93 protein-coding genes, 3 pseudogenes and 1 riboswitch (2 of these 97 running past the window's edge) are annotated in these 115,343 nt (G+C 46.8%); of the genes and pseudogenes, 30 read left to right on the forward strand and 66 right to left on the reverse strand.

Annotated elements, in window-relative coordinates; all coding sequences use genetic code 11:
* Positions 1 to 1,007: the 3' portion of a hypothetical protein gene (locus tag AACQ93_RS23970; RefSeq protein ID WP_064609429.1), read on the forward strand. 538 nt of this gene lie to the left of the window's left edge; only the last 1,007 of its 1,545 coding nucleotides appear in the window; the start codon falls outside the window, past its left edge; it ends in the stop codon at positions 1,005 to 1,007.
* 392 nt (positions 1,008 to 1,399) lie between these two features.
* On the forward strand, positions 1,400 to 2,386 hold the full coding sequence (locus tag AACQ93_RS23975) for a DUF3187 family protein (protein ID WP_064609430.1): 987 nt from the start codon (positions 1,400 to 1,402) through the stop codon (positions 2,384 to 2,386).
* Positions 2,387 to 2,478: 92 nt separating this feature from the next.
* On the opposite strand, the gene AACQ93_RS23980 is transcribed toward AACQ93_RS23975, so the two are convergent.
* Positions 2,479 to 3,399: a LysR family transcriptional regulator gene (locus AACQ93_RS23980; protein WP_064609431.1), complete on the reverse strand. Its 921-nt coding sequence runs from the start codon at positions 3,397 to 3,399 to the stop codon at positions 2,479 to 2,481.
* 129 nt (positions 3,400 to 3,528) lie between these two features.
* On the opposite strand from AACQ93_RS23980, the gene AACQ93_RS23985 reads away from it, so the two are divergent.
* A complete protein-coding gene (locus tag AACQ93_RS23985; protein WP_064609432.1) occupies positions 3,529 to 4,572 on the forward strand; it encodes an HlyD family secretion protein in 1,044 nt (347 codons plus the stop codon).
* 9 nt (positions 4,573 to 4,581) lie between these two features.
* Positions 4,582 to 6,156, forward strand: a complete 1,575-nt coding sequence (locus tag AACQ93_RS23990) for a DHA2 family efflux MFS transporter permease subunit (protein ID WP_369808756.1) — start codon at positions 4,582 to 4,584, stop codon at positions 6,154 to 6,156.
* An 88-nt stretch (positions 6,157 to 6,244) separates the two neighbouring features.
* Here the strand turns inward: AACQ93_RS23990 and AACQ93_RS23995 are convergent, their stop codons facing one another.
* Positions 6,245 to 7,144 carry a DMT family transporter gene (locus AACQ93_RS23995; RefSeq protein WP_064609433.1) on the reverse strand — a complete coding sequence of 300 codons (900 nt, stop codon included), beginning with the start codon at positions 7,142 to 7,144 and terminating at the stop codon, positions 6,245 to 6,247.
* A gap of 360 nt (positions 7,145 to 7,504) precedes the next feature.
* Between AACQ93_RS23995 and AACQ93_RS24000 the strand changes: the two genes are divergently transcribed.
* Positions 7,505 to 7,960: a hotdog fold domain-containing protein gene (locus tag AACQ93_RS24000; RefSeq protein WP_007465192.1), complete on the forward strand. Its 456-nt coding sequence runs from the start codon at positions 7,505 to 7,507 to the stop codon at positions 7,958 to 7,960.
* Between the two features lie 93 nt (positions 7,961 to 8,053).
* On the opposite strand, the gene AACQ93_RS24005 is transcribed toward AACQ93_RS24000, so the two are convergent.
* Complete coding sequence (locus tag AACQ93_RS24005) at positions 8,054 to 10,426, reverse strand: Lon protease family protein (RefSeq protein WP_007465191.1); 2,373 nt, start codon at positions 10,424 to 10,426, stop codon at positions 8,054 to 8,056.
* A 463-nt stretch (positions 10,427 to 10,889) separates the two neighbouring features.
* Here AACQ93_RS24005 and AACQ93_RS24010 point away from each other — a divergent pair, with 463 nt between their 5' ends.
* Complete coding sequence (locus tag AACQ93_RS24010; RefSeq protein ID WP_007465187.1) at positions 10,890 to 12,203, forward strand: anaerobic C4-dicarboxylate transporter family protein; 1,314 nt, start codon at positions 10,890 to 10,892, stop codon at positions 12,201 to 12,203.
* 80 nt (positions 12,204 to 12,283) lie between these two features.
* On the opposite strand, the gene AACQ93_RS24015 is transcribed toward AACQ93_RS24010, so the two are convergent.
* From AACQ93_RS24015 to AACQ93_RS24040, 6 genes are all read right to left on the reverse strand, one after another.
* Positions 12,284 to 13,003, reverse strand: coding sequence for a hypothetical protein (locus AACQ93_RS24015; protein WP_064609434.1), 720 nt, complete (start codon positions 13,001 to 13,003; stop codon positions 12,284 to 12,286).
* Between the two features lie 250 nt (positions 13,004 to 13,253).
* Positions 13,254 to 13,544: a DUF3303 domain-containing protein gene (locus tag AACQ93_RS24020; RefSeq protein ID WP_064609435.1), complete on the reverse strand. Its 291-nt coding sequence runs from the start codon at positions 13,542 to 13,544 to the stop codon at positions 13,254 to 13,256.
* 205 nt (positions 13,545 to 13,749) lie between these two features.
* Entirely contained in the window at positions 13,750 to 13,959 is a 210-nt protein-coding gene (locus AACQ93_RS24025) for a hypothetical protein (RefSeq protein ID WP_157097652.1), read from the reverse strand.
* 255 nt (positions 13,960 to 14,214) lie between these two features.
* Positions 14,215 to 15,801 carry an ABC-F family ATP-binding cassette domain-containing protein gene (locus AACQ93_RS24030; protein WP_064609437.1) on the reverse strand — a complete coding sequence of 529 codons (1,587 nt, stop codon included), beginning with the start codon at positions 15,799 to 15,801 and terminating at the stop codon, positions 14,215 to 14,217.
* Positions 15,802 to 16,219: 418 nt separating this feature from the next.
* Entirely contained in the window at positions 16,220 to 17,203 is a 984-nt protein-coding gene (locus AACQ93_RS24035; RefSeq protein WP_064609438.1) for a formimidoylglutamase, read from the reverse strand.
* A 24-nt stretch (positions 17,204 to 17,227) separates the two neighbouring features.
* Positions 17,228 to 17,962 (reverse strand): IclR family transcriptional regulator, encoded by a 735-nt coding sequence (locus AACQ93_RS24040; protein WP_007463549.1) that lies wholly within the window; start codon positions 17,960 to 17,962, stop codon positions 17,228 to 17,230.
* 265 nt (positions 17,963 to 18,227) lie between these two features.
* Between AACQ93_RS24040 and uilS the strand changes: the two genes are divergently transcribed.
* A complete protein-coding gene (gene uilS / locus AACQ93_RS24045) occupies positions 18,228 to 19,094 on the forward strand; it encodes a UilS family quorum-quenching N-acyl-homoserine lactonase (protein ID WP_064609439.1) in 867 nt (288 codons plus the stop codon).
* On the opposite strand, the gene AACQ93_RS24050 is transcribed toward uilS, so the two are convergent.
* Complete coding sequence (locus tag AACQ93_RS24050) at positions 19,089 to 20,462, reverse strand: DUF3943 domain-containing protein (protein ID WP_064609440.1); 1,374 nt, start codon at positions 20,460 to 20,462, stop codon at positions 19,089 to 19,091. The two genes, uilS and AACQ93_RS24050, sit on opposite strands and share 6 nt — an antisense overlap.
* A gap of 357 nt (positions 20,463 to 20,819) precedes the next feature.
* On the opposite strand from AACQ93_RS24050, the gene AACQ93_RS24055 reads away from it, so the two are divergent.
* On the forward strand, positions 20,820 to 21,323 hold the full coding sequence (locus tag AACQ93_RS24055) for a DUF3016 domain-containing protein (protein WP_064609441.1): 504 nt from the start codon (positions 20,820 to 20,822) through the stop codon (positions 21,321 to 21,323).
* A gap of 109 nt (positions 21,324 to 21,432) precedes the next feature.
* On the opposite strand, the gene AACQ93_RS24060 is transcribed toward AACQ93_RS24055, so the two are convergent.
* From AACQ93_RS24060 to AACQ93_RS24070, 3 genes are all read right to left on the reverse strand, one after another.
* Positions 21,433 to 22,308, reverse strand: a complete 876-nt coding sequence (locus tag AACQ93_RS24060) for a 6-pyruvoyl trahydropterin synthase family protein (RefSeq protein WP_064609442.1) — start codon at positions 22,306 to 22,308, stop codon at positions 21,433 to 21,435.
* Between the two features lie 117 nt (positions 22,309 to 22,425).
* Positions 22,426 to 23,082: an outer membrane beta-barrel protein gene (locus AACQ93_RS24065; RefSeq protein WP_064609443.1), complete on the reverse strand. Its 657-nt coding sequence runs from the start codon at positions 23,080 to 23,082 to the stop codon at positions 22,426 to 22,428.
* A gap of 142 nt (positions 23,083 to 23,224) precedes the next feature.
* A complete protein-coding gene (locus tag AACQ93_RS24070; RefSeq protein WP_007463535.1) occupies positions 23,225 to 23,602 on the reverse strand; it encodes a SpoIIAA family protein in 378 nt (125 codons plus the stop codon).
* Positions 23,603 to 23,830: 228 nt separating this feature from the next.
* On the opposite strand from AACQ93_RS24070, the gene AACQ93_RS24075 reads away from it, so the two are divergent.
* Positions 23,831 to 24,607: an AraC family transcriptional regulator gene (locus tag AACQ93_RS24075; protein ID WP_064609444.1), complete on the forward strand. Its 777-nt coding sequence runs from the start codon at positions 23,831 to 23,833 to the stop codon at positions 24,605 to 24,607.
* A 22-nt stretch (positions 24,608 to 24,629) separates the two neighbouring features.
* Here the strand turns inward: AACQ93_RS24075 and AACQ93_RS24080 are convergent, their stop codons facing one another.
* The gene (locus tag AACQ93_RS24080) at positions 24,630 to 26,561 is read right to left on the reverse strand and encodes a hypothetical protein (RefSeq protein ID WP_064609445.1); all 1,932 of its coding nucleotides are present in this window, start codon (positions 26,559 to 26,561) and stop codon (positions 24,630 to 24,632) included.
* Between the two features lie 105 nt (positions 26,562 to 26,666).
* On the reverse strand, positions 26,667 to 27,539 hold the full coding sequence (locus AACQ93_RS24085; RefSeq protein WP_064609446.1) for a LysR family transcriptional regulator: 873 nt from the start codon (positions 27,537 to 27,539) through the stop codon (positions 26,667 to 26,669).
* Between the two features lie 140 nt (positions 27,540 to 27,679).
* Here AACQ93_RS24085 and AACQ93_RS24090 point away from each other — a divergent pair, with 140 nt between their 5' ends.
* Entirely contained in the window at positions 27,680 to 29,053 is a 1,374-nt protein-coding gene (locus AACQ93_RS24090) for an MATE family efflux transporter (protein ID WP_064609447.1), read from the forward strand.
* Between the two features lie 96 nt (positions 29,054 to 29,149).
* Here the strand turns inward: AACQ93_RS24090 and AACQ93_RS24095 are convergent, their stop codons facing one another.
* The 4 genes and pseudogenes from AACQ93_RS24095 to AACQ93_RS24110 form a co-directional block, all read right to left on the reverse strand.
* Entirely contained in the window at positions 29,150 to 29,764 is a 615-nt protein-coding gene (locus AACQ93_RS24095; RefSeq protein ID WP_064609448.1) for an outer membrane beta-barrel protein, read from the reverse strand.
* Positions 29,764 to 29,949, reverse strand: coding sequence for a hypothetical protein (locus AACQ93_RS24100; protein ID WP_157097653.1), 186 nt, complete (start codon positions 29,947 to 29,949; stop codon positions 29,764 to 29,766). Before AACQ93_RS24100 ends, AACQ93_RS24095 begins: the two co-directional genes overlap by 1 nt.
* Positions 29,950 to 30,181: 232 nt before the next feature.
* A pseudogene (locus AACQ93_RS24105) lies at positions 30,182 to 31,474 on the reverse strand (MFS transporter); the annotation flags it as partial.
* 95 nt (positions 31,475 to 31,569) lie between these two features.
* Complete coding sequence (locus AACQ93_RS24110; protein ID WP_064609451.1) at positions 31,570 to 33,147, reverse strand: long-chain-fatty-acid--CoA ligase; 1,578 nt, start codon at positions 33,145 to 33,147, stop codon at positions 31,570 to 31,572.
* A gap of 145 nt (positions 33,148 to 33,292) precedes the next feature.
* On the opposite strand from AACQ93_RS24110, the gene AACQ93_RS24115 reads away from it, so the two are divergent.
* Positions 33,293 to 33,463, forward strand: a complete 171-nt coding sequence (locus tag AACQ93_RS24115; RefSeq protein WP_157097654.1) for a hypothetical protein — start codon at positions 33,293 to 33,295, stop codon at positions 33,461 to 33,463.
* Positions 33,464 to 33,550: 87 nt separating this feature from the next.
* Here the strand turns inward: AACQ93_RS24115 and AACQ93_RS24120 are convergent, their stop codons facing one another.
* On the reverse strand, positions 33,551 to 34,126 hold the full coding sequence (locus AACQ93_RS24120) for a sugar O-acetyltransferase (RefSeq protein ID WP_064609452.1): 576 nt from the start codon (positions 34,124 to 34,126) through the stop codon (positions 33,551 to 33,553).
* Positions 34,127 to 34,485: 359 nt separating this feature from the next.
* Complete coding sequence (locus AACQ93_RS24125) at positions 34,486 to 35,166, reverse strand: DUF4336 domain-containing protein (protein WP_064609453.1); 681 nt, start codon at positions 35,164 to 35,166, stop codon at positions 34,486 to 34,488.
* Positions 35,167 to 35,569: 403 nt separating this feature from the next.
* Between AACQ93_RS24125 and AACQ93_RS24130 the strand changes: the two genes are divergently transcribed.
* Entirely contained in the window at positions 35,570 to 37,036 is a 1,467-nt protein-coding gene (locus AACQ93_RS24130; RefSeq protein WP_064609454.1) for a Na+/H+ antiporter NhaC family protein, read from the forward strand.
* Between the two features lie 36 nt (positions 37,037 to 37,072).
* Complete coding sequence (locus AACQ93_RS24135) at positions 37,073 to 39,184, forward strand: molybdopterin-containing oxidoreductase family protein (protein ID WP_064609455.1); 2,112 nt, start codon at positions 37,073 to 37,075, stop codon at positions 39,182 to 39,184.
* An 88-nt stretch (positions 39,185 to 39,272) separates the two neighbouring features.
* On the opposite strand, the gene AACQ93_RS24140 is transcribed toward AACQ93_RS24135, so the two are convergent.
* The 7 genes from AACQ93_RS24140 to AACQ93_RS24170 form a co-directional block, all read right to left on the reverse strand.
* Complete coding sequence (locus tag AACQ93_RS24140; protein ID WP_064609456.1) at positions 39,273 to 39,848, reverse strand: DJ-1/PfpI family protein; 576 nt, start codon at positions 39,846 to 39,848, stop codon at positions 39,273 to 39,275.
* 10 nt (positions 39,849 to 39,858) lie between these two features.
* Positions 39,859 to 40,494 carry a bifunctional 4-hydroxy-2-oxoglutarate aldolase/2-dehydro-3-deoxy-phosphogluconate aldolase gene (locus AACQ93_RS24145; protein WP_064609457.1) on the reverse strand — a complete coding sequence of 212 codons (636 nt, stop codon included), beginning with the start codon at positions 40,492 to 40,494 and terminating at the stop codon, positions 39,859 to 39,861.
* Positions 40,484 to 41,461, reverse strand: coding sequence for a sugar kinase (locus AACQ93_RS24150; RefSeq protein ID WP_064609458.1), 978 nt, complete (start codon positions 41,459 to 41,461; stop codon positions 40,484 to 40,486). Before AACQ93_RS24150 ends, AACQ93_RS24145 begins: the two co-directional genes overlap by 11 nt.
* A gap of 174 nt (positions 41,462 to 41,635) precedes the next feature.
* Positions 41,636 to 42,490, reverse strand: coding sequence for a tagatose bisphosphate family class II aldolase (locus tag AACQ93_RS24155; protein WP_064609459.1), 855 nt, complete (start codon positions 42,488 to 42,490; stop codon positions 41,636 to 41,638).
* Between the two features lie 108 nt (positions 42,491 to 42,598).
* Entirely contained in the window at positions 42,599 to 44,080 is a 1,482-nt protein-coding gene (locus AACQ93_RS24160) for a DUF2264 domain-containing protein (RefSeq protein WP_064609460.1), read from the reverse strand.
* 85 nt (positions 44,081 to 44,165) lie between these two features.
* The gene (locus tag AACQ93_RS24165) at positions 44,166 to 45,773 is read right to left on the reverse strand and encodes a sulfatase family protein (RefSeq protein WP_064609461.1); all 1,608 of its coding nucleotides are present in this window, start codon (positions 45,771 to 45,773) and stop codon (positions 44,166 to 44,168) included.
* Between the two features lie 27 nt (positions 45,774 to 45,800).
* On the reverse strand, positions 45,801 to 47,063 hold the full coding sequence (locus AACQ93_RS24170) for an anaerobic sulfatase maturase (protein ID WP_064609462.1): 1,263 nt from the start codon (positions 47,061 to 47,063) through the stop codon (positions 45,801 to 45,803).
* A gap of 333 nt (positions 47,064 to 47,396) precedes the next feature.
* On the opposite strand from AACQ93_RS24170, the gene AACQ93_RS24175 reads away from it, so the two are divergent.
* Together AACQ93_RS24175 and AACQ93_RS24180 are read left to right on the forward strand one after the other, a co-directional pair.
* Complete coding sequence (locus tag AACQ93_RS24175; protein ID WP_064609463.1) at positions 47,397 to 48,191, forward strand: SDR family NAD(P)-dependent oxidoreductase; 795 nt, start codon at positions 47,397 to 47,399, stop codon at positions 48,189 to 48,191.
* A gap of 36 nt (positions 48,192 to 48,227) precedes the next feature.
* Positions 48,228 to 49,229, forward strand: coding sequence for an AraC family transcriptional regulator (locus AACQ93_RS24180; RefSeq protein WP_064609464.1), 1,002 nt, complete (start codon positions 48,228 to 48,230; stop codon positions 49,227 to 49,229).
* Positions 49,230 to 49,305: 76 nt separating this feature from the next.
* On the opposite strand, the gene add is transcribed toward AACQ93_RS24180, so the two are convergent.
* From add to AACQ93_RS24225, 9 genes are all read right to left on the reverse strand, one after another.
* The gene (add, locus tag AACQ93_RS24185) at positions 49,306 to 50,301 is read right to left on the reverse strand and encodes an adenosine deaminase (protein WP_064609465.1); all 996 of its coding nucleotides are present in this window, start codon (positions 50,299 to 50,301) and stop codon (positions 49,306 to 49,308) included.
* A gap of 24 nt (positions 50,302 to 50,325) precedes the next feature.
* Positions 50,326 to 50,425, reverse strand: a riboswitch (purine riboswitch).
* Positions 50,426 to 50,623: 198 nt separating this feature from the next.
* Entirely contained in the window at positions 50,624 to 52,801 is a 2,178-nt protein-coding gene (locus AACQ93_RS24190; protein WP_064609466.1) for a methyl-accepting chemotaxis protein, read from the reverse strand.
* A gap of 386 nt (positions 52,802 to 53,187) precedes the next feature.
* Complete coding sequence (locus tag AACQ93_RS24195) at positions 53,188 to 53,619, reverse strand: hypothetical protein (RefSeq protein WP_064609467.1); 432 nt, start codon at positions 53,617 to 53,619, stop codon at positions 53,188 to 53,190.
* 169 nt (positions 53,620 to 53,788) lie between these two features.
* Entirely contained in the window at positions 53,789 to 54,670 is an 882-nt protein-coding gene (locus AACQ93_RS24200; protein ID WP_064609468.1) for an L-ribulose-5-phosphate 3-epimerase, read from the reverse strand.
* 9 nt (positions 54,671 to 54,679) lie between these two features.
* Positions 54,680 to 55,327, reverse strand: a complete 648-nt coding sequence (locus tag AACQ93_RS24205) for a 3-keto-L-gulonate-6-phosphate decarboxylase UlaD (RefSeq protein ID WP_007463492.1) — start codon at positions 55,325 to 55,327, stop codon at positions 54,680 to 54,682.
* Positions 55,328 to 55,332: 5 nt separating this feature from the next.
* Entirely contained in the window at positions 55,333 to 56,154 is an 822-nt protein-coding gene (locus tag AACQ93_RS24210) for a Cof-type HAD-IIB family hydrolase (protein WP_064609469.1), read from the reverse strand.
* A gap of 5 nt (positions 56,155 to 56,159) precedes the next feature.
* On the reverse strand, positions 56,160 to 56,852 hold the full coding sequence (locus AACQ93_RS24215; protein ID WP_064609470.1) for an L-ribulose-5-phosphate 4-epimerase: 693 nt from the start codon (positions 56,850 to 56,852) through the stop codon (positions 56,160 to 56,162).
* Positions 56,853 to 56,861: 9 nt separating this feature from the next.
* A complete protein-coding gene (locus AACQ93_RS24220) occupies positions 56,862 to 57,338 on the reverse strand; it encodes a PTS sugar transporter subunit IIA (protein WP_064609471.1) in 477 nt (158 codons plus the stop codon).
* A 61-nt stretch (positions 57,339 to 57,399) separates the two neighbouring features.
* Positions 57,400 to 59,160: a PTS ascorbate-specific subunit IIBC gene (locus AACQ93_RS24225; RefSeq protein WP_064609472.1), complete on the reverse strand. Its 1,761-nt coding sequence runs from the start codon at positions 59,158 to 59,160 to the stop codon at positions 57,400 to 57,402.
* Between the two features lie 423 nt (positions 59,161 to 59,583).
* On the opposite strand from AACQ93_RS24225, the gene ulaR reads away from it, so the two are divergent.
* A complete protein-coding gene (gene ulaR, locus AACQ93_RS24230; protein WP_007463482.1) occupies positions 59,584 to 60,339 on the forward strand; it encodes an HTH-type transcriptional regulator UlaR in 756 nt (251 codons plus the stop codon).
* 186 nt (positions 60,340 to 60,525) lie between these two features.
* Positions 60,526 to 61,593 (forward strand): L-ascorbate 6-phosphate lactonase, encoded by a 1,068-nt coding sequence (gene ulaG, locus AACQ93_RS24235; protein ID WP_064609473.1) that lies wholly within the window; start codon positions 60,526 to 60,528, stop codon positions 61,591 to 61,593.
* Between the two features lie 103 nt (positions 61,594 to 61,696).
* Here ulaG and AACQ93_RS24240 read toward each other — a convergent pair whose 3' ends face one another.
* Positions 61,697 to 61,936: a YgjV family protein gene (locus tag AACQ93_RS24240; RefSeq protein ID WP_036798863.1), complete on the reverse strand. Its 240-nt coding sequence runs from the start codon at positions 61,934 to 61,936 to the stop codon at positions 61,697 to 61,699.
* Between the two features lie 2 nt (positions 61,937 to 61,938).
* Positions 61,939 to 62,646, reverse strand: coding sequence for a purine-nucleoside phosphorylase (gene deoD, locus AACQ93_RS24245; RefSeq protein ID WP_007463476.1), 708 nt, complete (start codon positions 62,644 to 62,646; stop codon positions 61,939 to 61,941).
* Between the two features lie 117 nt (positions 62,647 to 62,763).
* Between deoD and AACQ93_RS24250 the strand changes: the two genes are divergently transcribed.
* Positions 62,764 to 63,414 (forward strand): Crp/Fnr family transcriptional regulator, encoded by a 651-nt coding sequence (locus AACQ93_RS24250; RefSeq protein ID WP_064609474.1) that lies wholly within the window; start codon positions 62,764 to 62,766, stop codon positions 63,412 to 63,414.
* An 84-nt stretch (positions 63,415 to 63,498) separates the two neighbouring features.
* On the opposite strand, the gene AACQ93_RS24255 is transcribed toward AACQ93_RS24250, so the two are convergent.
* Positions 63,499 to 64,344 carry an SDR family NAD(P)-dependent oxidoreductase gene (locus tag AACQ93_RS24255; RefSeq protein ID WP_198160256.1) on the reverse strand — a complete coding sequence of 282 codons (846 nt, stop codon included), beginning with the start codon at positions 64,342 to 64,344 and terminating at the stop codon, positions 63,499 to 63,501.
* Positions 64,345 to 64,463: 119 nt separating this feature from the next.
* Here AACQ93_RS24255 and AACQ93_RS24260 point away from each other — a divergent pair, with 119 nt between their 5' ends.
* Positions 64,464 to 65,657: an MFS transporter gene (locus AACQ93_RS24260; RefSeq protein ID WP_064609475.1), complete on the forward strand. Its 1,194-nt coding sequence runs from the start codon at positions 64,464 to 64,466 to the stop codon at positions 65,655 to 65,657.
* On the opposite strand, the gene AACQ93_RS24265 is transcribed toward AACQ93_RS24260, so the two are convergent.
* Positions 65,632 to 68,487, reverse strand: coding sequence for an ATP-binding protein (locus AACQ93_RS24265; RefSeq protein WP_064609476.1), 2,856 nt, complete (start codon positions 68,485 to 68,487; stop codon positions 65,632 to 65,634). The two genes, AACQ93_RS24260 and AACQ93_RS24265, sit on opposite strands and share 26 nt — an antisense overlap.
* A gap of 543 nt (positions 68,488 to 69,030) precedes the next feature.
* Here AACQ93_RS24265 and AACQ93_RS24270 point away from each other — a divergent pair.
* The gene (locus AACQ93_RS24270; RefSeq protein ID WP_064609477.1) at positions 69,031 to 70,053 is read left to right on the forward strand and encodes a lipase family protein; all 1,023 of its coding nucleotides are present in this window, start codon (positions 69,031 to 69,033) and stop codon (positions 70,051 to 70,053) included.
* A 97-nt stretch (positions 70,054 to 70,150) separates the two neighbouring features.
* On the opposite strand, the gene AACQ93_RS24275 is transcribed toward AACQ93_RS24270, so the two are convergent.
* Complete coding sequence (locus AACQ93_RS24275) at positions 70,151 to 71,953, reverse strand: methyl-accepting chemotaxis protein (RefSeq protein ID WP_064609478.1); 1,803 nt, start codon at positions 71,951 to 71,953, stop codon at positions 70,151 to 70,153.
* 623 nt (positions 71,954 to 72,576) lie between these two features.
* On the opposite strand from AACQ93_RS24275, the gene AACQ93_RS24280 reads away from it, so the two are divergent.
* Positions 72,577 to 75,702, forward strand: coding sequence for a chondroitinase family polysaccharide lyase (locus AACQ93_RS24280; protein WP_084419448.1), 3,126 nt, complete (start codon positions 72,577 to 72,579; stop codon positions 75,700 to 75,702).
* A 17-nt stretch (positions 75,703 to 75,719) separates the two neighbouring features.
* Here AACQ93_RS24280 and AACQ93_RS24285 read toward each other — a convergent pair whose 3' ends face one another.
* The 13 genes from AACQ93_RS24285 to agaR all read right to left on the reverse strand — a co-directional run bounded on the left by AACQ93_RS24285 (position 75,720) and on the right by agaR (position 87,147).
* Positions 75,720 to 76,247 (reverse strand): YgjV family protein, encoded by a 528-nt coding sequence (locus AACQ93_RS24285; protein ID WP_084419450.1) that lies wholly within the window; start codon positions 76,245 to 76,247, stop codon positions 75,720 to 75,722.
* Positions 76,248 to 76,366: 119 nt separating this feature from the next.
* Positions 76,367 to 77,092 (reverse strand): CBM9 family sugar-binding protein, encoded by a 726-nt coding sequence (locus AACQ93_RS24290; protein ID WP_064609481.1) that lies wholly within the window; start codon positions 77,090 to 77,092, stop codon positions 76,367 to 76,369.
* A gap of 96 nt (positions 77,093 to 77,188) precedes the next feature.
* A complete protein-coding gene (locus AACQ93_RS24295) occupies positions 77,189 to 78,238 on the reverse strand; it encodes a glycoside hydrolase family 88/105 protein (protein ID WP_064609482.1) in 1,050 nt (349 codons plus the stop codon).
* 12 nt (positions 78,239 to 78,250) lie between these two features.
* Complete coding sequence (gene kduD, locus AACQ93_RS24300; protein WP_064609483.1) at positions 78,251 to 79,006, reverse strand: 2-dehydro-3-deoxy-D-gluconate 5-dehydrogenase KduD; 756 nt, start codon at positions 79,004 to 79,006, stop codon at positions 78,251 to 78,253.
* An 82-nt stretch (positions 79,007 to 79,088) separates the two neighbouring features.
* On the reverse strand, positions 79,089 to 79,919 hold the full coding sequence (kduI, locus tag AACQ93_RS24305) for a 5-dehydro-4-deoxy-D-glucuronate isomerase (protein ID WP_064609484.1): 831 nt from the start codon (positions 79,917 to 79,919) through the stop codon (positions 79,089 to 79,091).
* A 42-nt stretch (positions 79,920 to 79,961) separates the two neighbouring features.
* Complete coding sequence (nagA, locus tag AACQ93_RS24310) at positions 79,962 to 81,122, reverse strand: N-acetylglucosamine-6-phosphate deacetylase (protein ID WP_064609485.1); 1,161 nt, start codon at positions 81,120 to 81,122, stop codon at positions 79,962 to 79,964.
* Positions 81,123 to 81,124: 2 nt separating this feature from the next.
* Positions 81,125 to 81,565: a PTS galactosamine/N-acetylgalactosamine transporter subunit IIA gene (agaF, locus tag AACQ93_RS24315; RefSeq protein ID WP_064609486.1), complete on the reverse strand. Its 441-nt coding sequence runs from the start codon at positions 81,563 to 81,565 to the stop codon at positions 81,125 to 81,127.
* A gap of 55 nt (positions 81,566 to 81,620) precedes the next feature.
* Positions 81,621 to 82,514: a PTS system mannose/fructose/sorbose family transporter subunit IID gene (locus AACQ93_RS24320; RefSeq protein ID WP_064609487.1), complete on the reverse strand. Its 894-nt coding sequence runs from the start codon at positions 82,512 to 82,514 to the stop codon at positions 81,621 to 81,623.
* A complete protein-coding gene (agaW, locus tag AACQ93_RS24325; protein WP_064609488.1) occupies positions 82,504 to 83,271 on the reverse strand; it encodes a PTS N-acetylgalactosamine transporter subunit IIC in 768 nt (255 codons plus the stop codon). Before agaW ends, AACQ93_RS24320 begins: the two co-directional genes overlap by 11 nt.
* Positions 83,272 to 83,319: 48 nt before the next feature.
* Positions 83,320 to 83,820, reverse strand: coding sequence for a PTS N-acetylgalactosamine transporter subunit IIB (agaV, locus tag AACQ93_RS24330; RefSeq protein WP_064609489.1), 501 nt, complete (start codon positions 83,818 to 83,820; stop codon positions 83,320 to 83,322).
* Positions 83,821 to 83,838: 18 nt separating this feature from the next.
* The gene (locus AACQ93_RS24335) at positions 83,839 to 85,002 is read right to left on the reverse strand and encodes an SIS domain-containing protein (RefSeq protein ID WP_064609490.1); all 1,164 of its coding nucleotides are present in this window, start codon (positions 85,000 to 85,002) and stop codon (positions 83,839 to 83,841) included.
* A 13-nt stretch (positions 85,003 to 85,015) separates the two neighbouring features.
* Positions 85,016 to 86,299 carry a tagatose-bisphosphate aldolase subunit KbaZ gene (gene kbaZ, locus AACQ93_RS24340; protein WP_064609491.1) on the reverse strand — a complete coding sequence of 428 codons (1,284 nt, stop codon included), beginning with the start codon at positions 86,297 to 86,299 and terminating at the stop codon, positions 85,016 to 85,018.
* A gap of 71 nt (positions 86,300 to 86,370) precedes the next feature.
* Positions 86,371 to 87,147 carry a transcriptional repressor AgaR gene (agaR, locus tag AACQ93_RS24345; RefSeq protein WP_064609492.1) on the reverse strand — a complete coding sequence of 259 codons (777 nt, stop codon included), beginning with the start codon at positions 87,145 to 87,147 and terminating at the stop codon, positions 86,371 to 86,373.
* A gap of 440 nt (positions 87,148 to 87,587) precedes the next feature.
* Between agaR and AACQ93_RS24350 the strand changes: the two genes are divergently transcribed.
* The 3 genes from AACQ93_RS24350 (at position 87,588) to AACQ93_RS24360 (ending at position 92,152) form a co-directional block, all read left to right on the forward strand.
* The gene (locus tag AACQ93_RS24350; protein ID WP_064609493.1) at positions 87,588 to 89,138 is read left to right on the forward strand and encodes a sulfatase-like hydrolase/transferase; all 1,551 of its coding nucleotides are present in this window, start codon (positions 87,588 to 87,590) and stop codon (positions 89,136 to 89,138) included.
* A 283-nt stretch (positions 89,139 to 89,421) separates the two neighbouring features.
* Positions 89,422 to 91,641, forward strand: coding sequence for a DUF4955 domain-containing protein (locus AACQ93_RS24355; RefSeq protein ID WP_064609494.1), 2,220 nt, complete (start codon positions 89,422 to 89,424; stop codon positions 91,639 to 91,641).
* 148 nt (positions 91,642 to 91,789) lie between these two features.
* Entirely contained in the window at positions 91,790 to 92,152 is a 363-nt protein-coding gene (locus AACQ93_RS24360) for a c-type cytochrome (protein ID WP_064609495.1), read from the forward strand.
* A gap of 2 nt (positions 92,153 to 92,154) precedes the next feature.
* Here the strand turns inward: AACQ93_RS24360 and AACQ93_RS24365 are convergent, their stop codons facing one another.
* From AACQ93_RS24365 to AACQ93_RS24380, 4 genes are all read right to left on the reverse strand, one after another.
* A complete protein-coding gene (locus AACQ93_RS24365) occupies positions 92,155 to 94,392 on the reverse strand; it encodes a hypothetical protein (protein ID WP_157097655.1) in 2,238 nt (745 codons plus the stop codon).
* A 333-nt stretch (positions 94,393 to 94,725) separates the two neighbouring features.
* Positions 94,726 to 97,800: a chondroitinase family polysaccharide lyase gene (locus AACQ93_RS24370; RefSeq protein WP_084419452.1), complete on the reverse strand. Its 3,075-nt coding sequence runs from the start codon at positions 97,798 to 97,800 to the stop codon at positions 94,726 to 94,728.
* A gap of 95 nt (positions 97,801 to 97,895) precedes the next feature.
* Positions 97,896 to 101,018, reverse strand: a complete 3,123-nt coding sequence (locus AACQ93_RS24375) for a chondroitinase family polysaccharide lyase (RefSeq protein ID WP_064609497.1) — start codon at positions 101,016 to 101,018, stop codon at positions 97,896 to 97,898.
* A gap of 34 nt (positions 101,019 to 101,052) precedes the next feature.
* On the reverse strand, positions 101,053 to 102,408 hold the full coding sequence (locus AACQ93_RS24380) for an autotransporter outer membrane beta-barrel domain-containing protein (protein ID WP_157097656.1): 1,356 nt from the start codon (positions 102,406 to 102,408) through the stop codon (positions 101,053 to 101,055).
* 305 nt (positions 102,409 to 102,713) lie between these two features.
* Between AACQ93_RS24380 and AACQ93_RS24385 the strand changes: the two genes are divergently transcribed.
* The 3 genes from AACQ93_RS24385 (at position 102,714) to AACQ93_RS24395 (ending at position 106,930) form a co-directional block, all read left to right on the forward strand.
* Positions 102,714 to 104,207 carry an OprD family outer membrane porin gene (locus tag AACQ93_RS24385; protein WP_064609499.1) on the forward strand — a complete coding sequence of 498 codons (1,494 nt, stop codon included), beginning with the start codon at positions 102,714 to 102,716 and terminating at the stop codon, positions 104,205 to 104,207.
* 433 nt (positions 104,208 to 104,640) lie between these two features.
* Positions 104,641 to 105,354: a DUF6250 domain-containing protein gene (locus AACQ93_RS24390; RefSeq protein WP_064609500.1), complete on the forward strand. Its 714-nt coding sequence runs from the start codon at positions 104,641 to 104,643 to the stop codon at positions 105,352 to 105,354.
* Between the two features lie 37 nt (positions 105,355 to 105,391).
* A complete protein-coding gene (locus AACQ93_RS24395; RefSeq protein WP_157097657.1) occupies positions 105,392 to 106,930 on the forward strand; it encodes a sulfatase family protein in 1,539 nt (512 codons plus the stop codon).
* Positions 106,931 to 107,013: 83 nt separating this feature from the next.
* Here AACQ93_RS24395 and AACQ93_RS24400 read toward each other — a convergent pair whose 3' ends face one another.
* The gene (locus AACQ93_RS24400) at positions 107,014 to 107,601 is read right to left on the reverse strand and encodes a hypothetical protein (protein ID WP_064609501.1); all 588 of its coding nucleotides are present in this window, start codon (positions 107,599 to 107,601) and stop codon (positions 107,014 to 107,016) included.
* 106 nt (positions 107,602 to 107,707) lie between these two features.
* On the reverse strand, positions 107,708 to 108,631 hold the full coding sequence (locus tag AACQ93_RS24405) for a DUF808 domain-containing protein (protein WP_064609502.1): 924 nt from the start codon (positions 108,629 to 108,631) through the stop codon (positions 107,708 to 107,710).
* Positions 108,632 to 108,940: 309 nt separating this feature from the next.
* Between AACQ93_RS24405 and ftsH the strand changes: the two genes are divergently transcribed.
* Both ftsH and AACQ93_RS24415 read left to right on the forward strand, forming a co-directional pair.
* Positions 108,941 to 110,857, forward strand: a complete 1,917-nt coding sequence (gene ftsH / locus AACQ93_RS24410) for an ATP-dependent zinc metalloprotease FtsH (protein ID WP_064609503.1) — start codon at positions 108,941 to 108,943, stop codon at positions 110,855 to 110,857.
* 117 nt (positions 110,858 to 110,974) lie between these two features.
* The gene (locus tag AACQ93_RS24415) at positions 110,975 to 111,436 is read left to right on the forward strand and encodes a hypothetical protein (RefSeq protein WP_064609504.1); all 462 of its coding nucleotides are present in this window, start codon (positions 110,975 to 110,977) and stop codon (positions 111,434 to 111,436) included.
* A 237-nt stretch (positions 111,437 to 111,673) separates the two neighbouring features.
* On the opposite strand, the gene AACQ93_RS24420 is transcribed toward AACQ93_RS24415, so the two are convergent.
* Together AACQ93_RS24420 and AACQ93_RS24425 are read right to left on the reverse strand one after the other, a co-directional pair.
* A complete protein-coding gene (locus AACQ93_RS24420) occupies positions 111,674 to 112,606 on the reverse strand; it encodes a phosphatidate cytidylyltransferase (RefSeq protein ID WP_064609505.1) in 933 nt (310 codons plus the stop codon).
* Positions 112,599 to 113,267, reverse strand: a complete 669-nt coding sequence (locus AACQ93_RS24425; protein ID WP_064609506.1) for a CDP-alcohol phosphatidyltransferase family protein — start codon at positions 113,265 to 113,267, stop codon at positions 112,599 to 112,601. The genes AACQ93_RS24420 and AACQ93_RS24425 overlap by 8 nt, the downstream gene beginning before the upstream one ends.
* A gap of 386 nt (positions 113,268 to 113,653) precedes the next feature.
* Here AACQ93_RS24425 and AACQ93_RS24430 point away from each other — a divergent pair, with 386 nt between their 5' ends.
* On the forward strand, positions 113,654 to 114,463 hold the full coding sequence (locus tag AACQ93_RS24430) for an SDR family NAD(P)-dependent oxidoreductase (RefSeq protein ID WP_064609507.1): 810 nt from the start codon (positions 113,654 to 113,656) through the stop codon (positions 114,461 to 114,463).
* Between the two features lie 63 nt (positions 114,464 to 114,526).
* Here the strand turns inward: AACQ93_RS24430 and AACQ93_RS24435 are convergent.
* From AACQ93_RS24435 to AACQ93_RS24445, 3 genes and pseudogenes are all read right to left on the reverse strand, one after another.
* Positions 114,527 to 114,703 (reverse strand): annotated as a pseudogene (locus tag AACQ93_RS24435) (LysR family transcriptional regulator); the annotation flags it as partial.
* 101 nt (positions 114,704 to 114,804) lie between these two features.
* Positions 114,805 to 115,048: pseudogene (locus AACQ93_RS24440) on the reverse strand (LysR substrate-binding domain-containing protein); the annotation flags it as partial.
* Between the two features lie 263 nt (positions 115,049 to 115,311).
* A protein-coding gene (locus AACQ93_RS24445; protein ID WP_064609509.1) for an MFS transporter crosses the window boundary here: on the reverse strand, positions 115,312 to 115,343 show its 3' portion. 1,231 nt of this gene lie beyond the right edge of the window; the window shows 32 of its 1,263 coding nt (coding positions 1,232-1,263); the start codon falls outside the window, past its right edge; the stop codon is at positions 115,312 to 115,314.

Genomic DNA, 115,343 nt, shown 5'->3' on the forward strand with positions numbered 1-115,343 from the left:
CAACCATTGTTGATATTGCCCAACTGGCTAACCGTTTCTTTCCCTTAAATTTCTCAGTCAGCCAAACAGTGGTCAATGCAGAGGGTGCCGGACATGTAGACGGGCGTATCAGCCCTGTATCGTCTTCTGTCCCAAGTGCTCTGGCATTAGGTCGTCCACCACAACCAGTCAGCCCGGATCCGAATCTGCCGGATGATTTTTTGTTCCCAATTCAAATCATTCAGGCTGACCAGCCTAACCTTGATGCCGGCCGAAACCAGTGTATACCTATGGCCCATGCTAATGCCCTTCAGTACTTGGAAGACAGATACGATAACCTTCCACTGCTATGGCGCCTGCCACAGTTACATATTCGGGGAATCGGAAAAGTCAGCTCAGCCGGGGATGTCCTGTTCTGGGTAGCTGAGCCGGATAACAGCCTGGTCGCCAACATTGATAGTTACAGCCGACGTGACGGCGTTCTAGATCTGAACAGCGGCGGATATACCTCATTCTGCGGGTTGATCCGTGGTATCTTCGGCTACCTCAACGATTCAGGCTCACAGGCTGTTACTGAATTCCGACATCAGGGTAGTAATTCTGCTTTACTGGGCAGCGGCGCAGACTGTGACAACGGGACAGTACTGATGGGAGATATCACTTCAACGCAAGAAGGTGCGAATCCGACGTGGGAATGGATTTTCGAACAGCTCAGCCAAGGGCGGGCCGTCACGATCCTCTTCAGTTGGTATGATATTAACGGAAACTGGCAGGGTGGACACAGCGTCCGAGTGTATGGCGCGGCCACATTCAACGATAAAAAATACCTCTATACCTTAGATGATGCCAGCCAGGGAGATAACTTCAGCAACCTTACAAATCCACGAACTCAGCAATGGGAGGTCGCAGATACTGGTCAGCCCGGGCTAGATGGTATTCCTGACGGTCGACTGAATATGAACGGTATGAGCTGGGAAATTGATTTTGCTCTGTCATATGAAGCAAGGCCGACATTGTTGATCCCATAACCACCTTCACCTTCGTCAGTATGGCAAGCCAAACAATAAAGAGCCGCAATAGCGGCTCTTTCAATAAGCAGAGCAAAAAACAATCATATTAAAATCAACACCATGTGATTTTATCTTGTAGAAAGATGGCCTTAGTAACAAAAGACAACTGAGTTCAAAAACTGTCTTTTTTATAAGAATAAGTCACACAATAAAACCATTCACTTGGCACTCCCTTCACTACACTCAAGAAGATAAACCGATTAATTATCTGCTTGCCCTCATCAGTAAAAATACTGATTTCATATCAAATCTCAGGCTGGTTCAGATAACTGTCAGGCAAGACAGGTTATACATAGTGACCGAAGAATCATTCATAAACACTATAATTACAAGCAGAAAATGGCATTGTGATGAATACAAACAGAATCACCGCATACACTTTTACAGGAGTAGTAGCATTTTGCTCTGTTAGTAGTGTGCATGCAGAAGGTATCTCACGCTTCGATGACTATGGACCTTTAAAGACTTACGCTCAGTCCCCTATCCAATCCAACAGCCTGACCCCACTTATGCGAAACGGCTTCAGCTACCAACCCGGAACCGTAGAAGTTTATACCACTGGAACTATTGCCAGTGTGTGGGCAGAAACAGATGAATACAGAGCCGATTACTATCAGAACGCCATCTCAGTCGGCAGCTTATGGCAGATAAACAGTAAATGGGTGGTCGAACTCGACTACACCTGGCGCTTCACTGCCAACAATCACCTTGATAACCTGACCAAAGGCTTTCACGACGCTTTTGGTATCGGCCAGAACGGACGGGATGAAGTAGATGATCACTCATTCGATATTTCTGTTCCGCAATACGGTATTGAGCTTCATGACTTCAACCGTGAAACCCTGAGTAATGCATTCACTCTGTATACAGGCTACCAGCTATATGAGGACGATCATCATGGGTTATCCATCGGTGGCTCTATCTACTACAACCGGGTTCCGAGCGGACCGTTTAAAGTTAGTAACTTCGAACAGGCATTACAGCTGAACTACAGCTATCGCAGCGGCAAACATTCGTTCTATAGCATGCTGGGAGCATCCTATCGCAACAACGATGAAGTGCTGGGGGGCATCCCTTATAAAACCGTCGCGCTGGCCGCGGGTGCTGGTTACCAGTACAGGATCAGAGACAAGCACCGTTTCCTGTTGGAATACCACATCTACGAAGGGGCTACCGATGCGACATCAGATCTTTCCGAGCCATCACATGAAATCCTGCTCGGCTACCGCTACCACATGAAACACAGCGCGGTGGAGATATCCATGATTGAAAATATGTTTAACATGGATAACAGTACCGATATTGCCTTTACCCTTGGCTATCGCCACCGTTTCTGATTTACATTGTAAAATCTGCACATCTACAACGGAAAACAGGGCAGATACAAAGGTATCTGCCCTGTTTTTCAATAAATTATGACTACTCAACGCTAATTAGCAGCTTTCTTCGCAACTCGAGTAGTGCGCTGCTCACAGCACTCAATCAAATAATCAATAAAAAGTCTGAGACGCTTCGGGATCAGCTTGCGTTGCGGATAAACAAAACTAATTGGCACCAAGGGCATATCCCACTCAGGCAAAAGATGAACCAATCGTCCGCTGGCAAAATGTTCTCGACATAAAAACTCCGGCAAAATGGCAATCCCCAACCCACTCAAACACGCTATCTGTGATGATGTGATGGTATTCACTCTAAGCTGATAGGGAAGATCTACAGTGTACTCTTCAGCGCCCTGCATCAAATGCCATCGTGGCACTTTCACGGCCTTGTTGTAAATCTTCACTTGATGGTGTGGAGGCTTAAGATCTTCCGGCGTGTGTATCTGTCCGAACTCTTCAAGATATTCCGGACTTGCCACCATCAATCGACGAGAAGTATGGATCTGCCTTGCAACCAAATTAGAATCAGATACCTCACCGACCTGAGCATACAGATCAATCCCCTCACCAATGATATCCACCTCCCGATTGGTCAACTCCAGGTGAATGGATACATTAGGGTACAACTTCAGAAATTCATGAATGTAGTTCGCTAAAACCAATTGACCCAGTTCCACCGGCATCACAACATTCAACCGCCCTCGAACCAAATCCTGGTTCGCAGTCACTTCCAGCTCTGCCTGCTCCATGATTTCCAGCATTTGAGTACATGACTGATAAAAATTCTCACCTTCAGGGGTCAGCGTGAGATTGCGGGTGGAACGCGTGATCAGCCGCACACCCAAATGCTGTTCAAGCTCCGCAACTTTACGACTAACCGTTGATTTAGTCATATCCAAAGATTCAGCAGCCTGAGTAAAGCTGCCACATTCAACAACCTGAGAGAATATTGCAATTGCGTTTAAGTCCATCCCAGCCTCTATTGGTCAGATTTCTGCAACAGTATTTCCCTTTCTTCCTATCCAATCAACCAATCTTTTTTATTTACACTTTGTAACACAAAAAAATCTCATCATACCTTCGCAAAGTGAAGAGGCTACATGGCAGAAAACACACGCACAAAAAAGAAAAAAGCACCTTTTATCGCAACAGCCATCATGCTGGCTCTGGGCCTGGCTGGGAGCGGTTACTGGTTTGGTTACGGCCAGTATTTTGAATCTACTGATAACGCTTATCTGCAAAGCGATATCACCAACATCAGCCCGAAAGTTGCCGGTTATATCACTCAGTCTTTTATCACTGACAATGAATCAGTTGAAGCAGGTCAACTGCTGGCAACCATTGATGACCGCGACTTTGTTGCCGCCCGCGATAAAGCAGAAGCAAACCTTGCAGTCAGTCAGGCAGCAATTGATAACCTGAAAGCCCAACAAAGCCTGCAAAATACCCTGATCCGCCAGTCTGAAAGCCAGATCGCATCAGCTCAGGCAGAATACGAACGCGCCCAACAGCAAGTTAACCGCACCCGCAGCCTGCTAAAGCGCAACTACTCATCTCAGGATGAACTTGATGATGCGACCTCACACCTAAAAGTCACCAAAGCGCAGCTTGATCAGGCCACGGCAAGCTATCAAGCTGCCAAAGATCAACTGACCGTTATTGCCAGCCAGATTGTTCAGGCCGAAGCCTCGGTACGCGAAGCTAACGTTCAGCTGGAACAGGCAAACCTTAATCTCAGCTACACCAAAATTTACGCACCGGTTGACGGTATTGTCGGCAAGCGCAGCCTCCGTGTCGGCTTATATGTCCAACCGGGGATGCCTTTAATGAGCCTGGTGCCAACCTCAGATGTATGGGTTGAAGCAAACTTCAAAGAAACCCAACTTGCGGGTATCCATCAGGGGCAAAAAGTCGCTGTTGAGCTGGATGCCTTCCCGGGACAACCTCTTGAAGGTGTTGTCGACAGTTTCTCTCCGGCTACCGGTGCGAAATTTGCCCTGCTGCCACCTGAAAATGCCACAGGTAACTTCACCAAAATAGTTCAGCGTGTACCGGTAAAAATCACTATCCCGGATGCAGCTGAACTGAAAGGAAGACTGATCCCTGGCCTGTCTGTGATTGCGACTGTCGATACCCGAGGTTAAGCCATGAGTATGTCAGCACCGACAGCAGAGGCCCCGACGGCACAGGCAAGTGAGCCTGCCGTCCCGGCGCAACATGAAGTTCCCCGACGTCACTGGATAGCCCTGATTGGCGGCCTGATCGGGGCTTTTATGGCTATCCTCGATATTCAGATCACCAACTCATCATTGAAAGACATTCAGGGTGCACTGTCCGCCACCCTGGATGAAAGCTCTTGGATTTCGACCTCTTATCTGGTCGCGGAAATGATCGCGATTCCGCTCAGTGGCTGGTTGTCGAGAGCATTGGGTAAACGCCGTTACCTTACCTGGACGACACTGGTTTTCATCACCTCTTCCCTGCTTTGTTCTATCTCATGGAACATGACTTCTATGATCGTATTCCGTGCGATGCAGGGCTTCAGTGGCGGTGCACTGATCCCGCTGGCGTTTTCGCTGGTCGTTCAGCTGTTGCCTTTGGAAAAGCGTGCCATCGGCATGGCGATGTTCGGTATTACCGCGACCTTTGCACCTTCTATCGGCCCGACTCTGGGCGGATGGCTGACTGAAAACCTGTCGTGGCACTACATTTTTTACATCAACATTCCACCGGCCCTGATGGTGATTAGCATGATTAACTACGGGCTGGATGACGAACCACTCAACCTGCAAAGCCTGCTTCAGGCAGACTGGGTTGGCATCATAACAATGGCGATGGGACTTGGGTGTCTGGAGGTCGTGCTGGAAGAAGGTAACCGCGAAGAGTGGTTTAGCTCTGACTTCATCGTCACTCTGTCAATCATCTCTGCGGTCAGCCTAGTCTACTTTGTGATTAACGAACTTCAGCACAAAAAGCCGCTGGTGAACCTGAGACTACTCAGGAACGGGCAATTCGCCATGTCCTGCGTTGCTTACCTGATTCTTGGTATGGCGCTGCTGGGCTCGATTTATGTGCTGCCGCTCTACCTAACCCAAATCCAGCACTACAATGCGATGGAAATCGGCCAGGTACTGATGTGGATGGGCTTCCCGCAACTGCTAATCTTCCCGCTAGTACCGAAGTTCACCCGTATCATCAAACCTAAATACCTGGTTACTTTCGGCTTCTTAATGTTCGGGCTCAGCTGCTACGTTAATACCCACATGAGTGTGGATTATGGTGGCCAGCAGTTGATCTTCTCTATGGTACTTCGTGCCATCGGCAGCCCGTTTATCATGGTGCCGATTTCACTGGTTGCAATGCAGAAAATCAGTAAGGCTGACACGCCAGATGCCTCAACACTGACCAATGTTATGCGCAACCTTGGCGGAGCCTTCAGTATTGCCATTATCGCCACCATGCTGGATAACAAAACACGTGAGCACCTGGCTCATATCAAGAGTGCCCTGCCGAGTGTCAGCAGTGATGCCTGGTATCAGTTGCAACAGCAAACCGGTTTTTTCATACAGTCAGGCAGTGATGCCGGAACGGCAATGATGCAGGCTCAGGCCTCACTGATCGCTACAATGCAGCGAGATGCAGCTATCATGGCTTATAACGACGCATTCCTGATCATGAGCGCTTTCCTGGCGGTAGCCGCGTTTATCATGCTAAGCATGAAAAACTGATCCATTAAAGGTCAAAAAAAGTGTCCAAAACAAAAGCGGCAGTAATCCAGGATTACTGCCGCTTTTTCTCAACAAGTAAAGACTTCTTTTAAGAACTGACTTCCGCCGTCGCCAAAGGATGCGGAATCGGCTTTGGCTTCCTCTGCGCCAGAATGACACCTGCCAACACCATACCACCACCAATGTAATGATAAGCTTCCAGCTGCTCATTCAGCATCACGCTGGCAATGCCCGCGGTAATCACCGGCATCAGGTTCATAAACATGGCCGTACTGTCAGCACCTAGGCGCTGAATACCAATCAGCCAGCACCATGGCGCAATCACGGACGCCGGAATAGCTGCATACATGATCAATGGCAGAGATTCCGAGGTGATGGCAAAACGCTCACTGCTTAGCAGCAGCGGGATCAGCATAACAATAGCCAGAATGCCCTGCATATAAACAGACTGCCAGTTTGTCAGCGGCATCTGCCAACGTTTAAGCAGCACACAGTAAAGGGCATAAACCAATGCCGCCAACAGTACCAGACCATCACCGATAGTAATTCCCTGTGCCAGCAAATTACTGATATCACCGTGGCTCAGCATCAATACCAGACCGGAGAGAGACAACACAGCACCAACTATCGCCAGCGGTAACAGACGCTGACCTAGCAGCGGCACACTCAGAAACATACTGATCAATGGCACCAGAGAAACAATCAGCGCCATATTGGTTGCCGTCGTGGTTGCGGCAGCAAAATAACCCAGAGACTGGTTTAACACCATGCCGAGCAGAGCAAGAAAAGCCAGTTTGGGTACATAAGGACGAATCACAGCACGGCTACGCCATACCGAACGCAGCATAAAGGGCGTCAGCAGTGCCATAGCAAAAAACCAGCGGTAAAAAGAAATCGCTCCCGGATCGATCACACTGAATGAGAGCTTATTGACGATGGCATTCCCTGCCCAGATTGAAACAGTTAATAAGGGTAATAAATAGAACATGGTCTGCCTATAAACGGGGATTACAGATATTAATAGAAAAAACAGTACTTTCTTTAGCTGTATTCTGGCAGGTCAATTTAGAAATAAATATCTCTAAAAAGACATCCTGATTCTATTGTCAGACATTTCTCATCAATCAATAATCCGCAACGAAGAAAAATACTCCACCCGGAATGAGGGAAATCAAATAACGCACTGAATATAAAGGGTAAAAAAACGATATCAGACAACAGCTGCTATACTCATTCCCGAGAAGAAATAGTGCAATGACTCACAGGAAAACCCACCAGCTGATTGATTTTCCACCGCACCAGCTATAATGTGGTCAGACCAGATAGTAATTGGAAAAAGGAATTTTCAATGCGTAAAAATCTTAAAATCTATAACCGCCTTGCTTCATTGCCATTCGGCCGCCAGATTTTCTCATTCATTGTCTGTCGAATTGCTCCTTATTTTTCAACCATTAAGCCGCAAATCCAGGAACTAAAACCCGGATACGCACAAGTTACGATCAAAAAACGCCGAAAAGTCACTAACCACCTCAACACCGTCCATGCTATCGCTATGTGTAATATGGCTGAACTGGCAGGAGGGATGATGACGGATGCCTCGGTTCCTGACAAAAGCCGCTGGATCCCGGTTGGAATGACGGTGGAATATTTGAAAAAAGCCAAAACTGACCTTACCGCAGTGGCGTCCGGCGATAATATTGAGTGGAATACAGAAGGTGATAAGAAGGTTCCGGTAGAAGTTAAAGACACTGAAGGCAATCTGGTTTTCCGTGCTGAAATCACCATGAACGTTCGCCTTGCATAATAAATCAGAAAGCGACAAACGAAGAAAAAGGCGCCAGAGGCGCCTTTTTTACATCCAAGGTTCAGACTCTACTGAGCCAATGATGTCAAAAAATTACTTTCTCAACGCGTTCAGCTTCACCTGTGCATGACCGAAAATGGAATCCAGCGGATAACCGGTCTCTTCCATCCAGACACCGGCCGGTTTGCCGGTCAGGATCTCGATGGCTTCAGTCACATGGCTGATTGCCCAGATATGGAACTCACCTTTTTCTACGGCTTCAACCACCTCTTTACGCAGCATCAGGTTATGCACATTCGACTGAGGAATAATCACCCCCTGAGTTGAATGGCGACCCTTGATCTTACAAACATCAAAGAAACCTTCGATCTTCTCGTTCACACCGCCAATAGGCTGGGCTTCGCCGAACTGGTTCATGGAACCGGTAATCGCCACATCCTGCCGCAGCGGAGCCTGAGCAAACGCAGAGACAATAGCACAAAGCTCTGCCATTGACGCACTGTCTCCGTCGACACCGCCGTACGACTGCTCAAATGTCAGGTTGGTCGAAAGCGGGATCTTGGTAGTCTTGCCAAAAATAGAGGCCAGATACGACGACAGGATCATCACCCCTTTGGAGTGAATACTGCCACCCAACTTCACCTTACGTTCTATATCGAACACTTCCCCTTCACCGTACGCCGTTGTTGCGGTTATCCGGTTCGGCGCACCAAAACGGTGGTCAGTGGTTGAAACAACAGACAATCCGTTGATTTGGCCTATCATCTCACCTTCAGTGTCAATAAGGGTCGTACCGTTGGCAAAAGTCTGCATAACATGATCACGCAAACGGCTCACCCGCTTCTCCTGACTCTGCAACGCCTGCTCTACATGGTTAGCCCGGATCATAGTCGCATGAGAGGCTTTTGCGGTGTAGTTGGTTTCTCGTAACAGATTGGCGATATCGGCCGAGTGCAGTGACAACTTGTTCTGATCTTCAGCCTGACGCGAACTATATTCGATAATTCTGCCAATCGCCTTACGATCACAGTGAAGCATACCGCTGTCATTCACAATGCTGGAAATAAACTGAGCATACTGCTGCTCAGACTCGTCAGAACGCGGCATTTCATCTTCAAAATCCGCCGTAACACGGAACAGTTCACTGAATTCCGGATCGTAGATTTGCAGCAATTGATAGGTCTGATAATCACCGAACAGGATGATTTTGACATTCAGCGGAATATCTTCCGGTTCAAGGGAAATAGTACCTGACAGGGTAACCTCCCGCTCCAACGAACTAACATTGAGCTTGCGCGAACGCAGGGCACGTTTCAGGCCGTCCCACACATAAGGGCGTTCCAGTACTTTCACCGCATCCATCAGCAAAACCCCGCCATTGGCACGGTGCAGACTGCCCGGACGGATCAGTGAGAAGTCAGTAAATACTGTACCTTTGAACGTCGCATTTTCCACATAACCGAAGATGTTGTGATAGCTAGGGCTTTCCTCAACCACAATCGGGAACTTATGCTCAGGCTGGCTGACCAGGATATTAACCTGATAACGACGCGGCATTTTCTTATCCAGCGCCGCATAAGCCAAGGCTACCTGCTCTTCACTTTCTTCAAGGAAAATCTCGAGGTTTTCCAGAATATCCTTCTGCATCGCATCCAGATACGCTTTCACTTCCGGCTGCTCACTATAGGTTTCTTTCAACTCCTTGATGAAATGCACCACCACATCCAGTGCCACTTCATCATTCAGCTTTTCAATTTTGTCAGAAAACTCTTCTTCCAGTTCAGTCAGCTGTCGAACAATACCACGGAGCTTTTTCTCCAAATCATTAATGGTCTGCTCAAACTGCTTCTGCTCTTTCTCAGACAACTTAGCAAACGTATCTTCGGTGTGCGGTTCTTCACCGTTAAGCGCCACCAGTTGGTAATCACCCTGGGTGGTCAATGACAGGCTGACACTCTTTTCCTTGGCTTCATTTGTCAACGTCAGCAACGAGCTTTCCTGCTTCTGGGTCAGCTGGTTCTTCAGCTTCTCCGAGCGGCTGTAATACATTTCATTATCGAAAGCCAGCGGCAGCGCCTTGACCAGCCTGGTCATCAGCTTTTCGATATCTTTTTTGAACTGGTGACCCGTGCCAGTTGGCAACTTCAGGACTTTCGGGCTGCGTGGCTCTTCAAAATTTGCCACATAACACCAGTCATACAGTTTAAATCCATTACCATTCGGTTCATGACGGTTCAGGTAACGCAGAACCATAGTTCGCTTACCCAGGCCATTTCGGCCGATGGCATAAATGTTATAGCCCTTCTCTTTGATAGACATAGCAAACTCAACCGCCTGCTGTGCCCTTTCCTGGCCGACGATTTCGTCCAGCGGAGTCAGATTTTTGGTTGACTTACAATCGTCCGGCAGGGCTTTTAAGTCTGATACACGATACAGCTGGTCACTGCTCAGAGGTTGAATTGGCATAGAGATCCCTCTTCTTATGACATTACGGCATACCAAAACCTCACCAAGATGCTTCGGCATATCTCACAGTGTAGTCAGTAACTGATTGAATTTTAGTGACTTAGCTTCCGTTTAGCGGTGAATCCCCCAGTCCCGCCACTTTTTGGTGGTTTTATGAACAATCAAAGCCATCCTAGCTACTCCCTGAACTTCATATTTTTGAGTAATCATTATGAGTAATTTCATTAAGGGAATGTTGTAAATACAAACAAATAAAACACACAAACGGAACACCCCCTCAATCAGACAAAAACAACTCAAAACCACCTATTAACAACAATGTCGATACAGTCAAAATAACCTGAAAAAATAAGTGGTTATTGGTTTTTTGTGTGATGAATGTTTGATTAGTTAATATATGAAACATTTATTATGTGCAACCAGATAATCCTATGTTTTAAACGTTGTCATCAAGGAGATTGATGTGTTTTTTGTTGAGTTCTTAATAGTACTTATATGTATATTAATTGGTGCCCGAATCGGTGGTATCGGTCTGGGTGTAATGGGTGGTGTCGGTCTTGCCGTACTGAGCTTTATTTTCGGTCTTGAACCTACCAGCCCGCCAATTAACGTAATGCTAATGATCATGGCTGTTGTTGCTGCCGCTGCATCTATGCAGGCTGCCGGTGGTCTTGATTTCCTAATCAAAATTGCAACTAACATCCTGCGCAAAAACCCTAAATACATTACTTTTATCGCACCGGTTGTTACTTATGTCTTCACTATGATGGCAGGTACGGGTCACGTAGCTTACTCAGTACTGCCTGTTATCGCTGAAGTGAGCCGTCGTAGCGGTATCCGCCCTGAACGCCCAATGAGTATGGCAGTTATTGCCTCTCAGTTTGCGATTGTTGCCAGCCCGATTGCAGCAGCAGTTGTAGCACTGGTTGCTTTCCTGGAGCCACAAGGCATCACGCTTGCTGACGTACTGATGGTTACTATTCCTGGTACCAGCCTTGGTCTGACTGCTGCTTGTGTATTCGTTAACAAGATGGGTAAAGAGCTTAACGAAGATCCTGAATACCTGCGTCGCCTTGAAGATCCTGCTTTCCGTGCTGAGATGGAACAAGAAGTTAAAATTGAAGAAACAGTTATCAAGCCAGAAGCCAAGAAAGCAGTATCTCTGTTCCTATTCGGCTCATTAGCAGTTGTAATCATGGGTGCCTTCCCATCACTGCGTCCAAGCTTTGACGGACACGCAATGGGTATGGCTCACACCATCGAAATCGTGATGCTGACTGTAGCTGCGGTAATCATTCTGGTTTGTAAGCCTGACGGCTACGCAATCACCCAGGGTTCAGTATTCCACGCTGGTATGCGTGCAATCGTTGCTATCTTCGGTATCGCATGGCTGGGTGACACCTTCATCGGTGGCCACGGCGTTATGGTTAAAGAAGCTGTTGCAGGCCTGGTAGAAGTAGCTCCATGGACATTCGCCTTCGCTCTGTTTGCACTTTCTGTAATGGTAAACAGCCAGGGTGCAACAACAGCGGTACTGGTACCGGTTGCTATTACTCTTGGTCTGCCACCGGAAGTTATCATTGCAACTTTCGTTGCGGTTAACGGTTACTTCTTCATTCCGAACTACGGTCCAATCATCGCATCAATCGACTTTGACCGTACCGGTACAACCAACATCGGTAAGTTCATCTTTAACCACAGCTTCATGCTTCCGGGCTTGCTGAGTATGGCCTTCAGTATCATGTTCGGCTTCCTGTTCGCCGGTATCGTTCTGTAAGTCTTACTAGCTGAAATTTATTCAGTTCTAACAACAAGCCCTGCACATGCAGGGCTTATTTTTTCAACTTGGTTACAGGATTAACCGAGATTGCTCAAAATCAGTTGTACCTTCCGCTCGTTTTCTTCAAAGGTTTCAATCGCCTTAATCACTCCGAGACACTGAGGCGTCAACTTGTGAGCATTTTTATCCTTAACATCAGAATATATCACTTCCGGAAAATCTTCCGGTATACCTACCGGTTCATGGAAATGGCCACCCGGCACCTGAAAGTCTCGATGATATTTCAGGTTTGGCCAGCTGATAATTTCAACGGCAGCTTCTGCAATACCGCTAGCCCAGTCTTCACGTAATTCTTCCGGAGACTGATCCAGGTAAAAATCCTCCCGACTCCCCATATCTAACCAGCTTGTCACCGTTTCCAGATAGCGCTGGTGATCATAATCTGCAATCAACTCACCCATTACTGAATGCTGGAACGAAAAACAGACATTAAGCCGATATAACTCAGACAGTGTCATACCTTCGAGCGCATTAAGAGCCTTACTGTAAGCTCTGTCATGCAGCCTGGATTCGACAGACTCACGGATCTTTTCTTCTTTGCGACGTTTTTCCTTCAGGATCTGAATACGATGTTTCCCGTCTTCAATAAGTTGCTGGGCCTGCTGTAATATCTCAATTTCTGCCGGGGAATAAAGTTCGGCAAGATCGGACAGAATGACGTTTTTGATGATATTGGATGCAGTCGTTGCCTTCGTCTGCTTGCTTTTTAATGCGTGGCTGTTCGCGAAATCGAGCATGATGATAATCCCTCACTATCAATACAACGATGACCAGACCATAAACGGTCTTCCTGGACGAACTAATACGCCTCCTTCAACCAATTTCTCTTTAAGTTTCTATGAAGTATAGTTCAGGAGAGGTTTTGACAACGAAAAGCAACAATAGATTGTAAGTACTCACTTAAACGCCCTTATTTATAATCAGGGCGTTTAATGGAATCATGAAAGAAAGCCGCTCATACAAAACAACCTATTCACACACAGTAACTTACACTAAAAGGCGGTTACCAAGCGCCCGCGCCTGCTCGTCATCAACAACAACCTGAAGTGAGATATCCATCTCATTATTCCACCTCAATGCGTAGGCAGTTACCGCTTCGATATTGTCAGACTCACAGATGGCAATTCCGGTTCCACTTACCAAATCATGCCAGCGGCCAATCATTTTAATGTCCTCTCCCATCATCTCCTGATCCTGCTGCTCGGTTAGCTGGGAGAAATGCGCCAGGGTCGGATGAAGCTTACCCTGATGTAACTGCCAGGTTATGAGAAAAGTCATGGTCAGTTCCTCTTGGTTATCATCGCTTGCTTGTCTTCTCAGATGACACTGAGGATAAGTATAGATACCCGCTTCCCGTCAAATGGCTTTGAGCCCGCTTTCTTGTAGCCGTACCTGTCATACCACAGCAGCTATTTATCCCAAACCCGCCTCTCAACCACCAACACACTAATCAACCCAAAACACAGTAAGAGCCAAACCTGCATTACTTACCGATTTTTCGCTTTCGGATTCGAAATAAAGCCAAAAACAGCAGTGCAGTTACCACCAGAGAAGCGAAAACCAGTAGATACAAAAGATCATCACCATGGCCAAACCAGGTGATAAAGAGATAGACGAGATAAGACGATAAGAAATAAATTCCAATCAGGCCAAACAGCTTGAAAAAGTCTAACTCAGAGATTTTTCTGAACATCTTTTCCTCCCGAGCCAAGTCAGGTAACACTTTCCAGCCACATCCAATAAAGCTGGCTTTCAGCCAGCTCATTTCAACAACAGTTTCTTCTATCAAGTATGGTGCATCAATAGTGTGTTATCGCAAAAATACATCTGAAATCAGACAGAAAACCATTGTGATGAATTTGTGAGAGTTTCACTCAGATCTGTTAGTAAAGAACTTACAAACCTGAGTGATCGCCACTCATTACAACAGAAACATAACTGTGGTTTATTAACCTACCGTTATCGTACCGGTTATTCCGACCTCCGATACAAAACTGTCGTCATGGCTGATCAGAATCATGCTTCCCTGATAATCACGTAACGCCTGCGCCAGTAGCATCTTAGATTCAATATCCAGATGATTATCGGGCTCATCCAGTAAAAGCAACATATCCCCCTGTTGATGACTAACAGCAAGGAGAGCAATTTTCATTCTCTCACCACCACTTAGACCTAAAACAGGTAAATGCACCCGATCCCGACGAAAGCCGACACCGGCGGCCAGTGTTCGCAGTTCAGGTTCCTTCTGTTCGGGACAAAGCCGTTGCAGGTTTTGCAGCACGGTCTGTTGCTCATCCAGCAAACTAAAATGCTGATCCAAATAGCACCAACTGACATGGCAGTTTATCTGCCCTGTTACGGGAGCCAACGTGCCTGTGATCGTTCTTAGCAGGGTCGATTTACCACAACCATTTCGCCCGATCAGATGAAGCCGATCGCCATAATCGACGCAAAGGTTAATCAAAGTATCATTACCAAAAGCTAACCGCAGTTCTTGCAGCACTAATACTCGTGACAGACGCTTATCGGAGGAATTAACTGTCATCTTCTGTGGCTTGGTCTGAGTTTGCTGGCGTTTAAGCGCTTTTACCTCCTGTTCAGCTTTATACAACTGATTCTCGAATTGCACCTTACGGGACGATTGCGAACGCTGTGCCGAGTCGCGCATTCCATCCAGCAATAGTTTTGATTGACTACCTGACTTGCGAAGCTTCCGGCCCTGGCTTTCCCTTTGCTGAGCCTTCTCTTGATTGCGTTGATACTGCCGCTGCAACTGCATCACCTTGTTCTCGGCACTGGCTACGCTTCTATAAAATGCAGCTTGCTGTAACTGCTTTTGCTGCCAGTAAAAACTGTAGTTGCCACCGTAATACTTCATTTCATCCGGCGTTAACTCCATGATGCTGTCTACCTGCTCTAACAACTGGCGATCGTGACTGATCAGCAAGATCCCACCAGAAAAAGACTGTACCTGACTAAGTAACCACTGCCGGCCAGCACTATCCAAGTGGTTCGAAGGCTCATCCAGAATCAGGTACTCATAAGCGGCATTGAAAAGCAGCCAGAGCTGTAGTCTTGTCAACTCTCCGCCACTAAGACTGGAACATGGCTGAAACGGTTCTGGTGGTAACCCCATCCCGGCAAGCTGTTCACACAGGTTGTTCCGTACCTCCCAGTCATCACCAAGGATGTCAAAATCCCGGGGATCACTGCTTCCGGCTTCTATTCTCTCTAAGGCCCGTAGCTTGCGGGAAATATTCAGATAATCAGCAACAGTGCCAAATACATTCTGGTCATTACTATTGGTAAGCTGAGGCAGATACCCGACTGAACAGTCACAATTCACTGTTCCCGAATCCGGCAGCCGTGTTTGACACAAAATGCCAGCCAATACTGATTTTCCGGCACCATTTCTACCGACTAATCCGGTAACTTGCCGCTGCAATGAAAAGCTGATGTCTGAAAATAACGTATCACCACTGTCATGATGCACTGACAGTGAATTAGCAATGATTAAAGATTGATGTAAGGCCATATTTCCTCCCGAGCAAACTCAGGGGCAACAGACGCCTGTCTTCATGAACTGTATATAAATGTAAGAGTGTGATATCCGGACAGAGCAATAACGGCTATCCGATACACAAAGAAGACGAAGTTACGCCCACTAACCCTGAAAAATCCAAAACTAAGAAATTGATAAGGATGTCAGGTGTTAGTTATTCATTACGGCGCAAACTCCTTGGGAAATGTTGGGAGTATTAAGCCAGTGTTCTCAGCGCATTTCAATAATCATCTCCACCGATGTCATGAAACGAAGCCACTGTCACATTTCGGGAGTAATACCAAACTGCATGAACAAGAAAGATAAAAAAAGGATCCCGGTGAGCCGGGATCCTGCGGTCATGAGACTAAAGAATCAATAAGTAAGTAGGAAGGAAATAATCCCAGAGGCATCAAAGATGCTTCAAAGAATGTTGAATCAATTTTGCTGCGAGTTTCACAGTCTGGTTTTCATAATCAAATTCCGGGCTTAATTCAGCGATATCCAGAATCCGAACCTTGCCGCTGGTTAGTATCTGTTTCAGAGCCATCTCGACGACAGAAAGGCTGACACCATACACCCGCGACATGTTAACGCCTTCTGCCACTGCCGATGAGAATACCGAAAGATCGATACTTAAATGCACGTGATCGACCCGATTCAGGAATGCTTGAATAGTTGCCTGAATCTTCTTACGGTTACGCATCGTCATCTGGCGATCAAGCAGCCACTCCGCACCCAACGACTTGGCATAACTGAACGCAGCCTGAGAGTTCACATGATCACAGATCCCCAAACCCAGATAATTAAACTCTCTATGCAGCTCCCGACAATAGCTGGCAACCGTGTGAAAAGCCGAACCTGCACGCGCAGCCAGTGTCGGACGAAGCTCAAAGCAGGCATCAAAATTTATAATGCCGACCCGGCTGGCACAGGCATTAGGAATTTGAGCAATGCCATCTTCTTCCCAATCATTAGCAGCCTGATGAACCGTATCCGATAACGCCTTATAACTGCCGATAGCAATTTCATGCCCGCCACCCAGCATGACAGGAAAATGCCCTAACTGCAGAACAGCTCTTAACCTTTCGTACTGTCTGGCCTGCATGTCTTCAAAGGTAGCAGCATCGGACTCATCAATAATCCCGGCATCATACAGCGGAAGCGAACATGAAGGTCGCATAGCTTTCAGAATACGATGGATACTATGGGGCCCTTCCTTGGCCCCACGGTAACCATGATTAAAACCAATACTGAGATCACTGGCCATACCAAGTAATACAGCGCCCCGCTCTCGCTGATCGGCATAGGGCAAAATTAATGAAGAGGCTTTCTGATAACTGGCTCGCTCGCTTTCAAACGAAAACTGAAACCAACGCTTGAGATGCTGCACCATAATAAGCCCCTTCTTTTGTATTGATTAATGATCCGGTGGTAATAACCTTGCGGCTTCTAACACCGAGTAAACGATTTTGTTTTTGTTCTGGCGCACCCGCTCTATCGGCGCCATGATGCTGACCGCACCAACGATTCTGCTACCAGCGAATACAGGCGCACTGACACCGGAAACCCCGAGGTCAAATTCGGAAGAACTGATAGCAAAACCGTCCTGCTTTATTTGCTCAAGCTCCGTCAACCAGCGGTCGACGTCCTCACCCTCAGTAATACCAAAGTGATGTAAGGTGCTCATCAGACGCTGTTGAGGAAAGTTTGCCAGCATGACTTTGGACGACGCACCACGATACAAAGGCTGGCTTTGCCCCTGCTCATAGGCACAACGTAAGGCATGCGGACTGTCGATGCGTGCCACGCACAAAGCCCTGAATCCGACGGGCACCATGTAAGCGGCCATTTCACCTGTCTGTCGTTGCAGTCTTTTCAACACCGGATGCACACCGTCTGCTAACGGAGAAAACATCTGGAAGTTACGCAGCAGCTGCAAAGCTGCAGGACCAACACCATAGGATTTCTGGCTATGGTTCTCTTCAATCAGATTCCATTTTTTTAATATCGCCAGATACCGGTACAGGCTGCTGGTCGGCATTCCTGTCTGTTCTGTTATTTCCTGAGCCAGTAAAGGCTCAGACGACGAGGCAATGTGCATCAGCACCTGCAACATCTTTTCATTTGAGTTAAGTGTGTATTTGCTTGTCATAAAACCATTTTCCTTGACCAAGTCATTAACGCGCATCACAGGGAGGAACTCAAGGCAAATTCTCACAATGTAGGAATGTAATGGAAATCGATAACACCTTTTCTCACTATACGAGAAAAGATCACGCTTACTCAGCATCAAAATCAGATCTGATGCTAATTAGCTTAAGACTTCAGCCCGTGCTCGGATGAGTTTTTCGCTTGATTTGAATTACCATGAGGCACTTATGCACAGCGTACAAAAATAGAAATAATAAGGAAAAACAATGCATCAAACTGTTGCCTTCTCATCACAGGGACACAACATCTCAGGCCACCTTTACCTTCCTCAGGATGCGAAACAGCCAGCTCCGCTGATCATTCTGTGTCATGGTTTCTGCGGCGTTAAAGAACTGCTGCTACCTGCCTTTGCCGAAAAATTTGCAGAAAGTGGCTATGCCGCTCTAACTTTCGACTACCGTGGCTTTGGTGAAAGTGAAGGTGAATCAGGCCGCCTGGTACCCGCTCTGCAAATTGAAGATATCCACGCAGCCATCGACTGGGCCGGTCAACAGGCTGGTATTGATGCTGAGCGTATCGGTCTTTGGGGCAGCTCATTTGGCGGGGCTAACGCAATTATTGCAGCCAGCGAGTCAGACAAAATCAAATGTGTTGTTGCACAGCTGACTTTCGCAGATGGTGAGACAGTGATCACCGGTGAAATGGATGATGCTGAAAAAACAAAATTCGTCGGAACCCTTGAACGTATGCGCGACAAGAAAGCGAAAACCGGCAAAGAGATGATGGTGCCTATTGCCAAGGTGTTGAGCGATCCGCAGTCAGTCGAGTTCTTCAATAACTTCAAAGACGAATTCCCGGCTCTGACTATCAAGATCCCTTTCCTGACCGTTTGGGAAACCACACAGCACAAACCGGTTAATGCCCTGCCAAATCTTGATGTGCCGCTACTGGTTGTTGCCGCCGGCGAAGATGGTGTAAACCCAGTGAGTGAATCTGAGCGTCTGTTCGCTGCCGCTAAAGAGCCGAAAAAGCTACATATCGAACAAGGTGCCACTCACTACCAGGTTTACGAGGGTCAGCACTTTGAATCTGTCGCGGAAGTGGAATTAGGCTGGTTCAACCAATACCTATAATTCACCGCGACCGAAACGATATACCAACTGGGTAGAAATCTGGTCATCATTGGTCGATGCACTGCTGCTGTAGTAGTGATACCAGTCTACCAGCACGGCCCAGTTGGCATGGAACTGGTAATGGAGCCCAAGGCCGCCATTAATCTGAAAAAACTTGCTGGAGCGCTGTTGCTCCAGCACAGTTTCACCAATTCCCACATTCAGGTATGGCCTTAGTGCTTCATCACTCATAAAGTAATACTGAACATCAAAGCTGTAGTTTTCATAAGTTGCATCTTCACTGCTGCCGGTACGATCAAAATCCGCCCGGGTATAATTCAAGCGGGATGACAACTGAGGAGTGAAATATACTCCAAGGCTCATGGTTGGAGCCCATTGGTCCTCCAACAAAAAAGCATCATCCAACATCATATAACGCATCCCTACCGAAATACCGACAACACCATAATCAATCGGATCAGACGAACTCATCGCATAAGATTGACGACGCTTAACCGCAGGACTGGTTTCCCCTTCACCAATTGCGTAGCTAAGGTTGAGCTGAAACTGTGTATCAACCTCACCATTTGGCATCCGAACATCTTTCAAACCAACATACCCTGTACCGGCCTTGATAACATCTCGTCCGAACAGATTGTTTACACCACGTCCGATACTGTCGACAGGGTCGAGGAAAAACAATGCGGTATCACCGAGAACAGACGATCCCCACACCTTTCCGCCGCTCAGAATAATTTCCCGCTCTTTATTAAACGCCCACTCACCATACACCCAGCCCAGAACAGGCGTGACAACTATGTCCTGGATTGAAGGAACCTCAGCAAAAGCCTCCAGGCCATACTCCCAGTAAAACGTCGACATCAGGAAGGAATAAACGAAACTGTCCCATTGGCGGTAACCGGATTTCCGCGCCACCTGATAATACACACCACCAAAATAAGGGTGACCTAAATAATTGATGTACCAGATATCACGATCCCAGACCGGCCCTTCTGTTACGTTATCCCACCATTTTTCCAACAGGCGATCGTCACTTTTATCCCAGTTGGACACATCTTCCGGCAACAACGCGATAAAACCGGCAACTCCCACACCGTACCAGGCTACGGATTTGGTCTGCGACCAAAGCCGCTCTTTATCTTCTCCGTTAGGGGCTGAAAACAAAGCGACATCAAAAGGCGAATCATAAACCTGCACGGATTTATCGATCTCTTCCCAGGTCGAATTGCCAAACGGCTCCGTTGAATACTCAATCTTACCTTGCTGACTGTGTTCAGTATCCCCGGCAAGCGCAGAACCGACAGCCAGCCCTGTACCCAAATTAAATACCAAAGCAATCAACAGGAGATGATAGCGATCAAAATCCATAAGCAAAATGTCTCCCTTCCCTGGCAAAGCACGCACCCTGAATCATTTTAAAGTCTTTATTATTTAAGCAATTACCATAAGCGTTACCTATGACAGTATAGTTGAGGGATTTTGTACACTGAGAAGAGAAAAACAGGATTGGTGGCACAATCACAATTATGAGTACCTGAGTGTGAGAGCTTTCCTAACAAGCGCCACCAAGAAGGAAATCACAATATCGCATGCTCTGATAAACTTAGGATTGGTACATGGAAATAGAATCGATATTCATTTTTGGCATACGTAACGTCAAATAAGGTCATTAACGTGACGAGGTTGAACTATCACTACCGCACTATTTTTAAGAGGCTATCTCCCATGAAATTGCCTGCCTGGCTTGGCGCCTTCCTGCTCGTATTCAGTATCTCATCCATTGCTGATGAGACAATCCATTTTCCTCCTGCCTTTGTAACCTGGGTCAGCCCGGAACAATACCGCGACATACGCACCACAGGTGGCAGCCAGAAACGCTTTCAGGAAAACTTGTTTAAGAGACTGAGTGAAGAGTTCAGTGAGATGGCAAGAATCTACCTGAAACCCGATCAAACACTCCATGTTCAGGTAACAAATGTTGACCTCGCCGGAGACACCCGCTTCAGCTCCAAGGCAGGAAAGGATATTCGTGTTCTGACCAGCATAACACCACCAGCAATCATCTTTGATTATCAGATCAAAGATGGCGATAACACGGTTAATTCAGACAGTGTCAAATTAACCAATATGAACTACCAATCCACCCCCGTTACTTCACAAATAAACAGAGCCCTGATGTATGAAATTAAACTTATTCAAGACTGGGCAAAAAAAACACTGAAAAACTGAAGCTTTTAAAATCCCTCAAAACGCTGAGCACAAAAAAGCCCTCTGATGAGGGCTTTTTAAAATCAAATTGGCTTAGCCGATTTTACTTAAAGGCTGTTATTAGAAGCTATCACTTAGAAGCCATGGCACCTTTGCCGACACCTTCGTAAGCGACAACATCCAGTGCTTTACCCGGTACCATTTCACTTACCTGCTCAGCAATGTAGTCAGCAAGCAGTTCAACAGTGGTATCCGTATCAAGCACTTCCGATTCTGAGCGGGCAATCGCCAGCTCGAACTCACCTTGTGGCGCAGTGTAGCGGAAACCATAGTGAGAAGTATCTGTTGCAACAGCAGCCTTTTCGCTTAATGCCAGCTCAGATACTGAAATCAGGTCTTCACTGCTGCCGAGGTAAATATCCTGCCAGCGTTCAGCCCATTTCTGCTCCAGCTCAGCATCGCGCTGACCGTCAACAATCAGCTCTACCGGTGAACGGTGACCGTGTGCGATACGCTGACAGTTACCATCGTGCTTCTTCAGACCGTGGCTGTAATGATAGAAAGCGCCATCGATCTTTTCATGTCGCAGCGTCAGTTCCAGCCCCTGAACATTATCCGGCAGTTTTCCTTCAAGCACTTCGTACAGGTGGCGGGTCACTGATTCGATAGTCACCACATCATCATCAATATAACAATAGGCCTGCTCTGGGCAGTTCAGGTGGATGCTCTTTCCTTCACGCAATAAATCGACCGTTGCGTAACCTGGCTTGCTTGCTGCGACGTGAATACGGGAGTTCTTCATCGGTACAATCAGGCGGTGATCGACATATTCATCCACCAGCTTTTTGATCTGCTTTTTTACCCGACCGAAATCAAGCACCATGCTCATTTCATTGAGCTCACCCGACATCACCACATCGAGGATCCAACTTTCGCCAACCATACCTCGCTTTTCGCAAAGGTAAGAGGCATCAATGACGGTAAGATCTCTGACAAATAGCTTCAAACTGAAGTCCTTATTGATAATGGTTGTCGTTAAACTAGCTGGGCATTATACGCAGCTGCAGCACGTAGTAAACTGATGCCTGCCATTAACCACCATCAACAAAGTCTGCCGCTAAGCTTAAAAACGATAGCTTACACTACCATATAACGACGAAACGCCTTTCTGCTGAGACTCAATGGTTACCGAATTTCCATTATTATCCTGCCCGATCCAGCTTTGAGTATCTGAAGGTAACAACGAGTGACGGAAACCGAGCTCGAAACTAAGCTGATCAACAACAGTCCAATTCACCCCGCCCTGCAAGCCAAAGACAAAACCGCTGACGTCAAAGTTAGCAAAGGAGTTCGAATCCGGTTCAACAAAAGAATAGCCAAAGTGCAGGCCGACAAACGGTGTAAAGTCGCGATTTTTTCTAAACAGGTAGTCTGCGCTCAACAGGTGCATGCTGGCGACCAACTCATAGTTCGGTGTGTTCGGGAAGGAAACATCCGTGTTATGGCGTTCGTAGCTGTAATAAAGTCGGCTCTGTCCGCCTGGGGTATAAATACCGATATCGACGCCGGCAAAACCTTCAAAATCCGACTCACTAGCTTCGACACGCTCACCATTGCTTTGAACAATACGGTCGGAATTACCAATCTTACTGATCCCGCCCTTAATACCGACAAAATACTGTGATGGTGAAAGAGGTTCAGGTTGTTCGGCTGTTTCTGCCAATACGCTAACGGGTAGTGATGCAGCAAGTAAGGCTGCGGCTGTTGATAGTCTGTCCATGATCACCCTTTATGGTTGCAAATCCGGACTATGAGCAGAAAAAGAGCCCAAATTCAGCAACACATTGTTATTCAAGAGATAATCTATCTTAATCTATCAACAATAGCTGCGCCATACTCATGAAGCATTCATCATGATTAACTCACTCCCTCAGCCAGCTCAGCGCTTCCAGAGGTTCATCAAAACACCGGACTTCACCGCCGACAAACCAAGTCCCGACCCTTGATATTACCTCCTGCCATTCGCTGTCATTGTAAATGGCCACCTTATTAAATTTTTTCCCGTGCTTCATGCCAAGCACAAGATCATCCCATGCTGCATGCAGTTGCCAGCCTTCACAATCAGTGCTGTCAACATATGCATTCACAATCGGCCGTTTTATATCGGACAATGCCTCATCAAGCTGCGGGGTGATTTTTTCATAGTCCGAATGAGTCAGGGTGCCGATCGCCTTAAACTCCATAAAGACTCTTTCATCCACCCGCTCTACATCTACCGAAATGCCGTGTAAGTTGCTCATAACGCCTCCCTGGTGCTCACCTATATCTGGCAATTACCGAGTCGTTGCCTTCTTTTGCTATCAATCCGTCTTTGCGATCAATCTTTACCTGCTACCCATATAGTTTAGCCGCCAAAATCCACAGCAACACCAAGGCTTCTAATCCCAAGATGAACAATAATCTTAAATAGCATAAACAGATCAGGAGCTATAAAATGACGAAGAACTAACTGACTGAAATGACAACCAATGGCCTTTATTACCGGGCAAAAACTATTTAATCCAGACACTATCGATAATGCTGTTGTGGGTATTGCTGCGGATGTGGCAAAGCATGACTCAGGCATGCACCATCATCAGAAAGCTCAGCTTCTCTATGCCCCTTCCGGCTGCATGAGCATTACGCTGGATAATATGCAATGTGTATTACCACCGACTCGAGCAGCCTGGATTCCCGCCGGCATCGACCACTGTTCAATCATGAGAAATGTGGTGGCCTACCGTTCAGTCTATTTTGACCCAGCATCCTTTCAACCACTTCCTGATAAGCTGAAAGTCGTCAGTGTCAATGGCCTGCTCCGCGAACTGATTGAAAGGATGGCTTTCTGGCCATGGGATATGCCGAATCGGGAACAACAAACCCTGCTTGCACTGTTTTGGCAGGAATTAGCGACAGCTCCGGTAGAGCAGCTCACCCTGCCGAAACCACAGGATCGACGCTTGCAACGGTGGCTTTCTTCGCTTGAGCAACACAACGAGCTTCTGCCGACCTTGAATCAGGCAGCAAAAAACATCGGCGCAAGTGAGAAAACTATAAGTCGTATTTTTAGCAAAGAAACAGGAATGCCTTACCAGGCATGGCGACAACAATGGCGTCTAATGAAAGCCATTGAGTTGCTAGCAGAAAAACATCAGGTATCGGATGTTGCCTCCGAGCTGGATTTTTCCAGCGACAGTGCATTTATCAGCTTTTTCCGCCAGCATACCGGGGAGACACCGAATAAGTACATTCGCGAAACCCGCTAGGCTTATCGGAACGACCGCATTGTCAGTCAATTTCGGGAAACACGACCCGATCACCACAAGCCGTCAGAATCGCAATATCTGTGGGCTTGCCGTCTTTATCAAGGCGCAACTCCCCGATCGCGCTGCGATTCACCAGGCGGTGATTGCCGGGTGAATCTGGGTCCCGCTTTTTGATTTTCATTCGCTTACGCTTGGTAAACCAGTTCAGCGGCGAGTGAGGACTGTATAACGCCCGGTCCATAAAGTCACAGACCCGCAGCAGGGTATTCGGGAACTCATTTTTAATCCCGCTTGAGGTTATCTGATAGATGTTCGGGCTGCTGCGGCGAAAACGCAGCTTAATGTCATAAGCGAAAGAATAATGCACATCACCAGACAGGATGACAAAGTTTGTCGGCGTCCGGGTATGGGTAAAGATACTCAACAGGGTATTGGCAGAGCCCGGATGTGCCATCCAGTTTTCAGCATCTATCAGCAATGGATGTCCCAGCCAGGTCATCCCCCGTTGCAGCATCTCAATAAACTTGACCCCGAACATGGGTGCCGCCGATACCAGAATGACCGCAGGTTCATGAAGCAAAGACTGCTGCAATTCCGTCAGAGCTTCCCAATCCATCAAGCCTGACGGCTTATTCATTTTTGACTCAGAGCGCCAGCGACGGGTACGGGTGTCAAGTACCAGCATTTTCGGCGTCGTTTCTATCGCGTAATGCCATTGCTCAAAACGATAGAGAAAATCAATAAACTGTTCCTGATGGATATCGTCAGGCTCTGAAAAATACGTTTTAGCATGCTCCCAGAAGGTTGCATCAAAATGTTCCGGCGCATTGCCCCATCCCTGGCACAGCCAGTAACTGATCAGAGCGTTACCGATGATCCTGCGAGAAAGCTTGTTGCCATATGCTGCTTTCTCCCACCCGATGGTCAGATTCCAGTCATCAGTCACATCGTGATCATCAAAAATCATGTAGGTAGGAATGTGCGCAATTAAGCGCTGAACTTGCGGCAAACCGGAAACAAAATCATCGATATGGACTTTTTCTTCATGCCAGCGCTGTTGCCACTTCGGCTCCAGTTCGCGTTGCCCGCTCTTAAAGCCTAATGTCTTCAGCCGTTCACGATCGACCAAATCCCACAATTGCGGAGCCCACACCAGCAAGTACATGGCGAAAAACTCACTGAACCCCATCAGGTGATTTTCACTTTCGCGGGAACTGAACACAGGCCGGCCGCGATGTGGCAGCCACTTCCCGAATCCGTTGTCAGATAGCCATTTTCCGGAATCAACATAATGCGGCAGAATCTTATCCCGCGCATAGAAATTATAGGAATGACGGTAAAGAGCTTGTGTATCAGCAACCGGACTTTCACTGAACCTCTCATCCGGCAATCCCAGCAGGGTTATCACCTGCTGAATAGCATCGAGCATCGGCCCGGCCACATGGTCCGCATAAATCTGATCCCCGCTCATCATCAGCAATGCCGGGCGCTCAGGTACCGTTTGACCGGCAACTTTACTGTCCGCAGCAACTAAGCTGTCTTTGCTTGGATAATGAGGATTACGGCAAGAGCCGTGCAGTACATAGTCAGCCCGGGTACGGATGCAAAACGACACCCGCGTTTCGCCATCATAAAATAGGGAAGGCACCAACTGAGACAAATTGCCATGCTGCGTCAGAAGATCATATTCAAGCGGTGTGTCTGTCGGGTATTCACCGTTGAAATTTGCCATGACGACCCAGGCAGAGTGACCAATCTGAATCTGCTGCTGTCGGGTTATCACGTGAGAACAGAAAGCCTCGGACTCACCGGGATAATAGAGAGAAAACTCAGCATCAATCGGCTCAGATACCACAAGCCACAATGTCAGCTCTCTGGCTGTACATTTTCGCAAGACCGGACCGGCTAATACCAAAGGTAACTGACCTGATGACACTTTTTCCCTCTCTGACATAATCTGCACATCTCTCCCGGGATCAATTAATATCCGTTTATCATACTCTGTTCCGGCAAGAAAAAATGACGGTAAAACGTAAAGTTATGTATCTGTTTAAGCGTTTCAGAACATTTTTCCAAGTTCATCATAGAGCCAGGTCATGATCTGCCCCCGCCCTTTGTCCCTGCGCTTAACCACTCCCATTTCAACCAACAGAGGCTCGGAAATATGCTCTGTCGATAACTCCTTGAGCTCACTGGCATACCAGTCTTCTTTGGCAACATGCTCCGGCACTAACGCCCAGCCGACACCCTGCATCACCATGGTCGAAATTAAATAATAACTGTCGATATGCCAGTAATTGGATGAAATCGGATTCGCCAGATGATTTCCCATCCGATCGCGAATCACCAGTTGGCGATAATGAGTAAGATCGCTAACCGTTGGCGCTGCGATAGCAGCAAGCGGATGCTGACCAGAGACAATCAACGAATGTCTGAACTGACCAATGGACATAAACTCGAGCTCATCAGGTAATGCTTTCAGGTTAAACAGTACCCCGATATCGGCTTTTTTCTCCGCCACCCACTGGGAGATATCGGCTTGTGAACCATTAATAATGGTTAACTTCAGCGACGGAAATCGTTCAGAAATTTGAAGATATAAGTGCTCGAACGGAGCAATAGGCACCGCTTCATCCATGGCCACGGTCAATGCCAGTTCCTCGCCGGTCGAAACAGTCATAGCTCGGGATTGCAAACGCTGGCACTGTGCCAAAACGGCCTGAGCTTCGACAAACATATCTTCACCTTCAGGCGTCAGCACCGGAAGGCGAGCACTGCGATCAAACAATTCAAAGCCCAAATCTGCCTCAAGGTTGGTAATGGCGGTACTAACCCGCGACTGTGCTTTACCGAGCTTCCTCGCCGCGGCTGAAAATGATCCCTGCTTTACCGCCAGAACAAAAGCTTCAAGCTGATCCAGTGTCCAGTTCATCCCTTTTTCTCTCTTATTGTCTCTGCGTAAACACGATAAACACCATTTTATCTATCCGAATAACGGATGGATACTAACTTTAATCAATCCGAAAATCAGTGATAATTTGCTCATTCAGAACAAAAGCAAACGAGAACGATATGGCGGATACAATCACAGAAATCAATGAAAGCAACAGCACCAGCCGTACCTTCTGGCGTTATGCGATTCCGTCTGTTGCAGCCATGCTGGTCAACGGGTTGTATCAGGTTATCGACGGTATTTTTGTTGGTCACTATATCGGCTTTGAAGGACTGGCAGGCATCAACATCGCTTGGCCGGTGATTGGGCTGGTTGCCGGTCTTGGTATTTTGGTCGGCATGGGTTCAGGCAGCCTGATTTCTATCTATCGCGGAGAAGGGAACAACAACCAAGCCCAACAAACGCTGTCTACCGGTTTTGGCGTCATAATCCTTGCCGGGCTTATGGTCATGATGTTGCTGGCAATGCTGGCGCCGACCTTATTGATAGCCCAGGGCGCAACCGGCACCACCCTGCAAATGGGTTCCGCTTACATTGGCGTGTTTACATGGGGCGCAATCTTTACCATCGCGGCCGGGGCACTGCCGATGCTCATCCGTAATGATAACAGCCCGAATTTTTCAACCGCGCTCCTAATGCTGGGTGCAGTAATTAATATTGTTCTCGACTACCTGTTCATCGCTCACATGAACATGGGGTTAAAAGGTGCTGCGATTGCCACGGTGATTTCACAGAGTATTATCACCATCATCGCTGTCGGTTATTTCTTTTCTGCTAAATCGGAGCTGAGACTTTGCCTGGGAAAGCTAACATTTAGTCCGTCGCTGGCGGCCAGATCTATCGGGCTTGGAACATCCAGCCTGTTTATGTACTGCTACTTCAGTTTTATTCTGGCAATCCATAATAAACTGTTCATGACATACGGCAGCCCGGTGCATGTCGGTGCGTTTGCCATCGTCGGCTACCTGATGACCATGTACTATTTGCTATCTGAAGGTATTGCCAGCGGGATGCAGCCGCCGGTCAGCTACTACTTCGGGGCCGGTCAGAAAGAGAAGATCAGAGCAACTTTGTTACTAGCAATCAAGGTGGTAGTGATTTCTGGTATCGCTGCGGTAGTTTTTCTTAATCTATACCCTGAAACCTTAATCGGCCTGTTCAGTAATGGGGATCCACAGCTGGCAGCCGAAACCGAGAACGGCCTACGCCTGCATCTGTTCTCTATGTTCCTGGATGGCTTCATTGCCCTTTCATCTGTTTATTTCATGGCAGTTAACCAAGGCGGTAAAGCATTGGCGATTTCCGCCGGGAATATGCTGGTACAACTGCCGTTTCTATACCTGCTGCCACAATGGATTGGAGTTGACGGGATCTGGCTGTCAGTCCCACTGTCAAACATCGTCCTATTCCTTTTCGTCGCCCCTTTGATTTGGCGTGAGCTTCAGGGGAAGCGTGAAACTGCGATAACAATGCAGGCAATCCAGAGCCAATAAGTTCAGCGCAAATAAAAAGACCGGGAATATCATTACCCGGTCTTTACTTATTCATTTCAAAAATCAACTTAACTTTATTGCTCAACGCCAGCAGCATCAGAACGAGAATCGCATACCGCCCTGCCAGTTAAACTGCTCAGCATCGATAAACTTGTTATACCCAATCCCGGCTTCAAGCGACACACAATCAGTCAGCATCAACTCGTTGATTAAGCGGTAGTCATGCATGTGCCCTTTGTTGAAAAATGACAGGCGGTACTGCGGCTGAATGGCAAAAAAGGAGGTCAGTTGCAGCTTCGCACCGGCTTCAAGGCTGACTGCTGTCTCATCAAACTTTGATTCGCGAGTATTACTGTGGTTTCTGACAACTTCAACCATATTGGCACCGACACTGGTATAAAGTGAATTAAAACCATAATCGAAATGATAGCCGACACCAAAGAAGTGGTTATCAATATCTGAACTGGCACGGGTTACCCCAGTGAGATCGACGGTTCCATAAAAGTGATCATTAAAAGCCAGTGAACCGTCAAGGTAAAAGCCACCTAAATCCTTCGACTCATTCGGGTTGTAGTCGTTGCCCAGATAAGAGCCAAAACTATGAGATTTAACCTGAGTTCCCTGAATTCCCAGGCGAACACTGTCGTAAGAAGCAGCAGCATGGGCAAAAGCTGCGTTACTCAGCAGCAAGGCGATAATTATTTTTTTCATTAATCATTCTCGAAAATAATGCATGTACCATCGTCTCTGGCAGCACACTCGTTCCTGCGCTCATTAAGCACTCGCTCTTCAATACTCATTGATTGCCATTCATCGTCTTCGACATACCGGGTATTGACACAGGACGCATTGAATACGGATAACAGGATCAAAATTGCAGATTTGTAAAAACGCATCGATTTCTCACCAAATAAAACGACGTTCATTTTATTTGTATTATTATTGTATGCAATATAAAAATCAGACTTTCTCTATAAGCATTTTTTATGGGCAGTTAGGCCATTACAAAAAAAACGGCACTCCCCTCTCTGTCCGGATTTGAGGGAAGTGCCGTTGTTTTATTCTTTTAAACCCTGGGCAGGGTTCCTAACATCAGTCGTTACAACGCTCCGCACGTTTGCGTGTTGCCCAGGCAACAAAGCGCTGAAGAAATTCCGGCACTTTGCGGAACAGGTATAGCGCAGAAATGATATTCATCATCGCCAGCATGAAGAAGAACTGTGGAATCGACATCCCTGCCGCCCCCAGAAGCACCATGCCGGTAACGGCACTGACTACCATGAAAATCGCGTTCATGATGTTATTGACCGCAATAGTCTGCGCCAACAATTCTTTCTTCGCCCGCTTCTGCATCATGGCGTACAAAGGAACGATGAAAATACCGCCGGACACGCCAATCATTATCAGATCAATGAACACTCGCAGCAGCTCAGGATGAGTGATAAAGCTAAGAATATCAGTGTAGGCTGGAGCGTTTGACGGCACTGCGAACAACAGATCTGCACCAAAAACAGTCAAGCCAAGGCTGCCCAGTGGCACCATTCCCGGCTCAATACGGTGCGCAGACAAACGGTCACACAGCATGGAACCCAAAGCGATACCGACCGAGAAAAGAGCCAGCAATACCGAAACCGCACTGGCACTCCCGCCAAGGTGCAATTTAGTGAACTGAGCAAATTGCGTCAGGTAACTGGCCCCCAAGAACCAGAACCAGCTGATCGCCAGAATGCACTGGTAGACGGTTTTATTCTCTTTCACTGCGCGAATAGCCTGCCCGGTGTGCTTAACCGGACGCCAGCTGAACTTAATCGACGGATCACTGGCCGGCGCTTCAGGGATAGAACGCGAAGCGATATAGCCGAGTATCGCAAATACAACGACAGCCCCTGCTGCGATAACATTAGCATTCGGCTGATCAGCAATCACACCGGCCAGCAATGTGCCAAACAGAATTGCCAGGAAGGTTCCTGCTTCAACCAATGCGTTACCCGGCAGCAACTCATTATCTTTGAGGTGCTGCGGCAACAGCGCATATTTCACCGGGCCGAAAAAAGCCGATTGCGTCCCCATAAAAAAGAGCAGCAACAACAACGCAGAATAGCTTTCCGTCAACAGTGCCAGCGCCGCCATCAGCATGATCCCGATTTCAGCCAGCTTGACCCGACGAATCAACCGGGACTTTTCATATTTATCAGCAAGCAGTCCGGCACTGGCGGAAAACAAAAAGAATGGCAGGATAAACAAACCGGCTGCCAGATTGATGATCAGGTTACTGTCGATAAGCAATGTACCCGGTGCGGCGAAAGCAACCAACAGCAACAGCACATTTTTAAACACATTGTCGTTAAACGCCCCCAAAGCCTGCGTACAGAAATAGGGGAAAAAGCGTTTATTGGTAAACAAAGCAGATTTCTTATTCATAATTAAATGTCAAAGGCACCACACTGTGGTGCCTGCATGATTAATGTTCAGACAGAACTTGCCGTTTGAGTCGCCAGGATTAACGTCAAAAGCCGTTAACTCATTGACAACTCAAGCTCAGCTTTCAGTTCTTTCTTCAAAATTTTACCCGTCGCACTGATTGGCAGCTGTTGACGGAACTCGATCTGACGCGGGTACTTATACGATGCCAGCTGAGTTTTACTCCACTCAATCAGGCATTGCTCATCCGGTTTTTCAGCACTCTCGCCATTGTCTTTCAGTACAACGTAAGCTTTGATTTCCTCTCCCACCTTTTTATCAGGAATACCGATAACGGCCGCCATAGCGACACCCGGATGAGTCATTAGTACATCTTCGATTTCACGCGGATACACATTGAAGCCTCCACGGATCACCATGTCTTTCAGTCGGTCGACAACAAACAGGTTACCCGCTTGGTCAAAACGCCCGATGTCACCCGTATGCAACCAGCCATCTTTCAATGAAGATGCAGTCTCTTCAGCACGATTCAGATAACCTTTCATCACATTGTGACCACGGATCAGAATTTCACCGTCCTGCCCGGTTTCCACCGTCTTGCCCTGCTCATCAACGACCCGGATTTCGACACCTTGTACCGGTTGGCCAACCGAGCCAGGAATCCGCTCTGCATCCAGGTGATGGAAACAGGCAACAGGACTGGTTTCAGACAGGCCGTAACCTTCCAGAATCGGAATATCAAACTCAGCTTCAAACGATCGAATCACTTCAGCAGGAAGCGGAGCACCACCGCTGATAGCCAGTCTCAGTGAAGAAATATCATAATTTTTTTCGCCGCTAAGCGCCGCTTTTGCCTGTAACATGCCAATGTACATGGTTGGCACTCCGGCAAAGATCGTTGCCTTATGCTGTTCAATTTGCGCCAGTACCACCTGTGGATCGAAACGCGGAATCATCAGCAAAGTAGCACCACACATGACCGCTGTGTTCATATGCGCGGTCTGGCCGAATGAATGGAACAGCGGTAATACCGTAAGATGAACATCATTACCGTTACCAACAATCAGGTTAGCGGCCACCATGGCGTTACATACCATGTTGCTTTGGGTAAGAACGGCACCTTTCGGTGAACCCGTCGTACCAGCGGTATACAGAATAACTGCCGTATCATCCGCTTCACGGGCAACATAGTCCTGTACCGGCTCAGCACCATGAATTAATGCGCTGAATGTCGGCATCCCGTTAAAAGACAACTGCTTAAGATCACGGGTAATAACCGCCATGTGCTCACACGACTCAACCTGATTGAATGCTGCGATACCAGCTTCAGCCATCGGCAGTTCTGGCGTACCTTCAAAGCAGAAGAAGAATTTGGCACCGGAATCTTCCAGGTGGTACTTAATTTCGCGTTCTTTAAACAGAACATTCAGGGGAACAACAACACCGCCTGCTTTTTGAATGCCGTAATAGATGAAAGGAAAAAACGGAATGTTCGGGCAGCTCAACGCTACACGATCTCCCGGCTGGATACCTGAAGCAATTAGCGCTCCGGCAACCTGACTGGCGATATGATCAAACTCGGCATAAGTAAATTGGGCATCACCACAAATCAATGCAACCTTATTCGGTTTACATTTGGCGTTTCGCTGTAACGCGGCGGCTAGATTCATCATGTCTGTCTTCACATTGTTGTATTAATTAGGTGGCGTACCTTATATCAAATTTAAATATGATCAGATCCGACGAGATAAAAATACAAATATAAGCTTATTACATTGCATTAATATTTCAGTTATTAATCGACAATTACAGAGCTTCATGAATCAAGTTGATGAAATAGGGATAAAATCAGCCGTTAAAGCTGCGCACAGAATTTTCGCTTTGGCAATAAGAAAAGGAGAACAAAGAAGAATAAAAAGAAATAATAAAGAGAATAGAGCCTACGATAATATAAGTATTTATTATCATTTAACCAAGAAAGACAGATAGGATGGAAAGAATTATTATGCTAAATAATGTTCAAAAAAACGAAAGTACTGCCGAATGTAGGCACCCGGCAGTCATAACACTTTGAAATCATTCAAAGGAGCGCTTTTCCCCAACCGCAAGAGTGCGAATCGGTTTTGCCGGCGAGCCAGCACATACGGTATTGGCAGGCAAATCTTTCACCACAACACTGCCAGCGCCCACGACCACGTTATCGCCAATCGTAACTCCCGGACACACGGTCACGTTGGCTCCAAACCACACATCATTACCAATAGTAATAGCCTTAGCGAACTCTTCTCCTGAAGCACGCTCTACCGGATCCAGCGGGTGTCCCGCCGTTGCAATAACTACACCCGGCGCCAACAGGCAGTTATCACCAATCGTAATCGGCGCACAATCGAGAATGGTACAACCATGGTTGGCGTAAAAACCTTTGCCGACTTTAATGTTGTAGCCATAGTCACAGTTAAACGGCGACTCAATCCAGGCATCGCTTTCCTGCCCCAACAACTCATTGATCAGGCTTTGCCGTTGTGCACTTTCTGTCGGGCAGATTTGATTAATCTTAAAACACAGCCGTTTTGCTTTAAGACGCTCATCTTTTAGCTCGGCATCCCAAGCCTGATACATCTGACCGGATAACATCTTCTCTTTTTCAGTCATGGTAATTCCGTACTACTTATTTCCACACACAATTTATGGTTGGCTATTATGAGCAATTGGATGGCAGATATCTCACAAATTTAAGAGATTGACGATAAATATCTAAAAGAGATCACACTTGGGGAGAATAATAAAAACCTTCAATAAGAATAAATCACCATAATGATAAGTATTAATAGCAATATAAATACTTAAAATAGGAAAATGCAGGAGTGCAACCTACATTAACCCTTCATCAACGAGATGTGATTTCACCAGACTTATCGACAAAAAATAATATCAGACGTCTTTTATCGCCACCCTGTAATACATATTTATGACTCATATCTGCAGTATAATTGCAAAACGCAAAACACCTTTTACTCAACCCAGTTAAATGAGCGTTGCAGAAAAGCTTCCGCATCCTGCTCTATGATCTCACCATGAGCCATTATGATCCGCTCAGGCTGCCATTCCTGAATTGTGTGAATATGCTCCCTGACCACTTCTTTTTTAAAACTCAACCGCCAGTCCAGCGGGGTCTTACCATTAGGAGCCACAATACCGGCCAACTTGCACAAGAGCTTACGCCAACCTTTAAAGTGATTTTCAGGAAAGTTTTCGATCAAATCGGTCACAATCACCGTCTGAGAAGGATGATGGAAAAACACACACTCCTGCATTAATGATGAGCCACTAACCAGAACCTGGTCGATTTCATCTCTCCACGGCCATTTACGATCGACATTGAGTGAATCATCAAAGTGCAGATCAGCACGCTTTCTGATGACTTGGTCGGTACCGGACAGATGAGCATCCGGATAATGCTCCACCCAATCACTAAGGTAAAGATGATGAAGATGGTTAGGCGCTACCAGATACCGAACAGTCCCTAAAATCGCTAGTTGTTCAGCCAAATAAAAGGAATACGCGATCGGACTATGCAACCATAAGTCACCATTGGACATTCTTACCACCGTCATTCTGGTAGTAAACGGGCAGTGATAAAAAGTGACGGTGTCTCCTTCAAAGATCCATAATTCCTCTGCCAATTGCTGCATTTCATCCCTCACTCAATTAAGGCTTAATTGTTATTAAGCATAAACCAGGATTTAATGTGGAAAGAAAATAACCTTCAGTAAAACAAATAACTTTCGATATTATGTCTCAGTGATGCTAATAAGATTTTTATTAAAGAGGAATGAACTAAATAAATTATCCATAAGTAGCTCTCACCTTCATTTATGTATTTAATGTCGTAGTCTCCCACAGAAACGGCTCAGGGTTATCATTAAATTAATCAATAAATACAACAAGTTGGAACCCGGCACACAAAAAACTGAAACAAACAACAAAAATAGCACCAACTCCATTTAAAACAATGAGTTAAGTCACAGCCAATTATTTTGCAACAATTACAATCTCTGCTTCTTCTTAATCCCACACTTTTAATGGAATACGCCTGTGGAAAATACATCTTCCGTTGTCGGGCAAAGTGAAGGCATCCGCTTACCTTATTTCAGCGAAGCCGCCTTCCTGCTCTCTTTTATTACCTTATCGTTAATTATTGGCATCATGGTATTTAGCCTTGATGTACACATTTTATTAATAGGCTCTGTAGTTCTTGCCATGCTGTTTTGCTGGCGTTGCGGATTTAACCTGGAACAACAAATTGAAGTGATGGGCGAAAGCCTGAAAAATGCCACCGGGGCAATGTTCTCGTTCCTGCTTATCGGGATGATCATCGGAGTCTGGATCCTGGCTGGCACCATTCCTGCCCTGATTTACTATGGTCTGGATATGGTTTCACCCGAGTTATTCCTGCCAGCAGGTTTTCTCGTTTGCTGCGGTATCACTTATGCCACAGGGACTAACTGGGGCGCGGCATCAACTATTGGTGTTGCGCTAATCGGTATGGGGATCGGCCTTGGTGTCCCGCTGCCGATTATTGCCGGTATGATCATCTCCGGCGGTGTGTTCGGTGTTAACCTGTCTCCGGTCTCTGACGTGACGATTCTAGCTTCAGCAACTGTCGGAACCAGTGTTAGTAACCACCTGAAAGCACTAAATAAGGTCAATAAAGTCGTACTGGTGCTTTCTACTGTTGCCTATTACTTCATGGGGGCTTTCTTCGTTGGCACCGAAACCGGCGGCACCGGCCATATCGGCGAGCTGCAAACCACGCTCAGCCAGACTTTCGACATGAACTTAATCGTTCTTGCGCCGATTGTGGTGACATTAGCGCTGACTTTCGCAAAAATCCCGTCTCAAATAGCCCTTTTCTGCGGTGTAGTTGTCGGGGCGCTTGTCGCAGGCCTGTGGCAGCAGAACAGCTTGACTGAAGTGTTTGCCGCTTTGAACTACGGCTTTACCGATTCAACCGGTTCAGAACTGGCCGATAAGCTCTTGATACGCGGCGGCATCCAGAGCATGATGTGGACCTTCTCGCTGGCATTTATCGCCCTTTGTATGGGTGGCCTGCTGGAAAAAGCCGGATTCCTTGGTGTTCTGCTGGAAAAAATCCTTCCGCGGATCAAAAGCGATTTCAGCCTAGTGCTGACCACACTGTGTACCTGTGTGCTTGCTAACGTCGCCACCAGTGAAGTGTACCTGTCGATGATCCTCAACGGCTCGTTGTACAAAGGCGTGTATGCCGATCGCGGTTTTAAACCGGAAATGCTAAGTCGCCTGCTAGGTGAAGGGTCCATGACCTCAGGTATGCTGCTGCCCTGGACAACCGCCGGTGCCTTTATGACCGCAACCCTCGGCGTCAGCCCGCTGGTCTATGCCCAATACGCCGTGTATGTCTGGCTGACACCACTGGTTTCTTTGCTGCTAGTCGCCATGGGTCGCACCCTGATCAGAGGCGAAGCAACAGAAGTCAGCCGCAAACAACAAGAGTCTGGTGTTCCACAAGATGCCGAAGCCTGATACGGGTAACGACAGAAACTTTTCATCGAGGTATTGATGTTCAGTCAATCAAGCTTTCAACCAATTCCGGCTGAAACAATCACAACCAGCTGCGCCCTGTGCGGCAGCGGCTGTAGGATCCGGGTTATCACCAACCCGGATGGCACCATCAGTGCCAAAGGCGATCGTAGTGATGCTGTCTCTGGCGGGCAACTCTGCCGCAAAGGCATGCACAGCATTGATCTGATGAACCACCCGGATCGCCTGACTCAACCGCTAAAACGAACAGGCAAACGCGGTGAAGGGCAGTGGCAGGCTATCAGCTGGAAAGAAGCCATCGCATACACTGCAGAACAGTTCGCGAAATCCCAACAGCAATGGGGGCTGAACAGTGTCTTTATGGCTTACGGCTATTCCAAAGACTTTATGTATACCCAATTGCTACGTCTTGCCAATGCGATGGGAAGCGTTAACGTGGTCGGCCCGGAAACCGTATGCTGGGCACCAACTAAACTCGGACGTGAATATACGCTTGGCTATTACCCGTCGCACGATATCAACGAGCAGACACAATGCATTCTGCTGTGGGGCGTCAATAAATACAAAACCCGCTTCAGTGATGTCAAAACGCTAAAAACTGCAATGGGTGCCGGAGCGAAAACCATCTGCATCGATCCGCAGCGAACAAAGCATGCCAAGAAAGCAGAACACTGGCTGGCGCTGAAACCAGGCAGTGATTTAGCGCTGGCGCTAGCACTGCTCAAGGTTATTATTGACGAGCAACTTTATGACCATGAATTCGTTGAACAGTGGTGTGAGGGCTTCGAGCGACTAACCCAACACCTAGCACAATATGAGCTCGCTCAATTAGCGCAGGAAACGCAGCTCGATATTGATCAGATCCGCTCTTCTGCCCGGCTTTATGCCAGCACTAAACCCGCGGTGATCATTACCGGTAATGCCCTGGACCACAACAGTGACAGCTTCCAGGTCAACCGCACCATTGCCATGCTGATGGCGATAACTGGTAACCTGGACGTACCTGGAGGTCAGTTCCAAAGCCATGCCCCATCACTGGTTTCCGGACGCTGGCCTTATGACGATAAAGAAGTCAGTGCGATGTCCGCCGATTCACGCGCAACCAGTGCCGGTACGCCGGTATTACCGGAGTACTTCCGCGCCACCAGCCATGGCATTACCAAAGCGATTTTAGGTAAGGGTGACCAGAGAGAAAGCCCGATCAAAGCCGGACTGGTTGTCGGGGCTAACCCGATGCTGAGCTGGCCCGATACCCATGCCGTCCATCAGGCGTTGTCATCGCTGGACTTTCTTGCTGTTTCAGAGCTGTTCATGACCCCGACCGCGATGATGGCAGATATCGTCTTCCCGGCAGCCAGCTTCATGGAATATGAAGCCATAGCCCAAGGTCTTGACGGCTCAGTACGCTATCAACCCAAAGTCGCGCAAATTGGCGAATGCCGCCCTGATCATCAGATCATCGCTGCTATAGGTGAAGCCATGGAGGTCATGCCACCTCATTCTGAAAACGAATACTGGAACGGCTTTCTGGCAACCGGAGGACTCGACTTTGCCACTGTCAAAGCCAAACAGCTCGTCACACCTCCGACAACACCACAATGGTTTCGCAAGTACTTAACCGATGGCTTCCCTACCCGTTCAGGTAAAGTAGAACTGTTCAGCCGCCGACTGGAAGAAATGGGGGCTGAGCCGCTGCCTGTATTCCGTCCTGTAATGAAAGCCGAACCGGACTTTCCGCTGGCGTTAACAACAGCCAAAGCCAAACACTATATGTTCTCTCACGGACGACAAATTGCACCGCTGCGCAAAGCTCATCCTGAGCCGCTGGTCAGCCTCCATCCAGAGACAGCCAAAAAGCTGGGTCTGTCTGAAGGGAAAAAAGTGAAGATTGAAACACCGAACGGCCGCGCTATTACTCAGGTACTTCAGCTAGACAGCAAACTGTCAAAGAACGTCGCTATAGCAGATTTGAGTTGGTGGTATCCGGAACAAGGTGAGTCCAATCTTGGCGGTGTATTCGAGTCGAATTATAACGTCCTGACTTCCATTGAAGATAATGGCAGAGGCTTCGGCGAAGCAGGAAGCTTCGACATCAACGGCCTGGCGTGTCGCATTTCTGCCTGTGACTGACCACATCAATTAGTCCAATAGAAAAAGGCAGGCGCTGATATCAGAGCCTGCCTTTTTCTACCCGTTAAGAGAAGAATTAATTTAGTGGTTATAGTGGCCAGTGATCAAAGTAGATATGGCTTGCTTGCCAGTCGACCTTCTCTACGTTATCCGTCAGCAAATGCTTAGCAACAGTAAAAGCAAACTCAAAACTAACGCCCAGCCCTTTACCGCTGATAAAGTTACCGTCCACCACAACTTTCTGATCAACAAATTGGCCGTCAGCGAATTTTTTCTGCAAACCACCACCTGAAGTATAGCGACGACCTTCAAGCAAATTATGCGCAGCCAGTACTTTGGCACCGGAAGAACACAAGGCACAGATGTACTTATCTTCACTGATATGGCGCTTAAGAAAATCGATCACCATCGAATTTGCAGAAAGGTTATCCGTTCCTTTAGGGCCACCCGGCATCATCACCGCATCATAAGTGTTGTCGTAACAATTTTTCAGGGTATCGTCGGCTGTGATACGCGTTTCGAAATAGGTGTTCAATGCGGGAGTTTCCATACACGACAACACATCGACCTTAATATCTAAACGGCGCATGATGTCGATAAAAACAACTGCTTCGCCTTCTTCAAAGCCATCTGCCAGCAATACCGCTACATGTTTTTCTGTCATCCTGACCTCCTTATCCCTTAATCAGCTCACAGGTTGCACGTACATTGCGGGCAATTGTTTCCCAGTCGTTGTCACGAATAGCCTCAGTCGGCGCAATCCAGGTTCCGCCACAAGCGATGACCTGAGGGATCGCCAGGTATTCCATCAGGTTTGCTGGTTTAATCCCACCAGTTGGCATCAACTGAATATTGCCGTAAGGGCCTGTCAGTGATTTCAGCATGCTGATACCGCCGGAAGCCTCCGCCGGGAAGAACTTCAGAGCAGTAAGACCAAGTTCAAGCGCCTGCTCTACCTGACTCGGACTGTTAACGCCCGGAATGATCTTAATGCCTTTCTCCAGACAGTATTTCACTGTGGTCGGATTCAGGCCCGGGCTGACAATAAAGTCAGCTCCGGCTTCAACAGCCTGATCAACCTGAGCGGGTGTCAACACGGTTCCCGCACACAAAATCAGATCAGGGAATGCCTCTCGGATCAGGCGAATTGACTCCGCCGCCGCCTCACTACGGAAGGTAATCTCAGCCGCAGGCAGGCCATTGTCATTCAGCACCTGAGCCAGCTGCACGGCATCTTTTGCATCTTCAATCTGGATCACCGGCATTACACGCAGTGCCCGAAGGGTTTCAACCCACTCTTTATTCATCATTTTCTACACCCATTAATTCCGTTATATAACGTGTTTCTTGCACAGGGATAATGGCCCCTTTATGCTGGATCACCGTTGCTGCCAGCTTGTTGCCCCAATGGCAACACTCCGCCATTTCCATTCCGGTACACCATGCTGCCAGCCAAGCTGCATTGAACGAATCTCCGGCAGCTGTAGTATCAACCACAGTCTCAACCCGGTTACCGCTGACAAAACCTTGATGACCATACTGAGACCACATCGCTCCCTTGCTTCCGAGCTTGACCACTACCTGACGAATACCAAGCGAGTGAAGACGGCGTGCAATCACTTCAGGTGATGAGTTCATAGTTCCCAGTAACAAATCTTCATCATCAGCTGTCACTAACGCGATATCACTGAGCTGGTATAGCCGCCCAAGCCATTCACAGGCATGGGTAGAGCTTTGCCACAAACGCGGTCGGTAGTTGGAATCGACAGCGATCTGCACGCCGGCAGTCTTCAGCTCAGCCAGCATATCGAGCAACTTCAGCTTGCCGCCATCAGGTAATATCGCCAGGGAAATGCCCGACAGATAAACAAGGTCAAATTCTTTGAGGCATTTAACCAATTGATCGAAGCGAGGGTGTTCACAAAGGTATCTGGCCGCTGAATCGCTACGCCAGTAATGAAAACTACGCTCCCCGTCATCATCGATTTCAATCGCATACATGCCGGGAAGCTTGTCTGGATTTTCCAGCACCATATCGGTATCAAGACCTTCAGCCAGCCATGCTGAGAGCATATGTTTGCTGTAAGAATCAGTACCGACGGCTGTGATATATCCAGGAGCGAGGGAAGGAAGCAGACGTGATAAATAAACGGCCGTATTTAACGTATCACCGCCAAAGTGCTGAGCCTGAGCAGCAAAAGGTTTGCCGCTCAGCTCAATCATACATTCGCCGATAATGGCGACCTTCTTGTGTTTTGCTGTTGTGAGAGTTGCCATTTAATTACTGTCCGTAGTCGGTCTCTGCAAAGAAGAAAATAGATAGAAGGAAATGACTATATCCGCTAACTGAGGGTGTATTAACGGATATAGCCAGGAGCAAAGCACTGGGGGACGTGCTTCTATACCAAACCAAGCACAAATATGTCTGGTATTATTTTCTTCCGTTCCTGATCACAGCTTGCCTTCACTGCCACAAACGTTAATTTTTTCCTGAACCACTTTCTTCATCGCCTGTTTACCCGGAACGATGTAATGACGCGGGTCATTGGCTTTCGGGTTTTCAATAAAGTACTGCTTCACTGCATCAGAAAACGCGATCTTCAGCTCAGTAGCAACGTTCACTTTAGTGATACCTAACTCAATGCAGCGACGAACGTCTTCATCCGGCACACCGGATGCGCCATGCAGAACCAAAGGCACATCTGTCTTACCACGGATAATGCCTAAACGATCGAAATCTAAACGAGGCTCTTCTTTGTACATACCGTGAGCGGTGCCGATGGCAATCGCCAACGAGTCGATACCGGTACGGTTTACAAACTCAACCGCGGCTTCAGGATCGGTGTACATGGCATCTTTGGCATCAACAATCAGATCATCTTCCTGACCACCAAGACGACCCAATTCAGCCTCTACCGAGCAATCCCAACGGTGACAGAAAGAAACCACCTGCTTCACCAGTTCAATATTGCTTTCAAAATTCAGGTGAGAACCGTCAATCATCGCCGACTTGATCCCGGCTTCAACTTTATTGCGGATATCAGAGAATGACTCATGGTGGTCAAGATGCAGAGCGATCGGCATTTCATAGCGTTTAGCTGCCTCTTGACAAATTCCGACCAAATAATCAGTACCCGCATAGGAAAACGTACCCGGCGTACCCGCCAGAATGACAGGCGATGCCATTTCGGCTGCCGTTTCAACCACAACCTGAACCGTCTCAAGATTGTGAATATTGAACGCAGGCACGGCATAGCCACCCATCTGCGCCTTGTGGAGCATTTCGCGAGAAGAAACCAGAAACATATAAAACCTCAAAACCTTCGTTAGCTTTCGCTTTTATGATATTCGAAAACAAAAGCAAAGAAAAAGATCTAGATCACATAAAACCTTTCAAAGTGAAAGATCATGAAACTAGAAGAAATGAGACATTTTCGATGTGTAACAGGTTATTCCCTTGCGCAGTAAGTTGTTTTTTGGTCTTTCAGCCCTGCCCAACAAAATTTCAGCGATCTTTTTCGACCAGGATTGTTGCTCCAGACGGCGAGTAAGCGGTGATTGCTGGCAGGTGTAATCGCTTCGGAACAGCACAACAACCTCTTTCGTTTTGAAAGTACCGATCACACTGGCTTCAATCGCCGGAATATCAAAAGAGAAATCCCCTTTATCAACCTCCAGTGAAGCCTGCTCGGCTTGCCATAATCCACTGCGATCCGCGCTGTAGAGCGCAATATTAAGAGCTCGCAGCGACCAAAAACTGCTTGCCGGACCGCTGTAGTTGTCCACCAGTCGGGTATCATCAGCAAATACTCCCTGAGTCGGTGCACCGTAACGCAAGGCCCCCTGACCGATAAAGTATTGCAAGCTGGTTTTGAACGCGCGTTTAGCTTGTCCGACAGAAATAGCTGGCAGCTGCAAATCCGCCGCAGCCAGCAAAGGAGCCGCCGTTGCCAAGCGATAACAAACACTGCGACCAAAGAACGGAAGCCCTTCGGAGGTAAAGAAATAGCGGTATTTCTCGACAAAAGAGTTCAGGCTGTCACGAATAAAGACAGGGTCGAAGTCAGGATCAATTTGATCCAGCCAATAGAGCGAATAGAAAAAACCCCAGGCGTTGTAGTAATCATAATTTCCCTTTGCGCCATCACGGAACCAGCCATCTCCTACATAGAATTCCTTGATGCGGGTGTATTTACTATGAGCAACGGTATCTTCACCAGTCAGCGACTTAATCACCAACTGCACGGTAAGCGGAAACAGGTGCCAATTGTTATCAACGGTGTCAAAACGGTTAACCTGTTTGAACCAACCAATCACCTGTTTTTGCTCATCCGGATTAAACTGCTCCCAGACCCACTCACGACTCAACCATAGTGCCAGAGCCAGATCAGCACTTTCACATATCCGCTGATCATAATCATGTAACTCACCCCAATAGCCACGATGAGCAGGGTTGGTGCCAGCCAGAAAAGCGGAGCACAAGATCTTTGGCACATCAATAACTTCGTTATTCATCCCGTACAGATGGATTGATTCCTCAGTGCGACCATGAAGCCAGGCCGCCAGTGTTGGTAAGACGCGGCTTACTCCTTCCATCGCATCGGTTCTGGCTGTTTGCTGACTTGGCCTCCCCGGATAATAAGCATGGGTATAATCCCACACGGCGTAGTGTTCGAAAGCTTCCGCAACATATCGAACCAGCAGATCGCACAATTCCAGCAATGTATTGTTGTCATCATTGAAAGCTTCGCGAATCGCATTATCATGCTTGCCATAAGGTGTTTTGCGGTAACACAACCGAATCATATTTTCTTTACATAGCCGCAGGTACATAGCGGCATCTGGATGTTCATAAGGGATTATCGGGCGAGGGTGAGCGGTGATTTCTTTTTGCATGAGTCGTTCCCCACAAGAGTTGTTCTGATATTGGAGAGATGAAAAGAGATGTAAAAAAGGCCTCGACTGAGGCCCTGATGATGAATTATTTGGCCGATTCGGTAAGAATTTCGTATCGGTCCTGGCCCCAGGCTACCGGTGCCGGCTTATCCTTTATCCAGTCATAAAAAGCGGTTTTCAACTCTTTAACCTTCTCAGGATATTTATCTGCCAGGTTCACTGACTCAGCAGGGTCTTTGGCATAGTTATAAAGCTCAAAGTCCTTGCTGCCATCGTCGTAGTAATGAAGCGACCAGTTCTGATCTTTAATTGCCCACTCACCTTTCGAATGCTTTTCAATGTACTTACTTGGAATGAACTCGTTGGTTTCATAGGTGATCCACTTCCAGTAATTACTCCAGAAATCAACATTGCGTGAGTCATAATGGAAAGCACGAGGGCCTGCCCAATACAGGTATTTATGCGGAGCCTGCTTTTCACCCTGCAGCACCGACATGATGTCCTTGCCGTCTACTTTCATTTCCGCCGGGATATCAATACCCGCCGCAGCCAATGCTGTAGGCAGAATATCCATGGCAGAAATCATGGTGTTATTCACCTGACTTTCAGGCAAGACGCCTTTCCAGTGGGCAATAAAAGGCACATGGACACCGCCGCGGTAGCGCTGCCCCTTGAAGGCCCGATCCATACCATTTTGCGGCATCGGTGATTCATGTACCGCACCGTTATCCGACAGGAAGAAAATCATGGTATTTTCATACTCACCCATGGCCTTCAGCTTTTCGATGATCTTTCCGATCCCCTCATCCGAAGCATTCACATGGGCGTAGTATTTATCAGCTTCAACATTCCCGGTGTTGAAACGATCCATGTATTTAGCCGGAGCAGGCTGTTCCAACGGAATATGCGGTACGCTGTAAGCTAGGTTTACAAAAAACGGCTGATCATTATCGTGCGCTTTTTCAATAAAGTTCAGGGTTTCGTTGGTCAAGTTGTACGTCAGATAACCCGGAGCAGGTACATTTTCACCATTGCGGAAAATCGCCGGTGAATTATAGAGTGCAGCACCTGAAACAAAGTAACTGTAGGCATAATCAAAACCGCGCTCTTCCGGCCCGAATCCCGGATCTGGAATTGAAATCTGATTATCGTGGTAATCGCGGCTCTGCTTGTCTTTCGCAACAAATTCCCTGTGAACCTTGGCATTATGGTATTTACCGATATTCGCCGTCGCATAGCCATTTTCATTTAACAGAGATGGCAGCAACTTGATATCTAACGGAATGCCTTTTTTGGCATCATCGTTACTGTAAGTACCGAAGCTGTGCGGGAAACGCCCTGTCATCATACCGGCACGAGAAGGGCCGCATACGGGCGTCGCTACATAAGCATTGGTCATCCGAACGCCCTCGTTAGCCAGTTTAGTGATATTTGGCATAGAGCGCTTAGCAGCATCATAAAGTTTGGCAAAGTCACCTTCGTAACGAGCCGCCTCAGGACGTTTCAGCAATGTGTCCCTATCAACCTGATCAAGGGCAAAATCCAGCTGTGCCGTGCCCAGGTCATCCATCACGATCAGCAAGACGTTGGGCTGTTCAGCTTTCTCTGCTGCCATCGTCATTGCTGGTGATATTGCACAGGCAGAAGCCACAAGGCCCGCCAACACCGTCTTCTTTGTTGAGGACAGTTTCATTGTTCACTCCTTTTCAAATAAAACCACTTAACGCATATTTGCCATTATCGGCATGACGTTAGCCGCAACGCCGCCGCGCTGGATCTCCTGCACCATCAGGTGCATCGCCGGTGCGGTATGCGTAAAAATCCGTTTGTAAGAGGCACAAAGGTAATTCTGTTTGTGCTTCTCACCTTCGATAGGGGTAATCCGGTGTTTGGGGCAGCCGCCATTGCACAACACATTAACCTCGCACTGTTGGCACAGGCTGATAAGCTTCGTCGCTTTCGCAGAGCCAAAGCGTTGCTGTTGCTTGCTGGTAGCCAGTTTGCCGATGTTGGTCTGGGTAATATTGCCGAGTCGGTTAGCCGGGTAGACATAATGGTCACAGGAATATAGGTCGCCGTTAGCTTCAATCACCATCGCCTGTCCGCACTCTTTAGCCTGAACACAAACAGATGCGGGATACCCCATCCAGGTCGCCAAAATGCTGTCGAACATACGGATGAAAATGCGTCCGACATCTTCTTTGATCCACTCATCAAATATCTCGGTCATGAACTGACCGTATCCCTGTGCCGGCACAGAAAAATGAGTAAGGACTGCATCAGCTGTCGGTGAATAGTGGCCAGTAGAACTTTGCTGGCAGCGCTGCTCAACCTCAACAATCGGGATAAACTGCATATGTTCGGAACCGAGCTCCTTAAGGGCGTGATACGTCTCTCTTGCTTTATCCCAGTTCTGATCATTGATAACGGTCAGAGTATTAAACTGAACATTGAATTCCTTTAGCAGAGAGATCGCATGCTTGACCCGTTCAAAGGTCGGCTTACCATTGACCGATATCCTGTATTTGTCATGAACATCTGCAGCTCCATCGACCGAGACCCCGATAAGAAAATTGTTATCAGCAAAGAATTTTGCCCACTGGCGGTTAATCGCCACGGCATTGGTCTGGAAGCTATTGGTGATCGTCTTACCTTCTGCGTATTGCTTCTGGTACTTCACCGCATTGCGGTAAAAGTCGAGCCCAGCAAGTGTCGGTTCACCCCCCTGCCAGGCAAAATCAATCTCATCACTTTCCTGGGAGCGAATGTAATCTCGTATATAACGCTTCAGCATCGCATCAGACATCTGCTCTGAAGACTGACGCTCTAAAAACTGATCGGATGCCAGTTGCTTGCGATCTGGCGTTTCCATCATTTCTTCTTTTTCAAGGTAAAAACAATAGTCACATTTCAGGTTACAACGGTAGCTGGTCGGTTTTGCCATCATATGAAAACGGGCTTTTTTATGATTGTTTGTTGCCATGGTTTACCCCTGAGACAAAAATGAAAGATATCGAAACAATAAACAACGAAACGAAAGCAAATATACGTGAAAAACAAAAAAGGAGGAACGGTTAAGATCACATATTAAAGAGGCAAACGTGAAAAAAACGAAAACAAAGACAGGAAAGTGAAGAATACAACGAAAGGTATATGAAAGTAGTTTCCATGATAAATTGACGAACTCTGGCGTCACTTCAAAGCAGGTTGTCACTCTTTGCCAGTACTCTGTCGTCTTTTGAAAATGTTCAAATCAGGATAGTCACTAAGATAAGCATATCGAAACAAAACAGCCTGACCTGATGAGGAAAAAACCATGACGACTCATATCCCTTCGACGAATGTTGCTCTGATCACCGGTGCTTCAAGTGGTATCGGTAAAGAACTGGCCCGTATTCATGCCACACGAGGTGGAGACTTAGTACTGGTTGCCCGTAATAAAGCAAAACTGGATGAACTCAAAGATGAATTGGAAGCCAAATACAGCATTGCTGCTGCAGTGATTGCCAAAGACTTATCAGAAGTTGAATCAGCGAAAGAAGTATTTGAAACCACTGAATCTCAGGGTATAAAAGTAAGCATCTTGATCAATAATGCTGGTTTCGGTGGACACGGCAAATTCCATGAGCGGGATCTGACCGCAGACCAGGCAATGATGCAGGTAAATATGGCCACCCTGACCAACCTGACTCACTACTACTTACAAGGAATGATAAAACGCAATCAGGGCAAAATCCTGAATGTATCGTCCACCGCGTCTTTCATGCCGGGGCCGCTACAGGCGGTGTATTACGCCACCAAAGCGTATGTCACGTCATTCTCACAAGCAATAGCAGATGAAGTGGCCGACAAGAACATTATAGTTACCGCTCTTTGCCCGGGCGCAGTAGATACAGGTTTCGTTTCTGCTGGAGATCTAGACGGTATTGATTTGTGGAAAAACGCTGCCTCGGCAGAATCTGTCGCAAAATACGGCTATGAAGCGATGGAAAAAGGTGAACTGATTGCGATTAATCAACGCAGCCTGAAGTTTATGCTGAACTGGGTTATCCCGCTGCTGCCACGCAAAGCTGTGCTGAAATTCTCACGTCAGGCAATGGAAAAGAATTAATGCCGTTTAATCGGACATTAACACTTTGGAGTTGATATGAAAAATACATCCAAGTTCCCCGTTAGTTCTGGATGGAAACTGTTGCTGAACGATATGGGAATCAACCCGAGTGATGTTTTGCAACTTGCAAACCTGCCGAAAGATCTCTTCACTCGGGGTGAAGTCGGCCTCAGTAGCCAGGAGTATTTTAGCTTCTGGCAAGGGTTGGATAAGCTGGACAAAACACAGGAATTGCCGTTAATTTTTGCCGAAGCCTTCTCAGTCGAAAGCTTCAGCCCGCCCATATTTGCCAGCCTGTGCAGCCCGGACTTTAATGTCGCACTGAAAAGGCTGAGAAAATTCAAGCCGCTGATTGCCCCTATGCGGCTTGAATTGGATATCAACGAGCAAACGACCAGCGTATCCATTCATTGCGAAAAGTGTGAGTCTCCTCTACCTCGTTCTATGATACTGATGGAGCTGATCTTCTTTACCCAGCTGTTCAGGCTTGCAACCAGAAAACGCATCATACCACTGGAAATAACGAGTCCAACCAACGTTCCTTCACCGGAGAAATACAGAGAGTATTTTGGGGTTTCGGTTAAAGAGGCAGACGTCATGAAACTCACGTTTAGGGCAAAAGACGCCAAAGAACCGTTTCTGACGGAAAACGCCGGAATTTGGGATTTTTTCGAGCCGGAGCTGCAACAGCGTCTATCAAAACTGGAAGAGCACACCAGCACCAGACAGCGCGTGAAAAGTGCCCTGTTGGAGCTGCTGCCCAGTGGGCAGGTTTCCATTGATAGCGTAGCCAGCCAACTTGCGATGAGTAAACGTACCCTGCAACGTAAACTGGGCGCCGAAGAAATCAAATACCAAAAAATCCTGAACGATACCCGTCAGGAACTAGCGGAGTACTACCTATCGAATTCAACCACCAGCCCGTCGGAGATTTCATTCCTGCTTGGATTTAATGAAACCACCTCATTCTATCGGGCGTTTTCTTCATGGACAGGCACCACGCCGGAAACCTTTCGTGAACAGCATTACCATCCGTAAAAGTCATGCAAAAAACAAGGGGCTGAATATTATTCAGCCCCTTGGTATATCCGACAGTAATGTTTAAGAATTGCGATTATTCAGCGTACTGACGCAGGTGTTGCTTCACTGCTTCAGACGCAAATGAGTGCTCAATACTCACTTTGTAGATTTCGAAGTAATCTTCACGAGTCAGCTCAAACTCTTCAACCACTTTACGCACTTCGTCCGTCATTGTAGTGTTAGATACAGTACGGTTATCTGTATTGATTGTGATCAGTACGCCATCTTTGTGGAATGCTTTGATTGGGTGGCTGGCAAGATCATCAACTGCTTTAGTCTGGATGTTACTGCTAGGGCAGGTTTCCAGCGCAACCTCATCACTCTTCACCAGATCATAAGCCTGCTGATGGCCTTTGATGTGGATACCGTGGCCGATACGCTCTGCACCCAGCATGGAAACCGCATCGTAAACGTTCTGACCGGAACCCTGTTCACCGGCATGAATAGTTACACGGTAACCTTTCTCGATGGCGTATTTCGCGTAAGGAATGAATTCATGACAGAATCCAGGTACTTCACTACCAGCCAGGTCAAATGCAGCAACACCGTCATTCAGGTATTTTGCCCCGGCATCAATAACTTCATTGATCTGATCTTTCGGCATGGTACGCAAAATAGACAGAATGTAGTTACCTTTAATGTCGTACTTCTCTTCAGCTTTTTTCATACCTTTCACGGCACTGCCGATGATCTGATCAAGGTTCAGACCTTTTTGCGTGTGCAGCAACGGACCGAAGCGTACTTCCAGGTATTTAACGTTTTCTTTAGCCGCATCTTCAAATACTTCAAATGAGATACGCTCAATCGCCTCTTCTTCCTGCATTACAGAAAGCGGCAGTTCAAATCGCTTCAGATACTCATCCAGGTTCGGGCAAGTCTCTGGTGCAACCATCATGTCTTTGATTTCAGCGATATCTTCACTAGGCAGAGTCAGACTTTGCTCACGAGCAAGGTCTAGGATAGTTTGCGGGCGAACACTGCCATCCAGATGGCAATGTAGATCAATCTTGGGTAAATCAAAGTAATTCATGAGTCTCTACCTTTACTAGGCTATACATAAAGTTACAGACTTCATAATCAAGAGTTTAAGGCTCTTGGTAGAAACTCCCAAACCATATCATTGGGATTATACGAAGCAAGATATCAAGAAGTTTATCATTGAGATCTAGCCCTCGCAATTTCCTGCAATTGCATTATTTGCAATTAATTAATGAGAGTGTGATCAAAATCTGATGGTCAACAGGAAAAGAATCTTAGCTGTGTATTTGTATGATTTTATTAAGTATAAGACGTGGTTTGTTCTTCCCTCCTGATAGCTAGTACCACATTCAGGAGGGAAGAGTAGAATGAACTTATTTCACTTTGAACTGGCGAACCAAAACTTGCAGTTCCTGCATCAAAGCCTCTAACTGATGGCTGCCTATGGCGGAGTCTTCGGCCCCGGCACTCACCGACTGGCTGACATCCCGAATATTAGACACATTACAGCTCAGTTCTCCGGCAACATTGTGCTGTTCTGTGGCAGCAACCGAGATGAGGTTACTGATGTCATCAATACTGGAGATATGCGTGATAATCTGCTCTAGAACCGCAACAGTTTCCTTCACCTGCTCAGCAGTAATTAGTGCCTTATCATTGCCTTTTTGAATTGCTTCAACCACTTCGCCAGTGCCTGCCTTCAATGAATCGATCACCTCACGAATCTGACTGATAGAATCCTGTGTACGACCAGCCAGTGTTCTTACTTCATCGGCAACAACCGCAAAGCCACGCCCTTGCTCACCCGCTCGGGCAGCTTCTATCGCAGCATTCAACGCCAGCAAATTAGTTTGCTCTGCAATAGCTTCGATAACTTCAAGAATTGAATCAATATTGTCGCTGTTTTGCGCCAGACGATCAGCAATCGGTACTGTAGCACTAACCTCATCAACCAACGAAGACATAGCTTCAGTCGTCTGTGCAATAACGCCTTTACCCTGCTCAGCCGCATTATTGGCTTCCTGGGCGGAACTGACCGCCCTTCCTGCATGACTGGCAACTTCCTGTGCGGTTGATGCCATTTCAAGCGCAGCACTGGCCACCAGATCAATTTCACTCAACTGTTGCTGCATTCCGTCACTGGTGCGGTGAGAGATCTGCGAAGCCTGCTCAGCACTCTGTTTCGCGACATCGACAGAACCGGCGATCTGCTTCACCGTTCCCTGCAACTTATCGACAAACAGGTTAAATCCATTTGCCAGCGCCCCAAGCTCGTCCTCACTGTTCACCGTCAGCCTTCGGGTCAAGTCACCTTCACCGGTTGCAATGTCCTGCAAACGATCTGCCACCATTCGGATAGGTGCAACCAGTCGTGCAGCCAACAGCCAGATGATAGCTAACGCCAGAAGCGTTACCACGACAGCAATCATGGTAATTTTCGATGTATTTTCTTCATTGGCCGTTTTTAGCGATTCCTGCAACGCAATAGCCCGCGCCATCACACTCTCACGGGGAAGTTCAAAAACCATCCCCCAAGGCTGTTCATTCCCTGCGAACTTAACAGGAACACATGCTTCCAGAATCTGACCGTCATTTTGCCATTGAACAGAATACTTTGGATTCTTCAGCCAATTCAGCAACGAACCTTCAGATACAAAATTACCCGCTTTCAGATGTTCGCCTACCAATGCAGGCTTTGCATCATAACCAACAATCAAACCGCCATGACTCAACAAGATAACTTCACCGTCCCCATCAAAAATACGACGGTCTGCCTGGTTTATCATGCTCTGGATATCAGCAAGGCTAAAATCAATGCCCAGCATACCAATCAGTCTGCCGTTTTCCTTCAGAGGCAAGGTCAGAGAAGTCATCAGCATCTCTTCACCGTCAACCGTATCAAGGTAAGGATTAAGCACACATGCTTGGCCATTGTTTCGCATTGAACAGGCATACCACTCATTCATTGGCATCTGATTGTCGTCAAGTTCTGTGTCGTACAGATCTTCTTCAAGCAACACTTCAAGTTCAACGCTACCATCTGAATTACGAGCCCAATAGGGAGCAAAGCGCCCAATGCTGGTACCAGCCAATTCCTCAGCATAAACAAACTTTGCGTCTTCACCATCCAAGGCATTCTTATCAAACACCACATAGATACCCAGCATCTGTGCGTTATCACTGACCGTTTGCTGAATAAGCTGATTCATGGAAAGACGTAATTTTTCAGCCGGGATCTGATTCTCTGCAGAGTTCTTTTTCAGAAAAAGCAGACTGCTGCGTAACATCTCAGCACGATCAAACGAACGGTCGAATAAGCGCTGGATCAAAAGGGATTGCTCACCAGCCAATTCTTCAATATATAGCTCTGCGGACTGTTTAAGGTTTTCTTCCATCTGCTGACGCACCAAATCCTGCGTTTGCTGGTTAGCATAAAAGAACGAAAAAATAAGTGCCGTGACTGTTATAACCAGGCTTCCCCCTGCGGCAAGAAGGAACTTCCAGCGTACAGAACGACGTCCGAAATAGCTGGCAGATTGAATGTTGTGCATTTAGTACCTCAAAACCTTTCGGTTTTACATAATGCCAATTGATAAAATAAACAATAAGCAGATAGTACCAGATAACCACCATCTAATCGTACAGTATATTGTTTAATTACTAACCAATTGATCGTACTCAAAAATGCCAGCATCAAACTGCGTTCAAGGAAAAACTTTATAATCAGGTGTCTTATAAAAGGCTATTATTTACGACCGAAGTGAAGAATTATGGATAGCTAGGTTATTCACTGTCAGAAAAAAGCGTTTGCGAATATTCCTACCTGTTTTTTACCGCTGGAGTTTTAGAAACGTAATCAGCCGAAACGACAAGAGCTTTATCGTTAATTAGGTCGCTATTATCTGGTTGATACAATTAAATTCACACCGGAACCACATCACGCTCCCGGATGCAATTTCATGAACTTGCTGTAAGAACTTACTTTGCCGTTGATATATTCAAACCCGCTGTGAATATTATTTTCAGTATTACCGACGATCTGATATTCGACGATGAACTCACCGCTGATCACCTTAATAAACAAAAAACCGTCGATCACTTTCCACAAGCCGTTGAGGGCTTTCTCACTGAATAGATCTTTTTCAGTCAAAGTACCGTTCGGCTTGAGAAGCAATGTCGATGAAAAACCGTCAGAATTCACCTTTACCCAAGGCTGCTGGTGCACTTCATAACTCAAAAGCTTGCGGCGTTTCTTCGACCACTCTTTCAGCTCCTGCTCCTGAGCCGAAGTCAATACAGGCAGGTCTTCCATCTCCAAAAGGGTTTGATGTTTTTCGTACCAGAACAATTGTAGATGGAGTAATTTCATAATGCGTTGGTCAGCTTGGAAAAGGAAAGCCTGTAACTCTGCGCCAATGATTATGGGTTGTCAATAACCGGATATTTTGAAAGGAAAAGGTGCAGCATCCACTGGAGAGAACGCTGCACTATCTTCAAGAACAAAGATAAATAATGATGGTTGCTTAGGATCTGTTGTTTCAGGCTACGAATAGTCTTGGTAGCCCGGCCTTGTCACATGACTGGTTCAGGCGAACCTGTGCAGTCAGGATGTTCTGTTTCCAGTTATCATCCTGCGCCCACATTTCAATCACCAACGGCACAACACAATTGGTTTCTTTCAAGGTGCTGAAGATGGCATCAAAATCCACTTCCCCCTCACCAATCACCAGGTCCCTGAATTTACCCTGGTAATCAGGTGTTACCCTGAAGGTATCTTTGAGGTGGATTTGAGTAATATGCGGTACGCTCAATGCCAGCTCTGTACAGATATCGTAGTTCCAGCCGGAGATATTGCCGACATCCGGATAGGCGGTGAAATAAGGTGAATTCACTTCCCGGTTCAGGATCTCAAACTTGCTCAGAGAATTAAGGTAATCGGTATCCATAATTTCAACCGCCAACATAACTCCGGCACGCTCCGCCATTTTCGCCGCCTGTTTCATCCCTTCGATAAAACGCTGGTGAGTCATCTTATCGGCCGGCTCATAGTAAACGTCATAACCGGCTAACTGGATAGTCCGCACACCCAGTTTGTACGCTAATGAAATCGCTTTCTCCATATGAATGACTGCCTGCTCGCGTATCTGCGGATCGGCAGAGCCAAACGGAAATTTACGGTGCGCACTCAGGCACATCGACTGCAACGGGATCTGGTACTGCTCACAAAGGCGGCGCAGTTCATAAATAGTGTCATCATCCCAATCGAGGCGGCTACGGCGCTCATCCGATTCATCAACTGAAATTTCTAGGAAATCAAAACCCAGCTCGCGAGTGGTTCGGATTTTATCTTCCCAACTGAAAGCATTCGGCAGGGCTTTCTCATACAAGCCGACGCGATGACGTTGTAAAGTCTGATACATAATCGCCACCTAGCCCCAGAAGCGATCGATCTGTGCGCGCAGTGCTTCAGCCGTTTCACGGCCTTTTTCACCAGCCAATGCGCGGCCTGCAATGAAGGTTTTCGCTTTGATACCTTCAAATAAGTAAATATCTTCAGGCACAATACCACCAGTGATCGACAGTTCCAGGCCCAGCTCAGACAGCTGGCGCATTTTTTCCAGATCTGCTTCTGTCCAGCCGACACCAGCCAGTTCAGCATCTCGTGAACGGTGGTAAATGGCCTGAGTAATACCCAAATCAACCCAGGCTTTGGCATCTTCCATGGTCCAGTTACCGTAGATTTCAATCTGGATTTCGCCGTTGAACTCATCAGCAACTTTCTTACACGCCCCTATAGTCGCAATGTGAGCGGCCGCCGATACCGTGATCCAGTCCGAACCGGCTTCAAACGCCATACGAGCAAGGATGGCACCGCCGTCGGTGGTTTTCATATCACACACCAGTACATGTTCCGGATGATTCTGACGCAGGGTTTTCACAGCGTTCATCCCTTCGGCAAAGGCCAGAATAGTGCCGACTTCAATGACGTCGACAAAGCTTTCCACATTGTTTGCCACTTCGATAGCCGATGCCAGATCAGTCTGGTCCAGTGCAATTTGAATCATTGGTTTTGTCATGAGGATTATCCTTGAATTTTTTCACGTATCAGACGGGCCAGCCCGTCCTGGTTGTTATCGGTTTGGCAAACAAGTCTGGCGTGGGATTTCACCGTTTCATCGGCGTTGAACATCGCCACTCCTAGTCCGGCATAGCGCAGCATGGAGATATCGTTATGGTTATCACCGACGGCAATAACATGATTAGCGTGATAGCCCAGCTCAGAGACATATTCCGCCAGTCGCTGTCCTTTACTGTTGCCGATAGCAGCGAAATCGACGCGGTTCGACCATGAACGTTCACCGTTGAATTTCTGCTGCACCCAGGGCTGCTTAGAAAGGCGCTCAATTGAACTCGGCAGCCCCTCAACAACAAATTTCCAGACATGCTCAACTTCACCCACCCGCTCGCTGAAAGAGTCAATCTGTTCAATCTTCGGCTGATGCCCTTCCGGGTACTGGTTTGCCCATTTTTCCAGTGCCTGCATATAAGCAATAGGGTTGCATCGGGAGTAAGTCATCGAGTCAGTGACGTACATAACCATTTTCATCTGGAACTCTTTTGCGAGAGCGATAAAGCTCAACGCATCCTGCTTCTCAATGGCGTTCTGTTTGAGCACCCGGCTGTTCCCGTAGTCGTACACATAGGTTCCGTTGCAGCAAATGATCGGGGTATTCAGCCCCAGTTCGTCATAGTAGGGTTTTGCTGCTGTATGGTGACGACCTGTCACAATCACGACATGACACTTGTCCTGCGCCTGTCGGATCGCTTGTTTGACCTCATGATGAATGGTGTGATTATCGGTCAACACCGTTCCGTCTAAATCTAATGCAAGCACTTTATACATAGCGATTACCTTTGACCGTAGTAGGCGTTCTCACCGTGTTTACGCAGGTAGTGTTTATCCGAAAGCTCCGGCTGGATTTTGATACCGCTATTTAGAGAGCGGGTTGCCAGTGCCATTGCCGACACCTCTTCCAGCACGACAGCGTTATGCACGGCATCGTCGGCATTTTTACCCCAGGAGAATGGCGCATGCCCGGCAACAATCACGCTCGGAACTGCCATCGGGTCGATCTTGCGAATGGCAAATTCTTCAATAATCACTAAACCGGTATTTTTCTCATAAGCGCCAGCAATCTCATCATGTGAAAGCTTGCGGGTACACGGAATATCACCGTAGAAATAGTCGGCGTGGGTCGTGCCGAGTGCCGGGATATCGATACCGGCCTGCGCCCAGATAGTGGCACTGCGTGAGTGAGTGTGTACTACGCCACCAATACCTGGAAATGCTTTGTAAATCTCAATATGGGTATCCGTATCACTGGACGGGTTCAGAGAACCTTCAACCACATTTCCGTCCAGATCCACCACCACAATATCGTCCGCAGTCATCTGGTCGTATTCCACACCCGATGGTTTGATAGCCAGCACACCGAGTTCGCGGTCAATCTCAGACACATTTCCCCAGGTGAACGTCACCAGACCGTATTTCGGCAGCTTGAGGTTGGCCTCAAGCACCCGTTGTTTCAAAGCGCTGTACATAGCCCCTCCTTACAGTGCGTCAGCCAGAGCCTGATCAATGACCTGGTAAACATCTTCCGCACTGCGGCAGCGGCGCAGCTTATCCAGGTCAACACCAGTTTCACTGTCTTCATCATCCAGAACCTGAGTGACTTCCATCAGGCCTTCCATGTGCTCGTCAGAAGAGCTGCCAGCCAGAGTGATAAGCACATCAACAGGCTCATCTTCACCTTCGAAATAAATCGGCTTATCCAACGTTACCAGCGCAAAAGCCGTTTTCAGTACGCCATTTTCCGGGCGGGCATGCGGCAATGCGAGGTTTGGCGCAATCACAATGTAAGGGCCAAGTTGCTCAACGCTGCTGATAATTGCCTCGTGGTAGGAAGGAGCAATTGCGCCGGAGGCAATCAGCATGTCGGTACCGATCTTGATTGCTTCACGCCAATCGTTAGCTGATGCCTGCAGCTTGATGGCGTTATTGTCGATTAGTGATTGTTTTAAACCCATTGTTCTATCTCCCGTTGGGTGCCAGCCGAGCTGGCACCAAATTCACTTTTGTTCTGTGTACTTATTTTGTAGCAGCGAAGTTCTTGTCGATAATATCGAGCAGCTCGTCACCGAATGAGTTAGGGTTCAGCATGTTCTGGACACCGAGGACAAACTTACCTTCGCCCGGTTCCATCTCAGATGACAGGTGCTTAGAGGAAACGATGATGTCAGTCGTGGCCAGCTTGGACTTGTAATCCGACACCGCACAAGAATCCATCACATGCGGAATACCTTTCTTATCCAGATATTTACCGATCTTCATCTTCATCATCATCGATGAACCCTGACCGTTGCCGCACACCGCCAGAATACTGACCGGACGAACACCGTCGCTGGCTTCAATCGCACGCTCAACCGCTTCAACAACTTCCGGCTCTTCAGCTACATCTACAGTACCCAAAGCATCTTCCTCAGCACGCAGCTTCTTCGATGCGAAGTACATGTAGACAACTGACAGGCCAACCAAGACGAAGAAGAAGAGTTTCGACGCCGACAGACCCTGCATAATTGGCGGGAACAACAGTGCCCAGTCCGCCATCCCCATCCAGCCGCTGAATTCTGCACCTTGCTGGCTGAACAGGTGGATTGCCCAGGCAGAGCCGACAACTTCGATGATGCCCATCACGAAACAGATCTTCATCACAGCACGCCAGCCGCCGAAGTGGTTCGCGAACACGCCGATGGTTGCGTTCGAGAAGAACATAGGGATAAAACCAGGGATGATCATGATTGGCGCATCAAATGCCAGCATGGCCAAAACAGCAGCGAACTGACCCAGCGCACCCCACATGAAACCGAAGACCATGGCATTTGGTGAGAAGGCATAAATAGCAGCGCAATCGATTGCCAATACGGCATTAGGAATAACACGCTCAGAGATACCCTTAAATGCCTCAGACAGTTCGGCCACGAACATACGCACACCAGCAACGATTACCTGAATAGCAACGGCGAACTTAAGGCCGGTTTCAAGGATATAGATTGTCCAGTGTGTTTTGCCGGCCATCGCCTGAAGGTTATCGAGACCGAAAGAAAGCAGAATGATGCCGAAGAAGAAGGTCATCACAATCGCAGTCGCTGCGATGCTATCGTGGAAGATGTGAAGCCATTTAGGCAGCTCAAGGTGGTCAACACTGTCTTTCTTGTCGCCCAACTTTGGCGCAACCTTGGTTGCAATCCAGGAGGCAACCTGCTGTTGGTGACCAATCGAGAAGCCCGCACCTCCGGTGACTTCCTGGGTTGGTTTAAACATGATATTGGAGGAAATACCCCAATACAGTGCCATCAGAACCGCAGAGTAAATGATGGTTTCCCACATGCTGGCACCGAGCACTAAATAGAATACGGCAATCAAACCCGCCTGCTGGAACATAATATGTCCCGTCAGCATGATGGTACGGATACCGGTGTAGCGGCGGAAAAGCACAAGAAGAATGTTTATGCCCAGTGCCAGCAGCACTGCGTAACCAACCCATGAGTAGTTGTCACCCATAGTTTCCATGGTCGCCATCATGGATGTGTAAGGGTCGATGACAGAACCCGTAAGACCGTGGTACTCAGACAGCTTTGAGATGACAGGTTTGAAGCCTGCAACCAAAGTACCGGCACCGACCTGGACCAACATAAAGCCGACAATGGTTTTAATTGATCCTTTGAGGATAGTTGTCGCGTCTCTTCTAAGCAGCCAGTACCCGATAAGGGTGACCAGTCCCAGCAGCAGAGGTGCTTTGGTCATAACCTGACTGTAAAAAATGTAGAAGATATCGTACAAGAACTCCATATCTTTACCCCTTGATAATATCTTTGTTGTTATGTGGATACCCAAACCACCTCAATATGCTCATCTGTGTAACACCTTGATTCCTTTTGGGTATGGGTCAGAGTGATTCAGTGATTATTTGCCTGATATCTACTCAGCTTTTGCTCACAAAACAAACCATAACAATCATAAGTAATCATTCAATGCTCATTTATGATTATTTTGATATTTATCAATTTTGCTGATTAAAAATCGCCGCATTTGATAACCACGTCACACCACATTTATAAAAAACCAATAAATACAATAACTTAATTATTTTTGTGATTATCAGCAAGGTTTTGTGGGTGGAGAATTTGACATCATATAACCTGAGCCATAGAATCAAAACAAATCAAAAATAATCACCAAGTAATCACTTGATGAAAAGATAAGGTGATAATCATGAATGAAGTTCAAAGACATCACGCAATTTTGTCTTTGCTGGATGAAAAACGAACGATCAATATCGCGAACATTATTGATAAGTTTCACGTCTCGCCTGCTACGGCGCGTCGCGATATCTCTAAGCTTGATGAGCTGGGTAAATTAAAGAAGATACGTAACGGTGCTGAACGCATTGAGGTTAAAAAGAAAAACTGGACGCCGCTGAACATCAACAGCACGGATCATTTCCACGAGAAATCCCAGATAGCCCTCAAAGCAGCAGAGCTCTGCCAGCCTGGTGACAGCGTTGTCATCAACTGCGGTTCAACCGCCTTCCTGCTAGGCCAGAAGCTCTGCGGTCAGGATGTTCAAATCGTTACTAACTATTTCCCGCTGGCCAGTTACCTAATCAATGAAGATCATGAGAATGTCATCATCATTGGCGGTCAGTACAACAAAGCCCAGCATATCTTTCTAAATCCAGCCCCGGATGCACTAGGCGGATATGCCGGCCACTGGATGTTTACCAGTGGCAAAGGGCTTACCGATGCTGGGCTATATAAAACCGACATGCTGACGGCTGTTGCCGAACAGCAAATGCTGGAACAAATCGACAAGCTGGTTGTTGTTGTCGACAGCTCCAAAGTCGGGCATCGAACAGGCATGCTATTTTGCCCGGCAACTAAGATCGACATTGTTATAACCGGTAAGGATGCCGATCCAAAAGTCATCAAGACGATTGAAGAACAGGGAACCCAGGTGATCTTAGTGTAGATATTGGCGTCACCGTTACTTCCGGTCCGGATATGAATTAATTATTCCCTTCTCCGACTATCCGGGCTGGAGTAACTCCCTCAGATTAAAGAACAAAACTGCTAAGTGTCTTAACCGTGCGTTAAGGCGCTCAGCCCCCTACATCCAAAATTTGTCTTTTAACGTTGTGAAAGAAAAGGTGTTGCTATGAGTAATGTAAATGAAATCACCCGCGAGTCATGGATTTTGAATACTTTCCCTGAGTGGGGAACCTGGCTTAACGAAGAGATCGAACAAACGGTTGTTGAGCCGAATACTTTCTCTATGTGGTGGCTGGGTTGTACCGGTATTTGGCTGAAGTCAGAGGGCAACACCAATATTTCCATCGACTTCTGGTGTGGTACAGGTAAAAAAACCCGTAAGAATGCATTCATGAAACAGCAACACCAGATGATGCGTATGGGTGGTGTACGCGCACTCCAGCCTAACCTGCGTACCTCAATTTTCCCGATGGATCCGTTTGCGATCAAAGAAATTGATGCTGTGCTGGCTTCTCACGATCATGCTGATCACATAGATATCAACGTTGCCGCGGCTGTACTGCAAAACTGTGGTGAGCACGTGAAATTCATCGGCCCGCAGGCTTGTGTCGATCTGTGGACTGGCTGGGGTGTACCTGAAGATCGCTGTATTGTTGCTAAAGTTGGAGACTGTATTGAAATCGGCGATATGAAGATCAAGGTTCTGGACTCTTTCGACCGCACTGCGCTAGTCACTCTACCAGCCGGTACTTCATCTAATGATAAAGAGATCCTCGACGGCATGGACGCACGAGCGGTGAACTACCTGATCGAAACAACCGGCGGTTCTGTTTACCACTCAGGTGACTCACACTACTCGAACTACTACGCTAAGCACGGTAATGAATACCAGATTGATGTTGCCCTTCTTTCTTACGGCGAAAACCCTCGCGGCGTTACTGACAAAATGACCGCTTCTGATATCCTGCGCGCCGGTGAGTCACTGGACTGCGAAGTGGTGATCCCTTTCCACCACGATATCTGGGCCAACTTCCAGAATGACCCGCGTGAAATCGAAGTACTCTGGAACATGAAGAAAGATCGCCTGCAATACGGCTTCGCGCCATTCTTCTGGCAGGTTGGCGGTAAATACACTTACCCTACCGACAAAGGTCGAATGCACTTCCAGCACTTCCGTGGATTCCGCGATATTTTCACTGATGAACCGGAACTGCCATACAAAGCATTCCTGTAATTTCACATAACAGGCATTGTGACGATAGAGCCAGTCGTCACGGCTAAAATACAAAGCCCCCGCCATCATCAAGCAGGGGCTTCTTCATTGCGAAAGACCGTAATTAAGCGACTCTTTTCAGCCTGAGCACGTGATAAATATTAATCATCGCGCAAAAGGCATTCAGCAGAGCGACTGGCAATGCGTCAATAAATACACCGTAAACAACAAACATCATGCAGCCGCAGAAATTAAAATACCGGAGCCTTTCCATATTGGTCATCAGCAATGAGATGCCAACCAGAAGGGAGCCTATATATCCGATGATTTCTACATCGAACCCGAGGGATTGCGTATCAAACATAATTAAGCCCTGATTGCAGTTTCAAACGCCAGCAGCATCATGTTGTCGAAAGTCGTTTCGCGCTCCTGTGCCGTGGTTTCTTCTCCGGTGACGATATGATCCGACACGGTAAGAATACTCAGGGCTTTTACCCGGCTTTCGGCTGCAATCGCAAACAGTGCCGAGGTTTCCATTTCCACTCCTAAGATATTCATATTCTGTAATGCAGGCAGAAGGTTATCGTCACATCCGTAGAATAGATCATTGGTGAAGATATTGCCGAAATGCACTGCTATTTGTTGCTCTTGGGCTATATCGGAACAGGTCTTCAGCAACTGGAAGTGGGGCACTGCAGCATAGTCGTACCCGGCAAAACGAGTACGGTTCGTTATGCTTGCCGTACCGGCACCGGTTGCAACTACAATATCGCGAACATGGACATCATCAGCCACGCCACCGCAACTGCCGATACGAATCAGGTTTTTCACCCCGTACTCTTTAATCAGCTCATGGAAATAAATAGATGCTGACGGGATCCCCATACCATGACCCATTACTGAAATACGCTTGCCCTTGTAAGTGCCGGTGTAGCCAAACATATTTCTGACATCCGTAACCAGCTCAGCATTTTCCAGGTAATTCTCGGCAATATATTTCGCACGTAACGGATCACCCGGCAGCAATACAGTTTCAGCAAATGAATTTGGTGCAGCATTAATATGTGGTGTCATAGTGATGTCCTTAACAGTAATTTCGTTCGCTGCTATATTAGGCAAGTCCCCTTTTTCTTATTAAGGACAAATGTCTGGATCACACCTTCTCCCTTCACATTTCAGATATCACGGATTATGACGATTAATAACATTGCCCTTGAAGGGCACCAGGAACTGACGAAACTAATTAAAAATCAGACCTTTAAAACAAGGCATTTGGAAGAAGGTGATTTCATTGTCAAACAAGGGCAGACAATCAGTGATGTGTACTGGGCAGATCTCGGTCAGTACACCATCCGTCACACCGCATCAAACGGCAGATGCCTCAACCTTGGCTTATTCTTTTCGATTGACCGCCTTTTCGGAGAGGTTGAACTGTTAACTGGCCAACCCTGCCAGTTTGACGTCATCGCAACCGAACCGATGGATATCCTGATCATTCCGTCCGGTACAATGACAGAAATGATGCTGAGCGATCCCCGCATTGCATTCTGGGTCTCAAAATCGCTTTCCGTTCGTTATCAGGAAACCATGACGATTGCGATGAACCGAATTCTCCACCCGCTGGTTTACAACGTCGCATGGGATATAGAACAACGCCATTTACAGAATATTCCGCAGGTAAACTTTTCTCTGGTCCATAAAGAAGCACAGCGTTTCGGCTGTTCAGAGAGGGTTTACAGCCGAGTCGTTAAACAGCTTATTGATGCCAAATTGGTGAAAAAAGAAAATAACCAGCTGGAAGTCATCAATATCGAAAAACTCTGCCGATTTCTGGCATCGTGATGCAAAGCTTATAAAACTGACTCTGGAAAGATAGCCTTCCGGCAGGGGCAAAGCGGAAAGCTACATTACCTGAGATTAAGAGAGTCACATAAAGCGGTCAGCACCACCGGATGCTTCAACTGTATGCCCGGTGACAAAATTATTACGCCCAGAAAGCAAGAATGCCGCGATTGCCGCAATATCTTCCGGCTGACCAAAATGTCCCACCGGTGTCTTCTCACGTCCAATCATGGCGCTCAGCTCTTCATCCGTTTTATCATTCAATTCTGGATGGCTGACGCGATATTTCGGGATCATGTTATTTGTCATGTTGTCAGTCGCAACCGCACCAACCCCAACGGCATTCACCAGAATACCGTCTGCCGCCACATCCAACGCCAGGCTTTTAGTCAGATTATTAATAGCTGCACTCAACGCGTGCGAAACAGTCAATTTCGGGTTAGGATAAATACCGCCAATTGATGAAATGTTCACAATACGCCCCCAGCCCTTTTTCTGCATAGCCGGGATGGCTGCAAGGCAAAAACGGCGCATAGCGGAAAACTTAACATCAGTCATGCTGTACCAATCTTCTTCCGAAGCCGTCAGCACCCCGCCCATATGTGCTCGTCCGGCATTGTTAACCAATAAATCAATGCTCGAAAATGCCTCCAGTGCTTGGGCAACCGCTCGTTGCGGGAAATCTGGAAATGCAACATCGCCGGCAATTGCCAGCGTCTTCACCCCGTATTTTTGATTCAACTTTGCTGCCGCCATTTCCAACTGTTCTTTTCTTCTGGCAATCATCACCAAATGAACGCCATTTGCCGCCAGCTCTTCACAAATGCTATAGCCGATACCCACACTTGCTCCGGTTACCAAGGCAACTTTCTCGGAAATCTGTAAATCCATCATGTTCTCCAACTTATCTTCGAAAGATGCGGCAAGCATGACGGATCACAAGGTCAGAATTCTTTGTTCAGATTTTTCAGAAGTCTGAAATTTTCTACACAAGACTTAAATTTTTGTTGCTGGAAGACTGGAAACTATCAAATTCCGGAGTATCCACAATGAAAGAACATAGCTCAGGCACCCCATTAACGCTGTCGAGTATCCTTTTAATGGCAGTCGCTTGCTGCGTTATTGTCTCAAATATTTATTACAACCAGGCCATTCTGAACCTAATGCAGCAGACCTTTACTGACGATTCTGAACTGGTTTCTTTAGTCCCGTCGGCAACTCAGATTGGTTATGCTTTCGGCCTGTTTTTTCTGGTCCCGCTCGGCGATTGTATAGAACGGCGGCGCTTAATTCTGATCCAGGCAATTGTATTAAGTGGCTGCGTGCTAATCGTTGCTACATCGCCGAATGCTGAAGTTTTACTACTTTCTTCCTTTTTGATGGGTGTGACAGCAACGGTCGCTCAACAAATTGTACCGCTGGCCGCTTCTCTTTGTGCGCCGGAACACCGGGGAAAAACCGTCGGCATTATCATGAGCGGCGTGCTATCAGGTATTTTGGTCGGACGGATATTTGCAGGTATTGTCAGTGAGTTTTTCCCTTGGCAAACCGTATTTTATATCGGATTTACCATGACGCTGTTCATCATCGTTATGCTAAGTGTCATCTTACCGAAAACCCCGCCATCCAATTCACTCAGTTACATTGAACTGCTGACATCACTCTGGCAACTCTGGAAATCAGAACCGAAACTCCGTCATGCCACTAAAGTTCAGGCGGCGATTTTTGCTGCCTTTTGCGTTATATGGACGATTCTGCCTTTCTTGCTGATTAGCCAGTACCAGTTAGGTTCCGGAACGACCGGGATGTTCGCACTGATTGGCCTGGCCGGGATCCTGTGCGCACCTTTGGCCGGGAAATTCAGCGATAAATATGGTCCACGGATGATTGTGTTTGCCAGCTCGCTGGTTATGGCAGCTTCATGGGTTCTGTTTGGCTTAGAAAACAGCTTATATGGCTTGGTTCTCGGTATTTTCCTGCTCGATCTTGCTGAGCAATGTTCACTGATTGCCAACCAACATATTATTTATTCACTTAACCCGCAGGCAAGAAACCGCATCAATACATTATTCATGGGAGGGGTGTTTATCGGTGCGGCAATGGGTTCCGGTGGTGCAACACTAGCGTGGCAAACCGGTGGCTGGCCACTCACCTGTCTGCTTGGAATCGTGCTTTCATTGCTCGCAGTGGTGTTTTTTTTCCGCGAACGCAAAACAGTTAGCGCTGAAGTTCAAATTGGCTAAGTAACTGTTTAGCTGCTTTAAGGTCAGGGGTTATATGTTCATCCTCAGTGGCATGAATCACTGCGGATAACATCTTATAGGCCCTGACTTTGTCGCTACCTCCGCATTCAACCATTAACGGCACATAATCTATCGCTACACGCAGTTGCCAACCTTTTGCCTCCTGTTGCTGGGTCAAAGCCCATGCTTTTTCCAGCATTTCCCGACATTCCGACTCCAAACCTTGCTGTCGCAAAGCCAGCGCATTTACCCTCATAAACTCAGGCATCGCCCAATGTGATTGTCCGTCTGGGCCAGTATCTGTATTGATGAACTTCTTCACCACAGCAATTAAATCCGGACGTTCTGATTTCAGTGCGATATCCACCAGCAAGGTCGAGTATTGCCTGTCAAGACGAATCCGGCTCAGCTCATCGATCATCACATCCAGGTTGATACGGCTTTCCCCTATAGAGGTATTGGCCCACAACAGAAACAACTCACCGTAGGCTTTCCAGAACAAAAGCCCGTTCTCTGATGACAATCGAATCAGTTCCTGCGCCGATTCCACCACTTTCTCGACATTGCCATTAAGCGCCGCCGTCATACACTGACCTTCTGCCAGCGCACAGCAAAGTGAACAGATATGATCCAGGCTTCGGGCCTGTGCAACCGCCGCATCAGCCAAACACTCAGCAGAGTGAAACTCACCTTGTACCCACAACAAACGCGATAAGAAAGCCTGAGCAGCCGCTTTTTGATCAAGGCCAAAACGAAACGGGTGAGGTGGCAGGTGATGCGAGAACCAATTTAATGAAGTTTCGAGCAGTACTCTTGCATCCTTGTGCTGACCAAGAAAATGGCGCGATACACCTTCAATCCGCTGTCCCGTAGCATATGCTTCATCATCTTCACAATCATAGGCAAGCTGGGTCATCGCCATTGCGTGATTGAGTGATTGCTCAAGCACCCCAGTACGTAAAGAATAAAGCCACAAACCATAATGCGCCTGAAGCTGAACTTCGCTGTCGCCTGACGCCGCGCCTGAATCCAGAGCTTGCTGCCATGCCTGTCCTGTCGCCTCAACCGGGCCTTTTGCCCAAGTCAACGCCTTGCCCATAGCAGCCTGCAATGCCATTCTGTCGTAGGGTGACACCACCTGTTCTGCATTGTGGCGGGAAAAAAGTAATTCAAGATGTCGCTGGCACTCGTCATATAGCGAAAACGTAATCCAAAACGGCACCATGTTCTTTAATAGACAGATTCCCTGCTCAAAATCCCCTTCCGAGGATAATGCACGATTGAGCGCCGCGCGCATGTCATTAACACAATACTGATATTTTTGCCGCCATTGACGGGTCGGTAATACGTCCCAATCTGCTGATGCCAGTTGTGACATTTGCTCACAATATCGGGAGTGCGCCACATTCATTGCCTCAATATCTCCAGCAGCCAGCAGTTTTTCGGTCGCGTAGTAACGAATATTCTCCAAAAACCAATACTGAGCCTCACTGTCAGCCACATCTCGCTGGAGCAGTGAACGCGCAACCAGACTCTGCAACAAATCAACGACCTGCCACTGCTCCCCATCCTCTACACCCAGTAACAAACAGACGCTGAAAATGCTGAACTTGTCGGGAAACACTGACAGTTGTCTGAAAAACTGCTGCTCTTGCTCATCAAGCAGGCTATGCGTCCAGTCAATCGTTCCCTGAAGTGTGCGATGGCGAGGCAACGCCGTCCGACGACCGCCAGTTAATAAGCGAAAGCGATCATCAAGGCCGCGGCATATCTGCGACACACCTAATACTGCAACGCGCGCGGCTGCCAGTTCGATTGCCAGCGGAATGCCGTCAAGACGTCGACAAATGTCAGAAATCAACTGAACATTGCTCTCATCAGCTTTGAAATCATGGCTGGCTGCTACTGCGCGCTCACTAAATAACTGAACGGAAGAAAATGACTGAATTACCTCAATATCTGTTACTGAGCGCTCGGGGACAGATAGCGGCGGCAGGCGATAAACTCGTTCACCATCAATATTGATAGCTTCCTGGCTGGTTGCCAGAATAGTGAGATTAGGTGAGATCCGGAGTAACGACTCAGTTACCGTTGCCAACTCCTCCAATAAGTGCTCGCAGTTATCGATAATCAGCAAGCCACCCAAAGCAGAAAGCTGAGAGCTTCCCTCTACTGCCACTCCGGAGTACTCAATCTCGACACCCAATGCCGCAGCAATCGCTGACCAGATACGCTCACTGTCCTGCTCTCGGGCCATTTCCAGTAACCGAACATCACCACCCGATTGTGATAATTGCCAACCAATTTCCTGCGCCAGACGGGTTTTACCTGTACCACCGATACCAGTAATAGTGACAAGCCTGTGGTGACTGAGAAGTTCTCTGATTTCGGCCACAGCTACAGAGCGTCCAAGCAGCGCCGTTGCTGGCTGATGAATAGAATTGGAAGCTGCCTTTTTAGCGGAAGCTACAGTTTCCATTTTCGGTGTTGACTCGGTTTTGCCGAGGAAACGATAGCCGCGCCCGAATTCGGTCGAAATCAGCTTCCGATCTGCACCCAGCGCTTTACGTATCGCAGAAATTTGAGCCTGGAGGTTGTTCTCTTCAACAATTAAGCCATCCCACACTTGTTCTAGCAGTTCATCTTTACTTATCAGCTCACCTTGTGCTTCCACCAAAATTCGCAATACCGCGAAAGCACGGGTAGTCAGCGGTACAGACTGCCCTTGTTGCAGCAATAGCCCCAACTCTGGAAATAACTGCCAATCACCGAAGGTATAGCTCTTTGCCCCGGATATAGGAGGCGTTGATGAGGCGGAGTAGTTTGGCATTGGTGACATCCAGCAACAAGAGGGGTTTATTGGAAGTTTACATGATTGAAATGTTATTCGGTATTGGTATAAAACTCGTTAGATCACCACCAACATTCGTTACACCGTCACTCGACTCAGCAAAAGTAGAATATTTCCGTCCCCTTTAGTTATGTTGATTCCTGCTGAGACCAAGCGCTATCACCTCACAATGGCATAACGAAAAATATGTGATGCGATAAATTAAAGAGTTCAGGAAATTAAATTCTGACCTCTTATAATCCCTATCTATAAAAAAAAGTACAAACAGCGAATTCAGCCAGAAATGTAAAGCCGACATGACAACCGCTTTCAGGTATTTAGTTATTATAGATCACAAAAACAACACTATATATTTCATCACAAAAAACAGGACTAATATTGAATACAGTGATCGTGTGTGTTTCGAATTTATTAATTTATCTATTAATTACATCAAATTCCATTCACACATCACAATCAATTTTATCTGCATTACCTGAATATATTAATCATTAATACCGAATGTGATTCAAAGGTGGAATTATGGCTTATACCAAAGATCAACTCATGCTCGCATTCAGCTACATGAGCTATTACGGCATCACCCATACAGGCACAGCACAAGAAAATGCCGAACTCATCCTAAGCAAAATGAATCAGGCTTTAAAAGAATGGAAACCTTTTCAGGATGATGACTGGGAGGTTGTCTGGGGCCCGGCAGTTTATACCATTCCTTTTACTATCTTTAATGATGCCATGATGTACGTGGCACAAAAAAAAGGTGTTGAAGGTGAATATGTAATAGCCATTCGAGGTACTAATCCGGTATCGATTTCTGACTGGTTGTTCAATGACTTCATGGTAAGAAAAATGAAGAAGTGGCCATATGCATCTGTTGAAGGCCGCAAAATGAAAATCTCCAAGAGCACCAGTTATGGTCTTAAAACCCTGCAAAAACTGAAGCCTAAATCAGGTATTCCCGGCGAAGGGAAAACTGTTCTGCAATTCCTGAACGAGCAGATTGGTGAAGAGGGTGAAGCCAAAGTCTGCGTTACAGGGCACAGTAAAGGCGGCGCATTATCCTCCACTATGGCGTTGTGGTTGAATGACATTCAGGGTAAAGAGCTCTCCCCTAACATCGACATTTCAACTGTACCATTTGCCGGACCAACAGCAGGTAACGCCGCTTTTGCCAATTACTTTGATGATCAGCTTGGTGATAAATGTTCCCGTATTGCTAACTCATTAGATATAGTGCCATATGCATGGAACACGAAATCGCTGAAAAAACTGAAGTCATTATATTTATTTGAGCTGCCACCGGTATTGCCTTCGCCATTCCAGCGGGCTTTAATCACAGGGATGATTGCCGAAACCAAGTTCAAAAAATACAAACAAATAAAAGCTGAAACTCCAGCGTTGGAAGGCCATTTCAATCCATTATTAATTGAATACTTGGTGCAAGCAGCATATCAACATGTTGTCGGCTATCCGGAACTCATGAATATGAAGGATGATATTCCTTTAGCTGACATCTTCGAAGATGCCATTGCGGGTCTGTTGTAAGGCCACTTAAGGTATCTCAGCAAAGATATCTTAATTAAGCCCCCCGCCTTTGAAAAGGCGGGGGGCTTTAAATATCGATAGTGTGTCCCTTAATTATTTAAGACAATCGAAACTTCGACATATGAACATTAATTTCATCCTTGCATTGAGATAACTGGCGCGCAGTTTTCTCAAGCTGTTCAGCAGTATCTGACGATTGGCGGGTTATACCAACAATCACCTGCATACTTTCATTGAAAGATTCAGCCGTCACATTTTGTTCAACAGATGCTGATGACAAATTAATAGCTTGCTCAGCCACATTGTTAATCAGCTCCGAGACATCACCAAGATGGGTACCAATATCATTGACCTGTTGACGGGATGACAACATAGACTGTCGACTCTGCTCCATAACCGTCACAGCCTGAGAAGCATCATGACGTAACGCTTCAATAATGGTGTGGATCTCCTGAGTCGATGCCTGAGTGCGCTGTGCCAGCAATCGAACTTCATCCGCAACAACAGCAAAACCACGCCCCTGCTCCCCAGCCCGGGCAGCCTCAATCGCTGCATTCAATGCCAGCAGGTTAGTCTGATCGGAAATACTGCTTATCACCTCAAGAACTGAACTGATATTTTCAGTTCCCTGCGCCAACTGCTGAACCACTCCGGAAGCATCTGTAATATTGGCATCAAGGTGACGAATATCTTCAATTGCCGTATCAGTCACCTGACTACAACGCACGATCAACTGCTGACTCTGACTGACACTTTCAGCAACTTCGGTCACACTGCTGCTAATTTCGCTCATTGTAGCGGTCAACTGAGTCATCGCAGTTGCCACCAGCTCAGATTCCGATAACTGTTTTTGTGCCCCACTGTTATTGTGCTCTGCTATCGTTCCCATTTCTGCTGTCATGGTATTTAACAGTTCAAGGTTGTGGCTGATATCGCCAACCATATGGCGCAGTGAATTCATCATATGGTTAATCGCTTTAGACAAACTTGCCAGTTCATCACGAGCCTCTGACGATAATTGGTGATAAAGCTCACCATCGGCTAAACGTTCAACGATGCTGATTGTCGTCTTAACAGGATTAACCACTGAACGAGTGATAACCAAACCAATAACAAAACTGGCAATAACAGCAGACAGGCACACAGCAATACCAACCACCGCGCTAAGCTGCTTGTCTTTCGCCATTTGCAGCTCAACATTAGCAACCAATGATTTAGCGCTATCACGAACTTTTGTGGCAGCTTTAAGCATTATTTCTCGGGTTTCAACCGACTCTTTCACCAAGCTACCAACCTGACTAAGCTTATTACGATAATTCTTAATTTCTGACGGAGGTACATAATTTGCCCACAGGCTTAAATCACCTTCCCACTCATTAAGTAATGCCGGATCCAGCGACAATTCCGTCTGGGTCCGAGCCTGTTCCAATCGTGCCAGCAATAACTGAGCAGAATCTGCCAGATATTGATCCGCCCATAACTTCTCAGCATCAACCATCTGTTTTGTGAGGTCTTTAATACTGCTTACTTGCTGATTAAACTGATCGAACTCTTTGCCGTACTCAATACTGGCCGCTTCAAACTGATCGACCAAAGCACGATCCTGCTCATTACTAAAAAGTACCTTACTGGCAACAAAATTATCCAGATTAACCTTATGCCACTTTTTAAAACGCTGAGCATAAACCGGATCTCGCGTATTGAGGTAGTTATTTTCCAGCACCTGTAATCCGAATACCTCGCGAACACCAACATTGGCTGCATTCAACTGATTAATTCCATTATCGGTTACCCAACGGGCACGTAGGCCTTCTCCGAAGACCAGTAACAGCATCATGATAATAATCGCAAATCCCACCCCAAGCCGTTTGCCGAAACTGTACTGATCTAACCGAAACATTTTTTCTCCTAAGAATATAAAACCGTATTAATATAAAAATGAGTTTCACAAAGCTTAATTATTTTTCGAATTACGGCAGATATTAATATCCGTTACTTCGACAATTTAATATGCATGCATAGTAATTTGATTTTCACTCATTGACTGTGATGAAAACCACACAACGAAAACAAACGAAAGAGAACAAAAGAACCCATTCCTTAGAACTCCTCATCACTAAAAGGCCTTAAAAATCAACGACCAATAGAAATAAGGCGCAAAATCCCTGCTCTATACGCTACTCTTATAGCTAAACACACATCACATTTTTGCCATATCACTGAGTACCAGCTATATCAAAACCAAAAAACGAAAGCTAACATAAGGCAAAGCACAGAATAGTGAAAACAAAAAACAACAGTTTTTCAGGAGAATCGGTTTTGTAAAAAAAATAATTAAGCTACTGATTTAAATAAAGTTAAATAGAGAAAGACAAGTACAACGTAATTCAAACATTCAAAGATGCTGAAAAATAAACAGATACCATTAATAAATAACGATTCCGGACGCATTATGACTTAGCCGTAAAGGCTTTATTATCTGCGCGCTTTCAGGCACGGAATAAAAACTCAGGGTTATTCGAAATGAAATTAAAATATGCCTTACCTACTTCAAAGGTAATGGGCAGGAAGGTTGTTACAGCCTTTATCTTATCGGCAGGTCTGAGCGGGTATAGCTACGCTTCTAACCTTCAGTCTCAAATAATTAGCTTCGAAGAGCTGAATAAACCGAATTGGATAACAGCAAGTAACTACCAGTTAAGTCAGGCCCGAGCCATCCATGGGGAGCAATCCTTACACTGGCAATGGACTAAAGGTGACGCTCTGACAATTGACCATAGCTTCACTCGCCTGACGGATTCACAGGCCACCTCAGCCTATGGACGAGGCGCAACCCAGGTATTATCCTTCTGGTTGTATAACCCGACAGCTGTAGACGACACCCTGACGGTAGAACTGGCCGACAACAACGCAGAGAATGCCTCCCGTTTTACAGTCAACCTAAATTTCACCGGCTGGCGTGCTATCGGGGTATCTTTGAATGACGACTTCACCCCAGCGGTCACAGATCAATTAGCAAAGCTGACATTTCATGCACCATCTTCATCAAGCGCTAGCGCCGGCTCTTTGTATATCGACCGGATAATGGTTTCTGTTGATGACAACCGCTACCAATGGTCAGACGATCAGGTTACGACACGCTATAACCTACCTGAAATCAACTTTGCCTTAGTGGATAACCTGCCAGTTCCAACTCAGGCTGAACTCGATGATGCAGCAATCGTTAAACAAACCCTGATCAACGAATTTAGTGGCAACCCTGGCAGCCTGAGCAGCCTTGAAACCCGCTTTCGAGAATTTGGCATCAGTAAAGACAGCAACGGCAATATTACCGGCCGCCATGTTCTTACCGACAAGCAACAAGTGATTTATCAACCAACCCATCTGTCGGCGGCAGACAAAACAGATTTCGATGACTACGTCCTGCTCGGCGACTCAGACAGCAAAGGCAATAAGCTGACGGGCTACGCTCAGCTAATGCTGGATATCGCCAAAGCTTATAACAACCCGGCATTCAGTGCCGACAAGCAACAACTGGCAGAAATATACCGCCTGATGACCGAACATCTGCTGGATCAGGGCTTCGCCGATGGCAGTGCGTTGGTGACCAGTCACCACTGGGGATATAGTGGCCGCTGGTGGTATATATCAGCCTTGATGATGGCCGATGAACTGGCCGCCAACCACCTATTACAACCAACGTATCGTGCCTTGCTGTGGTTCTCCCGCGAATTTAAAGACAGCTTTGATATGGCACTGAACAGCGGTAGCTCTAACCTCGACTATTTCAATACCTTGTCGCGCCAACACCTCGCCCTGCTGTTACTCAACCCGGATGACAGCGAACGTATTGCGCTACTGCACAAATTCTCAACCTTCTTCTCCGGCGCACTCAGCCAGACACCACCGGGAACCAATGACGGTTTACGCCCGGACGGTACAGCCTGGCGTCATAACGGCCATTACCCCGGTTATGCATTCCCGGCTTTCGAAAACGCAGCTCATGTGGCCTATATCCTCAAGGGAACAGGATTCAGCCTCAGAAATGACGCTCTTAATAACCTCAAGTCGGTAATGGTTGCGGGCTGGCATTACAGCAACCCTTATGTGCCCCTTGCTTTATCCGGCAGGCACCCGTTTACTGATCTCAGCGTAAACCGCTACAGTAACGGACTAAAATGGCTGGCTAACAGTTATCCAGCCATTGATGAAGAACTGGCGGCAATTTATCTTCAGGTCACGAATACTCATCAACAGCAAAGCTCCGCAATTTTCGGCAAAAGTATTATTCCGGCTTCATTGCCAGAGGGGAGCTGGAGCTATAACGGCGGTGCCTTTGCCATCCACCGCAACGGCAGCCGCATGGCTGTGTTCAAAGGCTATAACAAAGATGTCTGGTCATCAGAAATCTATACCAACGATAACCGTTATGGCCGTTACCAGAGCCACGGCAGCGTCCATGTGATCCCATACGGTGATCCGACTCAGCTGGGTTACAAACAAGAAGGTTGGGACTGGAACCGAAATCCGGGCACGACAACAATTCATCTGGATTATGATGAACTGGAAAGCCCGAGAACTTCAACCCTGATGGTTCGCTCTGATGATGGGATCAGCGGTTCGGCGTCACTGAAAGATCGCTACAGCCTGTTTACTTTCAAACATAAGGCCCCACAGACACTCAGTAACTTTGAGCCTTCATTTGAAGCAGAAAAGCATGTGTTGGCCGCCGGAGATAAGTTGTTCCTGACCGGAACCGGGATCAGTAATTCAGACGGTACAAACCGGACTGAAACGACGCTGTTTCAGCTCGCTATTGGTAATAATCCTGATGGATTGTGGATTAACGGTATCAATCATAAAGAGGCCGACTTTTCTGCAACTCTATCAGCCGGAGACTGGTTAATTGATGATAACAAGGTTGGTTACTACCTGATTGAAGCAGACAATGTTCAGGTACGCCGGGGCAGTCAGGTATCTCGTCATAACAAAACCAAGGCTCAAACTTCGGGAGAATTCTCATCTGCCTGGATTGATCATGGTGTTGCACCAGATAATGCCAGCTATCAATATGTGATGGTGATAGAAACGACACCGACAGAAATGACTGCGTTTGCCAATACAATGAAAAGTTCACCGCAGTACTCAGTACTGGAACGCAACGGAAACGATCAGGTTCTGTTTGACCAAAGCAATCAACTTTATGGCTACAGCAGCACAAATTCTGCAACTTTCACTCAGGGCCCGGTTAAGATGATCGGCACCACAGCCCAGGTGTTAGCCCAGCTAATCGATAAAGAAGCCTATCTGAGTATTGCCTCACCAGAGTTGAACCTTCAACAAAACGACCAACCGACACCACCGATCACGATAGTGGTTGAAGTTGATGGTAAGTGGGATATCAACGCCCTGACCGCTTCACAGTCTTATTCACACCTGAATGGTAAGACTCGAATTACTGTTGAAAGCCAATTTGGCAACTCAGTCAACCTGACGCTCACCCAAGACGGCGGCAACAGTAATAGCGGCCAGAGCGGTGATAAAAACGGCGATGATAACAACAAGAGTGGCAGCTCAGGAGGAGGTTCAAGCAGCCCGTTAATGCTCTCCTTACTCGGCCTGTTTGGATTGCTCCATCGCCGTCGCTAAAAACGAATACGGAATAGCTACTTCACCAAGCCCTCGCCTGCGAGGGCTTTTTTATCACAGTAAAGACGATACAAAGTAATGGCATTCATCGTCGCGCTACAGACCTCAAGCAAGGAGCCGCCAATTGATCCCAGGGCGATATTATTTCCCAGCCACAGCAAAGAACCGGTCAAAAGTCCCAAACGCAGTTTTATCCCTTCTAACATAAAGAGCGAGTAAGTCCCCACACAAATACCTGTGACGCCCAGGACTTCACTCGGGCGCTGAATTGAAAAATAACCGGCAATACTGAACATCATGAAAACCATCATCACCCACTTTGAGCGAACCTTAATGGTAATCAGGTTTCTGACCATAGACACGACAGCACAGAACGCCGAAGAAAATGACTGCAGTAACAGAAAATGAATCGCGTTCATCAGGCACAGTACAGCCATCCATAATTTCAATTTACGGTCGGTTTTCTGATAGAAAGCATATAAGCCGATGGCAAAGCTGAAAAAGCCAAACAGCTGCGCCAACAAATACGTGTTTTGAAGTGCCATGATGAACACATTTCCTGTTCTAAGTATTTATTCAAGGGTATTACAAACGAAAAAGCCTCTCCCCCATGCCGCCGAGTCCAACCAGGCGGCATGAAGAAGAGGCTTAGAAATAGCAGTATTTATTTCACCAGCTTACAGGAGCCGAAAGTACCTGGATTATGGAAGTTTGGTTTCGCTGTTTGCGGATCAATCCATGTCATCCAGCCCATATCCAGGCTGCCATCCTGCTTTGGCGTAAATTCAGCACGCATCAGTGCACACAGAAGTTCTGACTGAGCGTCATCCTGCCAAAGCTCCAGGTCAGTGATCGTTGCCATCGGCAATTTCGCTTCAACTACATATCCATTTTCAGTAATGCTCGCCTTAGTCACCAACCCCGGCCAGTTCCAGTTGCTGTCCAGCTTTACACGCTTCTTCTTCGTCATATCGTAAGCAGCATCTGCGCTGAACACGCGAGCTTTCGGGTCGATCTCCATCGTATAGTAGCTGGACAATTGCGGATTTTTTGCCAGGAAAATTTCAGCACGATCCGAATCCAGCACTGCTCGCTCTGGATCAGTACCAACAGCAAGGTTCTGATCTTCCAGAACATAGCGGAAATACAGCGCATCACGATCCCACAAAGCACGAAATTCGGTGTCCGGTGCCGCGTCTGCACGCCAAGGGAAAGTAAAATCCGTCAGCGGTTGTGCATTATTCCATGCTGCATCAGTGCCGTTACCATCAATCACAGGTACTTGTTGGGCAAAGCGAATCATGTACTGAGAGTTAGCATCCCCTGCAGTTGAATGAAACGCCACAAGGCTTCCCAGCAAAATGGCAGATAATCCCCAAACCTTTTTCATCACATCTTTCCTTATTGATTTTATTAAATAAAAAAGCTGACCTTATCGAAATAAAATCAGCTTTTTGTTTCTTCACGTTACGTACAGGTCACCTGCTCAGTCTGCGAGATGAACCATTTCGGTTGCCGCCAGCATGAATGCACCCGCACCGTAATCGATATTGTGTTCAAACTTCACATCACGCGGATTAAACGCAGGCAACTGAACCCAACCGATCATACCATTATCATGAATTGCGCCCTGCAATGCCGCCCAGGCCTTTTCGACAACTGGCTGGTAGGTTTCCTGATCCAGCAGTCCGTTGTTAATGCCCCAGGTAAGGCCATAACAGAACAGCGAGGTTGCACTGCTTTCCGGTGCTGGGAAACTCTCAGGATCCAACAAGCTGGTACGCCAGAATCCGTCTTCCTGCTGATACTTGATCACTTCAGCCGCAAGTTCAGTAAACAGATTCAGGTACTTCTGGCGATGTTGATAATCTTCCGGCATTCGTGCTATCAGGCGTGGCACCGCTGCCAGAACCCAGCCAATTCCGCGACTCCAGAACACCTTCTGACCATTAGCTTCACGTAACTCATTGCCATTGCCGTCAGGGATATAACGGTGATCACGATAAAACAGACCTGTTTCTGTATCCAACAAGTGATCCACAGAATCCCAGAATGCCGCATTCATATAGTCAAGGTACTTACTGTCACCAGTTTGCTGAGTCAGGGCAGCAAATGAAGGCGGGGCCATAAACAGAGAATCACACCACCACCAGTCTTTACGACCCGGTTCAGGATTCTCTACCATCAGCTCCAGAGCTTTAATGGTTGGCTCCAGCGCTTCTGGCTGGTTTACCACCGGATAAACATCCAAGTACGCCTGACAGCAAATATGATCATCAGCAAAGCGGGCATTCGGGCCAGTACGGAAACCAGTATGCAGCGCATAGTTCATTACGCCGTCCAGATATTCATTATCATCCGTTGCCTTCCATGCTGCTGATACACATGACCAGAACACCCCGCGTTCCCAGTCGGTATCTTTAATAAAGCGGGTTTTGCCGCTTCGGCGGATCACACTGCGGGTTTGATTGGCGGCCTGATAGCGGTAAACCCGCTTCATCAGGGTCAATACGTCCTGTTTGATGCCCATTGCCATATCAACCACTCCTTAACGTGCCAACCAGCCACCATCAACTGCGATGGTATAACCGTTCACATAATCACTGGAGCTTGATGCCAGGAAGATTGCCGGACCGGCAAGATCAGAAGGCAGCCCCCAACGGTTCGCCGGAATACGCTCTAAGATTGCAGCATTACGAGCTTCATCGGCACGAAGTGCTGCAGTGTTATCTGTCGCCATATAACCCGGAGCAATCGCGTTTACATTAATATTGTGCTCTGCAAGCTCTGTAGCCAACGCACGTGTCAGGCCCATCACAGCTGACTTACTGGCAGTGTAGGAAGGAACACGGATGCCACCCTGATATGACAACATCGATGCAATATTAATGATCTTGCCGCCGTTACCCTGTTTGACGAACTGCTTGGCAACAGCCTGAGACAGGAAGAAAACTGTCTTCTGGTTGATGTTAATTACGTCATCCCAGTCCTTTTCAGAGAAATCCAGAAGATCTTCACGGCGGATAATACCGGCGTTATTCACCAGAATGTCTACATGGCCCATCACTTCTACAGCTTCGGCAACCAGTTGTTCCAGGCCTTCCTGTGCCATCAGGTTGGCGGTAATGTAATGAAACTTGCGGCCAAGCGCTTCTACCTGAGCCTGTGTTTCAGGCGCTTCAATGTGGCCGACACCAACAATATCTGCCCCCGCCTGAGCCAGACCAAGGGCCATTCCCTGACCAAGGCCGGTATTACAACCTGTAACGATGGCAACTTTGCCTGATAGATCAAACATGTTCATTTGGAGTTCCTGCTAATGATGTCTGTCGAAATGGCACCGAATTGCTGCATACCGATGCCACTACATAAGTTAATAGGAAGGGTTACTTCAGGTCGCTCATCGCAACATGGTCCATATCGTGGAAGGTTTGGTTTTCGCCAACCATGCTCCAGATAAATGTGTATGCCGCCGTACCGACACCGGAGTGAATTGACCAGCTAGGGCTGATCACCGCCTGCTCATTGCGCATTACGATGTGACGGGTTTCCTGTGGCTCACCCATATAATGGAATACAAGATTGTCGTCTTTCATATTGAAGTACAGATACACTTCCATACGACGCTCGTGGGTGTGGCAAGGCATAGTGTTCCACAAGCTGCCCGGCGCCAGTTCAGTCATCCCCATCAGTAGCTGGCAAGTTGGCAGTACCGCCGGATGCAAATACTTGTTGATAGTACGAACGTTACAGTTTTCCTGACTGCCCAGCGTTTCCGGAGAAGCATCTTCGCGGGTAATTTTACGAGTCGGATATGTCATATGAGCCGGAGCACTATTTACATAGAAACGTGCAGGCTTTTGTGCCGAAACACTGGAGAACTTAACTTCTTTAGCACCTTTACCGACATAAATCGCTTCACGGTGACCGATTTCATACGTTTCACCGTCAACGATGACTAACCCAGGTTCGCCGATATTGATAGCACCCAATTCACGACGCTCAAGGAAGAAATCCACCCCGATTTCCTTGCCGCCTTCCAGAACCAGCTCATCCGTTGTCGGTACCGCACCGCCGACAATGATTCGGTCGATATGGCTGTATGTCAGCTTGATCTGACCTTCCTGGAACATATCTTCAATCAGAAACTGCTCACGCAAACCTTCAGTATCCAGTGTCTTAGCGTGTGCACTATGAATAGGTTGACGAATTTCCATGTAAAACCTCTTATTCTTTTGTTATGGCAGGATCTTCAGCGGCTATTTAATGGCTGCTGTCTGATAGGCCCATTGACCTTTGATTAATGTGCCCTGCACCTGTAATTCTTCATTCATCACTGTCAGACTGGCCTCCATACCCTCGGCAATAACGCCAAGTCGATCAGCAAGCCCAAGGTAATTAGCTGGAACAGCCGTGGCCATCTGCACCGCTTCCCAAACCGGAACGCCGGTCTTGAACACCATATTGCGCAGCGCCTGATCCAGGCTGCAGGTACTGCCTGCAAGTGAACCGCAAGGGCTGCGAGCTTCACCGTCAGTCACAGTGATCGTCTGTGCGCCAAGCTGGTATTCACCATCGTCAAGACCTCCAGCACGCATACAGTCAGTAATCAAGGCTATTCCCTGATATCCCTTCACCCGATAAGCCAGCTGCATCATCACCGGATGAACATGAATGCCGTCAGCAATCAGTTCGGCCAGCATGTCGTGATAAAGTACCGCACCACAGCAGCCCGGTTCGCGATGGTGAAGGCCGCGCATACCGTTGAACAAGTGAACGCCGCAATCAGCCCCCCGATTAAAGGCATCAGTAACCTGTTCAAAAGTGGCATCAGTATGGGCGACCGATGTTTTGATGTTGTTTTCTGCCAGCCAACTGATAGCGTCCATCGCTCCGTCAGCTTCCGGAGCAACCGCCGTGCGGATCAGAGAGTCACCGGCTGCGCCTTTCAATTGCTCCAGTTCATTAATTGTTGGCGATTTCAAATACGCCGGAGGATGAGAGCCCCGATGTGGCTCGGTGAAATATGGCCCTTCAAGAAAGCTTCCCAGTAGTTCAGCTCCCTGTTGCTGCGGCTGAGCAATGTAATGTCGAACCTGCGAAAGCGCTCTGAGAATATCCTGCCAAGGTGCTGTTACTGTGGTGCCCACCCAGCCAACCACTCCGGTTTCTGGCAGAGCATCCGCAATTTGCTGCAATGCTTCGCCCGTTGCATCCATCACGTCCGCTCCCTGGCGACCGTGAATATGAATATCAATAAAGCCCGGCATCAAAGACTGCCCTTCAAGACGAGTAACCACACAATCTGTCGGCGGCTGAGAAGTCAGGGATTCAATTTTTCCTTCAGCAATAATGACATAGGTATCAGTCACAATGCCTGCCGGGGTAAAAACCCGATCCGGAAGTAAAGCGTAACGCATGGTTATAGTCCGTCTTCACATTCTGCCGGCTCCGGTTCCATCACCGCTTCCAGCTCTTTACGCATGTCCTGAACACAAGAAGTACCGATTTCAATCAATGTTGCCGCCAGCTCTTTTAGCTCTGCGCCATCACGTTCAAAAGCGGCATTAGCAATCATTGGCAGGTTGGCACCGGCAACCAGCTCAACATTGGCTGTATCCATCATGATTGAAAGCGCACGGTTACACGGCGAACCACCTGGAATATCAGTCAGGAACAACACACCTTCACCGGAATCCACTTCTTTGGCAGCCTGGCGCAGGCGCTCTTCAAGCTGCTCTGTTGACATAGTTTCAACGAAATCGATAAAAGCCATCTGTTCTTGCTCACCGGCAATCGCTTTGACTGCCGACTGCATACCTGTGGCGTAGTTAATGTGGCCCGAAACAACAATACCAATCATCTGAAAATCCTTGATGAGGGGGGGAATCGCTCCCCCCGTTTTATCGAATAGTGACTTAGAAAATACCCAGGGAGTGGCCGACAACACCGGCAGCCAGGGTTGAGAAGATAAGAACCGGTGGTTTAGCCCAGAAACCAGTACCCTTCACCAGCTTGAACATAATGAACACCAGGACCAGCGGCAGCAGGTTCGGCATAATCTTGTCGAACAGCGCACTTTGCAGTTCGACCACCTTGCCACCGAGTTCGAGCGAGGCCGTGGTCTTCACCCGTATGAAGGTGGCCGACAAGGCACCGATAACAAAGATACCCATGATATTGGCCGCTTTCGCCAGCTTCTCGGTCGCATCACTCATGCTCACCATTGCAGCAGTACCAGCTTTGTAGCCCATGAACATCAGGCCGAAGTAAACTGCAAAGTGAACAATCTGGTACAGGAAGAAGAACACAAACGGACCAGCAATCGAGCCATCCATTGCAATCGACGCCCCCAGAGCCAAAGTCAAGGGCATCAGGGTCATGTGGTCGATAGCATCACCGATACCACCTGTCGGACCCATACCGGCAACTTTCATCACGTTAACTGTCGACGGCTTTTCCTTGTTCTCTTCCATCGCAATGGAAGTACCCAGTAGAAAGGTAAACAGTTTCGGACTGGCGTTGAAGAACTGAAGATGGTTCTTCAGCGCCTTGGCTAAGTCACGCTTATTGTTACCATGGATCTTCTTCAGCGCCGGGATAATTGAGTAAGCAAAACCACCCGCCTGCATACGTTCGAAGTTGAAGTTACCTTCCATGAACAGGCCGCGAATAGCACAAACCATCAGGTCTTTTTTGGTGATTACTTTTCGCGGTGTGGTGTCTTCGTATGAATCAATATCATCAACTAGACTTTCCTGAACCTTGGTATTCTTGTCGGCTAGAGTGCCTGCAGTGATATCAGATGCCATCTTCGAATTCCTCTACTTGATTAGTTGTATTTCCGTTACTTCCGCTGAAGAAGTAGTACAGTGCTGCTGCTGACGCACCCAGGATAGCGACCGCCATAATTGGCAGTTTCAGATAAGTTGTCATCACGAAACCGATGAAGAACACACCAGCCACTTCCTTGGACCACATAATTTTAAGCAGCATGGCAAAGCCGATAGCAGGAACCATCTTGGCACCGATACCCAGACCTTCCAGCAGGACTTTAGGTGCGTTTTCATCAATCCATGCCGCAGCATGTTCACCGAAGTAAACGGTAATGAAGGCAACCACTGCGTATAACAATGAACGTAGAGAAATGGTTGTAATCAGTAGTCGATCAATACCCGCAGAATCACCGCGCTCTGCATATTCATCAGCCTTACCCATAGTGAATGAAGTCAGGGCGAAGAAACCGATGACTAGCATCTGCATCAGAACCGCGATAGGCATACCCACACCCATTGCTACTTCCGCTGACTGGCCAGTCATTACTGCAAATGCAACTGCAGCAATGGTACCCATAGTGACATCTGGCGGCTGAGCACCTGCGTTAGGCACCAAGCCTAACCAAGCAAGTTCCAGGGTTGCACCGGCAATCAGGCCGATTTGCATATCACCCATGATCAGGCCAACAACCGGGCCTGTGATTAACGGGCGGTGAATATTCAACGCGACATCGTATTTATCGATACCACAGAAGAACGCCCATATTGCAACAAGCGAAGCTACGAAAAACATGATTTATTCCTTTTTTAAATCTCTGTTTAAAGGGAGGTTCGGGGGCGCTTATGCGCCCACCGTAGCAAGTTCAAGTACATCTGCCGGAGCCTGATCCGGCGTATTCTGAACCGTACAGGTCACGCCTCGTGCAACAAGGCGTTCAAAAGCATTAATGTCTTTGTCGTCAACAGATACTGTTTTGGCGATCTGGCGCTTACCGTCATGGAAATGCATGTTGCCAACATTACAGTGAGTAATTGGCACCCCACCCTCAGCAAGGCGCGCTACGTCTTCAGGACAGTTACATAGAATGAAAATTTTCTGCTGTGGTGATGCCTTATGAATAACATCAATGGTTTTCTGGATAGAGAAAAAACGAACAGCATATTCACCACCAGCTGAGGCTTTCATACCAGCCTGCATAAATGCAGCATTAGGACCTTCAGCAGCTTCGTCATTAGCAACCAGAATTAAATTCGCTTCGGTATGTTTACCCCAGGTAATTCTAATTTGACCATGCAGAAGACGCTCATCAATTCGCGTCCATACAATATTTGGTGACGTCATAGTATTTAACCTTTTTATTTAATTATTGAATTTATGGATAGTAACGCCCTGAACAACCCGATTAACTTCACCTGTCGGACATGGGTTATCCGGTGTATTACCTAAAACTAATGAACGATGAAAAGCATATAATTGAGCAATCAACATATATGGGAACAGCAATTCAACATCTTTTGCTGAATCCATATTATCGACTAAAATATATTCACCCTCAGTTACGACTTCATCTATTTGAGCGGTTACTGCAACAACATAATTAGCAATATTGTCACGTCGAATTTCTTTCAATAAATCCAAATCATATTTTCGTGTATATGGATCGTTAGAAATATAAACAACGATAATTGTTTTATTATCTACAATAGATTTCGGTCCGTGACGGAAACCCAGAGGAGAATCAAAACAAGCAACAACTTTACCGGCTGTTAATTCAAGTAGCTTTAATGCAGACTCCTGAGCTAAACCTTGAAAACATCCACTCCCCAAATAAATCACTCGGTTCGCATCCCGTTGTGACATAGTACTGATTAGGGAATTAATTTCTTTGATCAATGCCTCAGAACACTTACAAAATCTTTCGATTTCTTTCGAAAACTCATTTCCATTAGCAAAAACTGAAAATGCAGCGACCATCATCGAAGAGAAACTTGAAGTCATCGCAAACGACTTGTCATTGGTTTCTTCAGGCATAAGCAAAGCAAACGAACGCTTATCACTACTGCATCGCTGATAGAGTTCACCTTTACTGTTACAGGTCAGGATCAGGTGGTAACAATTGCTAAGGCACTGATTTGCAAGCTCAACAGCTGCAACACTTTCTGGACTGTTACCTGAGCGGGCAAAAGAGATCAGCAAAGTAGGAATATCTTCTGCAAAGTACTGATACGGATTAGAAACAATATCTGTTGATGCTATTGCTTCGACACGGCAACCTGTAACTTTCGATAAAACAGGTGCTAATGCGCGGCCTGCAAACGCAGATGTACCAGCACCGGTCAAAACAATGCGTAACTCAGGGTGAGCCAGAACCGATTCCATGAAAGCATTGATAACAGGACGACACTCATCAATAATTGCGTAGGTTTTTTTCCAGCAGTCCGGTTGTTGTTCAATTTCTTTTGCTGTCCAAAAAGCTTTTAAGCTATCAAGATCATTTTCAGCAAAACCTAAATGTTGTTCCATGGTGTATCCTTAATTATTTTGAAAGTTTACATGCCTTCGCATATATGCGAAGAACATGTTGGATCTTGTCAATTACAAAAGCCTTTGGCTCAATTTCTAACTTGCCATTTCTGACAGCTGTAAATTGTTCTGGAAAATATTGGCTAATTAATGGAAGGGGCATTCCTGAGCGAGATAAATTGCTAAACAATTTATTTTGTGACTCATTAATATTTTTGTCAGGCCAGTAATATCTAATTCGATCACTAAAACTATAGCTACGGGCAAATCTCTGCTGATTTTCATCGCCCTGATAATATTTTTGCCAATATCCAGGACTAGTTAGCATTTGATTTTCAATTTGCTCTTTAAGATTTGAACAATGCGCTTTCGCTGTAATTTCGTCTTCAATATCACACAAGCCATACAAAGCTTCCCGCATCGCGAATGTCAGAGCAGGCCCCACTTTTAAAATTGCAAAGTGGTCACTAACCAATGCCTGATAAGCTTTATCTGCCTGATAATCAGTTGAGTGGGCTTCAAAAAGAAGATGGTCATAATTATCAACAACCCGGCTCAGCGCTTGCGCTTTCTCCGGACAGTAATCAATTACCCCGGTATGGTCGAATTCAACACCGGGCTGAACTACCAGACCGATGACACGTTGCCAGCAAGTTGCTACACCTTCAGCTTGAAATGCCCGTCGGTGACACTCAATCGTTTCCTGCGCAGCAGCTGGTGAAGTAATTTCCACACCTTCCAGTTCTTCAGCAGCCCCGCCCGGAACCGGAACTTCAGTACCAATCACATAAACAACATCACTGACACCAAAAGTATCGAGAGCTGTTTTTTCCGCAATACGAGCCAAACGCGCAGCACGGGTTGCCACTACTTCATCAGAAAGCGGTACCGGGTCATCAGCACAGGACATGCTGCAATCAAGGTGAATTTTCTTAAACCCGGCAGCAACATAAGCAGCAATGAGAGCATCAGCTTTTGTCATGGCTTCAGCCGCAGGAAGATCCTGCCAACGGTTAGGCCCGAGGTGGTCACCGCCGAGAATAAGGCTGCCAAGAGGGAAGTTAAGCCCTTCCGCCATATCGAAAACAAAGTTTCGAAAATCAGCCGGTGTCATACCGGTATAACCACCATACTGATCAACCTGGTTGGAAGTGGCTTCAATCAGCAACGGGGATGAATCGTGTCGCGCCTGCAGAATTGCAGCTTCAATTACGAACGGGTGGGCAGAACAAACAGAATAAATGCCGTTTGATTCACCCGCCTTATGGCGCGTAACGATATCGAGAAGGGTGTTCATGTACTAACTCCAAAATCAACATCCGTAATGTTGCTATGGAGTTAGTACATCTTTTGGTAGGTACTGGTCTGCTAGTCTGTCTTTTCGACGATAATGACATTGACCTTCATATCCCGTAAGCCCTGAACATAATCGTCAGGTATGCCGGAATCAGTCACAAGCGTATCAATATTTCCGAATTCACGGATCATATGACAACTGCGTTTACCGAATTTACTTGAGTCGGCGACCGCAATCACTTGCTCGGAAATCTCACACATTAAGCGGTTAAGACTAGCTTCCAACTCATTATGTGTTGTGATTCCTGACCGAAGGTCAAAACCATCCACACCGAGGAATACTTTATCGAACCGATAGTTCTTTAAACTACTCTCAGCCTGTGAACCTGAAAAAGACAGTGCTTTCTTACGAAGTACACCACCTGTCATCAATACTTCAACACCAGGTTTTGATGACAACTCCATAGCCACATCCAGACCATTGGTCATTACCACTACATTCTCGGCATTAGAAAGGCCGGCTGCGATTTCTCGCGTAGTAGTACCCGAATCCAGAATGACTGTGTCACCATCTTCGATCAGTTCTGCAGCTGCCTGTCCAAGTAAAGATTTAATGCCCGCGTTCTGACGGCGCTTTTCATGAACAGTTAATTCTGCAATTACCCCAGTGTTCGGAATAGCGGCGCCATGAGAACGCACGACATAACCGTTTTTTTCCAAAAAGCTGAGGTCACTTCGTATGGTGACACTGGAGACATTAAATCTCGAAGCAAGGTCCTCGACACGGGCTTTACCATCACGGTTCACCACATTGACGATTTCCATACGTCTTTCGACAGCACTTTTCATTTCGTTTAGTCTCCTTTGAAACCGCACTTTCGTTTGGTTTCGGTTTTAGCTTACAATCAAAAATCAAAGGCACAACGGGAAGAGTTTAAACTTGCGATCTCTTTCACATTCTTTTGCTATTCTTCGTGGATACTTACAAAAACTTTCGTTAATTACTGTTTTGAAAGCTATAATTCGCTTTATAAGGTGTAAATATCTTCTTAAAGAAGAAGTTATCGTAAATCTTCCCGTAAAGCAAAAGAAGAATGTTTCAACCTGAAAGGGTCTTGTAACATTATAAGCCCTTTTGTGATCTGTGCCCTAGTCGCTTTACTTTCGATAATTTACGATAGTGTTATTAGACACCCAAAACAAAAGAAAGAGAAATTAAACTCCTTTCTTTTTCAATCCATATCACAACCATTATGCACATTGTAACATATCAATAAAGGAATTAACCCATGTCTTTCTCGCGTCGTGATCTGCTAAAGGGACTCGCTTTAACAGGGGCGGTCGCAGCCACTCCGGCTTGCAGCTCCCTGGCATCGAAAGTCGTACCACCATCTTCGAAAGCAAAAACGAAAAAGCCTAACCTTCTGATCATTTTCCCGGACGAAATGCGCGCCCACGCCTTAGGGTTCATGAATCAGGATCCTTCATTAACACCTCACCTGAATAAATTTGCCAAGCAAAGTGCGGTACTAACTCAGGCTGTTTCTAACTTTCCGCTTTGTACACCTTTTCGCGGGATGCTTATGACCGGCCAATACCCTTATCGTAACGGTATTCAGGGTAACAGCCATACTGCAATGCCTGGCAAGTTCGGTGGTAAAGATTTCGGGATAGAACTGAAAAAGCAGTCGCAAACCTGGTCTGACATTATGAAAGCGCAAGGTTACAGCATGGGTTACATTGGTAAATGGCACCTTGATACGCCGGAAGCGCCTTTCGTACCGAGTTACAATAACCCGATGGAAGGTCGTTACTGGAATGACTGGACTGCACCGGATCGCCGTCATGGTTTTGATTTCTGGTACTCCTACGGCACTTATGACAAACACCTGACGCCGATGTACTGGACCAACGAAACACCACGAGACAAGCCGCTGGTGATAAACCAGTGGAGTCCTGAACACGAAGCTGATATTGCGATTAAATACTTACGAAATGAAAACGGTAAGTATCGCGACAATAACAAGCCATTTACCCTTGTTGTATCGATGAATCCTCCGCATTCACCTTATGATCAGGTTCCGCAGAAATACCTCGACCGCTTCAGTGGGGAAACATCAGAAAGCCTGAATACCCGCCCTAATGTTCAGTGGGATAAAGAATACCTGGATGGCTACGGCCCTAAGTATTTCAAAGAATATATGGCGATGGTCAATGGTGTCGATGAGCAGTTCGGCCGTATTGTCGATGAGCTTGATCGCCTCAACCTGACAGAAGAGACATTGGTTGTCTTTTTCTCGGACCACGGCTGTTGCATGGGCTCAAACGGTAAACCAACCAAGAACGTCCATTATGATGAGTCAATGCGAATCCCGATGATGTTCCGCTGGCCGGGTAAGATTAAGGCGGGTCAGGATGACATCCTTTTCTCAGCTCCTGATATCTACCCGACCATGTTCGGCCTGATGGGCATGGAAGAGTACATTCCTGACACGGTTGAAGGCACAAACTTTGCCAATACCGTTCTTGGTAAAAATGGAGATGAGCGCCCAACTTCGCAGCTGTACACTTTTATTCCTTATGGTGCCCAGTCTTATGGCCGACGTGGCGTTCGTACTGATCACTACACTCTGGTGATTGACCGTAAGATTGGTAAGCCACTGACTTACACCCTGCATGATAACAAGCAGGATCCTTATCAGATGTCTAACATCGCAGATGGTAACCACGAGTTAATCGAAAAACTCATAGAAGAAGAGTTGATGCCGTGGCTTGAGTTTACCGGCGATCCATGGCGTCCGGCAGAAGTACCAGCCAGCGTACTGAATGCCTACACTTGATAACAATAAATCCTGCCTTCGGGCAGGATTTTTTTATTTCAATCAACCTTCCCCTAGCGACTCATAGTAAGCATTCCCAAACACGACATGACACGGGTCATCCGCCATTCTCACTCTGAACGAAAAGCTGTTCATACTTGCATCATCAACCAGATTCAGTAAAAACGCGCGCAACCACAAATATTACGATTGTTTTCGATTTACTTTCATATCGATGATCTGGGCACGTTTTATTCGTTTCAACCGCTTATAATTTATTTCGAAACTTAAACAGGAAGAAATTATGAAAGCAATCAAAACAACCACATTTCTTGTCTCACTCGCAATCAACAGTTCGACATTTGCTGCCGATTACTGGGCTGACTATCTTGCATCCCGTTCTCCGAGTTCCGATCTACGTGACCCGGCATCGCATATAGCCAATGATAATATCCTGCCAAACTTCTCATACGCCGGGTATCAATTTGGCAATGCATCGTTGCCGGACTCAGACCACTTAGGCTTCAAAGTCTTTCAGGTTACGGCCTATGGTGCTATTGCCGATGATAACCTCAGTGATAAGGACGCCATTCGAAGAACGATCGCCGCAGCTGAGACTTATATTGATAACGGCGGTGCCGGGGCCATCATCGAATTCCCCAAAGGCCAGTTCCGCCTTAATGATGCATCAGACATGACCGGACTGGACATGTCTGATACGCCACAAGGGGCAGCTAACCGCAAAACCTTCACGATCAAAGTCGCGCGCGGAAATATTGTCTTTCGTGGTGTCGGTTCTGAAACCGTACTATTTATGGAACGTAACCTGGAACTGGTTGATCCGGATAAAGACTGGACAACACCGTATATTCTCCAGATCAGCTTCGATAAGAAAAATCCTGACCCTAATACAATTGACTTGAGAAAAACCCCGGTGAAATTAGCCAATGGTGATAAGTTCATTACCACCGTAGTTTCCGATCACCTTCGAGAAACCACCCGTTCACTCACCGTAGCTGATGCATCTAAACTCCAGGCCGGTCAATGGGTAATGCTAACCCGCCTTGACGGCTCAGCAGCCACCGTAGCCGATGCCATTGCACCTTATCAACCAGAACCGGCCTGGACGGCAATCACAGGCAAAGGGCTAAGATCACAGGAGTTTCACCAAATCACCCATATTCAGGGTAATACCATCACCTTTGCCGCTCCAATCCATCACAATGTCGACTCAGGCGGATTATGGGGACTGAAGCCAGCACCTTTATTAGAAAATGTCGGCTTTGAAGATCTAACCTTCAAAGGTAACTGGCATGACAAATTCATCCATCACAAAAACGGAGTCCATGACGGTGGCTGGAGTATGTTACGCCTCAGCGGTGTTGCAAATAGCTGGGTCAAAAATGTCGACTTCCAGGACGTCAATGTCGGCTTAACCATCACGGGAAGTGCCGCCAGTACCATTCAGGATATCAATTTCAAAGGTAACCCGGGCCACCTCAGCCTTGATATCAGCGGCTCTACCCATGTTCTGGCTTCAAAAGTCAAAGACACAGCAAGACACTGGCATGCTGCCGGATTTTCCCATCGTGCAGTCGGTAACGTTCTGAGTGAATCCTGGCATGCACCGGATCGCTTCCATAACCTCCATGCCGACCAGCCTTACGCCAACCTGATAGATAAAAATGTCGGCGGCTGGAACTACGGCTTAATGGGCGGAGCCGCAAACCAACAGCCAAATCACCTGAAATACTTGGTGTTCTGGAATAACGAAAATACGGCACCACGGACAATTATCAACTGGAGCTTCATGCGTCATGACAGTCTGTACGGCCGGGTGATCATGCCTTATGTCGTCGGGTTATCAGGCTGGACATTCAACACAATCGAAAGCCAGCAAACTTACGACCCAAGCCTGCCAGCTAACAAGAAACAGGCTCATATCCAGAGCACTACACCTATCGATAGCTTATATCGAGCCCAAAAGCAGCAACGTTTATGCTCACAGGGCGTGGCAAATCCTAATCTGATCGGCGAATGGCCGCTGAATGGCACAGTAGAAGATATTTCCTGTAACCAGCATCATGCCACCAGCTTTGCTGCCAAACCCGGATCATTCAACGGTATTAATGAACGGGTCGAACTCGGTGACTTTGATGTAATGAACCGGTTGGAATTTGATATTCGTTATGACAACTGGAACACAGCGAATGCCAGCTTTGCCATTACCAAGTGGAACTATGGGACAAACAATCCATATTACGTTCAAATCAGTAAAACTGGTGTATTAAGTGCCCGTGTTAACGGTAAAGGTATCAACGCCAAAAACCTCGGCGACGGTAACTGGCACCATGTTACTATTACACTTAACGGCAACCAGTTGGGTTTAAGTGTCGACAGTACAGACTATGGCTCCAAGGCGATAACGCCTCCGGCCAGCAATGATTTCCCACTCAGTATCGGCTCTACTGCCAGAAATACCTATCCGTTCCGGGGTGAAATTGCCAACATCAAGCTGTACTGAATTCAGCTCATTAGCTAAATAAACTTATCGAGTGAACTAAATCGGTTTCGATTAATTCAACCATCCAGCCCGGTACTTATTGCCGGGCTTTTTCATTCCTTTACTTCTCCGGCAGAAATTCACTTCTGTCAGCAAAGGTCTCTGATGTATGAAAAAAGCAATCTTGATTATCTTTGGGCTTGTTGCTTGCGGATTAGGTGGTTTCTTTGGTGTTAAAACTCTCACCGATAATAAGTATGGCACACCGAATCTGAACAATGGCAAGAAGCGGTTCCTGAGCAACTGCGCAGTTTGTCATGGCGAGAAAGTCCTTGGTGACGGCGTGGTGGCAACTTCTCTCGCAGTTAGCCCAGACAACATACACGATGAAGTTACCAGCCCTTTCGGTATGAAGGCAGAACTGATTGCGTCAGTTCTTGAAGGAGATAACGGTCAGGACGGCACCATGCCCCTGAAAAACAAACATAAAAAAACCAGCCTCTCGGCTGGTTTTTCACTTAATTTACAATGAAATTACTTCACACAGCTGATGAACATACCTTCATCTGGTTTACCTGCCGCTGAAGTATTCGACTTAAGCACACCATACATACGAATCACATAGTAATTACCATACTGATTGTTATTTGGATCAATCGTCTTAGTCGCAGTGTTATAAGTGATTTTATAGTCTGTTGGTGAACCGGTAGGCCAGCCAAAGACAGGGCTCATCAATACTGACGTATCTTTCTTAGAAGAAATCTTGGTTTCATTCAGTACTTTCAAACTTTCTTTGCTGTTGGTCGGTGGATTATTACCATCACCGACATAAGCATTTGGCGCATAACGACCGTTACTGTCACTGAAATAGCCCTGAGGCATATGCCAGTCACCGTTATTAGCATACAAGTTACGACAGGCAGCAAGTGCGCCACCATCATGAGTAAACAACGCCCACTCAATACCGTTGATCGCTACTTGACCATCAGCATTAGGAATACCCGCACCTAGTTTCGCCTGAGCTTTCAGAGCAGCTTCAGCTTTGGTCAGAGGACGGTGATAGGTCGACGCGCCAACCGTTACTTCACGAATCGGTTCGATACCGCGCAGTGCAGCATTGGTTGAGTCGTAATATAAACCACCGGTTACATCGTCAAAATCAGCTGCATTCACACACTTTTCGCCGTACTGAGTATCCAGACAGAAAGTCACTGATTTACCAATGAAGTTACGAGCATCAGTCGCTGTTTTAGCATCAAACCATGCATAGTCTGACGCCAGCCCGTTACGGACACCAACCTGATAAGTATTACCGGTAGCCTGTTCAGTTAGGTTGGCCTGATCCGCTGGTCCATTCTGGTTGCTGCTATCAACTTTCCAGTGGCCATTGGTGTTCAAATCTTCAGTATAGCCATAGGCAACTGCAACCAACTGCTTGTCATACTCCAACTCACCACTCAGCTTAATACCCATCGGGTTGATATCTCCCGAACAGTATTCCTGATCCGCCGGAGTTCCCAACTGTGTACGAGGCAGAACACAGAAATTGAGCACTTTGCCTAAATCAGCAGTGCTGACTGTATAATTACACGCTTTAGCATCATCACAGTTTGGCTGTGGGACAGTATCGACTTTCCAGTAAGCAGTAGAGTCCCCTTCCGGACGCTGTGGGTCATCAGCTTGCTGATATTCATAAGAGCCGGTCAGGATGGCACCAACTTCAGGGATGTTGCCAGCTGTTGAATAAGTCACATTCATCGCGGTCGGCGGAGTTTCGACTTTTTTCGAAATTGCTTCATCCATCGCCTGACACACTTCTGCGCCTTCATTTGGCAGACCAGTTGCTGCGATCGGCTTAACACAGAATGAAAGCGTTGTACCGTTATCATTTTCTGTTGCGGTATAGTTCTTTTTCGTTGCTCCATCGATCGCATTGCCGTCACGAAGCCAACGATACTCACTGCTGCCTTCAGGATCATTATCCGCATCAGCAAAATCATAGTTACCAGTCAAAGGTGCACCGACATACGGTTCACCACTAACCGCTACATTATTTGCCACTGGCGCATTTCCCTGTGATGGTGCAACAGCCACCGTTGGATCGGAACAGGTTTCGACGCCATGAAGAGCCGGGTTACCACTGGTTGCCGGTACAACACAGAATTTAATCTGCTTACCCTCAGTCTTACCCGCATCCAACTGTAGCGTTTTCGCCTCTTCACCAGCCAGCAACGTATCACCGGCATACCAACGCAGCTGTGAGTCACCCTCTTTCACACCATCTGCATGGTAGTAATCATAACGACCCTGTAAGGTGTCACCGGTTGACGGTGCGTTATCGTTAATAGTTACGTTCTGAGCAACCGGTTTTTCACCCAATGGTTCATTCACCGTTCGGAGCTCACTACAGGTTTGATCACCCACAACATTGACACCGCTTTGAGCAATTGGTGTTACACAGAATTTCACGTTCCGATTCAGGTGGGCATAGGTCAGTTCCAGCGCCTGCTCTGTTCCCAGTTCCGCTCCCTGTTCATCCAACCAGACAAACTGGCTGTGACCCTCTGGACGAGGTTGCGGGTTCGGATCAAAGTATTGATACATGCCTGATACGGTTTCACCTACGTTTAGTGCAGGGATGGTCACGTCGCCCTTAACAACAGGAGCATAGATGTTGTTATTTTTATTATCTAATGCCTTGTTATCTTCTGCGTTACAGCCGGAAAGGGCCGCTACAATAACGAGTGCTAAAGTACTATGTCTGTATTTCATATGCGTCTCTTCAAGTTTGAATAGCCCCGTCACCAACAAAAGAAACAAGGCCAAGAAATCCGCTTTCATTTAATTTCGAATCAAACTATAACTGGAGATTGCAACCTTCAAAAGCTTTCGAAATTGATTTTGTGATCTAAAATGACAATAAACGACAATTTGTAAAAACGTTTGCGAAAGGCTTATGGCTGGATTTTGAAAAGAACTCTGTTTCGATTTGTTTCGTATTAACATCCCCGGCATCAATAAAATGTCGAAAGCTGAAAACCAACACGAAAATAAAAAAGGCACTCCAATGAATGGAGTGCCAAAAGGGAGATAGGTATTTATCGTTTATGCTTTATTCAAATCAATTTGTACTGGCAGACCGTCTTTACAGTTTACCGTCACCACTGTTTTCGCACCCTTGCGCTTTACAAAAACATTTTCCATCGGTGCAGCCAGCGACCATGCGCCTTTAAGCGTCACAGACACAGGAACAACTTGGCTTAGCGTATCCTTTTCCAGATTCAAATCCGGGTTGGCAACACTCATCGCCAGATTTTCACCTTCGCCTTTAATCATCACGACTGAAGACGTACTGATAGCCCGCACCCATTCATCAGACATACGAACGAACCCGAATGCGGTATAACCGGTCACTCCTGAGACTTTGTCATGAACAACATGAGCCTTACCGTCCTGACGAATGATTTGATAAGGGCGAGTTTCAGACTCAGTCATCAGGTTAGCCAGTTCAGCCATTTTCTCCGGCGTTGCATCCAGGATCACCATATATTCATAGCCGGCGTCCGTAGGCGCTTTACCATGATCGATCCACGCAGCCGCAAAATCACCAAATGTCGGTTCTCTATTCTGGTTATCGCGGGATTCCTGAGTCTGGCGCTGAACGTTAATTTCTCCGCCTTCTACAACGTAATAACCGTTGCCCATCCCATCAATCAGCCAATCGCCAGCTTCAAGCTTACGTTGATATGGGAAGTCGGTGACCTTATCGCCATTAATCCACATATCTTTGTTCTTATCCGTCAAACCATACTGGAACAAAGTTGTTTCAGTGGAAAAATCAGACTTACTGTTATGAATGTCGCTTCCCACCAGCACCAGTCGGTTGTCAAAACTAAACACTGACTTTTTAGCGGTAAAGCTTGGATCAATAGCATCCGGCCATTTGCTCGGATTTTCCAGCGTAAAGCCGAAGGCTCCGTACTGACCTTTCAGGTCGGTAGCCCCATTGAAGCGCACATCATTTTGCAGCATGGTCGTATGCTTATTAGGTGCATCCAGCAATTCCCATGGCAAGTGGATGGTTGTTGCGCCCGGCATACGGTTCCAGTCCCAACCTTCCTGGTTATAGCCCCACTTGTCTTCATCACCCCACTTTTGGATCTGAACACTTCCGTGGCTCTGATAACGACCGTAGCGATTGGCATTATGATAAATCTCAGCAGACCATACATAACGGTTCCAGCCTTTCATCGTCACCATCTTGTCCTGATAACGATGGATCCCCATCGAGGCATAGTTAAAGGTATAAGCCCCCTGTGGATGCGCTTCAGGGGCAATCGGCATACCGAACTCAGCCAGGCCATCTTCTGCCGTACCATCAATAACCCGAAGGTAAGCGGCCGCCAGTTCCTGATCAATACCATTACCATCAATTCCGGCTAATGCCAGCCAGCGATAGCCCTTAGCAATTTTGCCCAGCGAAATTCCGAAGAAAGGACGACGCCCATTAGTACCAACCCCTGGATTAGGGTTACTGTAAACGCGTGCCGCTAACATAGCTTTTTTCAGGTTACCCCTAGCTTCCTGAGTCAGCTCAAATGGCGAGTCACTTAACAGGTAAGCGATATAAGCCGCAGAACGAAACGCCGCAAAAGAGTACCCCGGATAGTTACCGCGGTGACGGAAGGCCGTACCGTCCGGACGAAAACCATCAGCATATCCCGGTGGTGTTTGCGACAGGTTTCCTGAAATGAAAGAGCCGAACTTATGCATAAGCGCTACACGTTCCTGCTCGTTATCTTCCAGCAACAACATAATGATATGGGCCAAAGACAAGGTATTGTAGTAGTCCATGTCCGAACTCTTCGGCCCGACTTTCATGTCAAAGCCGCGCTTTTTAAATTCACGCGAGAACCACAACAGAGATTCATGCAGAGGCTTAAGCAAGCCAGCTTCTCGTAGCGGCTGCTCCATCAACAACATAGAGGAATACCAGCTTCGAGTGCTATATCCCCAGTGGTGAGTCGCCACCAAAGCACTTCCTTTCTGGTACCCCTGATCCAGAAGATGCTCTGTCATCAGCAGGTACATAGCCTGCATTTCCTGTTTTACTTCAGGTGATTCAACCGAATGCCAAGCCTGAGCAACCTTTTCCATAAATTCAGTAAACTTACGGAGGTCAACATACTCACCAACCAGCACTTTATCCTGATCAGACAAATCATCTACCTGATAGAGTGTCAGCTGTTTTTTCGTCACAATGTGCGGCCCACGAATCACCCCGTCTTTCTTACTTAGGTGATATTTACGGTACTTCTTACGGATCTCATTCAGTTTTTTTGGCGTTAACGCATTACCTTCACCCAAATAATACTCGGTCAGACCGGACTTAATGGCATCAAGCGCCACCAGTTCTTCAGCAGTAACTTCAGGTAAGGTTTCTGGTAAGCCATAGTTGATTTCAGGTTCATCTAACTGAGTCTTAACCTGATAATCTGACCACTGATAACGAATATCATCAATACTCACCATCGCACGATCGATATACAGTTTTCCACCTTCCGATGCATTCTGAGCTGTAATCGTCAGCCCCTGCATTTCAGCTGAAGGACTACCCTGCATATCACGATGGAACGCCAGACCGGCAGATCGCCAACCAGTAAAATCCAGCTTCATCGTAAAATTGCTACCGCCCATTGAACCAAACTGGAAATGCAACTCACCGTCACTCGGTTTTTCGTTATAAATCCATACCGAAAATACTGTCGATGAATTTCGGCCATATGCCGCATAGGCTTCTTTCGGCGTGTAATAACGAAAAGTCTTATCGAGCTTAACGCTGTCACCAGGCTGCCACTGCCACTCCAGCGACTGCCTACCATTCACTGCACGTTTGCCGGTGATCGCCAGCGCCGATGTTTCAGAACAACTGATATAATCCGGCATAGTCTGCTCTTCAAAAGAGATGATTTGTGCCTGCATCGGATTCGGAGCTTCATTTTCAACAACTTCACTTTGAGCGGCTTCACCACTTTGGGAGACAGCCTCGCTTGTTTCAGTCTTTGTCGCTTGTACATTTGCTTCAACCGACACGGTATTGGCTGCCGCACCGCCACAAAGCAGCAGGGAAATCATGGCAGCAAGGGCTGTTTTGTTGCCAACAGATACTTTATCTAACATGTTCAATTCCTTTTCGGCAGCCAGCGATAACGAAGCAGGCTGCCATAAGGGCCTTACCCTGAGCGGGTAACAGACCAGTTATCTCGCAATCGTGATTAAATTTTGCTTAGTTCGATATCAACGCCTTCAGCGCGAACCGTTGTCACATTCAACAAGGTTGTGCCATCAGCGCGAGCAGACAATTCAACACCGGAAGGCAGCTTGCCAAGAGCTTTCCACTTACCGTTAAGAACCAAATTTGTTGTTATGGGGGCAGAGAGATTGTCCTTCCACTGGCGGGAATAGATACTCACTTCCTTCTGTTCACCCTGATCGTTGTACTGACTGAGGTCCTTCCCCTGATATAGGTTCAGATCCGGGTTAACCACAGAAAGGGATAGTTGTCGCTTATGCGGCGACGCCATCACCATCACAGGCGCATCTGTTGACTTGATAAGCCCATCATCAATTGATGCAGAAGATTCAAACAGAGCATATGCAGTCGTATTAGATGCACGATCCCAGACGATGTGCGCATTTTCATTCTGCTTTTTGACTAAGTACGGCTTCTGTTTTGACTTGAACTGGCGATTAAACTGTTTAATTTCTGCTTTTGAAGCATCAACCAGTACCGCATATTCATATTTGCCGTTTGTCGGTGCCTTACCATGATCCAACACGGCTGTAGCAAAACGACCACGCGTTGGTTTGCTGTCCTTCTGACTGACAGAACGCTGCTCACCGACACTCAGTCTGACTGTTTCGCCGGCCGGAATGAAATAAGCATTATGCTGAGGATCAACCAATACAGATGGCTTCTTGCCGCGGTTCACAGTCAGGTTATTCGCATCTGAAACCGACTTACGATTAGCTTTCACACTGTCCCCCCCTTCACGCAACACGCTCTGGAACAATGTTGTCTGTGTCGGATAACGCTGATCTTCTGTGTGAATATTGCTGCCCAGGGAGATAATCCGGTTATCGAAGAAGAACACTGACTTGTTGGCACCAAATGAAGCATCATATTTCGGATGACCTTGCAGCTTCATGGCAAACATTCCGTTGTCCTGATGGCTCAGTGAACCGGAATAGGTTTGCTCTGAAAACAGCATTTCCTCAAGACCGCTGAAGGAATCAACATTGCGCAGTTTTGCTCTCAGCTCATTGAAAGGCAGCTGTACCGCCGTTGTTCCCGGCCAGCGATTCCAGTTCCAGCCGTCATGACTGAATGCACGTGTTTTGCCGTCCGGTCCCATGATCTCCAGCTGGCCATAATTTATGTAACGGCCATAACGGTTAGCATTGGCATAGGTTTCGTTACCGACCAGATAACGGCTGAAACCGCGAACCGCAGCAACCCACTCGTCACGACGCTGAATCGACAAGTTGGCAAAATTCATTGACCAGTGGCCAGTCGGAGCCGCTGATGCCTTGAAGCCCTGCTTATTAAGATAACGGCTGAAAGTATCTTTCTTTTTCGCCAACCGCAGATATGCGCCCGCCATATCGGCATCAATCCCGGCCTTACCATCCGGTGAGCCCGCCATGGCCATATGCCTGAACGGTGACAGATCGATATCTTGCTTCTCAACCGGATGACGCCCGTTAACTGCAACCAACGTCAGAGCATCATTGCTGTAGATTTCAGTCATGGCTACAGCGTGTTTTACCACTTCATGTGCCTGCGGGGTAACTGCATAACTGGTACGACTCAAGGCTTCAACCACAGGCGTCATTCCTTTAAGCGCTCCCTTTCCATAGGCCGGGTAGTGCTGAGCATGGTGGAAGATCGAACCGTCTTGTTTGAAACCACCACCAAGACCATAAGAATGTGTGATAGAACGTGATAACCAGAAACTGAACTGCTCCATACGGGCTGCACGAACCTGGTCATCCGGCTGCATTAGAATGCTGTAAAGCATGCCCCGAAGCTGAGTGTTCATCACATCCACATTGAAGTTAGTCATCTCGGATTCAGGACGGTAGATACGTCCTGTCAGCGAGAACCAAGACATCATGTCACTGACATCATCAAGAAGCTGGTTTTCTGCCAGTAAATCCCGATTCAGGAAGTGTGCCTGGAATAATGCACGCAGGCTGTACCCCATATGGTGAGCCGTTCCCAATCCGCTGCCCGCCGCCAAACCCTGCTCAAGGGCGTAACGAGTCAGGTTGATATACATCTCACCGAGGGCGTGTTTATCCAACGCAGAGAGATCACTTCGCATGGCTTTAGCCAATTCCAACATAAATTCGCCGTAGCTGCGGATCTCGGTTCCACTAAAGACGGTATCGAAACCATCCTGGTTCAGCAGCCCTTTATTCACACCTTTATCTAGGAAGATTTTCAGGCGGTTTTTATTACTCAGCGGCTTTCCGGTTATCACTCCGGCATTGTCTACCAATTCATAGGTACTGTACTGATTGCGGAGCTGAGCCAGATCTGGCTGTTTATCCTTACCGGATAACGCAAATTGCTCTAATTTCTGGTTAATGTCGTTTAATGCGCTCTCATCAAGCGGTTTTAGCGGTGCATCTGATTTGGCACCATCAAGGAAAGTCTGATAGCGGTACAGTGCCAGCCAGTGTCGGTTTGGCGCGGTATCAGATTCGGTATTGATGTAAGAAACAACAGCATCACGCGTAGGCCAGCGCGGATCAACCGGAATGCTCAGCATTACCTGGTCCATATAAAGCTGCCCGGCTTCCATTTTTTCAGGTATAGACACCTGCATATAGTTCATCCCTTCACGGGGAGTCCCGTCCATGTCGGAAAACGGAATCAACAGGTGGCGCCAGCCGGTAAAGTTCATGTTGATGACAAATGACACGTCACGCTTACCATCAGTGCCGAACTCATAGGTAAGCTGGGCATCCTGAGCTACCGGGCTATATATCCAGGCAGAAAATGTACTTTGAGACTGATCGCTATCATTAGCTACAAAGGGCTTGTAACCAACAGGTTGCACGAACTTAAGTTTAGCGCCGGGCTTATAGTCCCATGCCAGACTTGTCACTCCATCTTTGAAATGTTGCCCGGACAGTGAAAGCTTACTTCCGTTGGATACTGAAATCGTATCCGGCATTCCTTGTTCAAAGAAATACATAATGCCACCAGGCTGGTGAAACGATGCGGTATCCAGCTCACTTTCCGCAATCATCCCCTCACTCTGACTGCACCCACTGACAACAGCAGCCGTAACCAGCAATGCCAATTTGGATAATTTTTTATTTTTCATCTACTTCTAACCACGTTTAATAATCAGTGAGTTATTAAAAGGAGTACACGGCACGGCCGTAGAACATCATATTCTCGGCTTTATCGTCCCACTCCCGCTCAGCAGTAAGGCTCCAGCTGAAGCTGCCGTTGGTCTCCCAAAGCAAGCTGGCATAGGCCTGATAACGGGTATCTTCCCGCTCACTTACTCCGACAGTGAAATTGTCACCGCCACTAACCAAGTGAGCCGTTGTGGTCAACTCATCATCAAGCATTTCGAAAGTAGCGCTGGCTCCAAGGCGGGTCTGAATAACGCCATAGTCAAAGTAGAAACTATGTGCAGCTTCCAACCCCAGACCGAGGTTCATTTCCTGATAGCTTTGCTCATCATATGCAAGGGCAGCAGGTGATCCTGATGAACGCTCCAACTCACCTTTTTTATTAAAATCGCGGATATAATTTTCGGCATAATCTTCAGCTTTCACCCAGGTGTAGCCCGCTGAAACCGTCGGCAACAAAGCGAACTCCTGCCAGTAAATGGGGTACATAACATCCAGTTGCAGCGCAAAGTTATGGCTGTTATAGCGAGCTTTCGCATCTGTCTTTCCGTCATAACCACTGCTTTCACCGATGGCTCTGTCGGTCGTGTTGGCATTCCAGCCAACAACACTGCGCCCGCTGAAGTACCAGTCTGATAAGGTCGTCGTCGCGTAAAGAGCCGCCTGGTAGGAATCTATATCGGTTTTGTTATTGTACAGTCTGCTGGTTGACTTCACCTGTTGCTGGCTAAAAGCCACACCCATGATAGTGTCAGCAGACAATATCTTTTCAAAACCGAAAGCTGCACCGGAAAAGGTAGCATCGAAACCGTCAAAACGGTTTGCACCATCAGAGCTGATAGGCATTTCATAATCCGATGACAGATAGGTTGCCCATACTGATGTTCTGGCAGAATCTCCCAGAATATAGTCTGAAGTTCGTTTGCGAAGGGTATTGGTAAACAGGTCTTGCGCCTGAATCACACCATAAATATTGGCACCGCTGCGATCCGGGGTCAGCTCTCCAGCCAGATGTGCAGCCTGCTCATCTGTTGTTGCCGAAGCCAGCAACGCTTTAAGTTCAGCATTATCCTCCGTTTCAGCAAGCTCCTGAATACGGCGCATAATATAAGCTTCTGTAGCATCAGCCCCGCCACTTACAGCATCATCAGCAATTGACATCCGAGCTACAGCAGCTGGTGTATTTGAAGCCTTCAGTTGTTGGTATTGCGATAGACCTGCCAGGCCATTCAGATCAGTGAGCAATTCACTGGCCTTTGCTGCATGGAAGCTCCCCCCAAAAAGCAGCCCTGTTACCACAGCAACAGAGAGCAACGATTTTTGCGTTGTTTTACTGGCATGTTCTACTGCCATTTTCTTTTCCTCATCCACATATCAAAAACGCCTATATCCCCTCCTTGAAATATGACCGACCTCACATTCGCAGTAAGAGAAAAGCTTTCATTCCTTTTCATAATATGTTTTTGATTTTCTTTTTTCAGTGATCTTGATTTTGTTTTTTCATTTTTAACTTATTTTTGTTTTCGTGACAAACAACACGAAAGAAACCGAAAGTTACAGGTAGGATAAAAATAGAAAATTAAAACAAGCATCTGACATATATCCATCTGACAAGTTGAATTTATGTCTGGAATTGAAACATGGAGTAGAAGAGAAAAATGTTTCCTATTACAGGTGAAAAGGATTGCAGAAAAAACACCGCACCAAAAGCTTTACTTTCTGTTTTACTGACAAGCCTCACCATATTTCCAGTAGCAGGGCACACCTCTGTTATCAGCGATACTTTTAATGACCTTACCACTGGTGATACAACAACGATTTCTTTGATTAACTATTACAAGTCAACTGAGAAATATACGAAATATAAACCAGAGAATATTGACGGCATTAAGAAACAACACGAATGGGGGCAATCTGTCGGCCTGTTTTATAAAACAGGAAAAACCCGCATCGGAGAAACTCCGGTAAAAGCCAGTTTTAACCTGGGTTATGGTTATGTATTTGAACTTGATACCTCCTATCCGGGTGATGTTCATAACTGGAATGCCGGTGAGAAAATATTTCAAAGTAAAGAATGTTTCTGGACAGGTAAAGAGCCAGGTACAGGGCAATACAAGTGTAAAGAGCTTGAAGGTTACGGCAAACTGCCTGTTGCAAACATGCAACTAAACTGGCGTGACGGCAGCATGAAAATCGGTGATGGCTTTTACACCGTCGGTCTTATCTCGACAGCCGATCCGGATGATGCGCTACTATCCAGTTATCGTGGCATCATGCTTAAACAAAAGTATCAGGAATACTTCTTTGACGGTGCCTATGTAACTGGCTTTATGGCAGGTAATGACAATGAAATGGGCGATTTAACAGGTAATTCCAATTATTACGACATTAACCCTCTCACCTATGATTACCTCTATACTGCCCGTGTTCGCAGAAAGTTCGGCCTTGATGGTGGCTACCAGATTGCATACGGGGAAGCCAAGGATTACCTGCGTCGATACCATACTGATGCCTGGTACCGTATGAAGCTGAATCCGCAAAGCAGCCTGTTAATGAAAGCGCAGTACTATTACAACCATGAAGCTGGTGATCTTTGGCAGCAAGAATTGGAAAAAGGCCAGGCCAACTTCCAAAGCTATGCATCTGCCCTTAGCTATGAGTTCCAGCTTGATCATGATGCCTGGTCACTATGGTATGGCTTTACAAAGATTAATGCCCCACTGGATAACCCAGATAAAAACGGTAGCTTCAGTTACGGTTTCGGTAATGCCAAAGGCTGGCTGAAATTACCGACAACTGGTGGTTACCACGGTTTCCGTCGTGATGGAACAGAAGCAATGGTTGTAGGTCTATCTTATGACTTTCGTCATCTGGGACTAAAAGATCTTAAACTTTCTTACCGTTACCACTGGGCAGACTCACCAATCAAAGGGAAAGCCAGTGGTGACATTGAATACGGTAGTGAATTCGAGCATGTTATTGAGGCCAAATATATTCCTAAATCAGGAATGTTGAAAGGTCTTAATTTCAACTTCAAACAATCTTTCTACCGTCCGGATGATACTATTGCACAACTGACTGCAGAAGATATTCCAAACAAAGCAGATAAGACTGCAATCAAACTTATTATTGGTTACAGCTTTAATTTATAAATTAAAGTTAATCTTAAAAAGGCAGGCTATCTAAGCCTGCCTTTTATATACTCACCAAGTAGCACATGTCGGTAAAAATATTTTTATTAGTTTCTTCGACATTTATTTCACGTTCTTTTCTGCACCATTTATCAGCTTCATATTTACAACTTTAAAATATAAGCACCAGCCAACAAATAAGCCCATGTCCTTTTTATTTTTTCTTCTTACCTTTCTGTGATCTTCACCCTAGTCAAATCAACTTCATTACCTTACGATCCGAAAGCAAACGACAAACGAAGATTCCGAAAGGTTGTTTCCGATTCACGTCAACTTCAGGCATCTCGGCTTTCAGTTTAACCAGGCTAGTAAAACTGCCTGTGAAACAGAAATTGCTCTACCGACAACCTGAATATATCGACAATACAGAAGAGTAGACATAAAAATGAAATCTATGACAAAGCTAACGCTTGCCGCAGCTCTTGCTTTCACAGGCTTAACGCAAGCAGCAACAAGCATCGATCCACAAACCCTAATCAATGAAAAAGGCACTTTGCTGTATAGCGATGACTTCAGCCAGAACATGAAGCAGTGGGTTGTCGAAAAAACAGACAAAACACAGGTTTCATTAATCAACCAGGAGCTTGATATTGACGATGGTGCTGGCGTGACTATCTGGTTCAGGGAAGAAATCAATACACCATCTGTCATCGAATTTAATGGCGCTGTCGTCGTTAATGGCGGAGCCAATGACCGGGGAACAGACCTCAACTTCTTCTGGATGGCACAAGAACCTGGCAGCAGCGACTTCTTTACTAAGTCGGCATGGCGTGGCGGCGACATGCGCAAATATGACCCGATGCGACTTTACTACATCGGCTATGGCGCCAACGATAACAGCACCACCCGCTTCCGCCGTTATCCTGGTGACGGAACCCGTCCTCTATTACCTGAATTTGACGTCAATGACAAAGCATTCATGAACGTGCCAAACAAGCACACCAATATCAAGATCGTTAGCCTTGACGACAAGATCCTGGTTTTTGCTAACGACAAACAACTATACGAAATCAAAGATAAAGAGCAGTTCAAGTCGGGTAAGTTCGGCTTCAGAACCTGGAAGAGCCACCTGCGAATTGATGATTTTAAAGTGTACTCACTGAACTAAGACGCTCAAAACAGACACAAGGATGAAATAAAATCGCATGTCCATCACCAGACGTAACTTCATCAAAGGTATAGCCGGTGCAGCAGCTACAACCACAGCCGCCACCGCGCTGACCGGTTGTCAGCCATCAGAGTCTACAGCCACAGTGAATACCAAAGGAAAACCGAAAAATATCCTGCTTATCTGTGCTGACCAGCTTTCCCGACATGCTGTCGGCGGCTATGGCAACAAAGATGTTCAGACCCCATCCATCGACCAGATAATCCGTAACGGTACCCGCTTCAATTCCGCCTATTGCGCTTACCCGCTTTGCGGACCTTCGAGAGCATCCTTCTGGACCGGACGTCTGCCACATCAGAATGGTGTACACGGCAATAACAGTCCAGATATTCCGGAAACCATGACCACTCTGGGTGAATTATTCACAAAAGCCGGCTATGACGCTGTTCATTTTGGTAAGCGTCATGATTTTGGTTCCCTGAAAGGCTTTGAGTGCAGTGACCAGGTTGAACTTGATTTGGAAGCTCCGGATGGCTTCCCGGTTAACTACGACTCCCGGGAAGACGTTTATACCGAAATCAAAAGCGTAGAGTATCTGCAAAAGAAACACGACAAACCATTTATCATGGCTGTCGACTTCAATAACCCGCACAACATCTGTGGCTGGGTCGGTGCCTTTGACGGGCCGCATGGTGATATTCCCGGTCTAGGCCCGCTACCGTCACTACGCAACAACTTCGAAAATCAGGATGAGATTACCAACCGTCCACCAGCTATCCAGCACCTGTGCTGTACCCATCACCGTATGCACCAGTCATCTCACTGGAGTGAATTAAACTATCGCCAGTACCTTGCTGCTTATTACCACTATACAAAAATGGGTGATGATTCGATCAGCAAGGTACTCAACGCATTGGCAAAGTCCGATGCCGCAGACAATACCCTGATCGTCTTCTTCAGTGATCATGGCGACGGTATGGGCAGCCACCGTTTGGTGACTAAATTCAACTTCTTCTATGAAGAAACAACCAATATCCCGTTTGTTCTCGCAGGGCCAGGAATTCCTACTGGTCAGCAAAATGACGAGCTGGTATCTCTGTGTGATTTGGTGCCGACACTGTGCGATTATGCTGATATCCAGGCGCCGACAGGATTATATGGCCGTAGCATACTGCCTCTGCTGAAAGGCGAAACACCGTCAGATTGGCGTGAAGCAGTTGTCAGCCAGTGGTACACCAGCCGAGAAATGACCGTTGAACCGGCACGGATGTATCGTACCAAAACGCATAAATATACTGTCTATCAGGAAGGCGGAGAAGAGCTGTTCGACATGGTTAATGATCCGGGCGAAACCCGCAACCTCGCCAGTGATCCGGCATACATCGAACTACTGAATACTTACCGTAAAGCCTTTGCGAACTACACCCAACAATGGGTTGATCCATTCAAAGCGCTGGCTGTCAGTGTTGATCCGCAATGGCGCGCCCATGATCCCGGTTATCAAAACCATGAAGGCGGCTGTGCTATTGATGCTTACCTGAAAGCCAAAGAAGCGGCTGAACACGCCCATACATAACCGCTATAAACAACCGAAAGCAAAGCCGATATAAAAATCCCCCGCTTGTAATAGCGGGGGGATTTTTTCACAAGCCGAGTTACCTAGTCGATTTCTTCGTATGTCTTATCCATTTCTTCAGGAGCGATACCATAGCCGCCGTCCGTCAGATAACCATCTTTATAGACCATCATCCCCTGATCATTCCACTCTACGGCAATAACAGCGGTTTCACCATCTTCACTGCCCAACAGTGTCAGGATGTCGTCCGTGATAGGAATAGCCTTAATTGTTTTAGCGCGCTGGAATGGCATGAATCGCATCTGATCCGGCAATTCAACGTAAGTTTCCTGCCACTTCTCTTTTGGTACCAGCCATTCATTAAAAACTGCACCACTGACCGGCTCAGGATTACGGGCAATCACAACATCCGATGAAATCACATTTTCAGTTTCCAGTTTTGGCTTACCGTTTTCATCGGCCACATAAGTAGGAAGCTTCCGGCCAATCTCACTCGGGTGAGGCAAACGACCCAGAGTAAACGCCTTTTTACGAAACACTTTCGCTGAATAGAATTCAGCCATTACTTCGGGAATATCCTGAAAAGTAACCGGTTCAGTTTCAGCTGTTGCGTGAAAGCTCGATAGGCTCAGTAAGGCTGTAAAAGCTGTCGCAAGCAGTGCGTTTTTCATTTTGTGTCTCTTTCTGTATGGCATTCGGCAAGATAATTTTAATCCAAATACCTCTTTAACATAACTCCTTATATTAAAAAGAGTTTGTATCAACTCAAAATCCGGCTCAAGATCCCGGTTTAGCCACCGCTTTCATCTTTCCGAACACAGAAAAAATCCCAAGCACCAAAATACCGGACAAAATACCAATCACAGCATTGAGAAACGCAGGCAACATAATAGCGTTGCCAGGCATCATACCTGTCTGATCCGTAAGATGATGAATCAGCTCATGGGAATTCGGAATACTATGAACCACAATACCGCCGCCAACCAGAAACATCGCCACTGTGCCGACAACTGACAGCGTTTTCATTAGATAGGGCGCAGCATTGATTAATCCGTTACCCAGCGCATGAACATAAGTTGAGACGTGGTTATTTCTGACTAAATGCAATCCCCAATCGTCAAGTTTGACTATCCCGGCCACCAGGCCATATACCCCGATTGTCATCAGCACCGCGATCAAGCTGACAACAAGAAGCTGGGTAACCAGACTGCTACCCTGAACCGTTCCTAATGCGATCACTATAATTTCAGCCGAAAGGATAAAATCGGTTCGTATTGCTCCTTTGATTTTCTCTTTTTCAAACTCAACTAAATCGTCGGCCCTGTCCATGTTCTCCAGCAGATCTGACTCTTGCAAAACTGGAGAGTGCAGTAACTTTTCAACGATTTTCTCAGCCCCTTCAAAGCACAAGAAAAGACCACCGAGCAATAACATTGGGGTGATCAGCCACGGGGAAACCGCGCTAATCAACAATGCCGCCGGCACAAGAATACACTTATTACGAAAAGAACCTTTTGCCACCGCCCAGACGACCGGAATTTCCCGCTCAGCCCTAACGCCGGACACCTGTTGCGCGTTCAGAGCAAGATCGTCTCCCAACACACCCGCGGTTTTCCTCGCCGCCACTTTGCTCATTACAGCAACATCATCGAGCACTGTCGCTATATCATCTAAAAGGGTTAATAAACTCGCTCCGGCCATTTTCACTCCTGAGAATCAGTTTTTTCTAAACATAGCCAACGTTTCCGTTTTTGCATATAGCAAATCACGCACAAATTACTGACATACATCACTTTTTTGTGACAACACGTTAACCAGTAAAGTTACTCGCTCACTTGAAACTATTTAAGAGTTAATCAGTAGAGCCAGTTCTTTTTTTATCCATCACTTTCGCCCCATATTTTTCAGGGATACTGGCAATTCTCAGACAAAAGACACAGCCAACAACTGCTACAGTTAAGCCAGAATGAAATTTTCTAAACCTAATCAGGCTTACAGGCAGGAATACAGATGCCAGAAGAACAACAAGATCCGAAAAAGACACCGGATATCCAGAACTGGATTATCAATGCCGTACTGATTCTTGGCCTGATCATATTTTATTTTTTGCTAACGAATGACTCCGCCAAGTCACCATCCGAGGCTGTTCCTTACAGTGAATTCAAGGCGCTGCTCACTGACGGAAAAGTGGCATCGGTCACCCTTAGAGGCAATAAAGCCGAAGTCACCTTATTGCAGGAAGAACCCATCGGCCCACAGAAAACCCTGAGCCGAAAGTTTGAAACCCGCATACCCGATATTGGTGATGAGAGCCTGCTTCCGGCCCTTGAAGCACAGCGCATTGTGCTTAGAGTACAACCACCAGATGAAAACAAAGGATTATGGTTGATCCTGCTGAACCTATTGCCATGGATCGTGATCATTGGCTTCTGGTTCTGGGCTATCAACCGGGCACAGCAAAACATCACCGGCGGGATTGGAGGCAAAGGCAAGCTGGACTCCTTCCTGCGCGGTTCACCTCGCAAGTCAGATATCCCAAATGTCAATTTTGATGATGTCGCCGGGCAGGACTCTGCCAAACGAGAAGTATCAGAACTGGTTGAGTTTCTCAAACACCCATCTCACTTTCGTCAGCTCGGAGCCGAAGTGCCACGCGGAGTGCTAATGATGGGGCCACCGGGTACAGGTAAAACCTTAATGGCGCGGGCTCTGGCTGGTGAAGCTGGTGTCCGTTTCTATTCAATTTCCGGCTCGGAGTTTATTGAAGTTTTTGTCGGAGTGGGGGCTTCACGCGTCCGCCATTTATTTGAGGAAGCCAAAGAAAATTCACCGGCCATTATCTTTATTGATGAACTGGACAGCATTGGCCGCACCCGTGGCACTGGGCTCGGCGGCGGCCATGATGAACGAGAACAAACCCTGAACCAAATACTTGCTGAAATGGACGGATTCAGCGGCCATGAAGCCATCATAGTACTTGGAGCAACCAACCGTCCTGATGTACTCGACCCGGCATTACTACGCCCAGGCCGTTTCGACCGCCATGTGGTATTGGAGCTACCGGACCGCAACGACCGCATTGCTATTCTGAAAGTCCATAGTCGAAAAATGCCGCTTAATGATGATGTCAGCTTTGAACAGCTATCAGCCGGGACACCCGGTTTCTCCGGAGCCGATATAAAAAATTTGGTAAATGAAGCAGCAATGTTCGCTGCCCGTGATAAAGCAGACAAAGTCTGCATGGCACACTTTGATGAAGCCAGAGATAAACTGATGCTAGGAACAGTGCGCACTCTGGCAATCCAGCCAGACGAACGCCATCGTCTTGCCATTCATGAATCCGGACACACCTTAGTGGCCTATTTCCAACCCGACGCTGATCCGATTTATAAAGTCAGTATTATTCCTCGCGGCCGAGCTCTCGGTGTTACTCACCAGTTGCCGGAATATGAGCGTTATACCTTGTCTGAGGACTATTTAAGAGCCCGATTAGCAGTCATTCTGGGCGGGCGCAGTGCTGAGCAAGTCATGCTGGGGACAATCAGCTCCGGTGCCGATGATGATATAGCCCAAGCCACCGCATTGGCACGGGCCATGGTTTCCCGCTGGGGCATGTCGAAGGAAATTGGCCCGGTAGATCTCCGAGACAGCGAATCGCATCCGTTTTTAGGTAAAGAAATCGCCCAGCCCCGACACTTTTCCGAAAGTTCGGCCCGCTCTGTCGACAAAGCAGTAAAAGCATTTCTTTCTGAAGCGGAAAAGCAGGCGATAGATTTAATTGGCACCCACAAGAAACAACTGGAAAGCTTAATTCAAGAACTCGAAGAACATGAAACCCTCGACGGAGAGCAGATTAAAGTATGTTTAGGAGATAAGGTTAGTTCGATAAAAGCAAGCAACACAAAATCGAAAGAGGTGCGGGATTAGGGAACAACTTTACCAGCCACTAAATAACCAATAATTACAAATCCATACAATCAAAGCATTAACCTTCACTCACATTTGGTCGCTTTCTGCTAAAAGAACCAATAAAAAGAAGGACTCATGAGCCAAATGAACATTTCAATGCACACAGCATCTCTCTTCAGGGACTTTCAACAACCAGTCTCACCAAATTCTCAAGCAGAGGCAAACAAACACAACAAGCTTGCTGAAACAGATAACCCGTCGGGGTTCAATCTTAATAACCCAGCACCAATCTCTGCTATCGACCATGCTAAAAACCTCAATATCCAATTAAAGAAAAGTGTAAACAGCGTTACCAAAGAGCAGCGTACAGAGAAAGATGACAAAGAAAAGAGCCAAATCGAGAAGCTTAAAGAACGCCTGAACAAAGAAATTGAAGAGCTGACAGAGCAAATAAAACACTTAGCAAAGTTCGATAACGAGCCGGCACAAAAGCTCAAAGAAAATCTTCAGAGCCGCCTTATTCAAGTACAAGAGCAACTCAACAAGATCATAGAAGAAGAACAAAAGAAAAAAGAACGTGAAAAAAATATGCGTTAGCTTTACTATGTTTTAGTACACATTACCCACTAAAACTCACCCTAGATGCATTAACTTTTTCATAAAAGTTAGAACAAACAGGCATGGAGATATTTTCTAAACATCCATGCCTTCCAATAGAAAGTCAACTATTGGTATGAAAAAGTCAAATGGAGTTATTTACATACTATCTTCTGCCGATACTACTAAAGCACACTTCTATCATAGAATAATAACACCCTGAGTATTATTACATTTTTAATAATACAGATAGTATACATAGTGAAAAAATAACGGTGCTGTAAACATTAAGCTATCAATTCTATCTAAAATACCACCATGTCCAGGTATCATTCCCCCCGTATCTTTAATTCCAAGGTCTCTTTTCACTGAAGAAATCACTAAGTCACCAACAAACCCGCTCAAAGATATAATCAAGCCAGAAATCCCACCCTGTATCATTGTTAACGGTGTTAATAATGGCGCTGAAAAAAATGATATAGAGATAATAGTTAACATTCCGCCAATAAAACCTTCCCATGTTTTATTAGGGCTTACTTTGGGTACAATCTTTCTCTTGCCTATTGTTTTTCCCCAAACATATTGAGAGACATCATTAAATTGAGTCATTACTAACAAAAATAGGACTAACCCTATTGAGCCAGCAGACAAATTAAGCGGTGGTAAAACCAATAAGTAAGCCATATGACTAAGACAAAATACAGTGAGCATCAGAGCCCAATGGAGCCGCCCTACAGATCGAATGAAACCTTTTGTGTCGCCATTTACAACCATAATCATCGGAAGGAACAAAAAGATGTAAACTGGAATGAATATAATAAACATTCCATACCATCCAATGGATAACCAGTAATACTGAAAGGGAATCGCCAAATAAGACCATAAAATAACCTTACGATCAGATACCCGACTTGGAACTATCGACAAAAACTCTTTAAATGCAAAAAAACTCATAAGGCCAATAAATACCACAGTAACATTTATTGGTAAACTTAAGGCAAAAAAAACAATACCAATTATCCACCACCAAGATCTAATTCTAAGTTTTAATTCGTCGTAGTCCTTCTCTGGGTTAATTTTCGACAGGTAGTAACAAATAACGCTAGCTAGGCACAAGACAAATAAGACTATTAACATAGTTAAAAATGAATATGGAGGAATATCAAACATGATCTACTCTGTTATTTTTATAATTAAAAATTTTTACAACTCGTCTATAGCAAGTCACAAATAACCCAAGCAACATGCCCCATAGAGAATAAGTCATCACATAACTAATCCTGCCCTGCTCCATTCCTAAAGTATCTAGAATAAACATCAATATTAATGAAGCAGTCAAAAGAGCCATACGGTGCTGTTTAGCCATTGGCCCACAGAAATCTGCGGGGCAGCCCATACTTGTCCCCAACACTCTGATATAAGCAGTAAGAACAGCCATTAAAGAGCAAAACCAAGCAATCCATATACTGTTATCACTAGCAATAAAACCAGTACCAATAATGAACAGCGGATCAGCTATCCGATCTGGCAAATCATTAAATAGCTCTCCTGCTGGCGTTTTTTTCCCTCCCTCAACCGCAACCATTCCATCGAACAAGTTACAAAGTAATCGTAATTGAATAAACATTGCAGCCATAAGCAGAAGAGTTGCTGATTTTTCGCATTTATAACCTAAAAGACAAAAAAAACCTGCTATAGCACATACAACACTGGTTAGAGAGATCTGGTTTGGAGAAATTTCTTTTCGGGAAAGCCAAGAGGCTATAGTTATAGCTGGTCCTGTATTTCTAACGGAAAGCTCACGCCTATTAGTGACTTCATTATTTTCCATGCTACATATTCCCCCTTTCAGAATTAGTGATACTATCTTCACTCCAACTGTACACAGCTGTTATAAGTGTCGTCTCACATGATAATTCATTGGAATAAAATAACTTTATTCTTCAAAAAAAATGCCACCCCCATCCAATAAATATTTCATTCGAAGTTATCACTACTCATCTATTCAATGATTTAACTCAAACAACATTCTCGGCTACTGTTTAATTAAAAGACCACTACTTAATCTATTTTTTGGTTACGTTTAAGCCACCACACCATTATCAACATTTTGTAGAAACTGTTTCACTCCCTTGCCTGATAGAAGATCCTTCGCCCTCCGCTTATGATGAATAAGCCATCATCATCACCGCGACTCAACCTGGAAGGACAATAACCATGCAAAAAATCATTCTTATTACTGGCGCTACCGACGGTATCGGATTTGAAACTGCCAAAATGCTGGTCTCTCAAGGCCACCATGTGTTGCTGCACGGACGTAACCCAGCAAAACTGGCAGAAGTAGAAAAAACTCTATCTCAATTATCAGGTGACGCTTGTGTTGAAAGCTATGTTGCTGATTTATCGAACATGAAGAATGTTGAAACCCTGATCCGGGATGTCGCTGAACGTCACGGCAAGCTGGATGTGCTAATCAATAATGCCGGGGTATATAACACACCGACTCAGTTCACCGCTGACGGACTGGATATTCGGTTTGCCGTTAACACCATTGCGCCTTATTTACTGACAAAAGAGTTGTTGCCATTACTTGAACCGAACGGGCGTGTGGTTAACCTTTCTTCAGCGGCACAGGCTCCGGTAGATTTAGAGGCTCTGGCTGGGAAAGGGCAGCTATCCGACAACGAAGCTTATGCCCAAAGCAAACTGGCGATCACCATGTGGTCTCGCATTATGGGGTTGGAATTGAAAGACAAAGGCCCGATGATCGTCTCGGTAAACCCGAAATCACTGCTTGCCAGCAAGATGGTCAAAAGCGCCTTCGGTATCGTAGGCAGCGATCTCACTGTGGGGGCGGATATTCTGGTTCGAGCAGCACTATCCGATGAGTTTACAGATGCTTCCGGCCTCTACTTTGATAACGATATCGGACGCTTTGGCGAGCCGCATTCTGACGCACTGGATGCTCAGAAAGCTCAGGATGTGGTGAACGCTATAGAATCTGTACTAGCGAAAATTACCCAGTAACCACAGCCAGATACACAACCTTCATAGTAAACACAGTCAAAGCCCGGCCTGCATTTCCCGGTGTCAACGGTCCCAATACGGCGGGCTTTGATATTGCTCGGCGTAATAGTCGATAAAAGCTCGGACCTTCGGAGCCAACAGACGTAAACTCGGGTAAACCGCCCAAATAGCGGAGTCTGAAATCAGCGGGTAGTCTTCTAGGACCTGCACTAGTTCTCCGTTTTTTAACTGCTGATAAGCACTCCCGGCCCCGACTGATGCACAGGCTGCCTCTGCGCTAGCCAGTACTTCTTCGGCGTGTGGAAGAAAATCTTGACCTTCCTCAGTCAAGGAGACTTTGCGTAAAGCAGGCTCTTTCCCAGCAGCCGGGCATGCAAAGTTGAATCCGTTACGTCCAATACGAATGGCACCATCCGTGCGCTTTTCTATAAGATCGACAAAGCCTTCATTCGAGGTGAGTTCTAATTCAATATCCGGATAGGCTTCTTTAAATGAATGGATAAATGGTACCAGCGGATGAAATACAAAGGACTGGCTGCATCCACCCGCAGACGGCTCACCTCGGGACATGATCTCATCTTCGGCCTTAATATGGTCTCCCGCTCAATACTGCGGTTACTACTATTGAAATTACCTCGCTCCGACTTAGCTACCGGACGAAACCCAATCAAATGCTAAATCCTATAAACTGAGGCATAGCCTAATTGATGATAACCACCTACTGAAGTAGATGTTTTAGGGCTGAAAATGAAAACCCAATATACGTGCGCTGTTATACCTTTATTTCCATCAAAAATTACTCATAAACAAAGGTGTTTCATGCTCAGGTCGTAATTTTTTGAGTTAGTTCAATCACTATAAGCATTGTACCAATGACGGT

It is taken from the genome of Photobacterium sp. J15 (assembly GCF_963870815.1).
In the GTDB taxonomy this organism is placed as follows: Bacteria; Pseudomonadota; Gammaproteobacteria; order Enterobacterales; family Vibrionaceae; genus Photobacterium; species Photobacterium marinum.

Bases quoted from the DNA above. Each gene is read 5' to 3' on its own strand.
- AACQ93_RS23975 (WP_064609430.1), top strand. From the start codon at position 1,400: ATGAATACAAACAGAATCACCGCATACACTTTTACAGGAGTAGTAGCA.
- AACQ93_RS23980 (WP_064609431.1), bottom strand. From the start codon at position 3,399: ATGGACTTAAACGCAATTGCAATATTCTCTCAGGTTGTTGAATGTGGC.
- AACQ93_RS23985 (WP_064609432.1), top strand. From the start codon at position 3,529: ATGGCAGAAAACACACGCACAAAAAAGAAAAAAGCACCTTTTATCGCA.
- AACQ93_RS23990 (WP_369808756.1), top strand. From the start codon at position 4,582: ATGTCAGCACCGACAGCAGAGGCCCCGACGGCACAGGCAAGTGAGCCT.
- AACQ93_RS23995 (WP_064609433.1), bottom strand. From the start codon at position 7,144: ATGTTCTATTTATTACCCTTATTAACTGTTTCAATCTGGGCAGGGAAT.
- AACQ93_RS24000 (WP_007465192.1), top strand. From the start codon at position 7,505: ATGCGTAAAAATCTTAAAATCTATAACCGCCTTGCTTCATTGCCATTC.
- AACQ93_RS24005 (WP_007465191.1), bottom strand. From the start codon at position 10,426: ATGCCAATTCAACCTCTGAGCAGTGACCAGCTGTATCGTGTATCAGAC.
- AACQ93_RS24015 (WP_064609434.1), bottom strand. From the start codon at position 13,003: ATGCTCGATTTCGCGAACAGCCACGCATTAAAAAGCAAGCAGACGAAG.
- AACQ93_RS24020 (WP_064609435.1), bottom strand. From the start codon at position 13,544: ATGACTTTTCTCATAACCTGGCAGTTACATCAGGGTAAGCTTCATCCG.
- AACQ93_RS24025 (WP_157097652.1), bottom strand. From the start codon at position 13,959: ATGTTCAGAAAAATCTCTGAGTTAGACTTTTTCAAGCTGTTTGGCCTG.
- AACQ93_RS24030 (WP_064609437.1), bottom strand. From the start codon at position 15,801: ATGGCCTTACATCAATCTTTAATCATTGCTAATTCACTGTCAGTGCAT.
- AACQ93_RS24035 (WP_064609438.1), bottom strand. From the start codon at position 17,203: ATGGTGCAGCATCTCAAGCGTTGGTTTCAGTTTTCGTTTGAAAGCGAG.
- AACQ93_RS24040 (WP_007463549.1), bottom strand. From the start codon at position 17,962: ATGACAAGCAAATACACACTTAACTCAAATGAAAAGATGTTGCAGGTG.
- uilS (WP_064609439.1), top strand. From the start codon at position 18,228: ATGCATCAAACTGTTGCCTTCTCATCACAGGGACACAACATCTCAGGC.
- AACQ93_RS24050 (WP_064609440.1), bottom strand. From the start codon at position 20,462: ATGGATTTTGATCGCTATCATCTCCTGTTGATTGCTTTGGTATTTAAT.
- AACQ93_RS24055 (WP_064609441.1), top strand. From the start codon at position 20,820: ATGAAATTGCCTGCCTGGCTTGGCGCCTTCCTGCTCGTATTCAGTATC.
- AACQ93_RS24065 (WP_064609443.1), bottom strand. From the start codon at position 23,082: ATGGACAGACTATCAACAGCCGCAGCCTTACTTGCTGCATCACTACCC.
- AACQ93_RS24070 (WP_007463535.1), bottom strand. From the start codon at position 23,602: ATGAGCAACTTACACGGCATTTCGGTAGATGTAGAGCGGGTGGATGAA.
- AACQ93_RS24075 (WP_064609444.1), top strand. From the start codon at position 23,831: ATGGCCTTTATTACCGGGCAAAAACTATTTAATCCAGACACTATCGAT.
- AACQ93_RS24080 (WP_064609445.1), bottom strand. From the start codon at position 26,561: ATGTCAGAGAGGGAAAAAGTGTCATCAGGTCAGTTACCTTTGGTATTA.
- AACQ93_RS24085 (WP_064609446.1), bottom strand. From the start codon at position 27,539: ATGAACTGGACACTGGATCAGCTTGAAGCTTTTGTTCTGGCGGTAAAG.
- AACQ93_RS24090 (WP_064609447.1), top strand. From the start codon at position 27,680: ATGGCGGATACAATCACAGAAATCAATGAAAGCAACAGCACCAGCCGT.
- AACQ93_RS24095 (WP_064609448.1), bottom strand. From the start codon at position 29,764: ATGAAAAAAATAATTATCGCCTTGCTGCTGAGTAACGCAGCTTTTGCC.
- AACQ93_RS24100 (WP_157097653.1), bottom strand. From the start codon at position 29,949: ATGCGTTTTTACAAATCTGCAATTTTGATCCTGTTATCCGTATTCAAT.
- AACQ93_RS24110 (WP_064609451.1), bottom strand. From the start codon at position 33,147: ATGATGAATCTAGCCGCCGCGTTACAGCGAAACGCCAAATGTAAACCG.
- AACQ93_RS24115 (WP_157097654.1), top strand. From the start codon at position 33,293: ATGAATCAAGTTGATGAAATAGGGATAAAATCAGCCGTTAAAGCTGCG.
- AACQ93_RS24120 (WP_064609452.1), bottom strand. From the start codon at position 34,126: ATGACTGAAAAAGAGAAGATGTTATCCGGTCAGATGTATCAGGCTTGG.
- AACQ93_RS24125 (WP_064609453.1), bottom strand. From the start codon at position 35,166: ATGCAGCAATTGGCAGAGGAATTATGGATCTTTGAAGGAGACACCGTC.
- AACQ93_RS24135 (WP_064609455.1), top strand. From the start codon at position 37,073: ATGTTCAGTCAATCAAGCTTTCAACCAATTCCGGCTGAAACAATCACA.
- AACQ93_RS24140 (WP_064609456.1), bottom strand. From the start codon at position 39,848: ATGACAGAAAAACATGTAGCGGTATTGCTGGCAGATGGCTTTGAAGAA.
- AACQ93_RS24145 (WP_064609457.1), bottom strand. From the start codon at position 40,494: ATGATGAATAAAGAGTGGGTTGAAACCCTTCGGGCACTGCGTGTAATG.
- AACQ93_RS24150 (WP_064609458.1), bottom strand. From the start codon at position 41,461: ATGGCAACTCTCACAACAGCAAAACACAAGAAGGTCGCCATTATCGGC.
- AACQ93_RS24155 (WP_064609459.1), bottom strand. From the start codon at position 42,490: ATGTTTCTGGTTTCTTCTCGCGAAATGCTCCACAAGGCGCAGATGGGT.
- AACQ93_RS24160 (WP_064609460.1), bottom strand. From the start codon at position 44,080: ATGCAAAAAGAAATCACCGCTCACCCTCGCCCGATAATCCCTTATGAA.
- AACQ93_RS24165 (WP_064609461.1), bottom strand. From the start codon at position 45,773: ATGAAACTGTCCTCAACAAAGAAGACGGTGTTGGCGGGCCTTGTGGCT.
- AACQ93_RS24170 (WP_064609462.1), bottom strand. From the start codon at position 47,063: ATGGCAACAAACAATCATAAAAAAGCCCGTTTTCATATGATGGCAAAA.
- AACQ93_RS24175 (WP_064609463.1), top strand. From the start codon at position 47,397: ATGACGACTCATATCCCTTCGACGAATGTTGCTCTGATCACCGGTGCT.
- AACQ93_RS24180 (WP_064609464.1), top strand. From the start codon at position 48,228: ATGAAAAATACATCCAAGTTCCCCGTTAGTTCTGGATGGAAACTGTTG.
- add (WP_064609465.1), bottom strand. From the start codon at position 50,301: ATGAATTACTTTGATTTACCCAAGATTGATCTACATTGCCATCTGGAT.
- AACQ93_RS24190 (WP_064609466.1), bottom strand. From the start codon at position 52,801: ATGCACAACATTCAATCTGCCAGCTATTTCGGACGTCGTTCTGTACGC.
- AACQ93_RS24195 (WP_064609467.1), bottom strand. From the start codon at position 53,619: ATGAAATTACTCCATCTACAATTGTTCTGGTACGAAAAACATCAAACC.
- AACQ93_RS24200 (WP_064609468.1), bottom strand. From the start codon at position 54,670: ATGTATCAGACTTTACAACGTCATCGCGTCGGCTTGTATGAGAAAGCC.
- AACQ93_RS24205 (WP_007463492.1), bottom strand. From the start codon at position 55,327: ATGACAAAACCAATGATTCAAATTGCACTGGACCAGACTGATCTGGCA.
- AACQ93_RS24210 (WP_064609469.1), bottom strand. From the start codon at position 56,154: ATGTATAAAGTGCTTGCATTAGATTTAGACGGAACGGTGTTGACCGAT.
- AACQ93_RS24215 (WP_064609470.1), bottom strand. From the start codon at position 56,852: ATGTACAGCGCTTTGAAACAACGGGTGCTTGAGGCCAACCTCAAGCTG.
- AACQ93_RS24220 (WP_064609471.1), bottom strand. From the start codon at position 57,338: ATGGGTTTAAAACAATCACTAATCGACAATAACGCCATCAAGCTGCAG.
- AACQ93_RS24225 (WP_064609472.1), bottom strand. From the start codon at position 59,160: ATGGAGTTCTTGTACGATATCTTCTACATTTTTTACAGTCAGGTTATG.
- ulaR (WP_007463482.1), top strand. From the start codon at position 59,584: ATGAATGAAGTTCAAAGACATCACGCAATTTTGTCTTTGCTGGATGAA.
- ulaG (WP_064609473.1), top strand. From the start codon at position 60,526: ATGAGTAATGTAAATGAAATCACCCGCGAGTCATGGATTTTGAATACT.
- AACQ93_RS24240 (WP_036798863.1), bottom strand. From the start codon at position 61,936: ATGTTTGATACGCAATCCCTCGGGTTCGATGTAGAAATCATCGGATAT.
- deoD (WP_007463476.1), bottom strand. From the start codon at position 62,646: ATGACACCACATATTAATGCTGCACCAAATTCATTTGCTGAAACTGTA.
- AACQ93_RS24250 (WP_064609474.1), top strand. From the start codon at position 62,764: ATGACGATTAATAACATTGCCCTTGAAGGGCACCAGGAACTGACGAAA.
- AACQ93_RS24255 (WP_198160256.1), bottom strand. From the start codon at position 64,344: ATGCTTGCCGCATCTTTCGAAGATAAGTTGGAGAACATGATGGATTTA.
- AACQ93_RS24260 (WP_064609475.1), top strand. From the start codon at position 64,464: ATGAAAGAACATAGCTCAGGCACCCCATTAACGCTGTCGAGTATCCTT.
- AACQ93_RS24265 (WP_064609476.1), bottom strand. From the start codon at position 68,487: ATGCCAAACTACTCCGCCTCATCAACGCCTCCTATATCCGGGGCAAAG.
- AACQ93_RS24270 (WP_064609477.1), top strand. From the start codon at position 69,031: ATGGCTTATACCAAAGATCAACTCATGCTCGCATTCAGCTACATGAGC.
- AACQ93_RS24275 (WP_064609478.1), bottom strand. From the start codon at position 71,953: ATGTTTCGGTTAGATCAGTACAGTTTCGGCAAACGGCTTGGGGTGGGA.
- AACQ93_RS24280 (WP_084419448.1), top strand. From the start codon at position 72,577: ATGAAATTAAAATATGCCTTACCTACTTCAAAGGTAATGGGCAGGAAG.
- AACQ93_RS24285 (WP_084419450.1), bottom strand. From the start codon at position 76,247: ATGGCACTTCAAAACACGTATTTGTTGGCGCAGCTGTTTGGCTTTTTC.
- AACQ93_RS24290 (WP_064609481.1), bottom strand. From the start codon at position 77,092: ATGAAAAAGGTTTGGGGATTATCTGCCATTTTGCTGGGAAGCCTTGTG.
- AACQ93_RS24295 (WP_064609482.1), bottom strand. From the start codon at position 78,238: ATGGCAATGGGCATCAAACAGGACGTATTGACCCTGATGAAGCGGGTT.
- kduD (WP_064609483.1), bottom strand. From the start codon at position 79,006: ATGAACATGTTTGATCTATCAGGCAAAGTTGCCATCGTTACAGGTTGT.
- kduI (WP_064609484.1), bottom strand. From the start codon at position 79,919: ATGGAAATTCGTCAACCTATTCATAGTGCACACGCTAAGACACTGGAT.
- nagA (WP_064609485.1), bottom strand. From the start codon at position 81,122: ATGCGTTACGCTTTACTTCCGGATCGGGTTTTTACCCCGGCAGGCATT.
- agaF (WP_064609486.1), bottom strand. From the start codon at position 81,565: ATGATTGGTATTGTTGTTTCGGGCCACATTAACTACGCCACAGGTATG.
- AACQ93_RS24320 (WP_064609487.1), bottom strand. From the start codon at position 82,514: ATGGCATCTGATATCACTGCAGGCACTCTAGCCGACAAGAATACCAAG.
- agaW (WP_064609488.1), bottom strand. From the start codon at position 83,271: ATGTTTTTCGTAGCTTCGCTTGTTGCAATATGGGCGTTCTTCTGTGGT.
- agaV (WP_064609489.1), bottom strand. From the start codon at position 83,820: ATGACGTCACCAAATATTGTATGGACGCGAATTGATGAGCGTCTTCTG.
- AACQ93_RS24335 (WP_064609490.1), bottom strand. From the start codon at position 85,002: ATGGAACAACATTTAGGTTTTGCTGAAAATGATCTTGATAGCTTAAAA.
- kbaZ (WP_064609491.1), bottom strand. From the start codon at position 86,299: ATGAACACCCTTCTCGATATCGTTACGCGCCATAAGGCGGGTGAATCA.
- agaR (WP_064609492.1), bottom strand. From the start codon at position 87,147: ATGAAAAGTGCTGTCGAAAGACGTATGGAAATCGTCAATGTGGTGAAC.
- AACQ93_RS24350 (WP_064609493.1), top strand. From the start codon at position 87,588: ATGTCTTTCTCGCGTCGTGATCTGCTAAAGGGACTCGCTTTAACAGGG.
- AACQ93_RS24355 (WP_064609494.1), top strand. From the start codon at position 89,422: ATGAAAGCAATCAAAACAACCACATTTCTTGTCTCACTCGCAATCAAC.
- AACQ93_RS24360 (WP_064609495.1), top strand. From the start codon at position 91,790: ATGAAAAAAGCAATCTTGATTATCTTTGGGCTTGTTGCTTGCGGATTA.
- AACQ93_RS24365 (WP_157097655.1), bottom strand. From the start codon at position 94,392: ATGAAATACAGACATAGTACTTTAGCACTCGTTATTGTAGCGGCCCTT.
- AACQ93_RS24370 (WP_084419452.1), bottom strand. From the start codon at position 97,800: ATGTTAGATAAAGTATCTGTTGGCAACAAAACAGCCCTTGCTGCCATG.
- AACQ93_RS24375 (WP_064609497.1), bottom strand. From the start codon at position 101,018: ATGAAAAATAAAAAATTATCCAAATTGGCATTGCTGGTTACGGCTGCT.
- AACQ93_RS24380 (WP_157097656.1), bottom strand. From the start codon at position 102,408: ATGGCAGTAGAACATGCCAGTAAAACAACGCAAAAATCGTTGCTCTCT.
- AACQ93_RS24385 (WP_064609499.1), top strand. From the start codon at position 102,714: ATGTTTCCTATTACAGGTGAAAAGGATTGCAGAAAAAACACCGCACCA.
- AACQ93_RS24390 (WP_064609500.1), top strand. From the start codon at position 104,641: ATGACAAAGCTAACGCTTGCCGCAGCTCTTGCTTTCACAGGCTTAACG.
- AACQ93_RS24395 (WP_157097657.1), top strand. From the start codon at position 105,392: ATGTCCATCACCAGACGTAACTTCATCAAAGGTATAGCCGGTGCAGCA.
- AACQ93_RS24400 (WP_064609501.1), bottom strand. From the start codon at position 107,601: ATGAAAAACGCACTGCTTGCGACAGCTTTTACAGCCTTACTGAGCCTA.
- AACQ93_RS24405 (WP_064609502.1), bottom strand. From the start codon at position 108,631: ATGGCCGGAGCGAGTTTATTAACCCTTTTAGATGATATAGCGACAGTG.
- ftsH (WP_064609503.1), top strand. From the start codon at position 108,941: ATGCCAGAAGAACAACAAGATCCGAAAAAGACACCGGATATCCAGAAC.
- AACQ93_RS24415 (WP_064609504.1), top strand. From the start codon at position 110,975: ATGAGCCAAATGAACATTTCAATGCACACAGCATCTCTCTTCAGGGAC.
- AACQ93_RS24420 (WP_064609505.1), bottom strand. From the start codon at position 112,606: ATGTTTGATATTCCTCCATATTCATTTTTAACTATGTTAATAGTCTTA.
- AACQ93_RS24425 (WP_064609506.1), bottom strand. From the start codon at position 113,267: ATGGAAAATAATGAAGTCACTAATAGGCGTGAGCTTTCCGTTAGAAAT.
- AACQ93_RS24430 (WP_064609507.1), top strand. From the start codon at position 113,654: ATGCAAAAAATCATTCTTATTACTGGCGCTACCGACGGTATCGGATTT.